The organism is Sphingomonas sp. LM7, from assembly GCF_002002925.1.
In the GTDB taxonomy this organism is placed as follows: domain Bacteria; phylum Pseudomonadota; class Alphaproteobacteria; order Sphingomonadales; family Sphingomonadaceae; genus Sphingomonas.
The window spans coordinates 2,444,193-2,559,055 of sequence record NZ_CP019511.1 but is presented as its reverse complement, the minus strand read 5'-3'; the positions used below and the strand labels follow the sequence as shown (position 1 = coordinate 2,559,055).

General features: G+C 65.0%; 96 protein-coding genes, 2 tRNA genes and 4 pseudogenes (2 of these 102 cut by a window edge). 47 read left to right on the top strand and 55 right to left on the bottom strand.

Translation table 11 applies throughout. From position 1 onward, the window contains the following. Positions 1-729, bottom strand: partial view of an amidohydrolase gene (locus BXU08_RS11635; protein WP_077510207.1) — the 5' portion only. The gene continues 582 nt to the left of window position 1, outside the view; the window shows 729 of its 1,311 coding nt (coding positions 1-729); the start codon lies at positions 727-729; the stop codon falls past the left edge of the window. 168 nt (positions 730-897) lie between these two features. On the opposite strand from BXU08_RS11635, the gene BXU08_RS11630 reads away from it, so the two are divergent. Next, positions 898-1,257, top strand: a complete 360-nt coding sequence (locus BXU08_RS11630; RefSeq protein WP_077510206.1) for an endonuclease domain-containing protein — start codon at positions 898-900, stop codon at positions 1,255-1,257. 54 nt (positions 1,258-1,311) lie between these two features. On the opposite strand, the gene BXU08_RS11625 is transcribed toward BXU08_RS11630, so the two are convergent. Genes BXU08_RS11625 through BXU08_RS11615 form a run of 3 tightly spaced genes read right to left on the bottom strand, consistent with a single transcriptional unit; the run spans position 1,312 to position 3,898 of the window. Continuing rightward, on the bottom strand, positions 1,312-1,941 hold the full coding sequence (locus BXU08_RS11625) for a DUF4893 domain-containing protein (RefSeq protein WP_366926556.1): 630 nt from the start codon (positions 1,939-1,941) through the stop codon (positions 1,312-1,314). A gap of 21 nt (positions 1,942-1,962) precedes the next feature. Further along, positions 1,963-2,748 (bottom strand): 3-hydroxybutyrate dehydrogenase, encoded by a 786-nt coding sequence (locus tag BXU08_RS11620; RefSeq protein ID WP_077510205.1) that lies wholly within the window; start codon positions 2,746-2,748, stop codon positions 1,963-1,965. A gap of 13 nt (positions 2,749-2,761) precedes the next feature. Further along, entirely contained in the window at positions 2,762-3,898 is a 1,137-nt protein-coding gene (locus tag BXU08_RS11615; RefSeq protein WP_077510204.1) for a patatin-like phospholipase family protein, read from the bottom strand. Positions 3,899-4,098: 200 nt separating this feature from the next. Between BXU08_RS11615 and BXU08_RS11610 the strand changes: the two genes are divergently transcribed. The 10 genes from BXU08_RS11610 to BXU08_RS11565 all read left to right on the top strand — a co-directional run bounded on the left by BXU08_RS11610 (position 4,099) and on the right by BXU08_RS11565 (position 12,052). Continuing rightward, complete coding sequence (locus BXU08_RS11610; protein ID WP_077510203.1) at positions 4,099-4,977, top strand: neutral zinc metallopeptidase; 879 nt, start codon at positions 4,099-4,101, stop codon at positions 4,975-4,977. A 92-nt stretch (positions 4,978-5,069) separates the two neighbouring features. Further along, positions 5,070-6,149, top strand: a complete 1,080-nt coding sequence (locus tag BXU08_RS11605) for a YjgN family protein (RefSeq protein WP_077510202.1) — start codon at positions 5,070-5,072, stop codon at positions 6,147-6,149. Further along, positions 6,133-7,221: a M48 family metallopeptidase gene (locus BXU08_RS11600; protein ID WP_077510201.1), complete on the top strand. Its 1,089-nt coding sequence runs from the start codon at positions 6,133-6,135 to the stop codon at positions 7,219-7,221. Before BXU08_RS11605 ends, BXU08_RS11600 begins: the two co-directional genes overlap by 17 nt. A 190-nt stretch (positions 7,222-7,411) precedes the next feature. Beyond that, on the top strand, positions 7,412-8,164 hold the full coding sequence (locus BXU08_RS11595; RefSeq protein ID WP_077510200.1) for an alpha/beta hydrolase: 753 nt from the start codon (positions 7,412-7,414) through the stop codon (positions 8,162-8,164). Further along, positions 8,146-8,895, top strand: coding sequence for a tetratricopeptide repeat protein (locus tag BXU08_RS11590; protein WP_077510199.1), 750 nt, complete (start codon positions 8,146-8,148; stop codon positions 8,893-8,895). The genes BXU08_RS11595 and BXU08_RS11590 overlap by 19 nt, the downstream gene beginning before the upstream one ends. A 95-nt stretch (positions 8,896-8,990) precedes the next feature. Next, positions 8,991-9,446: a VOC family protein gene (locus BXU08_RS11585; protein WP_077510198.1), complete on the top strand. Its 456-nt coding sequence runs from the start codon at positions 8,991-8,993 to the stop codon at positions 9,444-9,446. Continuing rightward, entirely contained in the window at positions 9,443-10,474 is a 1,032-nt protein-coding gene (locus BXU08_RS11580; protein WP_253190352.1) for a nitronate monooxygenase family protein, read from the top strand. The genes BXU08_RS11585 and BXU08_RS11580 overlap by 4 nt, the downstream gene beginning before the upstream one ends. After that, positions 10,474-11,208 (top strand): hydroxyacylglutathione hydrolase, encoded by a 735-nt coding sequence (gloB, locus tag BXU08_RS11575; protein WP_077510197.1) that lies wholly within the window; start codon positions 10,474-10,476, stop codon positions 11,206-11,208. The genes BXU08_RS11580 and gloB overlap by 1 nt, the downstream gene beginning before the upstream one ends. Positions 11,209-11,247: 39 nt before the next feature. Next, on the top strand, positions 11,248-11,637 hold the full coding sequence (locus BXU08_RS11570) for a hypothetical protein (protein ID WP_077510196.1): 390 nt from the start codon (positions 11,248-11,250) through the stop codon (positions 11,635-11,637). Between the two features lie 16 nt (positions 11,638-11,653). Further along, complete coding sequence (locus BXU08_RS11565; RefSeq protein WP_077510195.1) at positions 11,654-12,052, top strand: hypothetical protein; 399 nt, start codon at positions 11,654-11,656, stop codon at positions 12,050-12,052. 40 nt (positions 12,053-12,092) lie between these two features. Here BXU08_RS11565 and hslU read toward each other — a convergent pair whose 3' ends face one another. The 3 genes from hslU to hslV form a co-directional block, all read right to left on the bottom strand. Further along, positions 12,093-13,388 (bottom strand): ATP-dependent protease ATPase subunit HslU, encoded by a 1,296-nt coding sequence (gene hslU, locus BXU08_RS11560; protein WP_077510194.1) that lies wholly within the window; start codon positions 13,386-13,388, stop codon positions 12,093-12,095. Positions 13,389-13,464: 76 nt separating this feature from the next. After that, on the bottom strand, positions 13,465-13,866 hold the full coding sequence (locus tag BXU08_RS11555; RefSeq protein WP_150125517.1) for a hypothetical protein: 402 nt from the start codon (positions 13,864-13,866) through the stop codon (positions 13,465-13,467). Continuing rightward, complete coding sequence (gene hslV / locus BXU08_RS11550) at positions 13,863-14,417, bottom strand: ATP-dependent protease subunit HslV (RefSeq protein ID WP_077510192.1); 555 nt, start codon at positions 14,415-14,417, stop codon at positions 13,863-13,865. The genes BXU08_RS11555 and hslV overlap by 4 nt, the downstream gene beginning before the upstream one ends. Before the next feature lie 53 nt (positions 14,418-14,470). Between hslV and BXU08_RS11545 the strand changes: the two genes are divergently transcribed. Further along, positions 14,471-15,316, top strand: a complete 846-nt coding sequence (locus tag BXU08_RS11545; protein WP_253190351.1) for an endonuclease/exonuclease/phosphatase family protein — start codon at positions 14,471-14,473, stop codon at positions 15,314-15,316. Between the two features lie 90 nt (positions 15,317-15,406). Beyond that, positions 15,407-16,633 (top strand): threonine synthase, encoded by a 1,227-nt coding sequence (locus BXU08_RS11540; protein WP_077510191.1) that lies wholly within the window; start codon positions 15,407-15,409, stop codon positions 16,631-16,633. 114 nt (positions 16,634-16,747) lie between these two features. Here BXU08_RS11540 and BXU08_RS11535 read toward each other — a convergent pair whose 3' ends face one another. From BXU08_RS11535 to yajC, 5 genes are read right to left on the bottom strand one after another with little or no spacing between them, the layout of a single operon-like run. Then, positions 16,748-17,398, bottom strand: a complete 651-nt coding sequence (locus tag BXU08_RS11535) for an alpha/beta hydrolase (protein WP_077510190.1) — start codon at positions 17,396-17,398, stop codon at positions 16,748-16,750. Positions 17,399-17,408: 10 nt separating this feature from the next. Next, positions 17,409-17,780, bottom strand: coding sequence for an Mth938-like domain-containing protein (locus BXU08_RS11530; RefSeq protein WP_077510189.1), 372 nt, complete (start codon positions 17,778-17,780; stop codon positions 17,409-17,411). 4 nt (positions 17,781-17,784) lie between these two features. Next, positions 17,785-18,756, bottom strand: a complete 972-nt coding sequence (gene secF / locus BXU08_RS11525) for a protein translocase subunit SecF (RefSeq protein ID WP_077510188.1) — start codon at positions 18,754-18,756, stop codon at positions 17,785-17,787. A 14-nt stretch (positions 18,757-18,770) separates the two neighbouring features. Further along, complete coding sequence (gene secD / locus BXU08_RS11520) at positions 18,771-20,354, bottom strand: protein translocase subunit SecD (RefSeq protein WP_077510187.1); 1,584 nt, start codon at positions 20,352-20,354, stop codon at positions 18,771-18,773. Further along, on the bottom strand, positions 20,354-20,695 hold the full coding sequence (gene yajC, locus BXU08_RS11515) for a preprotein translocase subunit YajC (RefSeq protein ID WP_077510186.1): 342 nt from the start codon (positions 20,693-20,695) through the stop codon (positions 20,354-20,356). Before yajC ends, secD begins: the two co-directional genes overlap by 1 nt. A 141-nt stretch (positions 20,696-20,836) precedes the next feature. Here yajC and BXU08_RS11510 point away from each other — a divergent pair. Beyond that, a tRNA-Pro gene (locus BXU08_RS11510) sits at positions 20,837-20,913 on the top strand. Between the two features lie 65 nt (positions 20,914-20,978). On the opposite strand, the gene hutU is transcribed toward BXU08_RS11510, so the two are convergent. From hutU to hutI, 4 genes are read right to left on the bottom strand one after another with little or no spacing between them, the layout of a single operon-like run. Further along, positions 20,979-22,649, bottom strand: coding sequence for a urocanate hydratase (gene hutU, locus BXU08_RS11505; RefSeq protein ID WP_077510185.1), 1,671 nt, complete (start codon positions 22,647-22,649; stop codon positions 20,979-20,981). Beyond that, positions 22,646-23,464: an N-formylglutamate deformylase gene (hutG, locus tag BXU08_RS11500; RefSeq protein WP_077510184.1), complete on the bottom strand. Its 819-nt coding sequence runs from the start codon at positions 23,462-23,464 to the stop codon at positions 22,646-22,648. Before hutG ends, hutU begins: the two co-directional genes overlap by 4 nt. Beyond that, positions 23,457-24,998: a histidine ammonia-lyase gene (hutH, locus tag BXU08_RS11495; protein ID WP_077510183.1), complete on the bottom strand. Its 1,542-nt coding sequence runs from the start codon at positions 24,996-24,998 to the stop codon at positions 23,457-23,459. The genes hutG and hutH overlap by 8 nt, the downstream gene beginning before the upstream one ends. Next, the gene (hutI, locus tag BXU08_RS11490) at positions 24,995-26,197 is read right to left on the bottom strand and encodes an imidazolonepropionase (RefSeq protein WP_077510182.1); all 1,203 of its coding nucleotides are present in this window, start codon (positions 26,195-26,197) and stop codon (positions 24,995-24,997) included. Before hutI ends, hutH begins: the two co-directional genes overlap by 4 nt. Positions 26,198-26,292: 95 nt before the next feature. Here hutI and BXU08_RS11485 point away from each other — a divergent pair, with 95 nt between their 5' ends. Both BXU08_RS11485 and hutC read left to right on the top strand, forming a co-directional pair. Beyond that, positions 26,293-27,660 carry a formimidoylglutamate deiminase gene (locus tag BXU08_RS11485; protein WP_077510181.1) on the top strand — a complete coding sequence of 456 codons (1,368 nt, stop codon included), beginning with the start codon at positions 26,293-26,295 and terminating at the stop codon, positions 27,658-27,660. Then, positions 27,657-28,373: a histidine utilization repressor gene (gene hutC / locus BXU08_RS11480; RefSeq protein ID WP_077510180.1), complete on the top strand. Its 717-nt coding sequence runs from the start codon at positions 27,657-27,659 to the stop codon at positions 28,371-28,373. Before BXU08_RS11485 ends, hutC begins: the two co-directional genes overlap by 4 nt. Positions 28,374-28,444: 71 nt before the next feature. Here the strand turns inward: hutC and BXU08_RS11475 are convergent, their stop codons facing one another. From BXU08_RS11475 to BXU08_RS11465, 3 genes are all read right to left on the bottom strand, one after another. Continuing rightward, positions 28,445-33,817: an S-layer family protein gene (locus BXU08_RS11475; protein ID WP_077510179.1), complete on the bottom strand. Its 5,373-nt coding sequence runs from the start codon at positions 33,815-33,817 to the stop codon at positions 28,445-28,447. A gap of 475 nt (positions 33,818-34,292) precedes the next feature. Beyond that, positions 34,293-35,612 (bottom strand): M20/M25/M40 family metallo-hydrolase, encoded by a 1,320-nt coding sequence (locus tag BXU08_RS11470; RefSeq protein WP_077510178.1) that lies wholly within the window; start codon positions 35,610-35,612, stop codon positions 34,293-34,295. After that, positions 35,612-38,440, bottom strand: coding sequence for a TonB-dependent siderophore receptor (locus BXU08_RS11465; RefSeq protein WP_077510177.1), 2,829 nt, complete (start codon positions 38,438-38,440; stop codon positions 35,612-35,614). Before BXU08_RS11465 ends, BXU08_RS11470 begins: the two co-directional genes overlap by 1 nt. A 105-nt stretch (positions 38,441-38,545) precedes the next feature. Between BXU08_RS11465 and BXU08_RS11460 the strand changes: the two genes are divergently transcribed. Further along, positions 38,546-39,568 carry a cyanophycinase gene (locus BXU08_RS11460; RefSeq protein ID WP_150125516.1) on the top strand — a complete coding sequence of 341 codons (1,023 nt, stop codon included), beginning with the start codon at positions 38,546-38,548 and terminating at the stop codon, positions 39,566-39,568. 421 nt (positions 39,569-39,989) lie between these two features. Here the strand turns inward: BXU08_RS11460 and BXU08_RS11455 are convergent, their stop codons facing one another. After that, positions 39,990-40,196, bottom strand: coding sequence for a cold-shock protein (locus BXU08_RS11455; protein ID WP_077510175.1), 207 nt, complete (start codon positions 40,194-40,196; stop codon positions 39,990-39,992). 383 nt (positions 40,197-40,579) lie between these two features. On the opposite strand from BXU08_RS11455, the gene BXU08_RS11450 reads away from it, so the two are divergent. Continuing rightward, positions 40,580-41,623 (top strand): rod shape-determining protein, encoded by a 1,044-nt coding sequence (locus BXU08_RS11450; protein ID WP_077510174.1) that lies wholly within the window; start codon positions 40,580-40,582, stop codon positions 41,621-41,623. 120 nt (positions 41,624-41,743) lie between these two features. After that, positions 41,744-42,997 (top strand): serine hydrolase, encoded by a 1,254-nt coding sequence (locus tag BXU08_RS11445; RefSeq protein WP_171982499.1) that lies wholly within the window; start codon positions 41,744-41,746, stop codon positions 42,995-42,997. A 61-nt stretch (positions 42,998-43,058) separates the two neighbouring features. On the opposite strand, the gene BXU08_RS11440 is transcribed toward BXU08_RS11445, so the two are convergent. The 5 genes from BXU08_RS11440 to qatA form a co-directional block, all read right to left on the bottom strand. Further along, entirely contained in the window at positions 43,059-43,511 is a 453-nt protein-coding gene (locus BXU08_RS11440) for a tRNA (cytidine(34)-2'-O)-methyltransferase (protein WP_077510172.1), read from the bottom strand. 805 nt (positions 43,512-44,316) lie between these two features. After that, positions 44,317-45,084: a Qat anti-phage system TatD family nuclease QatD gene (qatD, locus tag BXU08_RS11435; RefSeq protein WP_077510171.1), complete on the bottom strand. Its 768-nt coding sequence runs from the start codon at positions 45,082-45,084 to the stop codon at positions 44,317-44,319. Then, the gene (gene qatC / locus BXU08_RS11430) at positions 45,081-46,430 is read right to left on the bottom strand and encodes a Qat anti-phage system QueC-like protein QatC (protein WP_077510170.1); all 1,350 of its coding nucleotides are present in this window, start codon (positions 46,428-46,430) and stop codon (positions 45,081-45,083) included. The genes qatD and qatC overlap by 4 nt, the downstream gene beginning before the upstream one ends. After that, positions 46,427-47,296, bottom strand: a complete 870-nt coding sequence (gene qatB, locus BXU08_RS11425) for a Qat anti-phage system associated protein QatB (protein ID WP_077510169.1) — start codon at positions 47,294-47,296, stop codon at positions 46,427-46,429. The genes qatC and qatB overlap by 4 nt, the downstream gene beginning before the upstream one ends. Continuing rightward, a complete protein-coding gene (gene qatA / locus BXU08_RS11420) occupies positions 47,296-49,257 on the bottom strand; it encodes a Qat anti-phage system ATPase QatA (RefSeq protein WP_077510168.1) in 1,962 nt (653 codons plus the stop codon). The genes qatB and qatA overlap by 1 nt, the downstream gene beginning before the upstream one ends. A gap of 1,320 nt (positions 49,258-50,577) precedes the next feature. On the opposite strand from qatA, the gene BXU08_RS11415 reads away from it, so the two are divergent. After that, positions 50,578-51,725, top strand: a protein-coding gene (locus BXU08_RS11415) for an IS3 family transposase (RefSeq protein WP_150125645.1) whose coding sequence is annotated in 2 segments (ribosomal slippage) — positions 50,578-50,839 and positions 50,839-51,725 — 1,149 coding nt in all. Because the reading frame shifts where the segments join, the coding sequence is not laid out codon by codon here. 92 nt (positions 51,726-51,817) lie between these two features. Here the strand turns inward: BXU08_RS11415 and BXU08_RS11410 are convergent. The 7 genes and pseudogenes from BXU08_RS11410 to BXU08_RS11385 form a co-directional block, all read right to left on the bottom strand. Next, positions 51,818-52,792, bottom strand: a complete 975-nt coding sequence (locus tag BXU08_RS11410) for a hypothetical protein (protein WP_077510167.1) — start codon at positions 52,790-52,792, stop codon at positions 51,818-51,820. Next, positions 52,792-53,670 (bottom strand): hypothetical protein, encoded by an 879-nt coding sequence (locus BXU08_RS11405; protein ID WP_253190350.1) that lies wholly within the window; start codon positions 53,668-53,670, stop codon positions 52,792-52,794. The genes BXU08_RS11410 and BXU08_RS11405 overlap by 1 nt, the downstream gene beginning before the upstream one ends. A gap of 108 nt (positions 53,671-53,778) precedes the next feature. After that, a pseudogene (locus tag BXU08_RS20535) lies at positions 53,779-53,934 on the bottom strand (DUF4236 domain-containing protein); the annotation flags it as partial. Positions 53,935-54,243: 309 nt separating this feature from the next. Then, complete coding sequence (locus BXU08_RS11400; protein WP_077510165.1) at positions 54,244-54,375, bottom strand: helix-turn-helix domain-containing protein; 132 nt, start codon at positions 54,373-54,375, stop codon at positions 54,244-54,246. Positions 54,376-54,416: 41 nt separating this feature from the next. Then, entirely contained in the window at positions 54,417-54,839 is a 423-nt protein-coding gene (locus BXU08_RS11395; protein WP_077510164.1) for a hypothetical protein, read from the bottom strand. 147 nt (positions 54,840-54,986) lie between these two features. Further along, positions 54,987-56,723, bottom strand: a complete 1,737-nt coding sequence (locus tag BXU08_RS11390; protein ID WP_253190349.1) for a DUF3363 domain-containing protein — start codon at positions 56,721-56,723, stop codon at positions 54,987-54,989. Between the two features lie 639 nt (positions 56,724-57,362). Next, on the bottom strand, positions 57,363-57,725 hold the full coding sequence (locus tag BXU08_RS11385) for a hypothetical protein (protein ID WP_077510162.1): 363 nt from the start codon (positions 57,723-57,725) through the stop codon (positions 57,363-57,365). Between the two features lie 283 nt (positions 57,726-58,008). Between BXU08_RS11385 and BXU08_RS11380 the strand changes: the two genes are divergently transcribed. After that, positions 58,009-59,064 (top strand): IS110 family transposase, encoded by a 1,056-nt coding sequence (locus BXU08_RS11380; protein ID WP_077510161.1) that lies wholly within the window; start codon positions 58,009-58,011, stop codon positions 59,062-59,064. Positions 59,065-59,197: 133 nt separating this feature from the next. Here BXU08_RS11380 and BXU08_RS11375 read toward each other — a convergent pair whose 3' ends face one another. The 6 genes and pseudogenes from BXU08_RS11375 to BXU08_RS11350 form a co-directional block, all read right to left on the bottom strand. Further along, on the bottom strand, positions 59,198-59,518 hold the full coding sequence (locus tag BXU08_RS11375) for a DUF736 family protein (protein WP_077510160.1): 321 nt from the start codon (positions 59,516-59,518) through the stop codon (positions 59,198-59,200). 281 nt (positions 59,519-59,799) lie between these two features. Next, positions 59,800-60,711: a HEPN domain-containing protein gene (locus BXU08_RS11370; RefSeq protein WP_077510159.1), complete on the bottom strand. Its 912-nt coding sequence runs from the start codon at positions 60,709-60,711 to the stop codon at positions 59,800-59,802. Further along, positions 60,708-60,986, bottom strand: a complete 279-nt coding sequence (locus BXU08_RS20040; RefSeq protein WP_171982498.1) for a sigma factor-like helix-turn-helix DNA-binding protein — start codon at positions 60,984-60,986, stop codon at positions 60,708-60,710. Before BXU08_RS20040 ends, BXU08_RS11370 begins: the two co-directional genes overlap by 4 nt. Before the next feature lie 223 nt (positions 60,987-61,209). Further along, a complete protein-coding gene (locus BXU08_RS11360; protein WP_077510157.1) occupies positions 61,210-62,883 on the bottom strand; it encodes a ParB N-terminal domain-containing protein in 1,674 nt (557 codons plus the stop codon). 101 nt (positions 62,884-62,984) lie between these two features. Beyond that, positions 62,985-63,403: pseudogene (locus BXU08_RS11355) on the bottom strand (DUF2958 domain-containing protein). Further along, positions 63,400-64,410: an ArdC family protein gene (locus tag BXU08_RS11350; protein ID WP_077510156.1), complete on the bottom strand. Its 1,011-nt coding sequence runs from the start codon at positions 64,408-64,410 to the stop codon at positions 63,400-63,402. Before BXU08_RS11350 ends, BXU08_RS11355 begins: the two are co-directional and overlap by 4 nt. 773 nt (positions 64,411-65,183) lie before the next feature. Between BXU08_RS11350 and BXU08_RS11345 the strand changes: the two genes are divergently transcribed. After that, positions 65,184-66,413, top strand: a complete 1,230-nt coding sequence (locus BXU08_RS11345; protein WP_077510155.1) for a DNA cytosine methyltransferase — start codon at positions 65,184-65,186, stop codon at positions 66,411-66,413. 2 nt (positions 66,414-66,415) lie between these two features. Next, positions 66,416-66,853: a very short patch repair endonuclease gene (locus BXU08_RS20530; protein WP_366926555.1), complete on the top strand. Its 438-nt coding sequence runs from the start codon at positions 66,416-66,418 to the stop codon at positions 66,851-66,853. Here BXU08_RS20530 and BXU08_RS11335 read toward each other — a convergent pair. From BXU08_RS11335 to BXU08_RS11325, 3 genes are all read right to left on the bottom strand, one after another. Continuing rightward, positions 66,813-67,607, bottom strand: coding sequence for a hypothetical protein (locus BXU08_RS11335; protein WP_077512311.1), 795 nt, complete (start codon positions 67,605-67,607; stop codon positions 66,813-66,815). The genes BXU08_RS20530 and BXU08_RS11335 overlap by 41 nt on opposite strands. 88 nt (positions 67,608-67,695) lie before the next feature. Beyond that, on the bottom strand, positions 67,696-73,806 hold the full coding sequence (locus BXU08_RS11330) for a DEAD/DEAH box helicase (protein WP_077510154.1): 6,111 nt from the start codon (positions 73,804-73,806) through the stop codon (positions 67,696-67,698). Then, a complete protein-coding gene (locus BXU08_RS11325) occupies positions 73,803-77,069 on the bottom strand; it encodes an STY4851/ECs_5259 family protein (protein ID WP_150125513.1) in 3,267 nt (1,088 codons plus the stop codon). The genes BXU08_RS11330 and BXU08_RS11325 overlap by 4 nt, the downstream gene beginning before the upstream one ends. Before the next feature lie 256 nt (positions 77,070-77,325). Here BXU08_RS11325 and BXU08_RS11315 point away from each other — a divergent pair, with 256 nt between their 5' ends. The 4 genes from BXU08_RS11315 to BXU08_RS11300 all read left to right on the top strand — a co-directional run bounded on the left by BXU08_RS11315 (position 77,326) and on the right by BXU08_RS11300 (position 83,276). After that, entirely contained in the window at positions 77,326-78,669 is a 1,344-nt protein-coding gene (locus BXU08_RS11315; RefSeq protein ID WP_171982497.1) for a hypothetical protein, read from the top strand. 775 nt (positions 78,670-79,444) lie between these two features. Further along, complete coding sequence (locus BXU08_RS11310; RefSeq protein ID WP_077510150.1) at positions 79,445-80,722, top strand: dsDNA nuclease domain-containing protein; 1,278 nt, start codon at positions 79,445-79,447, stop codon at positions 80,720-80,722. Beyond that, positions 80,719-81,327 carry a hypothetical protein gene (locus tag BXU08_RS11305; RefSeq protein WP_077510149.1) on the top strand — a complete coding sequence of 203 codons (609 nt, stop codon included), beginning with the start codon at positions 80,719-80,721 and terminating at the stop codon, positions 81,325-81,327. Before BXU08_RS11310 ends, BXU08_RS11305 begins: the two co-directional genes overlap by 4 nt. Beyond that, positions 81,324-83,276, top strand: coding sequence for a hypothetical protein (locus BXU08_RS11300; protein WP_077510148.1), 1,953 nt, complete (start codon positions 81,324-81,326; stop codon positions 83,274-83,276). Before BXU08_RS11305 ends, BXU08_RS11300 begins: the two co-directional genes overlap by 4 nt. A gap of 98 nt (positions 83,277-83,374) precedes the next feature. Here BXU08_RS11300 and BXU08_RS11295 read toward each other — a convergent pair whose 3' ends face one another. The 5 genes and pseudogenes from BXU08_RS11295 to BXU08_RS11280 form a co-directional block, all read right to left on the bottom strand. After that, positions 83,375-84,529 carry a DUF3800 domain-containing protein gene (locus BXU08_RS11295; protein WP_077510147.1) on the bottom strand — a complete coding sequence of 385 codons (1,155 nt, stop codon included), beginning with the start codon at positions 84,527-84,529 and terminating at the stop codon, positions 83,375-83,377. Positions 84,530-84,812: 283 nt separating this feature from the next. Then, positions 84,813-85,118 carry an AlpA family transcriptional regulator gene (locus BXU08_RS20340; RefSeq protein WP_253190625.1) on the bottom strand — a complete coding sequence of 102 codons (306 nt, stop codon included), beginning with the start codon at positions 85,116-85,118 and terminating at the stop codon, positions 84,813-84,815. Positions 85,119-85,214: 96 nt separating this feature from the next. Then, positions 85,215-85,373: pseudogene (locus BXU08_RS20465) on the bottom strand (helix-turn-helix transcriptional regulator); the annotation flags it as partial. 679 nt (positions 85,374-86,052) lie between these two features. Then, on the bottom strand, positions 86,053-87,273 hold the full coding sequence (locus BXU08_RS11285; protein ID WP_077510145.1) for an integrase arm-type DNA-binding domain-containing protein: 1,221 nt from the start codon (positions 87,271-87,273) through the stop codon (positions 86,053-86,055). Positions 87,274-87,436: 163 nt separating this feature from the next. After that, positions 87,437-87,512: transfer RNA gene (locus BXU08_RS11280), tRNA-Thr, on the bottom strand. A 202-nt stretch (positions 87,513-87,714) separates the two neighbouring features. On the opposite strand from BXU08_RS11280, the gene BXU08_RS11275 reads away from it, so the two are divergent. The 6 genes from BXU08_RS11275 (at position 87,715) to BXU08_RS11250 (ending at position 96,874) form a co-directional block, all read left to right on the top strand. After that, entirely contained in the window at positions 87,715-88,971 is a 1,257-nt protein-coding gene (locus tag BXU08_RS11275) for a hypothetical protein (protein WP_077510144.1), read from the top strand. 86 nt (positions 88,972-89,057) lie between these two features. Next, positions 89,058-93,680, top strand: coding sequence for an NAD-glutamate dehydrogenase domain-containing protein (locus BXU08_RS11270; RefSeq protein WP_077510143.1), 4,623 nt, complete (start codon positions 89,058-89,060; stop codon positions 93,678-93,680). Between the two features lie 130 nt (positions 93,681-93,810). After that, on the top strand, positions 93,811-94,455 hold the full coding sequence (locus BXU08_RS11265) for a PepSY-associated TM helix domain-containing protein (protein WP_077510142.1): 645 nt from the start codon (positions 93,811-93,813) through the stop codon (positions 94,453-94,455). 16 nt (positions 94,456-94,471) lie between these two features. Next, positions 94,472-94,993 (top strand): DUF2271 domain-containing protein, encoded by a 522-nt coding sequence (locus BXU08_RS11260; protein ID WP_077510141.1) that lies wholly within the window; start codon positions 94,472-94,474, stop codon positions 94,991-94,993. 16 nt (positions 94,994-95,009) lie between these two features. Next, positions 95,010-95,879, top strand: coding sequence for a DUF4198 domain-containing protein (locus BXU08_RS11255; protein ID WP_077510140.1), 870 nt, complete (start codon positions 95,010-95,012; stop codon positions 95,877-95,879). A 62-nt stretch (positions 95,880-95,941) separates the two neighbouring features. Beyond that, on the top strand, positions 95,942-96,874 hold the full coding sequence (locus tag BXU08_RS11250; protein ID WP_366926554.1) for an FAD:protein FMN transferase: 933 nt from the start codon (positions 95,942-95,944) through the stop codon (positions 96,872-96,874). 41 nt (positions 96,875-96,915) lie between these two features. Here BXU08_RS11250 and BXU08_RS11245 read toward each other — a convergent pair whose 3' ends face one another. The 4 genes from BXU08_RS11245 to cobT form a co-directional block, all read right to left on the bottom strand. Continuing rightward, positions 96,916-97,599 (bottom strand): Fe2+-dependent dioxygenase, encoded by a 684-nt coding sequence (locus BXU08_RS11245; protein WP_077510139.1) that lies wholly within the window; start codon positions 97,597-97,599, stop codon positions 96,916-96,918. A 162-nt stretch (positions 97,600-97,761) separates the two neighbouring features. After that, entirely contained in the window at positions 97,762-100,191 is a 2,430-nt protein-coding gene (locus BXU08_RS11240; RefSeq protein ID WP_077510138.1) for a TonB-dependent siderophore receptor, read from the bottom strand. 75 nt (positions 100,192-100,266) lie between these two features. Next, the gene (locus BXU08_RS11235) at positions 100,267-100,533 is read right to left on the bottom strand and encodes a ribbon-helix-helix domain-containing protein (protein ID WP_253190347.1); all 267 of its coding nucleotides are present in this window, start codon (positions 100,531-100,533) and stop codon (positions 100,267-100,269) included. Between the two features lie 49 nt (positions 100,534-100,582). Then, a complete protein-coding gene (gene cobT / locus BXU08_RS11230) occupies positions 100,583-102,409 on the bottom strand; it encodes a cobaltochelatase subunit CobT (RefSeq protein WP_077510136.1) in 1,827 nt (608 codons plus the stop codon). A gap of 62 nt (positions 102,410-102,471) precedes the next feature. On the opposite strand from cobT, the gene BXU08_RS11225 reads away from it, so the two are divergent. Next, positions 102,472-102,876 carry a hypothetical protein gene (locus tag BXU08_RS11225; RefSeq protein WP_150125512.1) on the top strand — a complete coding sequence of 135 codons (405 nt, stop codon included), beginning with the start codon at positions 102,472-102,474 and terminating at the stop codon, positions 102,874-102,876. A gap of 74 nt (positions 102,877-102,950) precedes the next feature. Beyond that, positions 102,951-103,712 carry a hypothetical protein gene (locus tag BXU08_RS11220; RefSeq protein WP_150125511.1) on the top strand — a complete coding sequence of 254 codons (762 nt, stop codon included), beginning with the start codon at positions 102,951-102,953 and terminating at the stop codon, positions 103,710-103,712. 37 nt (positions 103,713-103,749) lie between these two features. On the opposite strand, the gene cobS is transcribed toward BXU08_RS11220, so the two are convergent. Together cobS and BXU08_RS11210 are read right to left on the bottom strand one after the other, a co-directional pair. Beyond that, positions 103,750-104,757: a cobaltochelatase subunit CobS gene (gene cobS / locus BXU08_RS11215; protein WP_077510133.1), complete on the bottom strand. Its 1,008-nt coding sequence runs from the start codon at positions 104,755-104,757 to the stop codon at positions 103,750-103,752. Positions 104,758-104,969: 212 nt separating this feature from the next. After that, positions 104,970-105,584: a winged helix-turn-helix transcriptional regulator gene (locus tag BXU08_RS11210; RefSeq protein WP_216352870.1), complete on the bottom strand. Its 615-nt coding sequence runs from the start codon at positions 105,582-105,584 to the stop codon at positions 104,970-104,972. Positions 105,585-105,739: 155 nt separating this feature from the next. On the opposite strand from BXU08_RS11210, the gene BXU08_RS11205 reads away from it, so the two are divergent. The 11 genes and pseudogenes from BXU08_RS11205 to BXU08_RS11160 all read left to right on the top strand — a co-directional run bounded on the left by BXU08_RS11205 (position 105,740) and on the right by BXU08_RS11160 (position 111,637). Next, the gene (locus BXU08_RS11205) at positions 105,740-106,453 is read left to right on the top strand and encodes a DUF899 family protein (protein ID WP_077510131.1); all 714 of its coding nucleotides are present in this window, start codon (positions 105,740-105,742) and stop codon (positions 106,451-106,453) included. Positions 106,454-106,467: 14 nt separating this feature from the next. Next, entirely contained in the window at positions 106,468-106,908 is a 441-nt protein-coding gene (locus BXU08_RS11200) for a VOC family protein (protein WP_077510130.1), read from the top strand. Positions 106,909-106,919: 11 nt separating this feature from the next. Further along, positions 106,920-107,150 (top strand): DUF4287 domain-containing protein, encoded by a 231-nt coding sequence (locus BXU08_RS11195; protein WP_077510129.1) that lies wholly within the window; start codon positions 106,920-106,922, stop codon positions 107,148-107,150. Between the two features lie 22 nt (positions 107,151-107,172). Further along, a complete protein-coding gene (locus BXU08_RS11190) occupies positions 107,173-107,655 on the top strand; it encodes a VOC family protein (protein ID WP_077510128.1) in 483 nt (160 codons plus the stop codon). Positions 107,656-107,665: 10 nt separating this feature from the next. After that, the gene (locus BXU08_RS11185) at positions 107,666-108,319 is read left to right on the top strand and encodes a glutathione S-transferase family protein (RefSeq protein ID WP_077510127.1); all 654 of its coding nucleotides are present in this window, start codon (positions 107,666-107,668) and stop codon (positions 108,317-108,319) included. 15 nt (positions 108,320-108,334) lie between these two features. Beyond that, a pseudogene (locus tag BXU08_RS20330) lies at positions 108,335-108,631 on the top strand (DUF1428 domain-containing protein); the annotation flags it as partial. Between the two features lie 18 nt (positions 108,632-108,649). Then, the gene (locus BXU08_RS20325; protein ID WP_366926584.1) at positions 108,650-109,060 is read left to right on the top strand and encodes a DUF1428 domain-containing protein; all 411 of its coding nucleotides are present in this window, start codon (positions 108,650-108,652) and stop codon (positions 109,058-109,060) included. A gap of 14 nt (positions 109,061-109,074) precedes the next feature. Continuing rightward, complete coding sequence (locus BXU08_RS11175) at positions 109,075-109,851, top strand: VOC family protein (protein WP_077510125.1); 777 nt, start codon at positions 109,075-109,077, stop codon at positions 109,849-109,851. Beyond that, positions 109,848-110,498, top strand: coding sequence for a glutathione S-transferase family protein (locus BXU08_RS11170; RefSeq protein WP_290439645.1), 651 nt, complete (start codon positions 109,848-109,850; stop codon positions 110,496-110,498). The genes BXU08_RS11175 and BXU08_RS11170 overlap by 4 nt, the downstream gene beginning before the upstream one ends. A 10-nt stretch (positions 110,499-110,508) precedes the next feature. Then, positions 110,509-110,985 (top strand): SRPBCC domain-containing protein, encoded by a 477-nt coding sequence (locus BXU08_RS11165; protein WP_077510123.1) that lies wholly within the window; start codon positions 110,509-110,511, stop codon positions 110,983-110,985. Next, positions 110,978-111,637, top strand: coding sequence for a dihydrofolate reductase family protein (locus BXU08_RS11160; protein WP_077510122.1), 660 nt, complete (start codon positions 110,978-110,980; stop codon positions 111,635-111,637). Before BXU08_RS11165 ends, BXU08_RS11160 begins: the two co-directional genes overlap by 8 nt. 127 nt (positions 111,638-111,764) lie before the next feature. Here BXU08_RS11160 and sdhA read toward each other — a convergent pair whose 3' ends face one another. The 3 genes from sdhA to sdhC are packed head-to-tail and all read right to left on the bottom strand — an operon-like array spanning position 111,765 to position 114,371. After that, the gene (gene sdhA, locus BXU08_RS11155) at positions 111,765-113,567 is read right to left on the bottom strand and encodes a succinate dehydrogenase flavoprotein subunit (RefSeq protein ID WP_077510121.1); all 1,803 of its coding nucleotides are present in this window, start codon (positions 113,565-113,567) and stop codon (positions 111,765-111,767) included. Next, positions 113,567-113,956 (bottom strand): succinate dehydrogenase, hydrophobic membrane anchor protein, encoded by a 390-nt coding sequence (gene sdhD / locus BXU08_RS11150; RefSeq protein WP_077510120.1) that lies wholly within the window; start codon positions 113,954-113,956, stop codon positions 113,567-113,569. Before sdhD ends, sdhA begins: the two co-directional genes overlap by 1 nt. Beyond that, positions 113,949-114,371, bottom strand: a complete 423-nt coding sequence (gene sdhC, locus BXU08_RS11145; protein ID WP_077510119.1) for a succinate dehydrogenase, cytochrome b556 subunit — start codon at positions 114,369-114,371, stop codon at positions 113,949-113,951. The genes sdhD and sdhC overlap by 8 nt, the downstream gene beginning before the upstream one ends. Positions 114,372-114,577: 206 nt before the next feature. Between sdhC and BXU08_RS11140 the strand changes: the two genes are divergently transcribed. Further along, positions 114,578-114,863, top strand: partial view of a methyl-accepting chemotaxis protein gene (locus BXU08_RS11140; protein ID WP_171982603.1) — the 5' end (the start) only. It continues 1,040 nt past the right edge of the window; only the first 286 of its 1,326 coding nucleotides appear in the window; it begins with the start codon at positions 114,578-114,580; the stop codon falls past the right edge of the window.

Here is a 114,863-nt window from a genome sequence, read left to right as displayed (position 1 = left end):
GATACGCGCGGCGAGGACGATCGGGTCGCGGGTGGTGTTGGGATAGGCGCCGTGCCCGCCGATGCCCTGGACCTTGATGTCGACCGAATCGACATTGGCGAGCGCATAGCCCGAACGCACGCCGATCGTGCCGGCAGGGAGCGAGGCGGCATCGTGGAAGGCCAGCGCGAATTGCGGCTTGGGGAAGCGAGTGAACAGCCCGTCCTCGAGCATCATCCGCGCACCCATGCCGCGCTCCTCGGCGGGCTGGGCGATCATGACGAGCGTGCCCTTCCACTGGCTTTTCATCGCGGCGAGGTTGCGCAGCGTGCCGATCCACGATGCCATGTGCGTGTCGTGGCCGCAGGCGTGCATCACGCCGGTTTCCTGGCCCTCGTCGGTGGTGGCGCGGACTTTGGAAGCGAAGGGAAGGCCGGTGTCTTCGGTGACGGGCAGGCCGTCCATGTCGGCGCGGATCAGCAGGATCGGGCCGGGGCCGTTTTCGAGCACCGCGACGACGCCGGTGCCGCCGACCTTCTCGGTAACCTTGAAGCCTGCCTTGCGCGCCTCGGCGGCGAGCTTGGCGGCGGTCTTGACCTCGTGGAGGCTGAGCTCGGGATTGGCGTGGAAGTCGCGGTAGAAATCCATGAGCTGGGGGAGAGCGGCCTGCGTGGCGTCGCGGACGGGGTCGGCGGCGTAAGCGGGGGCGGCGAGAGTCATGGCGAGGGCTGCCGAGAGGAGGGTGCGCATGGCGGGCAGGTTAGCGGGCGATTGGGGGTTGTCGAGGGGGTTGGTTTGGAGTCCTAGATAGGCCCCCTCCCCGGCTTCGCGAGGGAGGTATCTTATCTATACCTCCCTCGCAGCGCAGCTGCGGGGGAGGGGGACCGCGCCCGCAGGGCGTGGTGGAGGGGGCTAGCCATGAAGCTGAAAGGCTGGAACGAGGCGAGACGTGCGGCCCGAAGTGAGCGGAAAAAGCTCAGCCCGGCGGAGCTCCGGCTGTGGCTGGAGCTCAAGACGGAGCCCGGCGGATATTATTTTCGGCGTCAACACGCGGCAGGGCCGTACCGGCTCGACTTCTACTGCGCGAAAGCCCGATTGTGTGTCGAGATCGATGGTGAAGCGCACGGATTTGGTGATCGGCCGGCGCGGGACGCAGCTCGGGATCGTTGGCTGGAAGCGCGCGGCGTAGCGACGCTGCGGGTGGCCGCTGCTGAGGTGTTCGGGAATTTGGAGGGCGTGCTGGCCCATATCCTCGCCGCAGTCATCGCCCGCGGCTAAGCCCCCTCCGTCATGCTTCGCATGCCACCTCCCCCGCTTCGCGAGGGAGGAATTTTAAGGGGTCGGGACGAGCTCCACGACATCCAGCACCGATTCGAAGCGTGGCTTGGGAAACACCAGCCGCCAGCGCTTGGCGGCGATGCGTTCGACATAGCCGATCATGTCGCGGTCCGCGTCGAGGCCATAGCGCAGCGGGGCGGTTTCGTCGCCGAGCACCAACGTGCCGAGGAACACCTGGCGCGTCGCCTCGTCGGGGAAGATCAGGCCGGTGGGGCGCTGCGAGCCGGTGATCTTGTGCAGGCTCTTCACTTCGCCTTCGTCAGCGACGCGGCAGTCGAACCACGGATAGGCAGTGAAATCGCGCATCGCGGTGCCGCGGCCGCCCAGCTTGAAGGTACGGCAGCGGTAATTGCCCTGCGGCAGCGCCGCGTCGGGAAGTGCGCGATCCGGATCGAACAGCAGCGGCTCCGCGGCGACTGCCCTGGCGTCGGCCTTGCGCGCCAAGGGGAGCGCCTCGTCCCATGCCTTGCGCCAGTCGCGCATGCGGTCGCGGTCGGCGCTGGTGGCGACGCGCTGCCAGCGGACATTGGTCGACGGCATCGGCGAAGTCGCTTCGCGGTAGACGCTGCAGCCCGTCAGGCCCAGCGCGAGGGCAGCAGCGACGGGCAGCATCCACTTCATCATCGATCCCCTTTTGATGCCGGCTTAGGCCGCCGTCCAGCCGCCATCCATCGAATAATTGGCCCCGGTGATCGCCGCGGCCTCGTCCCGGCACAGGAATAGCGCGAGCGCGGCAACTTGTTCCGGCTGGACGAATTGCTTGGTCGGCTGCGCGTCGAGCAACACGTCGTTTATGACCTGTTCGCGGGTGAGGCCGCGGGTCTTCATCGTGTCGGGGATCTGGTTCTCGACCAGCGGCGTCCAGACATAGCCCGGCGAGATGCAGTTGACCGTGATGCCGTGGGTGGCGACTTCGAGCGCGGCGGTCTTGGTCAGGCCGGCGATGCCGTGTTTGGCAGTGACATAGGCCGATTTGTTGGGGCTGGCGACGAGGCTGTGCGCGCTGGCGGTGGTGATGATCCGGCCCCAGTTGCGCGCCTTCATGCCCGGAATGGCGGCGCGCATCAGGTGGAAGGTCGAGGACAGGTTGATCGCGATGATCGCGTCCCATTTCTCGATCGGGAATTCGTCGATCGGGGCGACGTGCTGGATGCCGGCGTTCGAGATCAGGATATCGACGCTGCCGAGCTCCTTCTCGGCGCGTGCGACCATCGCGGCGATCTGGTCGGGCTTGGACATATCGGCGGCGTCGTACAGCGCCTTCGCGCCGCTGGTGGCTTCGAGCGCGGCGCGTTCGGTCTCGATCGCGGCGGCGTCGCCGAAACCGTTGATCATCACCGAAGCGCCCTCGGCGGCGAGCGTCTTGGCATAAGCGAGGCCGATGCCGGAGGTCGAGCCGGTGACGATTGCGGACTTGCCTTTGAGGAACATGGCGTACTCCTGACTAACGGTGCGTGAGGTCGAAGGCGGCGGTCTTGCCGTCGAGGATGTTGGCCGCGACGAGCTGGGCATTGGCCATGGTCTCGGCGACTGCGGCGCGGCCGGCCTGCCAATGTTCGTGCATGGAGCGCGCGGAGAATTCGAAGTCGCGCGATCCGCCTTCCCAGGCATTGGCGCGATAGATCAGGTGGACGAGGCTGAGCGGCTTCTCGTCGGCGAGAAGGCGCAGCGCTTCGACATCGGAGTCGTCGGCGAGGTCGGCGGGCAGCTTGGCGAGGACGCGGCGGATCGCCTCGCGCTCCTGGCGCAGGCGGAGGCGATCGTCGGAAACCTGGCGGGTGCGGCTGGAGAAGCGGATTTCCTTTTCGCGGGCGAGCACGTCGGTGATCGTACGCGGCAAGTCCGCGGCGGCGGGGAAGAGATCGACCTGGAAGACGAGCGTGTCCGCGCCCTGGCGATCCAAGATATGGGTGAGCGGGGTGTTCGAGACGAGGCCGCCGTCCCAATAGAAGCGTCCGTCGATTTCGATCGGAGGCAGGCCCGGCGGCAGCGCCCCCGAAGCCATGATATGGCGCGCGTCGAGGCGTTCGTCGGCGGTATCGAAATAGCGGAAATTGCCGCTGGCGATGTCGACCGCGCCGACCGAGAGGCGGACCGGGCCGGTGTTGAGCAAGTCCCAGTCGATATGCGCGTCGAGCGTCTGGCGGAGCGGTTCGCTGTCGTAGAAGCTGAGCGCACTCGGGCTGCCGGGAAGCGCGAAGGTGGGCGGGATAGTGCGCGGGCGGAAAAAGCCCGGGACGCCGCCCATCAGCACCGTCGCGGCGGCCCATTCATGGGCGAACTCGCGCGCGGTATCGCTTAGCGGTATTGAGAAATCGGGGAGCGCGCCGGTGACGCCTTCCCAGAAGGCGCGGATCGCGGCGAGGCGCGTTTCAGGCGGATTGCCGGCGAACAGCGCGGCGTTGACGGCGCCGATCGAGATGCCGGCGACCCAATCCACTTCGATGCGCGCGTCGCCGAGCCCTTCGATCACGCCGGCCTGGTAGCTGCCCAGCGCGCCGCCGCCCTGCAGCACCAACGCGACGCAGTCCGGCAGCGGCAGGCCCGGGACGCGGCGCGGGCGGGGTTCGGCGTCGGCCATGGCCGCGATGTGGGACATTGCGGCGCGAAGGGCAATGCACGCTTTTGTATGACAGCGGTCGAAGGTGGGCCGTCTACCGACGGCCCCCCTCTGTCGCCTTGGGCGCCCCATCCCCCGCTTCGCGAGGGAGGATTGGAAGAGCGTGCAACGCTCGGGCTTCTCGCGCATTGTTGCGGGGACCGAACGATGAAGGGATTCCCATGCGGCTCGACGATCTCGACCCCACCGACAATGCGCGCGACTGGGGTTCGGGCGGCGGCGGAGGCGGCGGCTTCGGGCTGCTCGGCCTGTTGCCGCTGCTGCTCGGGCGCGGGCTGGGCTGCGGCGGCGTCGCACTGCTCGGGATCGGCGCGCTGATCTATTTCGCGGTGATGGGCGGCGGCGGGCTGCTCGGCGGCGGCGGCACGCAGACCGCACCGGGTCAGACCCAGGGCGCGGCCAAGGCGTGCGACACGCAGGCGGAGCTGTTCGCCTGCCGGGTGATGACCAGCACCGAGCAGGTGTGGAGCCAGGTGTTCGCCGAACAGGGCCAGCGCTACCAGCCCGCGACGATCAACTTCTTCACGGGATCGGTCCAGTCGGCATGCGGCCAGGCATCGGCCGCGGTCGGCCCCTTTTACTGCCCGGGCGACCAGGGGGTGTTCCTCGACACCGGCTTCTTCGACGAGCTCGACAAGCGGTTCGGCGCGAAGGGCGATTTCGCCCGCGCCTATGTCGTCGGGCACGAAGTGGGCCACCATATCCAGAATCTCGAAGGCACCTCGGCCAAGGTCAGCCAGGCGCAGGGGCGTGCCTCGCGCACCGAGGGCAACAAGCTGTCGGTGCTGCTCGAGCTGCAGGCGGATTGCTATGCCGGCGTCTGGGCCAAGCGCAGCGGGCGGCTGGAAACGGGCGATATCGAGGAAGGCATGGCGGCGGCGAACGCGATCGGCGACGATACCCTCCAGCGCCAGGGTCAGGGCGAAGTGGTGCCCGACAGCTTCACCCACGGCAGCTCGGCCCAGCGCAAGCAATGGCTGCAGCGCGGGCTGGAGAGCGGCGATCCGGCGGCGTGCAACACCTTCGATGCCCGGATGTGAGACGATCGCGCCGCAAATCGTCGCGAATGCGCGGCGATAAGGGTTGACGATGCCCCCTTCGCTCGGCTCCATTCCGGGCAAGGGGGACTTTCATGGATCAGGAAGATGCGGGCGCGCGCGCGTTCGAATTTCACGGCAGCTGGCGCGAATTCGCACCGATCGCCTTCACCAATCTGCTGCTGTCGATCGTCACGCTCGGGATCTACACCTTCTGGGCAAAGGCACGCGAGCGGCACTATCTGTGGAGCCAGACGCGCTTCATCGACGACCGGCTGGAATGGACCGGCACCGGGCTGGAGCTGTTCATCGGCTATGTGATGGCATTCTTCCTGTTCATCGTGCCGCTGGGGCTGATCCAGTTCGCGATCCAGGCTCTGGCGATCCGCGGCGAGGATGGGCTGGCCGGGTTGCTGATCGTGATATTCTACCTTGGCTTCCTGTATCTGGTGGGCGTCGCGATCTATCGTGCGCTGCGTTACCGGCTTAGCCGCACTTATTGGCACGGGATTCGCGGCGGCAGCGACGATCAGGGCTTCGGCTATGCGCTGTCGCATCTGTGGAAGACGATCGTCGGCTCGCTGGTGCTCGGCCTGCTCGTCCCCTGGGCGATGGTCAATCTGTGGAACGAGCGCTGGAACCGGATGAGCTTCGGGCCATACCAGTTCCAGTCGGGCGCGCGCGTCACCGAAGCAGTGATGCTGCGCTACCTGCTATATTATCTGGTGCCGATCGTGTTGTTCATCGGCGGCATCGTGCTGGTGTTCACGGTCGGCCCGGCAATGGCCAATTCGCCCGAGGGCGCGCAGGCGGCGCTGATTATCTTCCTGGTAGTCGGCTATATCGGCTTCTTCGTCGTGCTCGGGCTGATCGCACTGACCTTCTACGCAGCCTATTTCCGCGAAGTGGTCAGCAAGCTGTCGCTCGGCGGGCTGGACTTCGAGTTCGGCGCGCGCACCAAGGACTGGCTGATGCTGTTCCTGGGCAATGTCGCATTGGTGGTGTGCACGCTCGGCATCGGGGCGATCTTCCTGGGCTACCGCAACTGGGCGTTCTTCGTGCGCCACATGCAGGCCTATGGCACGCTCGACTTGGACGACTTCACGCAATCGACGACGCGCGAGCCCAAGCAAGGCGAGGGGCTGCTGGATGCATTCGATGTCGGCGCCTTCTGATTCCGACGGCCCAGTCCGCGTCTGGCACTATGACGGCGCCAGCGGAGTCCGCCGCGAGCCGCTGATGGTGCCGGCCGGCGACGGCTTCGTTCTGGCCGAGCATGGCCGCGAGGACGGACCCTATGCGTTCGAGGACCTCGTCGCGCAGGGCGTGGTCGATGGCGCGCCGCGCTATGGGCTCAAGAAGCGGCCGGGGTGGAGCGTGACCTTTCCCGGGCCGATGCCCGCCGGGATCGCCACGCGGCTGCCCGGCGCGCGGCGCTATGGCGGGATGATCGACCGGATCGGGCTGTGGCCGGCAGTGGGCGCGTTCACCGCGGTCTCGGCGCTGGTGATCGCGGTGCTCATGACGGTGCCCTCGCTGGTCGCGCGGATGATCCCGCGCTCGGTCGAGGCGCGGATGGGCGCTCTGATGGTCGGCGATTTCGGCGAGCGTGCGTGCACCGATCCGGAGGGCATGGCGGCACTGCAGGCGATGGCGACGCGGATGCAGATGCGCGAGGGCGTTGACCTGCGCGTGGTCGACGTGCCGATGGTCAATGCCGTGACGCTGCCGGGCGGGCATGTCGTGCTGTTCAGCGGGCTGCTCAAACAGGCTTCGTCGCCCGACGAAGTGGCCGGGGTGCTCGCGCACGAGCTGGGGCATGTCGAGAACCGCGACGTGCTCGAATCGCTGGTGCGGCAATTGGGGTTGAGCGTGGTGCTGGGCGGGCTGGACGGCAATGTCGGCGGCTATACCAACGCTTTGCTCTCGGCGAGCTATTCGCGCGGGGCGGAGACGCGGGCGGACGCCTTTGCGATCGACGCGCTGCGGCAGGCGCAGGTCTCGCCGCACGCGACTGCGGCATTCTTTCAGCGGCTGTCGAAGAGCGAGATCAAGGTGAAGGGCGCCGATGCACTGCTCGGCTATATGGCGAGCCACCCGATGTCGTCCGAGCGCGAGCGGCGGTTTGCGGCGAGCGCGGGCAAGGCGGGATACACGCCGGTGCTCGACGGCGCGCAGTGGCAGGCGCTGAAGGGGATTTGCGGCGCGGGTTCGGGCGAGTGGAAGCGCAGCCGGCTTGGGTTTTAGGACAAATCAGAAGTAGATCCCCCTCCCTGCAGGGGAGGGGTTAGGAATGGGTCCAGCGTCGATAGGGTCGACGCTTAGATGCTCGGCGAGGAGTCTCTTGGGCGCGCAGACGCGCGCACCCCCAGCCCCTCCCTTGCAGGGAGGGGAGCTAGAGATTGCCCGCCGCGCCCGACGCCCCTAATCCCTGCGCATGACCGATACCCCCGAAGCACCCGCGCCCGAGCGGCCCAAACTCGCCTATCGCCACACGCCCGGACGCGGGCCGACGATCGTGTTCCTGTGCGGCTATGCTTCGGACATGAATGGCACCAAGGCGCTGGCGCTGCAGCAATGGGCGCAGCGCAGCGGCCGCGCGTTCCTGCGCTTCGACTATGCCGGCTGCGGCGAAAGCGAAGGCGAATTCGAGGATCAGACCCTCGCGCTGTGGCGCGACGATGCGCTGCGGGTGATCGATGCGGTGGTGCAGGGACCGGTGGTGCTGGTCGGATCGTCGATGGGCGGCTGGGTGATGCTGATGCTCGCCAAGTCGCGGCCCGAGCTGGTCGCGGGAATGGTGGGGATCGCGGCGGCGCCCGACTTCACCGACTGGGGTTTCACTCAGGCCGAAAAGCTGACGATCCTGCAATATGGCTGGATCGAGAAGCCCAACGACTATGGCGACGCGCCGACGGTTACGACGCGCGGCTTCTGGGCGTCGGGCGAGGCCAATCGGGTGATGATCGGGCCGATCGCATTCGACGGGCCGGTGCGGCTGCTCCAGGGGCAGCGCGACAAGGAAGTGCCGTGGGAACGCGCTGCGCGGCTCGCCGAGCTGATCCGTTCAGATGCAGTGCAGACGGTGCTGGTCAAGGACGGCGACCACCGGCTCTCGCGCGATTCCGATCTCGCGCTGATCCTCCGGTCTGTCGAGGACGTGCTATCCCTATGTTCTTCTTCCTCCTGAGCCTTCAGGCCGCGACCACCGCGGCGCCCCCGGTTGGGCAGGAGCCGCCGCGCTATGCCGAGTGCATGGACCTCGCGACCGGCGATCCTTCGCAGGGCGTGGCGGCGGCGAGCAAGTGGCGCGTCGAGGGTGGCGGCATGCTGGCGCGGCAATGCCTGGGCGTCGCCTATGCCAACCAGAAGCGCTGGCCCTCGGCGGCGGCGGCGTTCGAGGAAGCCGCGCGCGAGGCCGAGAGCGCGCACGATATCCGCTCGTCCAATTACTGGGCGCAGGCGGGCAACGCCTGGCTGGCCGCCGGCGACCCGGTCAAGGCGCGTGCGGCGCTCGACGCGGCGCTGGCGACCGGGTTGTTGCGCGGGCTGGCGCTGGGCGAGGCGCGGCTGGATCGCGCGCGGGTGCTGGTCGCGGCGGGCGACATGGACGGTGCGCGGAGCGATCTGGATCGCGCGCTGGCCGATGCCAAGGCCGATCCGCTGGCCTGGCTGCTCTCGGCGACGCTGGCGCGGCGGCAGGGCGATCTTGTGCGGGCCAAGGCCGACATCACCGAGGCGCTGCAGCGCGCCGGCGACGATGCGCAGGTTCAGCTGGAGGCAGGCAATATCGCCGCGAGCGCGGGCGACGAAGCGGGCGCGCGGGCGGCATGGGGCCGGGTGCTGGAACTGGCGCCGGGGAGCCCCTCGGCGGAATCAGCGCGCAAGGCGCTGGCGCAGTTCGGGGCGAGCGAGCGATAAGCGAAAATTCCTCCCTCGCTAAAGCGAGGATGGAATGGGTTGGTCTTCGGGGGTGGCGATCCTATCTCGCGGACAAACGGCCATAAGGACTCCCCATGCACTATCTCCACACCATGATCCGCGTCACCGACCCGGAGGCGACCGTGCGGTTCTTCGAGCTGCTGGGGCTGGAGGAAGTGCGGCGGATGGAGAACGAGAAGGGACGGTTCACGCTGATCTTCCTCGCCGCGCCGGAGGATTCGAACGGGCCGGGCAAGCGCGCCAATGCCGAAGTCGAGCTCACCTATAACTGGCCCGCCGAGGACGGCAGCGCACCCGAGGAATATGGCGGCGGGCGCAATTTCGGGCATCTGGCCTATCGGGTCGACGATATCTACGCGACGTGCCAGCGGCTGAAGGACGGTGGCGTCACGATCAACCGTCCGCCGCGCGACGGGCACATGGCGTTCGTGCGTACGCCCGACAATATCTCGATCGAGTTGCTGCAAGCGGGCGATCCGCTCAGCCCAGCCGAGCCCTGGGCGTCGATGCCGAATACCGGCAACTGGTGAGTCCGGCCGCCGCCCGTTTCCTCGCATTGACTGGCGCGCGCCTGCCGATCGTGCAGGCGCCGATGGCGGGGGCGGGCGGCGTCGCGCTGGCGGTGGCGGCGATACGGGGCGGGGCGCTGGGGTCGCTGCCCTGTGCGTTGCTGACGTCCGAGCAGGTGCGGGCGCAAGTCGCCGAGGTGCGCGCGGCGGTGAGCGGACCGCTCAATCTCAACTTCTTCTGCCATGTGCTGCCGGCGCCGCCCGACGAGGGCGCGTGGCGGGCGCTGCTCGCGCCTTATTATACCGAGGAGGACGTGACGCCGGGCGATCCGCCGCCGCTGCGCCGGCCCTTCGATGCGGCGATGTGCGCGGTGGTCGAGGAATTGCGGCCCGAGGTGGTGAGCTTTCACTTCGGATTGCCTGACGCCGGGTTGCTGGCGCGGGTGAAGGCCGTCGCGAGCGTGTTTGGCAACGCGACCACGGCTGCGGAGGCTCATTGGCTGGCGGCGCAGGGATGCGACGCTGTGATCGCGCAGGGCGCCGAAGCGGGGGGGCATGCGGGATGGTTTCTCGATGGGCATCGGCCGACGCCGTTGGCGGCACTGCTGGATGCGGTGGTGGCGACGGGCGTGCCGGCGATCGCTGCAGGCGGGATCATCGATGCGGCCGGGGTGCGGGCGGCGCTCAATGCCCGCGCGGCGGCGGTGCAGCTTGGGACTGCCTATCTTGCGACGCCCGAAAGCACGATCTCGGCGCCCTATCGCGCGTTGCTCGGCACTGCGGCGGCGGCGGATGCGGTGTTCACCAATTTGCTGTCGGGACGTGAGGCGCGCGGGATCCGCAATCGGCTGATGCGCGAACTGGGGCCGGTGCGCGACGAGGCGCCGGCTTTCCCCTATGCGTCGAACGCGCTGGCGCCGTTGCGCGCGCATGCTGAGAGCGAGGGACGCGGGGATTATTCGCCGCTCTGGGCCGGGGCGGGCGCGGCGCGCGTGCAGGCGATCGGGGCGGAGGCGCTGACGCGGATACTGGGACAGGAGACGGAATGATGGCAGGGCTCGAGATCGTCCGGATACCGGCGCTGAGCGACAATTATATCTGGCTGGTCCACGATGCCGCGTCGGGCGAGACGATGGTGGTCGATCCGGCCGAGGCGGCGCCGGTTCTTGCCGAGGCCGAGAAGCGCGGCTGGAAGATCAGTGCGATCTGGAACACGCATTGGCATCCTGATCACACCGGCGGCAACGCTGCGATCAAGGAGGCTACCGGCTGCCCGGTGATCGCTCCGGCGGCCGAGGCGGCGAAGATCCCGACTGCGGACCGGTTGGTTGCCGAGGGAGACGAAGTGCGGCTGGGCGGGCATGTCGCGACGGTCTGGGAAGTGCCCGCGCATACTGCGGGGCATATCGCCTATCTCTTTGCCGACGAGGGCGCGGTGTTCGTCGGGGATACGCTGTTCGCGATGGGATGTGGGCGGCTGTTCGAGGGGACGCCCGCGCAGATGTTCGCCAACATGGAGCGATTGCGGGAATTGCCCGACGAGACCGTCGTCTATTGTGCACATGAATACACCCAGTCGAACGGCAGATATGCGCTGGTCGCCGAGCCGGACAATGATGCGATCCGGGCGCGGATGATCGAAGTCGACGCGTTGCGCGCGGCGGGCGAGGCGACGGTGCCGACGACGATCGCGCTCGAACAGGCGACCAATCCGTTCCTGCGCGCGGAAAGCGTCGAGATGCTCGCCGAGCGGCGCGCGGCCAAGGATGCATTTCGCGGCTGAAGTGTTTATGCTGCGGGCGGGGCATGAGGAGTGTTGTGAATGATCCGCCTTGCCGTGCCCATGTTGCTGCTCCTGGCCGCCTGCACTACGACTGCCGCCACCGAGCAATCGGACACGCGCGATCAGGCGCGGCTCGACAAGGCGCTGGCCGGGCTGAACGCGGGCGAGCCGCTGCGTTGCATTCGCCATGACCAAGTCACCCAGATCCGCACCTTCAAGGGCACGATCCTCTATGTCGCGGGCCGCGGCCGGATGTGGCGCAACGACGTGGTCGGCGACTGCCCGGGGCTGCGGCGCGGCGACATCGTCGTCTCAAAGGGTTTCGACAGCCGATATTGCGAGCGCGACCTGATCCAGACGCGCGCGCCGATGGGCGGGTTCATCTCGGGCAGTTGCTCGCTGGGCAAGTTCACGCCCTATACGCGTTAAGAAAGAGGAGAGGCATATGCGACTGCTCATCACGCTGGGGGCGCTGGCGCTGGCCGGGTGTACCGCCAATGCCGAGCTGCAGGCCTCGCGCCAGGCCGAGGCGGCGGCCGACCTCGCAAAGGCGCTGGACGGGCGCGTGGCGGGCAAGCCGCAAAACTGCCTGTCCTCGCCCAACAGCACCAACGGACCGCAGATCATCGACGCGAAGACGATCCTGTATCGCGACGGCAAGCGGGTGTGGCGCAACGAACTGGCGGCGGAGTGCCCGTCACTCGATCAGGATTCGATCCTCGTCGTCGAGATGAACGGCTCGCAGATCTGCAAGAACGACTTGTTCCGCCCGGTCGATCGCGGGAGCCGGATACCGGGGGCGTATTGCCGGTTCGGAGAATTTACGCCGTATGTGAAGGAGTGAGCGGACGATCCTCCCCCGGTTCCCCAGGGGAGGATTTTCGTTACAGCACGTAGCGGCTGAGGTCGGTGTTGCGGGCTACTGCCGCGAGCTGCTTGTCCACATAGGCCGCGTCGATCGTCAGGCTGGTGCCTGCGCGATCTTCGGCGTCGAAGCTGACTTCCTCTAACAGCTTCTCCATCACCGTCTGAAGCCGCCGCGCGCCGATATTCTCGATCTCGCCATTAACCTCTGCGGCGATTTTTGCGACGGCGCGGATACCGTCCTCGGTGAAATCGATCGTCACCCCCTCGGTGCCGAGCAATGCGGCATATTGCTGGACCAGGCTCGCCTTCGTGTCCGACAGGATCGCGACGAAATCCTCCTCGGTCAGCGCCTTGAGCTCGACGCGGATCGGGAGACGGCCCTGAAGCTCGGGGAGCAGGTCGCTCGGCTTGGCAACATGGAACGCGCCGCTAGCGATGAAGAGGATGTGATCGGTCTTCATCGGGCCGTACTTGGTCGCCACCGTGGTGCCTTCGATCAGCGGCAGCAGGTCGCGCTGGACGCCTTCGCGGCTGACCGAACCGCCGCGCACGTCCGACACCGCGATCTTGTCGATCTCATCGAGGAAGACGATGCCGTTGGCTTCGGCGTCGGCGAGTGCCTGGCGGCTGACTTCATCCTGGTCGAGGCGCTTGTCGGCCTCTTCGTCGACCAGCTTGTCCCAGGCGGCGCGGACGTTGAGCTTGCGCCGCTTGAGCGGGGAGCCGCCGGACAGGCCCTTCATCATCTCGCCGAGATTGATCATCTGCGGCGCGCCGCCGGGGATGTCGAATGGCATGGCCGGGGCCTGCTCGATTTCGATCTCGATTTCGGTCGCATCGAGAATGCCGTCGTGGAAGCGCTGCTTGAACGCCTCGCGCGTGGCGGTGCTGGCGTCCTTGCCGGTGAGCGCGTCGAGCAGGCGGCCCATCGCCGCGTCTTCGGCCTTGTCCTTGACCGCGGCGCGGCGCCGCTCCTTTTCCAGCCGGATCGCTTCCTCGACCAGGTCGCGGGCGATCTGCTCGACGTCGCGGCCGACATAGCCGACTTCGGTGAACTTGGTCGCCTCGACCTTGACGAACGGCGCGTCGGCGAGCTTGGCCAGCCGGCGGCTGATCTCGGTCTTGCCGCAGCCCGTGGGCCCGATCATCAGGATGTTCTTGGGCGTCACTTCGTCCCGCAGATCGGCGCTGAGCTGCTGGCGGCGCCAGCGGTTGCGCAGCGCGACCGCGACGGCCTTCTTGGCGTCGTGCTGGCCGATGATGTGCGCGTCGAGAGCGGCGACGATCGCCTTGGGCGTGAGAGCTTCTTTCATGGGGGATTGGGTTCTCTGGCTTCGTTGTGGCCCACGATGTTGGGGGCCGGAGTGGGGGCTTCAAGCGGCGATGCGGTCAGGGCTTATCGGCGAACCAAGCTTCGGCTTCGTCGAACGACAGGAACACCTTGAGCCGCGGATGCGCCAGGGTGCGCTCGGCCTGGAGCTTGTTGAGCTGGCTGCCGACGACGATGCCCGCGCGGCCCGAGGTGAGCGCCATGCCGCCGCGCATGATGTTGGTCAGCAGATCGGCGACGTCGTTCGCCTGCACCGGGAAGTCGAGCGATTCGACCAGCACGTCGAAATCGCCGCGGACCGCGCGCGCTTCCTGCGCCTTGGCGCCCACCGCGACAGCCAGGCGAGGGACGTCGTCGAGCGTCCAGAACCCGTGGACGTTGATCGTCAGCCGATTGGCCTGCGGGTCATACGCCACCCGGTGGACGGGATCGGCCGGGCTTTTCGACGGGGAAGCGCTCAATTGGCGCTGTCCAGCACTTCCACGGTCAGCCGGTCGTTGGTGTAGACGCAAAGCTCGCCCGCGATCTTCATTGCAGCCCGTGCGATCTTCTCGGCATCGGTCTCGTAGTCGACCAGCGCGCGAGCGGCGGCGAGAGCGAAATTGCCGCCCGATCCGATCGCAGCGACGCCGCCCTCGGGTTCGAGCACGTCGCCATTACCGGTGACCACCAAAGTCACGTCCTTGTCGGCGACGATCAGCATCGCTTCAAGGTTGCGAAGATATTTGTCGGTGCGCCAGTCCTTGGCGAGCTCGACTGCGGCACGCAGCAGCTGGCCCTGATGCCGCTCGAGCTTGGATTCGAGCCGTTCGAACAGCGTGAAGGCATCCGCGGTGGCGCCAGCGAAACCCGCGATGACCTTGCCGTCGCCAAGGGGGCGGACCTTCCTAGCGTTGGGCTTCATCACGGTGTTGCCCGCCGAGACCTGCCCGTCGCCTGCGATGACCACCTTGCCGGATTTGCGCACGGAGAGGATTGTGGTGCCGTGCCACGCATTGCTGTTGTCGCTCATATGGCGGCGATATGGGGAGCCGTCTCGGCTGCGCAAAGGGTAAGGGCGAACGAGTGACGATCACGATGCGGATAGGGCTGGTGCTGGCGGCGCTGCTGATGGCGAACGGGCCGGCCATGGCGCAGGCGCCGCTGCGGGTGATGAGCTTCAACATCCGGCTGCCGATGGCGTCGGACGGCGCGAACGCGTGGGACAATCGCCGCGAGGTGACGGCCGCGATGCTCGCGCGCGCGGCGCCCGACCTGATCGGGGCGCAGGAGCTCCACAAGGTGCAGGGCAATTTTCTGGTGGCGCGGCTCAAGGGATATGCGTGGTTCGGCCGGGACCGTCGCGGCGGGCATGCCGACGAGCATATGGGGATATTCTACCGGACCGACCGGCTGAAGCTGATCCGATCGGGCGATTTCTGGCTGTCGGATACGCCGGAGGTGCCGGGCAGCATCAGCTGGGGAAATCTCTATCCGCGGATGGCGACCTGGGGGCTGTTCGAGACGCGTGCCGGTGGGCGGCGCTTCTATGCGTTCAACACGCATCTCCCCTATCGCGCCGAGGACGAGGCAGCGCGGGAGAGGGCGGCTGCGCTGATTCTGGAGCGGATCGCGGCGATGGCGGGCGGGCTGCCGGTGGTGCTGACCGGGGACTTCAACACAACGCCCGGCAGCGGCGCGTACCGGAAGCTGAGCGCGGGCCTGCGGGATGCGTGGACGCGCGCGCCGACGCGGGAGGGGCCGGCGGAGACCTTCCACAATTTCACTGGCACTGCGGACAAGCGGATCGACTGGATTTTCGCGCGCGGGTTCGTCGTCAAGCGTGCGCAGACGATCACCGACCATCAGGGGGTGGTGCAGACCTCGGATCATTTTCCGGTGATGGCCGAACTTGGCTGGGCGAAGCGATAGGTCCGAACAAATCCTCCCCCGCTTCGTGGGAGAGGATTTGGGTCGCCGCACTCGCTTCGCCCGGATGATGGTTTGAGGTAAGCCACCAATATGCATCACGACGACAATCTCACCGCCCACCGTCCCACCTTCGTCAGCCATCTCGAATGCTCGATGACCGGGGAGCGCTATGAAGCGGACCAGCTGCATGGGCTGTCGCGCGTCGGGCGGCCGTTGCTGGTGCGCTATGACCTGGACGGAGTGAAGGCGGCGCTGACGCCGGAGATGCTCGCGACGCGGCCGGCGGATCTGTGGAAATATCGCGAGCTGCTGCCGGTGCGGCACACCGCGAGCATCGTCAGCCTGGGCGAGAGCGCGACGCCGATCGTCCCGCTCGACACGGAGCCCGGCAATGTCTGGGTCAAGGACGAGGGGCGGCTGCCCACGGGCTCGTTCAAGGCGCGCGGGCTGGTGATGGCGATCGCCATGGCCAAGGAATTGAGCGTCACGACGATCGCGATGCCGACCAACGGCAATGCGGGGGCCGCCGCCGCTGCCTATGCGGCGCGGGCGGGGATCGAGGCGGTTATCTTCTGTCCAGACGATACGCCCGAGATCAACGTGCGCGAGATCGCGGCGCAAGGTGCACGAGTCTACCGTGTCAACGGGCTGATCGACGATTGCGGCAAGCTGGTCGGTGCAGGGAAGGAGGCGCGCGGCTGGTTCGACTTGTCGACGCTCAAGGAGCCGTATCGGATCGAAGGCAAGAAGACGATGGGGCTCGAACTCGCCGAGCAGCTCGGCTGGGAACTGCCCGATGCGATCTTCTATCCCACCGGCGGCGGCACCGGGCTGATCGGAATGTGGAAGGCGTTCGACGAGATGGAGGCGCTGGGCTGGATCGGTTCGAAGCGCCCGCGAATGTATGCGGTCCAGGCCGAGGGCTGCGCGCCGATCGTGCGGGCGTTCGAAGCCGGCGAGCGGCATGCGGTGCGCTGGGAGGAAGCACATACCGTGGCGGCAGGAATCCGGGTGCCCCAGGCAGTGGGCGATTTCCTCATCCTAGACGCAGTGCGGGCGAGCGGGGGCAAGGCGCTGGCGGTCAGCGATGCGGCGCTGGTGCAGGCGGTGGACGATGCGGCGCGGCGCGACGGACTGCTGATGTGCCCCGAGGGCGGGGCGACGCTGGCGGCGTATCGCGATGCGCTGGCGAGCGGGCTGGTGGATGCTGAGGAACGGGTGGTGCTGTTCAATTGCGCGACTGGGTTGAAGTATCCGCTGGCGGATGCGTCGCGGTGGCTGGATCGGCATGCGCCGGTGGATTGGGAAGCGCTGTAAACCCGCTCGTCACCCCGGCCTCGTGCCGGGGTCCACTGCCGCGCCGGAAACCATCGATCTTCGTGTCTGTCGCCCGCCTCCCGGTGGACCGCGGCACAAGGCCGGGGTGACGGGTCAGCCCAGTACCCGCCCGAGGAACTTGCCGCCCAGATCGACGCCTTCGGGATCGACGCCGTGGCCCAGGCCGGGGGCGACATGGCCTTCGACTTCGAAGCCCAGGCGCTGCAGTTCGCCATGGGCGTGGGTGTAGGCACCGACCGGAACGACCGTGTCGGCATCGCCATGTACCAGCAGCACGCGTGGCTTGCTGCGTATTTCGGCCGGATCGAGCGCGGCGCCGGCGATCATGCCCGAATAGCCGAGAATGCCGGCAAGCGGGCGTTCGCGGCGCGGGCCGACCTGAAGCGCCATCATCGTGCCCTGGCTGAAGCCGACCAGCGCGAGCCGATCCTCGCTCAGCCCGTGCTCGGCGAGCAGGCCGTCGAGATAGGCGTCGAGCACCGGCGCGGCGGCCTGGGCGCCGGCGGCGAGCGCGGCGCGCCCGAGATCGTGGAGTGCCCACCATTGATAGCCGCCCGGCGCGCCGGGGCAGCGTTCGGGCGCGTTAGGCGCGACGAACAGGGCATCGGGGAGCAGCGGACGCCATATCGGCGCAAGGCCGATCAGGTCGGCGCCGTTCGACCCATAGCCGTGGAGCAGGACGACGAGTTGCTTCGGTGCGCCGCCGGACAAGGGCGTGAGGCTGGGGCCGGTGAGTTGCTGCATCGCCAAGTCCTTAGCCGAGCGGATAGAGTGCGCCGGCGACCCAGCGCAGTTCGGCGCGGAGCACGCCCCAGGCGCGGGCGGCGGCGCGGCTGTCCATCGCCTCGACGCCGATGCCGCGCGCGCCGAGCGCCTTGACCAGAGCAGGGGCGGGACGGACCAGCGTGTCGCCGGTGCCGAGCAGCAGGAATTCGGGCTGTGGATCCAGCGCCAGCAGCGGCGCGAGATCGGCTTCGGTCAGCGCGGCGATCGGCGGGGGCGACCAGCCATCGGCGCTCTGGGGGGTGATCAGCAGCCCCTCGTACACGCCCTCATCGACCTTGAAACCGCGGCCCGAAAAGCCGGAGATCACCGGCCCTTCGGCGCTGCGGCGTTCCATCTTCACGCGGCTAGTCCCGCGGGCCGAGGCGCTCGGCTTTGTTCGCTGCGGCGGCAGCCTCCTGGCGATCCTCACGGAAGCCAGGCTTGAGGCCGAGCGTGATCAGCAGCGACGACGATACATAGACCGACGAATAGGTGCCGACGACGATGCCGAGCATCATAGCCGCCGTGAAGCCCTGCAGCACATGGCCGCCGAAGATCAGCAGCGCGGCGAGCGCGAGCATGATCGTCACCGAGGTCATCACCGTTCTGGGGAGGGTCTCGTTGACCGAGAGGTCGATCAGGTCGCGCATCTCCATCTTGCGGAACTTGCGCATATTCTCGCGGATACGATCGTCGATCACCATCTTGTCGTTGATCGAATAGCCGATGATCGTCAGCACCGCGGCGACGATGTTGAGATCGAACACCAATTGGGTGAGCGCGAAGAAGCCCAGCGTCATCAGCACGTCGTGGATGATCGCAACGGCGGTCGATACGCCGAACTGCCACTCGTAGCGGAGCCACGAGAAGATCGCGATGCCGATTATCGCGAGCACCACCGCCAGCACGCCGTTCTGGATCAGCTCGCCCGAGACCTTGCCCGACACCGTCGAATAGTTGCTGAAGGTCGCGCCGGGGAACTTGGCTGCGAGCGCCGCCTTCACCTTTTCGACCATCTGGTCGGTCGCTGCCGGATCGCTCGATTCGGGAAGCGGCAGACGGATCGTCACGGTGTTCGCGCCGCCCAATTGCTGGAGCGCGGCTTCGCCGAGGCCGAGATTGTTGACCGTCGAGCGGACTTCGTCGAGCGGCGGCGCCGTGACGAACTTCTCTTCGATCGACACGCCGCCGACGAAGTCGACGCCCATGTTGAGGCCGCGTGCGGCCACCAAAGCGATCGCCGCAATGGTGAGCAGGGCCGTGATCGCGAAGGCGATGTGGCGAACGCGGACGAACCCGATATTGGTGTTGTCCGGAACGATCTTGAGGAGCCGCATGGTTCGCGCGTCCCTTAAATGTGGATTTCGCTGGGCCGGTTACGGCGCAGCCAGATCGTGACGAGCATTCGCGTGAAGACCACTGCGGTGAACACCGACGTGGCGATGCCGATCAGCAGCACCACTGCGAAGCCGCGCACCGGGCCCGAGCCGAGGATCAGCATGATGCCGCCGGCGATGGCGTGCGTCACATTGGCCTCGAAGATCGTCCGGCTGGCTTCCTTGTAGCCCAATTCTACCGACTGGATCACGCTGCGGCCGCGCCGCCGCTCTTCGCGGATGCGTTCGTTGATCAGCACGTTGGCGTCGACCGCGGTGCCGATGGTGAGCACGAAGCCGGCGATGCCCGGCAGGGTCAGCGTGGCGCCCAGCATGCCCATCACCCCGACGATGACCAGCACGTTGATGATCACCGCGAGCGTCGCATAGATGCCGAAGCGGCCATAGGTCAGGATCATGAAGGCGATGACCGCGACCACCGCGATGATCGACGCCGTGATGCCCGCCTTGATCGAATCGGCGCCGAGCTCGGGGCTGACAGTCGATTCCTGGACGACCTTGAGCGGCACCTTGAGCTTGCCCGAGCGCAGCGCGATGGCGAGCTCGTTGGCGCTCTGGACGGTAAAGCCGCCGTTGATCACGGCGCTGCCGCCGAGGATCGGTTCGTTGATCCGCGGCGCCGAGATCACGACATTGTCGACGATGATCGCGAAGGGCTTGCCCGAATTTTCCTGGGTGACCTTGGCGAAGCGGCGCGAGCCGGCGCCGTCGAGCTCGAGCGTAACGCCCGGCGCCCCGCTCTGCGGGTCATAGCTCTGCGACGCGTTGATCAGCATGTCGCCGGTGATCATCACCTGGCGCTGCACCGCGATCTGACCGCCGCCATCGGCATAGGGCAGCAATATCGATCCCGGCGGGGCGACGCCCGGCTGGGTGGCCGTAGTATCGACGAGGCGGAATTCGAGCTTGGCGGTCTTGCCGAGCAAATTCTTGAGCGCGGTCGGATCGTTGAGACCGGGGACCTGGACGACGATGCGGTTGCCGCCTTCGCGGATCACGGTCGGCTCGACGGTGCCGAGCGCGTTGATGCGGCGCTCGACGACTTCGCGGGCGTCGCCCATCGCGGTTTCGATCGCCTGCTTGATGCCCGCCTCAGTAGGGGTGAGCTCGAAGCGCGAGGTATCGACGACGGCGATGTCCCATTCGCGCTGGCCGGTGGTGCCGACACCGCTGCCCGTGATCGTCAGCAGCTTCTCGCGCACGGCATCGACCTTGGACGAGTCGCGGACCATGAAGCTCAGCTTGCCGCCCTGGACCGAGACATCGCCGATATCGATCTTGGGAGCGCGGCGCATTTCGCTGCGGACCTGCTCGCGCATTTGCTCGACGCGGGTTTCGGCGACGTCCTTGGTGTCACCCTCTAGCAGCAGATAGGAGCCGCCGGCGAGGTCGAGGCCGAGGTTGATCGCGGGCTTGGGGATCCAGGCGGGCCAGGTATCGCGAACGCTCTTGGGGATCAGGCTCGGGACCGCGAGCAGCACCATCAGCGCGATGCCGATGCTGATCGTCAGGACCTTCCAGCGCGGGAAATCCAGCATCAGTCGTTCGCGGGCTTGCCGCCGCCGAGCGGACGGATTTCGGCAAGCGTCGCCTTGATCGCGCGGACCTTCACGTTGGTGCCCAGCTCGATCTCGACTTCGGTCTCGTCGACCTTGGTAACCTTGCCGATCAGCCCGCCCGCAGTGACGACGGTGTCGCCCTTCTTAACCGCGGCGACCGAATCCTGCAGCGACTTCATCCGCTTCTGCTGCGGACGGATCATCAGGAAATAGAAGACCACGAAGATTAGGACGAGCGGGAGCAGCGATACGATCGCGCCGGCGGTGCTTCCGCCCTGTGCCGCGCCTGCGGCCTGTGCATATGCTGGGGTGGCGAACATGGGTTTCCGGTTGCCTGGAGGGCGGGGCGCGAAACGGCCCCGTTCAAGCGGCGCGCGCTAACATGGCGCACAAACGCGTGCAACTATTGTCGCAGTGTCTTGCATCCTGCCGCGGACCGGCATAGAGGGCGCACCCTTGGTCGGGGCGTAGCGCAGCCTGGTAGCGCATCACACTGGGGGTGTGGGGGTCGCAGGTTCGAATCCTGTCGCCCCGACCAGCTTATCACATCGTTGGAACGCTTTACGCCGGCGCCGCGAGGCGCTGGCTGCGTGTCCGGGCTTCTCAGCCGAGGATGCCCGGCAGATCCAGTCCCTGTTGGCGGGCGCAATCCAGCGCGAGGTCGTAGCCTGCATCGGCGTGGCGCATTACGCCAGTGGCGGGGTCGTTCCACAGGACGCGCTCGATTCGGCGGGCGGCGTCGGGGGTGCCGTCGGCGACGATGACCATGCCCGAATGTTGCGAAAAGCCCATGCCGACGCCGCCGCCGTGATGGAGCGAGACCCAGGTCGCGCCGCTGGCGGTGTTGAGCATGGCGTTGAGCAGGGGCCAGTCCGAGACTGCGTCGGAGCCGTCGCGCATCTTCTCGGTCTCGCGGTTGGGCGAGGCGACCGAGCCCGAATCGAGATGGTCGCGGCCGATAACGATCGGCGCCTTGAGTTCACCGCTGGCGACCATTTCGTTGAAGGCGAGGCCAAGGCGGTGGCGGTCGCCTAGGCCGACCCAGCAGATCCGTGCGGGCAGGCCCTGGAAGTGGATCCGCTTGGCTGCCATCTCGAGCCAATTGTGGAGATGGGCGTTGTCGGGGAGCAGTTCCTTGACCTTGGCGTCGGTCTTCCAGATGTCCTCCGGATCGCCCGACAGCGCCACCCAGCGGAACGGCCCGACCCCGCGGCAGAAGAGCGGGCGGATATACGCCGGAACGAAGCCAGGGAAGTCGAACGCGTCGGCGACGCCTTCCTCGAACGCCATCTGGCGGATGTTGTTGCCGTAATCGACGGTGGGGATGCCCTGGGCGTGGAAGTCGAGCATCGCGCGGACATGGATCGCCATCGAGGCGCGGGCGGCCTTGTCGAGGCCTTCGGGATCGTCCGTGCGGGCTCGCTCCCATTGGTCGAGGGTCCAGCCGAGCGGGAGATAGCCGTTGCGCGGATCGTGCGCCGAAGTCTGGTCGGTGACCGCATCCGGGCGGATGCCGCGGCGGACCATCTCGGGATAGACGTCCGCGGCATTGCCGAGCAGGCCGACCGAGATCGCCTTGCCCGCCTTGTGCGATTGCTCGACGATGGCGAGGGCTTCGTCGATCGTGGCGGCCTGGGCATCGAGATATCCAGTGCGCAGGCGCATCTCGATCCGCGAAGGCTGGCATTCGACTGCGATGCACGATGCGCCGGCCATCGTCGCCGCGAGCGGCTGCGCGCCACCCATCCCGCCAAGGCCCGCGGTGAGGATCCAGCGCCCCGCGAGGCTACCGCCGAAATGCTGGCGGCCCATCTCGGCGAAGGTCTCGTAGGTGCCCTGAACGATGCCCTGCGATCCGATGTAGATCCAGCTGCCGGCGGTCATCTGGCCGTACATGGCGAGGCCATTGCGATCGAGCTCGTTGAAGTGCGCCCAGTTCGCCCAGTGTGGCACGAGGTTGGAATTGGCGAGCAGGACTCGCGGGGCGTCGGCATGGGTGCGGAAGATGCCGACGGGCTTGCCGGACTGGACGAGCAGGGTCTGGTCCGCCTCGAGCCGGCGGAGGCTGGCGACGATCGCGTCGTAGCTCTCCCAGTCGCGCGCGGCGCGGCCAATGCCGCCATAGACGATCAGCTCCTCGGGCTTCTCGGCGACGTCGGGGTCGAGATTGTTCATCAGCATGCGCAGCGGGGCTTCAGTGAGCCAGCTCTTCGCGCTGAGTTCTGTGCCGTGCGCGGCGCGGATGCTGCGGCTGTTGTCGCGGCGAGTGGTCATGCGGTCTTCCAGTCGAGGCAGGCGGTGAGGATGTCGCGGAGGTGCGCGGCGAGCGGCGCGGCGCGGGCGGGATGCCAGGGCGTCGGCCAGTTGGTCTCGTCGGGTGAGGTGGGCTCGTCGAGGTAACCGCGGCAGGCGAGTTCCATCTGGATAGCGTGGATGCCGGCTTCGGGGCCGCCGTGGTGGCGGGTGGTGTAGCCGCCGCGGAACCGGCCGTTGAGGACCAGCGACAGGCCGGTAGCGGCACAGGCATGCTCGACGGCGCGTTCGAGCACGGAGTCGCAGGTCGCGCCGTTATTGGTGCCGATGTTGAACTGGGGAAGCTCGCCCTCGAACAGGCGGGGGACGTGGCTGCGGATCGAGTGGCAATCGTAGAGCACCACGCGGCCATGTTGGTCGCGGAGGCGGGCCAGCTCGGCGGTGAGGGCGGTGTGGTAGGGCGTCAGCCAGCGGTCGCGGCGCTCGGCGATCTCGGCCTCGCCCGGTTCCTGACCGGGAAGATAGAGCGGCTCGCCATCGAAGGTCGTGGTCGGGCAGAGCTCGGTGGTGGTCTGGCCAGGGTAGAGGGAGGCGCCGCTGGGATCGCGGTTCACGTCGATGACGCTGCGAGAGAGCGTGGTGCGGACGATCGTCGCATCCATGTCGGCGGCGAAGGCATAGAGCCGGTCGATCCACCAGTCGGCGTCTTTCCGCGCGCGCCACAGCGAGACGAAGCGCGGGGCGAGGTCGGCGGGAATATCGGTGCCGGTATGCGGCATGCCGAGCACCAGCGGCGCACCGCCGCGGCGGACGATCAGCCAGTCGGGATCAGTCATGCGCCACCGACGGGACCGGGATGGCATGCGCTCGGGCGATGTCGCGCAGGCGGCCGGCGCGGACGATCTGCGCGGCGGCGGCGATGTCGGGATGGAAGTAGCGATCCTCCTCCAGATGCGGGACTGCGGCGCGGACTTCGCGGTGCAGGGCGTCGATCGCGTCGCTGCTCTTCACGGGAGCGTGGAAGTCATAGCCCTGCGCGGCGGCGAGCAGTTCGATCGCGATGACGTGCCCGACATTGTCGGCCATCGCCATCAACCGGCGGGCGCCGTGCGCTGCCATCGAGACATGGTCTTCCTGATTGGCCGAAGTAGGGATCGAATCGACGCTGGCCGGATAGGCGCGTTGCTTGTTTTCGGAGACGAGGGCGGCCGCGGTGACCTGGGGGATCATGAAGCCCGAATTGAGTCCGGGGCGCGGCGTGAGGAAGGCCGGCAGGCCGGACAGCGCGGGATCGACCAGCATCGCCAGCCTGCGCTCGGAGAGCGAACCGATCTCGCATAGCGCCATCGCGATCATGTCGGCGGCGAAGGCGACGGGCTCGGCGTGGAAATTGCCGCCGGAGAGCACTTCGTCGGTGTCGGCGAACACCAACGGATTGTCCGAAACGCTGTTGGCTTCGATGCCGAGCGTTGTTGCGGCCTGGCGGAGCAGATCAAGCACGGCGCCCATCACCTGGGGCTGGCAGCGCAGGCAATATGGATCCTGCACGCGCTTATCGTCGTCGCGGTGCGATGCGCGGAGCGGCGAGCCCTCCATCATTGCGCGGAGCATCGCGGCGACTTCGATCTGGCCGCGATGGCCGCGCAGTTCGTGGATGCGCGGGTCGAAGGGGGTGTCGGAGCCCTTGGCCGCTTCAGTCGAGAGCGCGCCGGCGGCAAGCGCAGCGGCGAACAGTGCCTCGGCCTCGAACAGGCCGGCTAGCGCGTAGGCGCAGGAGAATTGCGTGCCGTTGAGCAGCGCAAGCCCTTCCTTGGGACCGAGCGTGAGCGGGGTCAGGCCGGCTTCTCGCAATGCCTGTTCGGCGGGGAGACGGCCGGTGGGGGTGTCTATCTCGCCGGTGCCGATCATCGTGGCGGTCATGTGCGCGAGGGGTGCGAGGTCGCCCGAGGCGCCGACCGAGCCTTGCGCAGGGACGACGGGGAGCAAGTCGCGAGCGAGCATCGCTTCGAGCAAGTCGATCGTTTCGGGTCGGACGCCCGAGGCACCGCGGGCGAGGCTGGCCAGCTTCAACGCCATCATCAGGCGGAGGACGGGGCGGGGCATCGCGTCACCGACGCCGGCGGCGTGCGACAGGACGAGGTTGCGCTGGAGCGTGTCGAGATCGGCGGGTGCGATGCGGATGCTGGCCAGCAGCCCGAAGCCGGTATTGACGCCGTACACCGCATGGTCGCCCGCGGCGATCCGCGCGATCGTGTCGGCGGCGCGCTGGACTGCCGGTCTGCAGGCGGAGTCGAGGCGGACGTCGGCGCCGCGATAGATCGCCCGCCAGGTGCCGAGCGGGACTGCGCCGGCGTCGAGCGTGACGGTCATGGCTGGCCTTTCCAGATACGGGCATGAAGCGCGTTGAACCCGATGCGGTAGACTAGCTCGGCGGGGGCCTCGATTTCCCAGATCGCCAAGTCGCAGCGCTTGCCGGGCTCGAGTGTGCCGACGCGACCGAGCCGGCCGAGCGCGCGTGCCGCCTCGCGAGTCATGCCCGCGATGCATTCGTTGACGGTGAGGCGGAAGAGCGTGGCGGCCATGTTCATCGCGAGCAGCGGCGACGTGAGCGGCGAGGTGCCCGGATTGCAGTCGGTCGCCACCGCGATCGGCACGCCGGCGCGGCGCAATGCTTCGATCGGCGGCAGGCGAGTCTCGCGGGTGAAATAGAAGGCGCCCGGGAGGAGCACCGCGACGGTGCCGGCGCGGGCCATGGCGTCGATGCCGGACTGGTCGAGATGTTCGAGATGATCGGCGGAGAGCGCGCCGAACTCGGCGGCGAGCGCGGCACCGTTCAGGTTGGAGAGCTGCTCGGCGTGGAGCTTGACCGGCAGGCCGTGCGCGGCGGCGGCTTCAAAGACGCGGCGGACTTGCGCGGGGGTGAAGCCGATGCCTTCGCAAAACGCATCGAGTGCGTCGGCGAGTCCGGCGATGGCGGGGATCATGCCGTCGCACACTGCATCGACATAGCCGTCGGGATCGCCGGCGAATTCGGGGGGCAGCGCGTGGGCGCCGAGGAAGGTGGTTGCAACGCTGACCCCGCGCGCCTTGCCAAGCGCCCGGGCGGCTTCGAGCATTTTGGTCTCGTGGGCCAGCGACAGGCCGTATCCCGACTTGATTTCGATCGTGGTGACGCCCTCGGCGAGCATCGCGTCGAGGCGGGGCAGGGCCTGGGCGACCAATTCGTCGCGGCTGGCGGCGCGAGTGGCCTGCATCGTCGAGACGATGCCGCCGCCGGCGCGGGCGATTTCTTCATAGCTAGCGCCTTCGAGGCGCAGTTCGAATTCGCGGGCGCGATTGCCGGCATGGACGAGGTGGGTGTGGCAATCGATCAGCCCGGGGGTGATCCAGCGGCCCGCGCAATCATGCGCGATCCCGGGTTCGAACGCCGGGGCGTCGCTGCGCGGGCCGGCATAGACGATGTCGGCACCGCTTGCTGCGATCAGGCCGTCCTCAACCACGCCGATGCCGGGAAGGTCACTGCGCAGCGTAGCCAGTCTGGCATTGCTCCAGATCTGCTCGACGCGCACGTGCTGACCTCCTGGACGGGATTGGAAATCTATCTTCCAAGATGGCAGATGAAATGTCTATACATTTATCGGCGACACGATGCGGAGAGGCGGCGATGCAATCCTGGTGGTTCGAAGCGGCGCTGCTCGCGGACGGATGGGCCGAACGCGTCCGAATGACGGAGGAGGGCGGCCGCATCGCGACACTCGCGACCGATGTCGCGGCGGAGCCCGGAGACGCGCGGCACGGCGTGGCGCTGCCGGGTATTGCCAATCTCCACAGTCACGCCTTCCAGCGCGGCATGGCGGGGATGGCCGAGCGGCGCGGACCCGATGCCGACAGCTTCTGGACATGGCGCGACGTGATGTACCGCTTCGCCAATGCGGTCGGGCCCGAGGAGATGGAGGCGATCGCGGCGCTGGCTTTCGTCGAGATGCTCGAAAGTGGCTTCGTGCAGGTCGGCGAGTTCCACTATGTCCATCACGATGTGGATGGCGCCGCCTTTGCCGATCCGGCGGAGATGGGCGGACGGCTCGCTGCCGCAGCGGCCGAGACCGGGATCGGGCTGACCCTGCTGCCGGTGCTGTACATGGCCTCGGGGTTCGGCGGCGGCGCGCCGGGACCGGGGCAGCGGCGCTTCGTCCATGATCCGGAGGGGTATGCCCGGCTGATCGAGGCGTCACGGCGCGCTGTGACGGGGCTGGACGGGGGGCGGGTCGGAGTGGCGCCGCACAGCCTGCGTGCGGTGCCGCCCGAGGGGCTTGCCGCGGTGGTCGAAATCGCCGGCGACGCGCCGATCCATATCCATGTCGCCGAGCAGATGGGGGAAGTCGAGGATTGCCTGCACCATACCGGGCAGCGTCCGGTCGAATGGCTGCTCGGTAATGCGCCGGTCGACGCGCGGTGGTGCCTTGTCCATGCGACTCACGTTACTGCGGCGGAACTGGCGGGTATTGCGCGGAGCGGGGCAGTAGCGGGGCTCTGCCCGATCACCGAAGCCAATCTGGGAGACGGCATCTTCCCTGCGGCGGATTTTCTCGCCGCGGGCGGACGCTTCGGCGTGGGATCGGATTCGAACGTGTTGATCGATCTGGCGCAGGAGCTGCGCAGCCTCGAATATTCGCAGCGACTGGCGCGGCAGGGGCGCAATCTGCTGTCGAGCGCCGAGACGCCTTCGACCGGGCGGACGTTGTTCGATGTCGCGGGGCGCGGCGGGGCGCAGGCATTGGGAATGGTGGAATATGGCCTGGCGCCGGGCGCGCGGGCCGACTTCCTGACGCTCGACTGCGCGCATCCGACCTTGGCCGGGCGGAGCGGCGACGCGTTGCTCGACGCGCTGGTATTCGCCGACAGCCGGGGCATGATCGACGGCGTGTGGCGCGGCGGACGGCAATGGGTGCGCGGCGGACGGCATGTCGCGCGCGAGGCGGTGGTGCGGCGCTATTCGGCGGCGCTCGCCCGGCTGCGGATCGACGCGCGATGACGGCGCGGCCACTGTATCAGGTCATCCGCAACGCGATCGAGGGGCGGATCATGTCGGGCGAATTACGCCCCGGTGATCGCATCCCGTTCGAGCATGAACTAATGGCCGAATACGACTGTTCGCGGATGACGGTAAACAAGGCGATTTCGGCGCTGGCGAGTGCCGGGCTGATCTCGCGCCAGCGGCGGCGCGGCTCGTTCGTGACGCAGCCGCGGATCCATATGGCGGCGCTGCAGATCCCCGACATCCGCGAGGAGATCGAGAAGCGTGGGCACATCTATGGCCTGCGGCTGGCGGCGCGCAGCGTGCGCGACGCCGCGGACGAGGACAGCGCGATGCTGCGGCTGCCGTCGCAGGGCGAACTGCTGGCGCTGCGGTGCGTCCACCTTGCGGACGCGCGGCCCTATGCCGTCGAGGCGCGGCTGATCAATCTCGCCGCAGTGCCCGAGGCGCGCGAAGTCGACTTCGCCGAGACACCGCCGGGCAGCTGGCTGCTCGCGCATGTGCCCTGGACCGAGGCCGAGCACCGCATCACCGCCTCGGTGCCCGGCGATGCCGCGGCGCTGCTCGGCCTGGCCGGTGACGAGCCCTGCCTCGTCCTCGAACGCTGGACGTGGCGCGACAAGGAACCGATAACCTATGTCCGCACCGTGTTCGATGGGGAGCGGTTCGACCTGACAGCGCATTTCGCAGCGCAGCGGTTCGGGGGATAGGCGCCCGCTGCCTGATTTTTATTGGTGGAGTGAGGGGCTGCCCGTCGATAGGGCGACCCCTCATCACAGTCCTATAGCGTCAGGCCGGTGTAATAGAGCGGCTCGGAGTGATGGCCGATATCGGTCCATTCGAATGGCGCCGCGGCCTCGACTGCGAACGTGTCGGCGGCGAATTCGGGCGCGCTCCGATCGAACGCGAGGAACGACAATTCCTCCACTGCGAACAGCATCATCGATGTCGGGTTGTCGGGCACCAGCGCAGTGCCGGCGCTCGGCGCGGTCGCCCCGCCGGTCTGGGTGACGACGATGTTCGCCGTGGTCGCCACAGGGGTGTTGCCGTTGGCGTTCCACGTCGCCACCGCGTCGTCGTCGAGACCGGGTCCGCCCTCGACAAAGCCCTGAAGGAAGATCCGCGGATCGGACGTCCCGTCCAGATCCGCGGTGCGCAGCCGTAGCAGATTGGTCGGGCCGCCGGCGAGGACGTCGTTGTTGATGATGTTGACGTAGAGCTGGCTGGTCTCGCCCGAAGCCGACGAGCCCGAGGTGATGTTGATGTCGGCAAGCGCGCTCGGGTTCGAATCGAGCGTGTTGTTGTCGAGCGTCAGGTCGAGCCGGGCATTGCCGATCCGCGCGAGCGCGTCGACCGCCGAGCTGCCATTGCCCACGCCCATCGTGACATCGTTGTCGCGTGCCTCGACGATCGCAGTGGTGCCGGTTTCCTGTGCGAGGATGCGAATGCCCGAACCGGTGCCGTTTGCGGTAATCGCATTGTCGTTGATCCGCCCCTCGAGATCGGCACCGCCGAAGGCCGTGACGTTGATCGTGTTGCCGCCGCGGCTCTGGACAGTGTTGCCGGTGACGTTGAAGGCGAATTGCGACGTGCCGTTGGCGTTGAGATCGATGCCGCTGCCGATATCGGCTTCGCTGTCGATCTGGTTATCGACGATATCGACGGTGACCACGCTGTCGTCGTTGCCGATGACCTGGATCGCCTGGGTCCGCAGCCGGACGAAATCGCTGTCGACGATGTCGATATTGGTAGTCGGTGCGCCCGCAGCGGTGCTGAAGCTGCGGAACTGGAAGCCGCCATCGCCATTGGGGTTGACCGGGCCGCCCGAGCCGGTCGTCTGGCTGTCACGGAAGACGACATTGTCGAGAACGAGGTTCAAATCGACATCGGTGTTGACGATGTCGAGCCCGTTGGTCTCGGCAAAGGCGATTTCGGTGTTCGAGATCGTGGAATCGCCCGAGAGGTTGACGAACTCGATCCCGCTTTCGTTGGCGCCATTGCCGGCCTGGGTGATCGAGCTCGCGTCCATCGTGAAATCGGCGACGTTGATCCCGACGATGCCGGTGTCGGCAGTGCCGCCGATCTGGACATTGCCAAGCGAGACGCCATCGACGCCGCTCAGATAGATCGCCGCGTTCGAATTGCTGATGTCGAGATCGGACGAACTGCCGTCGATCGTGTTGGCATTGGTCAGCGTGACGTTGTCGATGACAAGTTCGGCAGTGCCGATCGCCTCGATGCCGCGAATGCCGATATTCTGGATCGTGCCGCCCGATCCGTCGGTCGTGCCGATGCCGGTGATGTGCAACCCGCCGTCCGATCCGGTGCCGTTCAGGCGAATACCGTAACTGCCGCCATTCGCCGAGATGCTCTCGAACGTCAGGTCGGCGGCGCCGATCGCCGTGCCTACGACCGAGACCGCGACTCCGCCCGCGGCGGTGACGCTGTTGCCGGTGCCGGTAGCGGTGACGGTGCCGCCGCCGCTGGCGTTCAGGCCGGCACCGGTGGTGGTGGTGATGTCGAATCCGCCGCCCAGCGCGAGCGCGCCGGTGTTGCCGACGAAATTGACTGCAGTGGTGGTCGCCGTCGAGACCGTGCCCCCGCCGGCGAAGGTCGCCGTGACCGAGGCGCCGGTGATGTCGATGCCCCCGCCGCCGTGTGCGCCGGTGATCGACGTCGCACCGGTGACGGTGAAGCTGCCGCCAACGCCCGCCAGGTCGATCGCACCGCCGGTTGAGCCGAGCGTAGACGCGCTGTTGAGCGTGACGTCGAGCGTGCCGCCCTGATCCACGTCGATGATCTGGCCGATGCCCGACTTGCCGACGTCGCTGACGCTCAGGCTGCCGACGCTGCCGCCGCTGTCGGAAAGGCCCGCGCCGGTGGTGTCGCCGATGTCGAGCCCGGAGATATTGTTGTTCTGCGCGAGATCGATGCCGTTGTTGGTGCCGCCGGTGGTGACGATGGTCGGCCGGCCGGTGCCCTGCTCGATCGTCTCTGCGCCGATCACCAAGTCCTGCCCGCCACCGACCAGCGTCTGGCCGTCGAGCAGGTTGATGCCATCGGCCTCGGCATAGGTGCCGGTGCCCTCGCGCAGATAGACGGTGTCGCCGGCGCCGGGGCCCTCAGGCGTGCCCTGTGCGGCGTTGAACGACGCGAGCGAAGTGAACGGATCGGCCTGAGTGCCGAGATCGGCGCTGCCGACTGCGGCATTGTCGATGAACCAGACCGGCGCACCGACCGTGACGGTCACCGTCGCGGTATCGGTCTCACCGTCGGCATCGGTGACCGTGTAGGTGAAGCTGTCGCTGCCGCTGAAGCCGGCAGGCGGCGCATAGCTGAACGAGCCGTCGGGATTGACCGTGACCGTGCCGCCATTCGCCGAAGTCGCGTCGAAACCGGTGACCGAGGCCTGGCCGGGGCCGGTGCCGACTCCGCCATCATCGGTGTCGTTGGCGAGCACGCCGTCGTTCGCATCGACGGTGAGGGTGACGTTGCCGGTCACCGCATAGGCATCGTCGACCGCGTCGGGCGGCAAATTGTCGGCCTCGCCGGTGATGGTGACGGTGACGTCCTGCGTCGTGGTGCCGCCATGCCCGTCGTCGATCGTCACGGTGTAGGTCTGGGTGAGCGTCTCGCCTTCTTCGAGGAAGTCGATCGCGCTGTCGTCGACTGCGAAATCCCAGCCGACATTGTCGCCGGCCTGATTGACCGGATCCAGGCTGAACGTGCCGAGATAGCCCGGGCCCTGGGGCACGAAGCTGGCGCTGTGGGTGTCGCTGAGATCGAGATCGTCGAATGCGATCGTGCCGCTGTCCTGATGGGTGAAGGCGTTCTCGTTGGGATCGCCATTGGGCAGTTCGGTAACTGCGCCGGTGGCGTCGGTGCCGCCTGCGTCGATCGTCGGCGCGTCGTTGGTGCCGGTGACGGTGATTGCGATCGTTGAGGCGGAGGTGGCACCGTTCTGGTCGGCGATCGCATAGTTGACGGTGACTACGGTGCTCTCGCCGACCGCGAGATAATCGAAGTCGCTGCCGGGCGCGAACTGGACCTGGTTGGCGACTACCGATGCGCTGCCCTGACCCGCCGGGGCCGAGGCGCCGGTGACGGTGAGCACGGCGCCGTCATCGGCGTCGGTATCGTTGGCGAGGACGTTAAAGGCGACGCCGGCATTCTCGCCGGTCGTCGCGGCATCGGGATTGGCGACCGGACCGTCATTGGTGCCGGTGACCGTGATCACGATCGTCGAAGCAGCGGTGGCGCCGAACTGGTCGGTGATCGCATAGCTGACGGTAACCACCTGCGTGGCGCCGACCGCGAGGTGATCGAAGTCGCCGCCGGGCGAGAACTGAACCTGATTGCCGACCACCGATGCGGTGCCCTGACCCGAGGGTGCCGACGCACCGGTGACCGTGAGGACGGCGCCGTCGTCGGCATCGCTGTCATTGGCGAGGACGTTGACGAGGATCGTTGCATTCTCGGTGGTGACGGCGGTGTCGGGCGTCGCGACGGGGCCGTCGTTGGTGCCGGTGACCGTTATCGCGATCGTCGATGCGGCGGTGGCGCCGAACTGGTCGGTGATCGCGTAGCTGACGGTAACCACCTGCGTGGCGCCGACTGCGAGATGATCGAAGTCGCCGCCGGGTGCGAATTGGACCTGGTTGCCAACTACCGATGCGGTGCCCTGACCCGAGGGTGCCGACGCGCCGGTGACGGTGAGTACGGCGCCGTCGTCGGCGTCGGTGTCATTGGTCAGGACGTTGACGAGGATCGTCGCGTTCTCGGTGGTCGCGGCGGCGTCGGGATTGGCGACGGGGCCGTCGTTGGTGCCTGTGACAGTGATCGTCACGGTCGAGGCGCTGGCTGCGCCGAACTGGTCCTGGATCGTGTAGCTGACCGTGACTGCCTGGGTGGCACCGACGGCCAGATGATTGAAGTCCGCGCCGGGATTGAACTGGACCTGGTTGCTGACGACCGCCGCGCTGCCCTGGCCCGAAGGTGCCGAGGCGGTGGTGACGGTGAGTACCGCGCCATTATCGACGTCGGTATCATTGGCGAGGACATTGACGAGGATCGTCGCGTTCTCGGTGGTCGCCGCGCTGTTCGCATTGGCGACGGGCGCGTCGTTCAGGCCGGTGATCGTGAAAACGAGGCTGGCGGTATCCGAGGCGCTGCCGTCGGACACGGTATAGGTGAAGCTGTCCTGCGCGATCTGGCCCTGGGCAAGTGTCTGCGCGGTGCCGTTGAGCACATAGTTATAGGTGCCGTTGGCGTTGAGCGTCAGGGTACCGTAGGTGCCGTTGAACACGCCGGGCGCCGCCGTCAGCGTATCGCCGTCGAAGTCGAAATCGTTGGTGAGCACGCTTGCCGCGCCGCTGTTGTAGCTGCCGGCATCCTCGGTGAGCGCGACGGCATCGTTGTTCGCGATCGGCGCGTTGTTGCCGACGAGATTGATCGTGATGTCGGCGAATTGCAGCCGTTCGACCGAGAGCAGCAAATCGCTACCGTCGGCGCCCGAGCCGGGCCCACCGGAGCCGTTATGGATCACGCCGGTGATCGTGCCCAGGCGATAGAGCGTGTATTCGGACAAATTGCCCGAATACACGGCGGTATCGGTGCCCAGGCCGCCATCGATATAGTCGGTTCCGGCGCCGCCGGCCAGGTGGTCGTTGCCGGTGCCCCCGTACAATATGTCGCCGCCATTGCCGCCGTTTAGTGTGTCGTCGTCCTCGTCGCCCGAAAGCTGGTCGTTGCCGTCGCCGCCGTTGAGCACGTCATTGCCGGTGCCGCCCGAAAGCTCGTCGTCATCGACTCCTCCGTCCAGCGTATCGACGCCGCTGCCGCCGAACAGCCGATCGTTCCCCGAGCCGCCGGTGAGGGTGTCGTCGTTGGCATCGCCATAGAGTTCGTCGCTGCCCGATCCGCCGCTCAGCGTGTCGTTGCCGTTGCCGCCGGACAGTTCATCGTTGCCGTCCTCGCCGTACAGCGTGTCGTTGCCGTCATTGCCTTCGATATCGTCGTTGCCGGTGCCGCCATAGATCGTGTCGTTGCCGCCGCGGCCGAAGAGATCGTCATTCCCTCCGAAGCCGTAGATCGTGTCATTGCCGTTGGAGCCGTTGATGGTGTTGTTGCCATTATTGCCGGTGTAAGTGGGCACGTCGGTCTTCTCCTATTTTTCGCGGCGCACCGGCAGTCAATGCCGCGAACGGCATGGATTCATGACTGCGGCGCGCTTCGATCGTGTCGAGCGCTTCGCTGGATTTTAACAATGGCCCCAATCCCCGGTCGCAGCGCATCGTCCGAATTTTCGGAAGAAGCGTTGCCCCGCACGACTCGATTTCGATTCAGAGCAGACCCGTGCAAGGTTACTCTGCGATGACTTCGTGTCCATAGAAAATGATTTTGCCGAACAGGACGCGCGAAGCATTTGACTTCATGAGAGAAGGTCGGCGGCGGCATTCGATTGTGCGGCCGGCCGCTCGATTTCGCCGCGCGAAGCTGGTGCTGGTCGACCGGAAACAGCCCCGTGACGCGCTTCCCGGCTGCGGAGCGGGGAGGCTCACGGGACCACGATGCTTGCGGCATAGGATCGCCGCGCCTGACGTTGCCGGCGAGGCGCTGACGGGCCTACGTTAGCGCGCGGGTTGGGCGGCGAGGCGGCTCATCAGGATCGCCGCGCGCTTGGCCTGCCGGCGGATGCTGTCCAGGTCCACCGTCTCGCCGGGCGCATGATCGCCGGTGCTGAGCGTGCCCAGGCCCGCGAGGCTGTCGACGTCCGATGCGACGAACGAGATGTCGCCTGCGCCGCGGCGAAGCGGGTCGAGTGTCGCCATTTCGGGCAGGCCGAGGTCGCGATTGACGGCGTTGAGCGCCGCGAGCAGCGCCTTGTTGCCCTCGGTCGGCGCCATCGCCGGATAGCCTTCGCCGAAGACGATCTTCGCGTCGGTGCCGGGTGCGTGCGCGGCGACGATGCGCTCGATCTTGGCGCGGACGCGGCGGGTCTGGTCCTCGCTGAGCGTGCGGAAGTCGCCCAATGCGATCGCGGTGCCGGGAATGATGTTGGACTTGCCCAATGCTGTGGCACTGCCGCTGGGATCGATCGCGGCGCTGCCGCCGCCAGCGATCACCCCGGCGTTGAAGGTGAGGTTGGGCTCGGGGAGCTCCTTGCGGAAGGCGGCCAGGATGCGGACGAGCTCGTTGACCGCGCCGTCGCCCTGCTCGGCAGTGAAGATGCCCGAGGAATGTCCGGTCTTGCCGGTGGCGGTCAGCGTCCAGTCGGTGACCGAGCGGCGCGCGACCGATCCCATGTCCTTGCCGTCCTGCGTGACCAGTCCCTCGAAATCGAGCGCGACATCGGCGCGCTTGCCCGCGGCGATCAGGTCGGCGCGCGAAATGGTGAGCGGGCTGCCGGCATCCTCCTCGTCGCCGGTCAGCACGATTTCGATATTGGCACCGTCGAGCGTGCCCGCCGCCTTCATCGCATGGAGCGCCGCGAGGATCACCACCATGCCGCCCTTGTCGTCGCCGACGCCGGGCCCCTCGGCGAAATTGCCCTTACGGACGAACTTCTGGAACGGCGAGCTCGGCTCGAACACCGTGTCGAGATGGCCGATCAGTAGCAGGCGCTTGCGCCCGGGATTGCCGCGGCGAACCGCGATCAGATGCCCGGCGCGATTGACTTCGGCCATCGGCTTCCATGTGACTGCAAAGCCGAGCGCTTCCAGCTCGGTGCGCATCATCGCGCCGACCGCGGTGACGCCCGCGAGGTTGAGGCTGCCGCTATTCTGGTTGACCAGCCGGCCGAGCAGCGCCACCGATTGCTCGAACCGCGCATCGACGGTCTTCTCGATCGTCTTCTCGGCGCGCGACAGGCCGTCCGGTGCGCGTGCCGGGGCCGCCGCGGCGAGCAGCATCGTGGCCAATGCCGCCGCGGCGATCCCGGGACGGCGCATCACAGCGTCGCCCCTCCCATCTTGTAGGTCAGCTGGAGGTAGAAGCTGCGCCCGACTCCGTCGAACCACGACGTGTCGTAATAGGGATAGCCGCTATAGGTGCGGTCCTTGATCGGGTTCTGGTCGAACAAATTGTTGACCGTGCCGGAGAGGCGAAGACGATCGTTGAGGTCGTACTGGGCCGACAGATTGAACAGGTAGCTCGCCTTGATATAGGCGTCCTCGGCGTAATTGGGCAGCCGGCTCAGCCGCTGGCCGTTGAGCGTGGTGGAGAAGCGGCCCAGGTCCCAGGTCAGGCTCGCCGTCGCCTTGTCGCGCGGGATGTAGTAGCCGCTGTCGAACGCCAGCTTGTCGACCTGCGCATCGCCTGGATACTGGCGGATCGTGTGGTTGAGCACATAGGTGTAGCTTGCCGCGAGCGAGAACTGGCCGATGCCCGTGGGCACGCGGAGGTGCGCGGCGAAGTCGATGCCGTCGGTGGTCTCTTCGGCGATGTTGATCGGGTTGATCGAGACCGATTGAATCTCGCCATCGAGCGCACCGCCGTCATAGCGCTGGATGCGGGCGAGCGCATCGATGCAAGTCGGCGAGGCGGGATTGACTGCGCTGCCGCTGGCGGTGACGCCGAGCAGGCAGTCGGCCTCGTCACGGAGCACCGAGTCGATGCTCATGTTGAGCACCTGGTTCTTCATCTTCACGCGGAAATAGTCCGCCGAGAAGTCGATATTGCGGGTCGGCTGGAAGAACATGCCGGCGTTGATCGAGGTCGAGGTCTCGGGCCGCAGCCGGCGATTGCCGTTGTGGCGGGCGATGAAATCCATGTCGTCGAAGTCGCAGTCGCCGATCTCCTGGCCGTCCGCGCGGCAGAGATAATAATCGGTGCCGCCGGTGTGGGTGTTGCCGGGACCCTTGAACACATAATGGAGGTCAGGCGCACGGAAGCCGGTGCCATAGGCGCCGCGGATCAGCAGGCTCTTCATCGGGCGCAGCTCGGCGCCGAGATTGTAGGTGAACTTGCCGAAACCGTTGCCGGCGAAGCTGTAATGATCGTAGCGCCCCGCCCCACTCAGCTCGAGGAAGGTGAAGGCCGGCACGCGAAGCTCGCCGCCCGCGCCCCAATGCTGGCGGGTGCCTTTCCCGTCGGAATCGATCAGGCCGACGTAATATTGGCTCAGCGCGAGCGGATCGGGATTCATTTCATAACCCTGGTTGCCGACTTCGGCGACCGCGGCGAAGCCCACCGGTCCGGCGGGAAGCTGGAACAGGTTGGTGGTGTTGACCGTCGCCGAGACATTGTTGACCCAGGTCTTCGGGCGATAGGTCGATAGAGCGGTGATCGAAGCATACTCGGCCGGAGTCAGCGGCTTGTAGAGACGGGCGACGTCGGCGTTGAAGGCGGGGTAGCCATTCTCCTCGCCGATCTGCGATCCGAGGAAGAAGGCGTTGGCCTTGTCGATCACGACTTGGGGAAATTCGATCTTCGAACTGTATTCGGCGTGGTTGTACGCGACTTCGTAGCTCCAGGCGCCGCCCAGCTTGCCGCGGATACCCGGCGTGATGTTGTAGGTGAACGAGCGGTTGCGCGTCATTCCCTTGTCGAGTCCGCCCATCTCTTCGGGCGTGAACATACGATACCAATTGTCGAGCTGGTCGCCGCTATAGGTTAGGTCGGCGGGCATGTTCGGGTTGAAGAAGGTGCCTTCCTCATTGCCGTCGGGCGCGACGTAGAACCAGTCGAGCACGTCGCGGAACAGCTTGAGCTTCGAATAGCTTGCCTGAACGTCGATGAAGAGCTCGGCCTTGTCGCTCAGGGTATAGCCCATGGCGCCGTAGAGGCTGGCGGCGCGGCGGTCGCTGATCGTCGTCCCATAGCCGATCGCTTCGTTGCTGCCGCAATAGCGGCCGTCGACATATTCGTCGTTGGCGATGTCATAGCCATATTCCGGGCGGCGGGCGTGATAGGTGGTGCCGCCATTGAGTCCGGCGAGCGACGCGCAGACCGCCGCGCCGGGATCGAGGTAGTCATTATCCTCATCGGTGCGCAGGAAGTTGCGGCGTGCGATCGGATAGTCGGTGGTCGGGCTGTCCGCCGTCGAATCCTGGAGGCGCCGCTGGTACGCCCATAGCGGCCGCTGATCGATCAGCTCGATGCCGACGACGCCGTGGAATCCACCGGTCTCCCAGCCGGTGGTCAGGGACAGCCGCTGCGAGCTGCCGCCGCCATGTTCGGTAAAGCCGGCGCGGTAATCGATCCGCGTGCCGTCCGGCTTGGACTTGAGCTGGAAGTTGACCACGCCCGAAATCGCGTCGGAGCCGTAGATTGCCGAGGCGCTGCCGCTCAGTACCTGGACCTGCTCGATCAACCCGACCGGGATGTTCGAGATGTCGGTAAAGTTGCTGTTGCCGCCATAGGGCAGCGGGAAATCGGCGATGCGGCGGCCATTGACCAGCACCAGCGTGTGGTTCGGTCCGAGCCCGCGCAGATCGACCTGCTGCGCGCCGGGAGTAAAGTCGGCGCCAGAGAAGCTCTGCTGGCTCTGCGTCTCCCCGCCATTCTGCGTTATCGCGCGCAGCACATCGGGTACGCTCTGATAGCCGTTGCGCAGGATGTCGTCCGAGGTGATCGTCGTGACCGGCGCCGGGCCCTCGGCCTGGACCCGCGGGATGCGCGATCCGAGCACGACGATGTCGCCCTCGGCCGCGGGCTCGTCCTGCGTGGGGGAATCGATCAGTGCTTCGTCGCCGGCTGTCTGCGCGGCGGCAGGGCCGCCCCACAGGCACAAGGCCGTGCCCGCCAATGCCGACGCGATGATCCTCCGGTAACGCATGTACGATCCCCCTTTTGCTATTTGACATATTGATATCGCTGCGCTGCAAAATGGAATAATAAAAATGCGCGTTGTGCGGGTAATTCCAACGATTTGGAGGGTGCTATGGCCATGAAGCCACTGTTGAGGCCGCTGGCGGTGTTCCTGGCCCTGCTACTCGCGCTACCCGGCCATGCGCAGGCGCCTGTCGGCTATGCCTATTACGAAGTCGGTGACGTCGCGGCGAAGACGCCGAAGCCGACGGCGCAGGCACTGATGCTGATGGGCGGCGGCGAATGGGATCTGGGCGCGTTCCGCTGGTTCGCCGAGCGTGCCGGCAACGGCCATATCGTCGTGTTGCGCGCGTCGGGTGCCGGCGATGCGGGCGAAGAGATATTCCGCGACGTCGGCGGGGTGCTGTCGGTCCAGACGATCGTGTTCAGTGACCGCGCCGCGGCGAGCGATCCGCGCGTCCTCGACGTCCTGGCGCGTGCCGACGGGATCTTCCTCGCCGGTGGCGATCAGGCTAATTATGTTCGCTACTGGAAGGACACCCCGGTCGCCCGGCTGCTCGACGCGCATGTCGCCAAGGGGCGGCCGATCGCCGGGACCAGTGCCGGCCTCGCAATCCTGGGGGGCACTGCGTACGGCGCGATGGACGGCGGCAGCATCGATTCGCCGAGCGCGCTGGCCGATCCGGCCGGGCCGGGGGTGACGCTGGTGACCGGCTTCCTCAGCATGCCGCGCCTTGCCCATGTCGTAACCGACACGCATTTCAATGCGCGCGACCGGCTGGGGCGGCTGATCGCCTTCCTCGCCGCGGCGCGCCAGACGGATGCCGCGGTGATCGGGATCGGCGTGGACGAGCAAAGCGCACTGTGCGTCGAGGCGGACGGCACCGCGCGGCTGCGCACCCGCAATGGCGGGTTCGCCTGGCTGGTCCGCCCGCGCAACAAGCCTGTGATCGCACTCGGCACGCCGCTCGACTGGAGCGACGTCGAAGTCACCGGCATTGGGCCCGACAGTCGCTTCGACCTCGAGAGCCTGCGCGTCGGCGACCCGGTGTTTTCGGGCGTGGCGCGTGTGGTGGGCGGACGTCTGCTCGATGCGCCCAAGGCGCCGGGGGTGGTGACTGCTTCGCTGCGATAGTGCGTGCTGGTCCCACCCGGTCAGCGCGCGTTCGCCGAGTCGATGCCTTTAGCGCTTCGGGAAAATAGTAGCGGACGGGGACCGGCTGGTCGCTGGGGCACTCAGTCGTCTTGCCGGTCGCGACCGCCTCTTTCGGCAGCTCTCTGATTGGATCGCGCGCAGAGAATCCGGCTCGCCAGCCAGTCATCCCCATTCGTATCCGGCGGCGCAGGCGAAGATGGCATGCTCCGCGTGGCGACCCCAAGCATGTATTTTCCAACAGGCACTCCGCCCGCATCGGCCTGGTTGCCGGGCGACGCGTTAAACGGGGCCGCGGCGTAAAAGGGGAATGCCATCGCCCGCCATCATCGCGAGGATCATTCTCGCAGGACTGTCGCCGACTGCGGGGCGGATCGTATCGATCCGCCCCGCGGCAAATGGTTCAGACGCTCTGGAGATTCACGGCGGAGGCTTTGCCGCGCTGGTCGTTCTCGATGTCGTACGACACGCGCTGATCGGTCTGTAGCGTCGTCATTCCGGCGCGCTCGACGGCGCTGATATGAACGAAGCTGTCATTTCCGCCGTCCTCGGGCGCAATGAACCCATAGCCCTTGTCGATATTGAAGAATTTGACTTTGCCGATCGGCATGATGAATTCCTTTCACGGAACATGGAATGTCCGAACGCATGCGCGTGCGGAGCCAGAAGCGAGAAAAGGAAGAATCTGCCCGGAAGCATCAAGTTCCGTCGCAAGCGACGATAGCACCCCGCTATGGCGCAAGCTGCTTCGACTATCAATGCGGACTGCGCCGGGGAACTTATGGATGGCCTAGGGGCGAGGTCTGCCTGAGCGGTAGGCGACGCATCCTTGGAATGTTGAATGGGACAATGCCGATCGAACGGGCGCCCATGCCGCTCGGGCAGCCGCTAACCGATTGACGAGACCTCGCCTTGGGCCCACCGGGCGTCTTTACGCGCCCCGTGGCACCTGCTCCGCGAGGAGCCGGTGACGACGCCAACAGATTGAGTTCGATGCGGTTTCCTCGCCTGTTTCGTGGCACTTCCTACGACCTTGCCATAGACCTCGGCACCGTGAACACGGTGGTCTATCTCCGGGATCGGGGGATCGTGCTCAGCGAACCGTCGGTCGTGGCGATGGAGACGATCAACGGCATCTCGCGCGTGCGTGCGGTGGGCGCCGAGGCGAAACTGATGCTCGGCAAGACGCCCGACAATGTCCGGACGATCCGTCCGATGCGCGATGGCGTGATCGCGGACATCGAAGTCGCCGAACAGATGATCAAATACTTCATCGACAAGGCGCGCGGCGGACGTAGTCGGCTCGCCGGCGGGCCGGAGATCGTCGTCAGCATACCCAGCAGCGCTACGCAGGTGGAGCGTCGTGCGATTCAGCAGGCTGCGACGAATGCGGGCGCGCGCAAAGTGTGTCTGATCGAAGAATCGATGGCTGCCGCGATCGGCGCCGGCTTGCCCGTCACCGAGCCGCTGGGCGCCATGGTAGTGGACATCGGCGGAGGAACGACCGAGGTCGCCATCCTCTCCTTGCGAGGGCTGGCGTACAGCGCATCCGTCCGGGTCGGGGGCGATCGAATGGACGAAGCGATCGCCTCGGGCATTCGCCGCAAGCACAATTTGATGGTGGGCGAAGCCACGGCCGAACGGATAAAGGTCGAAATCGGCACCGCACAAGTGCCTGCCGACGGCGTTGGCGTCGTGACGAAAGTCCGGGGGCGCGATCTGGTGAAGGGGATGCCTGCGGAGGTCGAAGTCAGCCAGGGGGAAATTGCCCAGTCCCTCGCCGACCTCACGGCGCAGATCGTGGACGCGACGCTTTCCGCGCTGGAAAAGGCGGAACCCGAGCTGGCGTCGGACATCTATGATCAGGGGATCGTGATGACCGGTGGCGGCAGCTTGCTCACGCATCTGGACGAAGTGCTCTCGAAGGCGACCGGCTTGCCGGTTATCGTCGCGGAAAATGCATTGATGTGCGTGGCAAACGGGGCTGGACGTGCCCTGGAGGATCCGGTGTATCGCGGCGTGATGACCGGCGCCTAGCCGCGCGTCGGCGGCACGCGCGCTCGAGCGGGCAGGGGGAGACGAAGGTTGATGCTCTACTCGCGGAGCGATGCTGGAAAAGTCGGAAAAGCGGGGCTGGGCAGGTTGCTGGCGGCTATCATGGGGCTGATCCTCGTCGGGGGTGCCGCCGCAACCTTCGCGCTCACCCGCTCGAGTCCGATATCGCCGGACGCGCAGCCGACAAGCATAGCCGGCGACGCATCGGCCGATGCGGTTTCGGCCGACATGCCGTCGAAGGTCGATTATCGCCGGCTGGAAGCGCGGATCGCCGGACTGATGCACGAGCCGAACATCGTCGGCCTGGCAGTCGGCGTGATCGAGCGCGGACAGATTCGCCTGCTGCGGGGCTATGGCGAAACGCGCGTGAACTCAGGCGATCCCGTCACCCCCGACACGGTGTTCCGCTGGGCATCGCTTTCCAAGGGCGTGGCATCTGCATTGGTTGTGGGGCTCGCCGAGGAGGGAAGGCTGTCGCTCGACGCACCGCTGGCCTCGATGGGCACGACCCTGACGCTCCCGGGCGACGCCGCGCGCGTCACGGTCGCCGATGTGCTGTCGCATCGCCTGGGCCTGGTTCGCAACGCGTGGGACGAGCGGCTGGAGGCGGGGGAGGACCCGAAGATGCTGCGTGCCACGCTCGGCACGCTGCCGGCATATTGCGTGCCGGCGACCTGCTATTCGTATCAGAACATTGCCTTCGATGCCGCAAGCGAGATCGTGCAGCGCCTGGCGGGCCGGGACTATGCAAGCGCTGCGCGGGCTCGGCTGTTCGCGCCGCTGGGCATGAAGAATGCGAGCGTCGGACGCGCAGGGCTGGAACAAGCGGCCAGCTGGGCGCGGCCGCACCGTCGGGACAAGGTGCCTACGACCGTCAACGACAGCTATTATCGCGTGCCTGCCGCGGGCGGCGTCAACTCGTCGATCCGCGACCTCGTCCTGTGGATGCGCGCGCAGATGGGCGATACGCCGCGCGTGCTGTCGCGCGAAACGCTCGATACCCTGCACCGCGCCAGAGTGCCGACTCCGCCGCACGGCAGGCGTGGGCCGATGGACCGCGCCTTGACGGACGCTGCCTATGGGCTGGGCTGGCGCAGCTTCAGCTATGCCGGGCGTGCGCTGGTCGGACACCGCGGATCGGTGGACGGCTATGGCTCGCTCATCCTGTTCGACCCGGCGGACAAGAGCGGGATCGTGATGCTGTGGAACAGCAACCAGTCCAAGGCGGCACGGTTGCAACTCGAGTTCTTCGACATGCTCTATGGCTTGCCGCCGACGGACTGGCTGGAGTTGGAAGCGCGACCGAAGGCGCTGGACACAGGTGCCGCTGCGGCGAGCCCGCGCACGGCACCCTGACCTGATTTGCCGCGGCGGTGGAGATACTGCACGGAGGAAGGCCGGGGGCGTCGGGAGCTGGTCAGCCCGGCAGGCTCGCCGTCTGGCGCAAGGCTTCGCCCAGTGCGAGCGCCGCTGACGTGGCAAGGTTCATCGATCGTACCTGCGGCCGCATCGGGATGCGCACCCGGGCATCGCAGGTATCGGCTACGGCAGTAGGAATGCCTGCGCTTTCCTTGCCGAAGAGCAGCACATCGTCGGGCATGAAATTGAAATCATAGGCCGATTGATCGCTCTTCGTGGTGAACAGCACCAGTCGTTGCGAGCCGATGCTGGTCTTGAACGCGTCGAAGCCGGCATGACGGGCAATGGCGACATGATCGATATAGTCCATCGCGGTCCGGCGAACTCGTCGGTCATCCCATTCGAACCCCATCGGCTCGATAAGGTCCACAGCTGCCCCGAAACAGGCGCCGAGCCGCAGAACGGCGCCGACATTTCCAGCAATTTCCGGTTCGAAGAGAGCAATCCGCATTCGGGCTGATTGGTGCGGGCGAACGCGCCTTGCAAGCCTGAGATGCGCTCTTGGGGCCGCATTTTCCGCCCTGCATGCAGACTCCCGCGTTCGGTCAGGCGGTTCGCGTACCGGGCACTTGATTTGCGCTATCCCTACTCTGTCGCGCTTGCGGCACGCCGAGCTTGTCTGATGGCTGGGGTGGTGGTGCGCTTACAGGACTCTTGGTCGTGCCCTATGATTATGAAATAACGTCATAATATTGTTGTGATTTTCCGAGAAGCCCCCGCCGAGGCCCCCAAGAATTTTAGCTCCGATTCGGACTCGAACCCGGTGCGGACGGGCCTCTAAGTGACGACTCACAAGGGAATAACTTTTCGTCGCCGTGGTCAGCGTTCCGGCGGTTCTTATGACTGTTCGTGGGCCGGCAGCGGACTTTATCTTCCGGACCAGTATCAGTGAAAGCTGCCGTCCGACCGAACTCATGAGGTGCCTTGATCGCCCCGGGTCTTCCGCTGGTGCCCGCAGGCGCATGCGATGCCGATTCGGACGCCTACCGGCGTCGCCGAGCTGGTCCCCGTGGCCTCGACATAATTGCGCAAGGCACGCACAGTGGAAAACCGGCTGTCGCGAAATACACATGGTCCGTTGGCCGGGCATTGCGCAACTCTGTTGCCAATGATGATGCAGCCGGCCGACCAGCACGCATCCTTGCGATAGTGGACCGGATGTTGCGCTTGGGGCTGTACCGCTGAGCTCCAGCCAACCACTCGATCGAGACCTGGGGCATTCGAACCGATTGCGCCACTGCGTGTCGCATGGCACTTCAGCTGGCGATCAGATGCTTCAGGTTCGCGGTGATCTGCCTCGCCATCGCGGCGGGCTCGACACCGCGCATGCCGGCCAGTTTGATCACGGTCGCCGACACGTCGCTCGGCCTCGACGGTCGTCCCATCGTCTGGGTGAACGGACCGTCGGTCTCGGTGAGGATGCGATCGGAGGGGATTGCGGCGACGCACGCTTCTCGCCGCCCGCCGTCGAGCATGGCTGCGTTGACCGAGAAGAAGCAGCCGAGCTCCAGCGCGCGCCGCAGCTCGGAAGCCGAGCCGGTGAACCAGTGCAACACGACGCGCCCACGCGTGCGCGGCAGCCGGGCCTCGATCATGTCGAGTACGGGCTTCACCGAGCGGACGCTGTGTACCGTGAGGATGCGGTCGCCGAGCGCCGCGCATCGCCCGAGGATCGCCTCGAAGACCTGCTTTTGCAGCGCGAGCGAGCGGAAGTGGCTCGGCCCCGAATCCAGCCCCACCTCGCCGACATAGCGCGTCGTCGGCACCAGCTCGTGCCATAGGGCAAGCTCGGCCGCCCGCTCGGCGACGAGCTGCGGATGGAGCCCGAGCGCCGCCCGAACATATTTGGTGCGGGACGCCAGCTCGTGATTGCGACGCCATGCCTTGGGCGTAGTAGTCACAGCGAGCGTGTAGACCGCGTCCTTCTCGCACTGGTCGATCGCGACCTGAAGGTCCGGATAGAGGTCGAGGTGGCAGTGGAAGTCGACCAGCGCCGAGCGCTCGATCGCGTCGGCCTGGTTCATGCGGGCGCCGCGCGCACGCCCCGGAGCAGCCGTCCCACTTCCTCGAGTCCGCGGCGGTAGACCTCCGCGAGTTCGTCGATATCGGCAGGCACGTCGGCTAGGCTTCCGGGTTTGTGGACGAGCAGCTTGGCGAGACCGGGGTCGCGCCGCAGCCGCGCGATCGCGAGCTGGAACGATCGGACCTGTATGCCCTCGGCCTTCTTCGTGTCGAGGGTTGTCGCCGAAAGATTATCGAGAATATAGGGCGTCGGGTCCTTGCCGAGCAGCGATGCACGCCGGATCAGGCACGGCAGGCAATGGCCGCAATGGCCCTGCGGCAGCCCGAGCCACCGCGCCTTGGCGGGCGACGAGCAGGACAGCGAATGGGGCGTGAGCGCCTGCAGCACGGCCTGGTCGGCGCACCCGTCGACCATCTCGCCCTTGGTCTTGTCCCAATAGGGGTTGACCAACCGGCCGGCGATCCCGAGGTCGGCGAGCAGATCGTTCCACCGCGCGAGATGGAAGGGATGCGTGGTGCGAGTGCTCGGCGCGCCGAGCCGCAATGTGTCGAGCGGTACGTTGAGTGCGATCAGGCCGTTCTCGGGCACCTGCAGGTCGAACGGCTTTCCCAGCCCGGACCCGGCCGCGGCGGCGATCGCGAAGAACAGGAACGATCGTCCGCGCGTGGTCGACTCCGACGCCACATCCTCGACCAGTCCGTTCTCGAACGCCATCCAGACCCGAATGCGCTCGAGGTTGTTCCTGGGGAATGCACGGCGTAGCCCGCCGAAGCACCCCTCCTGCGAGGCGCTGACCGCGCCCTCGCCGGCATGGCTGACGAAGAGTTGCGTATGTCCAGCCGAGACCCGGTCGATCGCTCCGATCAGGCTGTCGAGCCCGCCCGAGAACAGGCTGACGCCATCATAGGGCAGGTCCTCGAGCCGCGGTTCGGGCGGGACGACGAGGGTGCGATGGGTGCGCGGCCTTGCCCTGAACCCGATCTGCCAGCGGTCACCGGTCAAGAAGTCAAGCGCGCGCTTGAGGGTGACCCGGCTCGCGTCCCACAGGGCGGGATCACTCACCGGCACGACGAGGCGGATCTCCCGGGTCCAGCCGTCCTGCGCCTCGCTGTCTCGCGAGATGCGGGTATCCGCCGCGTGGACATGCGCGGCGAGGATCAACAGGTCGGCCGCGACCTCGCCGGGCTGGAGCCCTAGCGCGCGCATGTCGGCCAGCGCGTTGCCGATCCCGAAATTCATCCCGTCGGCAGGCCCGAACCGGAGTTCGGTCGCGGCCTCGTCCGTCGCCTTGGGGATTCGGGTGCGGTCGCCCGGCCCGAGCCGACCGATGATCAGATGTCGGCTCATTCGCCTGCCTCCTGTTCGCCGAGCGCCTCGAGGATGTCGAACGAGGATTGATAGACCTGCTCGATGGTCTGCGCGATCGTCGCGGGGTCGATCGCGGTGAAATCGATCGCCGCCTCGGAAAATGCATCGACGACGCCGCCCCGGATGAAATCGTGCAGCTGGTCGCGGACCTGCTCGGCCGCGCGCACGTCCGCTGGGAGCTCGACGCCGCGCACGCCGATGTCGTTGTAGATGCGGTCCTCGATCGTATGGGCGACGTAGAGTTCGAGGACGGTCTGCATCTGCTCGGACGTGAGGTTCGCCATGTCAGTTACGCCGGCGTCGGCGAGATCGACGACGGTCTCGAGGAACGCGTCGCGGGCGATTCCCTCGTCGATCGACCCTCCTTCGGGACAGATATGCTCGACGAGCGCCGAGAGAATCTCCGTGGCCGGACGTCCGGCCAGTCCCGCGAGGTTGAAGTTCGCCAACGCGGTCTGGAGGCCGCGCGTCGCGACGTCGCCCAGGAAGCTGGCGATGCGCGCGGCAGCACCGCGCGAGGAGCCCATCCGCCGCGCGGCATTGCCCGATCCGCCCGCCGCCTGCGAAACATATTGGGAAACGGCGCGGCCGAGCGCCCGACGGTCGTCCCCGCCCGAGCTCGCGAAGCGCGAGAAATTGGCGCGCGCGCTGCGGAACCGGTCCGGCACCGGGGGCGGCAGCGGAACGGGCCGGGGAGGCGGCGCCGGCGGGACCGCGGGCGGAGGTTCACCGTCGCCGTCGCCGTCCTGCGGCGCCGGGGCGGGACCGCCCGGATCGTCGTCGACGAAATCCGGCACCAGCGGCGATCCGGGGCTCGCCCCTCGGAACGGTGTTGAAGTTCCCATCAGCGCTTCCCTCCCTTGCCCCTGCCCCCGACCGCGACGCCCGCCGCCATCTTGAGCGCCCGGTTGCCGTCCTGCTGCGCCCAGCCTTTGAGGATAACCGCAAGCCGCGCCTTGGATTCCTGGGCGGTCAGCGCGGCATTCCAGCCTGTCGTAGCCCAAGCCCCGCAGCGGTCGGCCGGGAGCTGCTCGATGAGGTCGAGGAGGTTGGGCTGCAGCAACGGGTGCGCGACCACGAGCGCGATCGCCCCGTCCACGCCCGGCGGCGGACGCCGAAAATCGTCGTGGGTGATGATCCTCGACCGCACGCCCTCGAACACCCTCCCGGCTTCGGCCGGCGCGAGCTGGCCAAGCATGGCGCCATGGGCGCCAAGCGCCAGCTTGGGCAGCATCAGAGTGTCGACGACGCCTTCGAGGTGACCGAGCGTGGAAGAGGCGCCGAAGAAGTCCTTCCGGTCGCGGGCGATGAACAGGTAGGGCCTAAGATCGACACCGGCGAGCCGCGGCTCCAGCTTTGCCCAAGCGGTGACGCGTTCGTCGGCGCGCCATTCGTCGAGGATTTGATCGGCGGCGGCGGCCGGTTTGATCGCCTTGCGCTTCGCGCTGTCCGCACCGTCGGCACTGGCTTCCGCATTCTCCGGCGGCGCGTCGAGCTCGGCCTCGAGCCTGCCGAGGCGCTCCGAGCGGCCTTGGTCATGCCGCGCGGCGTCGCCGGCGATGCGATCGAAGAGGCGCGGGATAAAGCGCTCCGCAAGCATCAGCTTGGCGAGCACGGTCCGCTTGAAGTCATCACCGAAACGGCGAGCCCTGGCGGTATGCTCGCGCAAGAGCAGGGCGTTGAGGAAGCGCTTGATTTGCCGGGGGTTGCCGAATGTGCCGCGCGCGAGGAGCGGTGCAATCTGGTCGCTCAGGGTCAGCGCGGCGTTCACGGCGGCCGCGTTGTCGCCCAAATCTCCCAGGGCGTCGCGCAGCATCGCGGCGTCCACGCCAGCGCTCTTCCACGGTTCTTGGAGCGCCAGGCGCGCCTCGGCGATGAGTGTCTTGAACCCTTCATGATCTTCGCCCAATTCGGCGCCGACCAGCAGCAGCGTCACGTAGGAACGTGTCTCGACATCGCCCAGCGCCGGGATCCGGAACGGGACTTGGATGAGCTTCTCGAGATAATTGCGTGCATAATCGCGGGGACCCGTCGTGTCCGGCAGGTCCGGGAAGTGCTTGCGCACCGAATATTCGATCATCGCCTCGTCCGCCGCGACGACGAAGGCGGTGTTGTTGGTGAACACGAACAGCCGCACCGCCTCGAGCGTCTCGATCGCGGTGTCGGGCAGGCACCGGTCGAGATCGTCGATCAGGACCACGAGTTGCTTAACACCGGCCTTTTCCAGCAGCTCGTCGAACGCCTTGCGGAACGCTTCGATCTCCTGCGGCACCTTTTTCGAGGACGGCTTGAGCAGGCCTTTCGCGCCTTCGATAGCACCGTCGAGATTCTCTTTGGTTGCGAGCTTCGCGGGATCAGCGACCATCCCCTTCAGCTTGCCGAGTAGCGCTTCCACCATGTCCGGGGACGGAATGCCGGTCGTTGCGGTCAGGGCGAGGCCGCCGGCGTGCCGGGCCACTTTGAGCCAGTCGATCCGGTTGAAGATGTCCTTGACCGTATCCCCTGCCTTGGTCAGCGCCGGCCGTTTTTCGACCAGCCCCGTAACGATCCCTTCGATCAGCGCGATCTTCGCGTCTTCGAACCCTTGGAACCGCCAGCCATTGAACTTCAGGCAGAGCGTGTCCTCCTGCGCTTCGATCTGCGCCTCGACGAGTTCGAGGATGCTGGATTTCCCCGCGCCCCAGTCGCCATGGACGCCGACCGTGATAGGCTTCGCCGGATTGTCCCGGAGCAAGGCGACGATCGAGGAGGCGATCGGTTCATTATTGAGCAGATCGACCTTGGTCTCGTTGTCGAATAAGAACATTGGGGCTTTTCCCGTAATAATGCGCGTCCAAAGCGTTGGTACAGTCATCGCATGCTTAAGCATAGCGTATCGATGCTAGCCAATCTTCGAATATTGGTCGGTCGAGGCATGGCTCATTTGTTTGACCGGTGCGCCGGTCTGTCGTCGCCTTGGAGCTCCTGTTCATATATGACCGCTATGTTCGATCACCCGACCCTCACCGCGTCGCCGAGGCAAGCCGATCCGATCCAGCCATGGGAGTCGATGCGTCCCATAGCCGTCGGCAATCCACCATCTTCGTAGATCGACGTTCGCTGAACAAACGACCATTTTCGGGATTTGTTTTCGGCTGCACGACTGACCGATATTAGGGCGCTTTGCTGACCGGCCGCTTCTGCGGAACCCGCCCAGCGACTTTTGGGCCGTTTGCGGACTCACCGTTTTAGGCCACGACCCCCAAAGAGCGGACACCGCGAAGTCCGCCGCCTGAACGGCTCTTAGTGGGCCGCATAGGGTTGTGGGCTCCCTAACCTGAAACTTAGGAAGCAGCCATCAGCTAACACGACCGCTCAAGGTCGCGGGTCGCTGACCAGCGCTCCGCAAAATGGGGTCATTTATAAAGGTGGCCCCGACGAAGGCCGCCAACTGGCTACCGATCTTCGCGAGCTTCAAGCTTGGCTGAAGCAGTGATTGTTAGCCGGCTGGGAAAGGCATTCAGCCTTGACTTCATTCTTAACTCGTGCGGATTGTTACGCAATAGCGCCCCGCCCTAAAGAATAGGCAAAAGTTGCGCGCAGGATTGGTTTTGAAAAGAAAAGGAGAGCGCCCATGGCACTTAAGCCAGGACCCAAGCCGATAGCAAAATCAACAGGGAAACCCGATCAGCGTCGCCGTGACAACAAAACCACACCAGGTAACACACCGTCCCTCAAACCCAGCAAATCTAGCAAGCCCCCCAAAATGAAATGAAAGAGCCGCCGATCGCCACCGTGCGTAGGGATGACCGGTTTCGCTGAAACTGGTCATTCTTGGTCAGCCAATACAGGGCCGACGATGACGGCGGATGGGCCGTGAAGAGGCGGTCCGGTTCTGGGCGGCCGATCCAAGAAAGCCGCCGTTCCCGTTCGGACCCGGCAGGTGCCGGCTTCCGACCAACACGCGTCGTCTGTATGCGGTAGTGGGAACGTCGGGCCACTCCAGAACCGGCCATTCACAACGGCCAGCCCTGCGAACTGGCATACGTCATAGTCGAGGTCATTCGCCGATCGATAGCGAGTACTCTGAGCTGCACCCGGTTTCGTGGACACCGAGATAAGGTGTTTTGGGAACCGGAGGGTGACGATGCAACGACGGAAGTTCAGCCGGGAGTTCAAGCTTGAGGCGGTGAAGCTGGTATTGGAGCGGGGCGTTTCGGCAGCGCAGGCGGCGCGCGATCTCGACGTGCACGCCAACGTGCTGCGCAAGTGGATCCGCGAAGCGGAGGGCGATCCTGGATCGGCCTTTCCCGGCCAAGGCAACCTGAGGCCAGAGCAGCAGGAGATTGAGCGGCTGCGCCGCGAGCTGGCCCGGATGAAGGCGGAGCGCGACATCCTAAAAAAAGCGGCGGCCTACTTCGCGAAGGACTCGATATGAGGTTCGCCTTCATCGCGAAGCACCGGGGGATCTGGCCGGTATCGTGGATATGCGAGGCGCTCGGGGTCTCGCGCAGTGGCTTCCACGCCTGGCTGGTGCGTGCGCCGAGCGCGCGTTCGCGCAGCGATGAAGATGTCGGCGCGCGGGTCCGTGCGAGCTTCATCTCCAGCTATCGCACCTATGGCGCGCGCCGTGTCTGGCACGATCTTCTGGCCGAAGGCCTGTCATGCGGGCTGCACCGCGTCGAACGGCTGATGCGGGCGCAGGGCCTCAAGGCTCGCCCCCGGCGTCGCGGGCTGCCCAAGGACGAAGGCCAGCGATCGGTGATCGCCGGCAATGTGCTCGATCGTCAGTTCACCGCCGACGAGCCGAACCAGAAGTGGGTGGCGGACTTCACCTATATCTGGACTGCCCAAGGCTGGCTCTATGTCGCAGCCGTTATCGACCTGTTCTCACGCCGCGTCGTTGGTTGGTCGATGAGCGACACGATGACGGCGCAGCTCGTCACCGACGCGCTGATCATGGCGATCTGGCGGCGCGGTAAGCCGGATGCCCTCCTGCATCACTCCGACCAGGGCAGCCAATATACCAGCGAGCAGTTCCAGCGGCTGATGGCCGACAACGGCGTCACCTGTTCGATGAGCCGGTCCGGTAACGTCTGGGACAACGCTGCGATGGAGAGCTTCTTCTCCTCGCTCAAGACCGAACGGATCGCGCGGAAAACATACCGCACGCGCAATCAGGCGAGGGAAGACGTGTTCGATTATATCGAGCGCTTCTACAATCCGACACGCAGGCACTCGACCTTGGGGTATCTCAGCCCGATGGACTTCGAGAAGCAGGCTAGTGTAGCCTAACCTGGTGTCCACGAAACCGGGTGCAGCTCACTCAACGCCACCTTCATTCAAATCGCGTTTGAAGATGATTTGGTTTGGACCGGTGCGAGAGCCTACTCAGCCAGTGTTAAAACCCTGCGAGCATTCCAACTCGGACCACTTTCTACCTTGAGACCGTCCAGCTGAAATCCCTCCTCCTTCAGTTGTTCCCCGAGCTCGAACATGGCGCGATGCGCTCCTGCCCAATCCTCATCGACGAAGAACCTAGCCAGCAGCGGGTGGACCTTAATGGTCAGATCGAGAAACGGCAGCGCAAACCCGAGGCCGGCTTGATCCCGCGCTTCTGCCCCGCGCCCGAACGCGTCCCAGAGCGCTCGGACGGGGCCATAGTAGAAGCGCCACGCATCGCCGATCTCCGGAACCTCGATCGGCTTTTTGGGGTCGGAAGGCGGATCGATCCAGTGGAAATGCAGCGCGTCGTTCGCGAAGAAAGCGAACGAGCCGATATGCAGAGTGCATGGACTGCCGTTTACCGACACGAGACGGGTTGCCTGTGTCTTGGCCTTCGTCCTGTCGGGGGCGGACGGTTTGCTCGCGCGCCCCTTGGTCTCGAACGAGAGCCAGTCACCGGAACTTGTCTGCTGACCGAAGAGATCGGGCCGCGATCGGCCAAGAACCGAGGTCGGGATCGTCGACTTGAACACGTCAAGATGCAGAAGCCAGGGAGTCGAAAGCAGGCGGCTGGAGAATAGTTTGCAGAAGGTCATGCCAAGGAAATAGCTGATCGCGCCTTTCTCGGTCGGATCGAGGTTCTTGTAAGCACTTGTCCGGCGCAAGCGCGTGGCGGTGGGACCATATTGCTCGAGCGCCATGCCGACCAGCGACAGGCGGAACACCGCCTCGTGCAAGGAGGCAGCCCCATGCGCGAAGACATGGTGCACCGACGGGCGTCCGATGGTCAGAGCGGCCCAGAGGATCTCGCCCCATGTCACAGACAGTTCGCTGCTGCCGTTCGCGAGGACGCCGGGCGGGAACGCCTCGTTCGTGTAGGGCAGGCGAAGTTGGCCCGATCTCGGTCTGATCGCCATCAGGACGAAGCCAACGCGGATCGATAGGCGTCGAACGCCCGCGCGAACTCACCGGCCGCCGCCGCATTCGAAAACTGATACTCCTCTTCGACGCCGCCGGGCGTCGTGAAGACCATCCGGCCGTAGAGGCACAGCGGAATCTGGTAGTTGTCGCGGAAGCGCAGGTCGGGCGAGCCGTTCTTGTTCACCTTGGCCCAGGTGTAGCCGACGACCTGGCTGTCTCTGGGAACGGCCTCGTCCTCGACGAACTGCGCAGCGGCGAAAGCAAGATCGATCTCCCTGAGGTCGATCAGCGCGAACGCACCGTCCTCTCGCGGCATCAGTGCCACGCCAGGAAAGATCAGGATGTCCTCGCCGTTGACGTTCTGGAATCGCATCGCCCGTCCTTCGAACCGGACGAGATCCGAAGTCGAGAATTCGAGCGTCACCGGCGTGCGCGTGATCGACCGCGAGGCGTAGGACCGTTCGACCACGCGGTTGCCGATGCGGTCCGAGGTGATGTCCCAGATGCGGGCGCAGCCCCGAAGGATCTCGAACTGGCGCACGAGCGCGCCGTAGGCTTTCTGCGCAGCGTCGGAGGTTTCGAATCTGACGTCCACATGGGTCGACTGCTGCCATTCGGTGAGCCGCTGGATCTCCTGCTCAGCCTCCGGGACGGATATCTCAAGCTCTGCGATGCGGCGCTTGTAGAAGACGCGGAACAGGCTCCGGCTGCGGCGGTCAAGCTCGGCCGCGTCGCGGCTGTGCACGCCCTGTGCCTCTGCGAGATCGGCGGCGATCTCCGCGCGCTGGATCCGTGCTTGAGCGATCAGGTCACGGACCTCGAGAAGCCCGTGGCTGGTGAGATTCTCGACCGCTGCGCTGTTGATCTCGCGCATCTGCTGCGACTGCCAATATCCAACGGATGGATTGGAGGGTGGTGCGGAGCCGGGGCGAGGGGACGGCGACGGCGTCGCGCCGGGCGTAAGGCTTGAGGAATAGGAAAGTCCGCTGCCTGGGACCCCGACCGTGCTGCGAGTCCCGCGCGGACCGACGTTAAGGGAAGCGCCCGGGACGCCGAACGTTGCACTGACACCGCCGCCGCTCAGATTGAGTCGAACGCCTGGAAATAGCTGAAACGACTGTCGGAACCTCAGCCCCACGCGGTCCTCCCCCGTCTGTCGGGACAATGCCCACTACTGATTGAAAAAGGAAGTAATCTGTTGATCAGACGATTTGCGGTCGGGCTGGACACGGCGAAATCTTTGTCATTCAATTGTGCGCTATCCGACGCATTAAGCGACCGGTTGCTAAAACCAGTCGGTCGCGGGGAGGCGCGGGAATGACCGCAAAGTCTCAGGATCGGTCGTGTGCAATCAAGTCATCGGGAGAGGAACTTACAGCAGATTTTGGGATCGGACACGCGATCGATGAACGGCTCAAATTGGGGCGCACAGCTGCCATCGGCATTCTTAAAATCGCTGTTTTTCAACGAACGCTGTGAGACTGCTGAGCAATACAAGTCGGCGCACGCCCACTTTAATCGTCTCGATATCGCCAGCCGCGATGAGCTCATAAAATTTGGATCGACCGATCCCGATCATGCGACACGCTTCGGGAATGCGGACCGAGATACGTTGCTCGTTCAATGCAGCTTCCTCAGCTTTTCGATCGCAGGATCATCGGTCGCCGGTGGGTCCTTACCCGCCAGCATCTCGGCCATCTGGTCGATGAAGTTCTCGAACTGGCGAGCCGCGGACGCGCGGCCAGCGTCGTCGGGCTTCGGCAACACACTTGCCATAGCGAGCTGGTGTCGCAGCATTCGCGCAAACGCTTCCCAGAAAATGCCCTGCTTTCGTCCGAGCGCTTCGATCCTCCGCTCAATACCGTTGGCCCGGACTTCGAGCGCCTCAAAGTTCCCGCCGCCATCGCGGCGGTTGAACCAGGCATCGAGCGCCTCGACGAGAATATCGGACTTCGGCTTGCCGGTGACCTTAGCGCGCTGCGCAAGGCGCTTGCTCAGTTCCTCGGACAGGAACAGCTGATGGCGGGTCTTGAACGTCTTCATTTGCTCGATCTGCTTCCTTTTCCAACCGGCCTCAAGAGGCCCGGGGACCGTCTGACGGGCGGTGTCCGTCATTGTCGCGATCTGGCGCGATAAGGGTAGGGAGCCGGGAGCACGCTGCGCTTTCTAATTCTACGATCTCGCACCGCGTCACATGCCGATCGATGGCCCGCCACGACCCCGTCCCACGTTCCAACTCATCGAGTCGCCGTGCGGGATACCGGTGATCTGCTGGCCTATGTGCCGCTCCATCTCCGGGCGCCACGGCACCAGCACGAACTCCCGCGATTGCTGGATCAGGGCGAAGCGACCTGATGCGGATTGGACCGAGCGCCGATAGATGCCGTCAATGCGCTCGCCGGATAACGCTTCCCGAACGCCCATGCCCATCTCGTTGCTTAGCTGCCCGGCCAGTGTCCGTACCTCGCGCTGCCGAAGCGCCTCGCTCGTGCCGGGACGGAGCCGCAACTGCTCACCGTCGATATCGGCAAGCTGCTGATCGACAAGCCATTGCTGGCGCAGATAAAGCGCCCGATTGACGTCCTTCCCAAAGCCATGGGCGGCAAGCTTCATCGGCTCGGGCGCCGCGAGTTCCTCGTCGAGCCAGGTCGGCGCATCGAGCGCCGCCTGCTTCTCTACCGAGATAGGTGACAACATCGTGATCGTCATCGGCGACTTGTCAGCCCGGCCACGCTCATACTCGCGCACGCGATCGAGATGATCGGGCGCGATATTCCAGCTGCCGTCGGGCATCCGCTCGACATTGCCGGTCGCGCGCCGGATCGCCTCCAGCCGGCGGACATGCGTCCTGGCAAAATCCTCGCTGGCGTTGCGGTCATGCCGGAGATGGATATCGACGCTGTAGCGCCCGCCATTGGCCCCGGCCACCTCGCCAATAGTGCGGTCCGATTTCCGGGGTTCGATCTGGCGCGGCTCGAGCTTCACCAGGCTGCCGCGCGGCGTCGGATGGTCGTCGTTCCCTATATCGACATAGTGGGTGCGCCCGTCGATCCCATCGACGATCAGATATCGGCGGTCATGATGATCGCCAGCCGCGCCACGCTGGACGACCTGCCCGATGATCGGCTCACGGTCGCGGGCCGGATCGTGGATAGCCGTCGGTTGCAGACCCCGCCCTTCCGGCAACAGCGCCATTGCCTTGTGCATTGTGCGGATGACGTCACCGCGCCGTCCGAGATCGGTTAGTGTTTTCTCAAGGTCGGGTGCGAGCGACCAGGTCAGATTCCCGGTTGGCTCGGCGAGTTCCATCCGCTCAAGCTGGCGGGCACGGCTAATGAGCATCTGCTGGTAGCTGTTGTCGCCGCCCGTTGCTCCTCCGTCCTGGCGGAGATCGACGATGTCGTCCTCGGCGCGCTGGAGTATTGCCCGATCGAGGCGGGTCAGTCGCTCGGCATCGACCTCATGGGCAAGCTGCTCGCGGAGCTCCAGCTCGCTCTGGGGACCAAGGGCGCGGGTCATGATCTCGGAAGCGCGATGGCGGATGCCGTGGGCGATGTAGTCCCCCGCAATATTGAGAGTCTTTCCGTCCTCGGTGACGCCACGAACGGTGATGTGCGTATGCGGGTGGCCGGTATCGAAGTGATCGACCGCGATCCAGTCGAGGTTGGTGCCGAGGTCCTGCTCCATCTTCGCCATCAGGTCGCGGGTTACGGTCTTCAGCGTGTCGAACTTGGCACCATCCTCGGGTGAGACGATGAACCGGAACTGGTGGCGATCATCGGCTCCGCGTTCGGCGAACTCCTTGCCATCGACGCCATCGGCGAACGTCGAATAGAAGCGGCCCGGCTCGCCCTCCCGGCTGACACCATCACGTTCCAGATATCGGAGGTGCGCGCCGACTGCTCCCGCCTTGCCGGCGAGCTTCACGACCCGCGCCTTTACCGCCACGCGGCGCGGACGAACGCGAGCGCCGCTCCGGCCATCGACCGACCAGCCCGATCCGCGCGGGAGCGCCGCCGCGAACTTCGCGCCGCGACCTCGTGCATTGAAGCGCCCGGTGCGCGGCGCGGACGAGCCAGTGCTCGACGATGATCCGCCGGCCCGCCGCGGGTTGCCGCCAAGCCGCGCTGTGCGCGCCAGGATCTTCGCCTGCATCCCCGGCTTTCGCGCGCCCTGCGAGCGAATCCGTCCGGGCCTGATTTCGAAATGGTCGTCGTCCTGTGCCATCGTCGAGGATATGCGGATGGTCGTCCGATGGCTGCAAGTATCTCTCAGAAAACCATCGAAATTCTGCGGGTTTGAAGGGTGCGATCGTCGCAACAGTCTCGCAAAGCGGTGCTTGCGAGGCAAACCATCTCTCTAAAAAAGGATGTGCAGACAAAGCGTTAGCGCGAAAAATGCGGCGAGCCGTTTTTCGCTTTATCTTGCATATACTCCTCCTTCCTCCTGCTCCCCCGCCTCCTCATTCTCGCCCTTCTCTCCCTGCCTTCCCGACGCCGAGTCAGAGCACATGGCAAAAGCACCGGAAGCGACGCCGATGACGCCGCTCCCGGTGCAGAATCGACCTCAATGTCGAAGCCGCTCGAACGCGTCATCGGCATCCCAGAAGCTGGCAAAGCTGCGATGCTGCCGCAAATCGTGCACGCAACCGTCACCGTCGACCAGCGCGATTCCGACGTGAAAACGCCCGTCGAACTCGCTGAAGATCACGATGCGGTCGAGCGCTCCGACCTCATCATCGAGGCTCTGGTATTCGCCGATCCATGCCTCGCGCTGACGCGCGTTCCAGCAGAAATCGGCCAACTCGCCATCGATGAAATAGCGTGCGATTGACGCAGCACCTTCCGCGTCTAGACCAGAGGTCAGACTCTGAATCAGTGCAGCCACAGGATCGATCTTCGCGATTTGAACAGCGGACATCATGTTCATGACAGGCTCCGTTCACGCGCCGGTAGCCTCGGAATTCTCTGACGTGCCCCTCCCTCCCCTGGCCGAATATCTATCGCCGGCTTGACGCTTGGGGTTCGCGCCAGCGACGCGAAAATGAAATCTCAGGTGCCCGTCACGGGAACGTCGCATCGCTGTTTCACGAGAGCATCCGGGTCGAATCGGCCATGGCTGGCGATACGCCGTGAATTTGTATTGGGGACCAACGCGTCACTCAGGTCGCTTTTTGGTGATCGCCAGCCGAAAGCCTCGAAGGGTGCGGAGTATGCGCGCGAAGCATTGGGTTGGACTCGACGTGGGCGAAAGCTGCACGCGAGTTTGCGTGCTGCGGAAGCGCGGCCCTGCGGTACTCGAGTGCTCGACCGGGTCGAGTGCCGAGGACATCGCGCGGGGCCTGTCGATGTTCGAGATCGCCGACATCGATTCGATCGTTATGGAAAGCGGCGCGCCAGGCGAGATTGAGCGACAGCTCAAGAAGATGGGCTATCCAGTGGTCGTCCTCGATGTCCGAAAGACGCACCGATATCTCTCGATCCGCCACAACAAAACCGATGAGAACGACGCCCGCGGCTTGGCGGAGATTGCCCGGCTCGGTGAGCTGTCGAGACTTTCGGTCTACTCGAAGAGCTACGATTCCGAGGTGTTGCGAAACCAGCTCTGTGTCCGAAAGCGGCTGGTGGACACAAGGGCGGAGATACAAACATCGCTCCGGTCGCTGCTCCGAAATCATGGCAGTCAGCTCCGGCGAGTGCCGCATGGGAAAGCGATGAGACCAGCAATCGAGGCGGAATTCGCTCGTCTTCAAAGTACGGGCGCATCGCAGATCGTATCGCAGTTACTGCCGCTCGTTGATGTCTGGGAGACGCTATCAGGTCACATCAAACGCATCGATGACGAACTCGCTTGCATCGCGCGGCTCAACCCCGTGGTCCAGCGGTTCATTCAAATTCCAGGCGTCGGTCCAATGTGCGCGATCTCGTTCTACGCCACGATTGACGACCCGCACCGCTTCGCTCGCACCGCAGATGTGGGAGCATATTTGGGCATGGTTCCTCGGGTGCAGCAGTCAGGAGCAAGTCTCCATCGAACCCGGGTGACGAGGGCAGGAGATGCGATGGCGAGAGGCTATCTTGTTCTCGCAGCCGGGGTCGCATTGACACGAGCAAAGCAGAGTTCCGCACTCCGAGAGTGGGGACTCGACTTGAGAAAGAAGGTCGGATTTTCGAAGGCGAGAATGGCGGTTGCACGCAAACTGGCTGTTACGATGCTCAGCATGTGGAAGGCCGACAAGGATTTCGTTCCGTATCCGCAGAGGGCTTGAGGCTCCGCCGCGAGCGGTATGCAAGGACTCCGGCCTAGGAATTGGAGCTATGTCTCCGCCCCCCGTATGGAGCCGATGCGTACCTCAAGGTAGCGGAAGCCCCCGGCCAATCAGGGCCGGGGGCACTCCGCACCTAGTCGGCGGGGTTCCAGATGACCGCGAACCGGTCCTCGGCTTCGCCAGCGGCGCGGCCGAGATTGGCGTAGAGCCGGCGGGGTCCGAACTCCGGCGCCGCGAGGCTGAGCGACACATAGTCCTGGCCCGAGCTCTGCGAACGACGGTTCCAGCCCGCACCGATCTCGACGCCGTCCGAGGTCACCCGGTAGTCGGGCTGGCTGTCGCTGGTCTTGTTGTCGTTCGCGACGATCTCGATGTCGGCGCGGATGCTGAGGGTCTTGAGCGAGCCCTTGAACGAGCCGTCCGAGCCCTTGGTCACGTATCCGATTGCAGCCATTGTCTTCACTCCGTTGCTTGCGGCCCGGGACCGTCCCGTGCCGACACGCCGACCCAGTGGACGGGACAAGGGGCGTCCGAACCGAAGGCCGGAGCGCCAGCGGAGGACCGGAGCACAGCGCTATTTTGCTGCGCGAGGAACGGCGAAGCCGAGGGGAAAATAGTGCGGCGCGATGGTTTCGAGGCGGCCCGACCGGCCATAGGTCATTGGCGTTCGAGGCCGGAGTCGGTCCTTGTGCACGCAGAGTGACGGCGATCGATAGCGCTTCGTGACTGACGGACTTAGGCGGCTTCCGACAAGGTGGTCAGACGCTCGACACACGCCACTTCGACGACCAATTTGAGCAACGCAACACGCTCGCCCAGCCAGCCCAACTGCTCGGCGGTGATGCGGTATTCGCGCGAATAGCGGGCCTTGATGTAGGCCTCGCGCAGCCGGGCATAGGCCTGTCGCTCCTCCTTGGTGGCGGACGGCCAGACCTGCTTGAGGCGAGGCTCCATGTCTTCGGCGAGCGAGCGAAGCCGGTTCAGATTGTGCGTCTTGGGCGTGTAGAGCGTGCGCACCAGGAACAGGCATTGGTAGAGCCGCTCGGTGGCTTGGTGATAGTTGAAAGCCGCCAGATTCAAGTGGCCGCGTGAGACGTGGAATTCCGCTCCCTGTACGAACTCACCGGCACTTTCGAACCACTGCTCGAAAAAGCTGCGCGTCTCCGAAAGCGCCTCTGCGGCTGAAAGCGGCTGCGGCTCGGCAAACGGGTGCCCCTCCTCCTCGAACAGCACAACGCCGTCACGCAGGATATCCATGAAGAAGTAGCGGCCCAGCCGCAGCTTCTCGTTCACGTCGTCGAGGCTGTGATAGACGAGACTGACCGGGGTCCGGAGGTTCGTGCCTTCGGCGAGAACCTCGAGCAATCGGTCCTCGGTCTTAAGCCAGAACTCGGGCACGTCGGTCAGGTCTTCATGATCAACAACGACCAGCAGATCATAGTCGGAGAAATAGCGCCCCACGGGATCCTCGACCCAGTCGCCCCGCGCGTAGCTGCCGAACAGGATGATCTTGAGCAGCTTGCCGTGGCGGAAGCGCGGCTGGCTGCGGAACTTGATAGCGCGCGCGAACCCCTCGCGGATCAGCTCAACCACAAGCGCCAGCTCGCGGCGCTTGCCTTCGGGCAAATGATCCAGCTCGTGCTTCATCCGCGCCAGACTCGTCCGAAAGCGGCGCGAAGCCAAGCCCCAATTCGCTCCAATCCGCCGGGACGGGCCTCATCGGTGTTCCGCATCAAGTGCAACATGGCCTGGGCCATGCGGCGCTCGACCTCGGCGATGTCGATGCCGAGTTCGCCAGCGATTTCGCCATAGGCCAGGTTTCGGAACCGGTGCCTGTCGAACACCGCGCGCGCCGGTCCGGGCATCGTCTCATGCGCACGGCGTAGGCTGCGCATCTTCTTTCTAGAAATCCTATCGGGCATGTCACTGCTCCTTCCGCGCACCGAGCCGCAGCGAGGCGCGCGCAGAATTTTCGAGGGTGGAGGGACGCGGGGCCGCGAGCGGCGCGGGCTCTTCCTCCGCTTGCGGTGCCGGAGCCTTGGGCGACGCACCCGCATCACCTTCGGCGCGCTCTTCCTCCGGCGGCGCGAGCGCTGCCACCGCCTTGGCATGGGCGCGGACGCTGCCGACCCCGCCGCGCTCGGTTTAGCTGGCCGGCGGAAACGCCAGCCAGCGCGGCACCCAGTTCTCGACCTTGGTCCGGCCATTGGCCCCGGCAAGGCTGTCGGCGATGATCGCCTTCATCGCCTTGGTCTTCTCACCCGCGTTGGCCTTGGCGGCATCCGCGCCCGCGACCTCGGCGATCATGCCGACAAGGACTTCCTTGTCGCGGATCAGGTCGAGGAATGCTTCGTCGGCGCGCCAATACCGCGCCATATCCACGCCGATCTGCGACCCGAGCGCATCAACTGCGGCGCTGCCGCTGGCGAGAGTCTCGCCCATGACGATGGCAATGACCTCCATGACCGCCGAATCTTCGAGGCCGAGCAGCCGCCGGAAAATGCCGACGACCCCGAAGTCGTCGCCATTGCCGCCGGTGACGGTCGGCTCCTCAAGAGAGAAGCCGAGCAGCGCCAGCACGGCGCGGCGACGCTCGTCGAACAGGGTTTCGCCGAGGCACGTCTCGACGCTTTCGCGCACCGCGTCGTTCGGGGCGGCTTGCGGCTCGGGATAAACGCGCCACAGATGCGAGCCGCCAATGGCATGGGCGACCATCAGGCGAAGCGCGACCGAGGGATGACCGGTCAGCGCCGCGCGCACGGCGGCGTGGCGATGCAGGTCGATATAGGTCTGTATCGTCGCGGTGACCTCGGACCGCACGGGCTTGGCGCTCGCGCCTTCTCCCTCCTCGCCCCGCGCGGCGCGCGCCGCCTCCTTGCGGCTGACATAGCCCTCGTGGATCACGACCTCGCCGGATGCCCGCACGTCCAGATAGACGCGACTGCCTTTGCGCTTCGCTGCCTTCTCATGCTCCCAGGTCGCGAACTGCTGCGACGGCGGGACGATCACCGCGTCGGCCCAGCCCGCCTCCATAAAAGCGGCACGGCGTTCCTCGATCGCCGCATTCTGCGCGGTCCAGAACGCTTCGCTGTCCGCGAAATAGCGGTCCTCGCCGAACAGGTCGGCGATGATCGCAAGCCCGCTCGCCTCGACGTCGAACAGCGCGTGGCGGGCCGGGATCGAATGGCCGCCGAACAGCCACGCCTTCAACTGGTGGCCGGTCGGGCAATAGGCCTTGTCGTCGTCGGCAAGCGCCAGCCACGCCTTCTGCTGGCTCTTGCTGGCGAGGGTCAGGTGGCGGACGGTCGTCCGGTCGATCTGCTCCTTGGCGTACATCGCGCGGATGCGCGGGAGCAGGTTGCCGAGCGCGAGCGTGCGGCGGATGGTCAGATCGGGAAGCCCGAAGGCCAGCGCGATGTCCTCGACCGTGCGCCCCACGCGGACCAGCCGGGTGAAGGTTTCCCACCGGGTCACTTCGTCGGTGTCGAGCCTCGCCATGTTCTCGATCATCGACGCCTCGATGGCGTCGGCGTCGTCCCCTTCGTCGAGGATCGCGCATGGCAGCATCGTGTCGTGCGTCTCGGCCTCGCCAACTCCGCCGCGTTCCTCCGCGATGATCCGCGCGGCATGGTAGCGGCGGCTCCCGGCGACGATCTCGAACATGTCCGGCGCGCAGTTGGGGCGAACCAGCAGGGTCTGGAGAACCCCGCGCTTGCGGACGGTGGGCAGGAGGTCGGACACGTCCGGCACCTTCCTGCCATGGCGCATATTTGACTTGCTGACCGACAGCTTGTCGAGCGCTATAAAATCAAGTCTCATCGTTCTTGCTCCTCGTGAGCGCCGGTCCCGTTGTTCCTCCAAGATTGGCGGGACCGGCTCGGGTCTGCGGCGAACGGCCGCAACGTCGTCCGCCGAGGGGATCAGTCCCGCTCGGCTGGAAGTCCGGTGGCGACGCGCCTCAGCGCGACGCGGTTGAGAAGGGTTCCGGCCCAGATGATCGACCCCGCCTGACGCGCCCGCTCGGTCCAGACCGAAAGGCGGAAGGTCGTCGCGAAGCCGATGTCGCGTTCGATCCCGAGGCCGAATGGCAGATGGACGCGTCCGATCTCGGACAGGCTGAACGTGCCGAGTTCGGGGCAGCCGAAGCCAGGTCCGCCAGCCCGAACAGGGTGTCGCCGTCGTCGTAGAGTTCGGCTGCCAACCAAGTTCCCGCGCTCAGCGGGTTGAACAGCTTGATCACCGGCAACGGATCGAAGCTGGCGTCTTTCGCCTGAGCGGCGAGCGACGCGGCTGCATTAGCGCGAAGCGCCGCGTGCAGATCGGGCGGAAGCAGGATCATGCGACCGCCCTCCCGGCCTGCGCCTCGGCGTACCGGGCGAGCAGCCAGTCGGCGGCCTTGCTGGCGCCACTGGCGGCGCGGAAGATCGCGCGGTTGTCCTCGCGCAGCACGGCGAGCCACGACGCGAGATAGTCGGCATGGCGCACGGTCGGCTCGATCCCGAGGCTCGCGCATAGGAAGGCCGAGCCGAGTTCGGCAACCAGTTCCTCGCGGGCGTAATCCTTCGATCCGAAAGCGCCGGTGATCGTCCGTCCGACCCGCGAGGCATGGCCGGTCGCGTGGGTCAGCTCATGCAGCGCCGTGCGGTAGTAATTGATCTGGTCGAAGAAAGCCGGTTGCGGTGGCACCTGCACGAAGTCGTGCGATGGGGAATAGAAAGCCTCGCTCCCTCCGATCCGGAACGCGACCCCGCTCGCCGCGATCACAGCCTCGGCGACGGGCACGATCTCGCGCTCGGGCAGTGGCACAGGCTCGGCGGAGAAGTTCGCCGGAAGCCCGTCACACTGGGCGACATTGAAGACGGTGAAGCGCTTGAGGAACGGGATCGTCCTGGCATCGCCGCCCGTCTCGACCGCCCGCGCCTTCTCCGCCTCCGGGACAAAGCGGTCGGCATAAACGACGCTGGTCCCGCGCTCGCCCTGGCGAACCGCACCGCCAGCTTCCAACGCTTGGCGGAAGGTCAGCCACCCTTGCGAGGGATAGCCCGCGCCGATGACCGCGCCCCACAGGATCAGAACATTGATCCCCGAATAGCTGCGCCCGGTCAGCGCGTTGCGCGGCAAGCCAGCGCTCGCGCCATCGGCCCGACCCCAAGGCTGGACCCACGGCACCCGCCCGGCTTCCATCTCCGCGATGATCCGCGCGGTCACCTCGTCATAGAGATTGACCCGCGCCAGATCGCCCGCGCCCGCACCGCGTCCCGACGATTCGCTATCGCGCCCGCGCGCGGCGCCAGCGGCGCGCTTCCCTCGCTTGCCACCAGCGGGACGTGAGTGAGTGACCTGCATCGCCAGCCTCCATCACCGCCCCAAAACCAGCATGGCCCCCGGAAGCGGGGGTGGGCGGCAGAAGCGATCGGAGAGGCCCGCAAGAGCGGGCCCGGCACCTGCAAGGCCGTAACGCAGTGTAGGAGCCGGGCACAGCCCGGCTTGCCGGGGACGCGGGCGGGCCTAGGAGGGAGCGCCGCCCACTCCCGCGTACGGGAGGCCACAAGCAACGCCGCCGCGAAGCGGCGACCGCAGCAACCAGCGGCGCAGCCGCTCGCAGCAAAGGCAGGCACCCCGAGCGGAGCGGGCGGATCAGCGGCGTCGAACCGGGCTTCGAGCGCCGGGCGGCAATTGTCGTCCGCGCCGAAACCGGGCGCGTCGCCCGGCTGCGCAGCCGGAGTGCCGCGGGGCGGCAGTAAAGCGCCGCACCCTGTTCGGCGTCGGCCGGCAGTGTGCGTCATCAGCCCCGCTCCATTCTAGCGGGGCGTTGCGGGGCGCAGCCCCGCAGAAGGGGTATGGCAGGACCGGCACGGGCCGGCCATCAGGGGAAGACATTCCCCCGCCTGTCGGCAATTTCCTTCAAAACACTGCGGAGTCTCCGTAACTGTACCAGATACTCGAACATGGCATGACACGAGAGGTCGTAGTTAGCGGCTAGCGTATGACGTCATCTAGCGACCCAGAGTAGCGCGTGCCGGCCCGCCATTCGTCAAACGCTATCACTCGCCTCATTCAAGCGACCGAAAGAACAAAAAGGGCTCGAGTTTTTGATTCTTTCATGCCATGATCCTCGAATGTCGAAAGTAGGCGTTTTTCATGATGTCACGGGCCTTTTCGGGGGCATTGGTGGCCTTGAGCTCGGACTGGGCCGCGCAGGTCACCGTGCGACGATGTTCTGCGAGTGCGACGCCGAAGCGGTTTCTGTCCTACGGTCCAGGTTCGCGGACGTACCAGTGGCGCTCGACGTACGAGAGACCGATGCGCTGCTGGAAACGATCTCACCTACCTCAGATCTCCTGACTGCGGGATTTCCCTGCACCGATTTCAGCCAAGCGGGCACGACGAAAGGATTCGACGGCGGACGATCGAGCCTGATCATCGACACGTTGAGGCTACTAGAACGGCGCCGCTTCGAAAACGTGCTGCTGGAGAACGTACCCAACTGGCGGCAGCTGCACAAAGGCGCCTACATGCGATGGGTCGTCGAAGCACTGGAAGCTATGGGTTATCGCTGGGCCTATCGGACCATCGACGCACGCGCGTTCGGCCTTCCGCAGCGTCGATTGCGGCTCTTCCTTTTCGCCACGCTGACTGGAGATCCGCGCGAGGCCTTGTTCCATGGCAACGAAGCCCCCGACGACCGTGCATTTGCCCTTCACGAGGCAGCGCACGGTTTTTACTGGACCGAGGGTAAGACGGGCATTGGCTGGGGCGAGAGCTGCGTCCCCACCTTGAAAGGTGGGTCGGCGCTATCGATCCCATCGCCTCCAGCTATTCTGATGGGGGACGGACAGGTCATCACACCGGAAATTCGTGATTGTGAGCGCTTACAGGGGTTCCCTGCGGGTTGGACGGACCTTCCGGAGCGGAACGCGGACGTCGGCGGCGGCCCCTTCAAACAACGGCGTCGCTGGCTCCTCGCAGGCAATGCGGTCAACGTCGAAGTAGCCCACTGGCTAGGAGAACGCTTGTCAGCCAGGGTGGCGGTCGACCTCGATGCAGGCACCGAGCTTAACGCTGGCGCGGCATGGCCTGCCGCTGCTTGGTTCGACGGCAGCAAACGTAGGTCTGTCCCACTTGGGACTTGGCCGGTGGCGCGGACGTCGAGGCCACTTGCCGACTTCCTCCGATTCCCCGGCGCGCCACTCTCGCTGCGCGCCACAAATGGCTTCTACAAGCGGATCATGGCCAGCAGCCTTCGCTTCAAGCCCGGCTTCGTGCACGCGATTGGCGCGCATTTGAGTCGGATGGAGCGCAACGCGTCTGACGTAGCACCTCGCGAACTGCTCTCCGACGCCGCCTAGCTTTGCGACCGCCCGCCGCATCCGACGAGGAGACCAGGCGCAGGATGCGCCGCGTGCGCCAGCGGGACACGAAGCCGGAGCGTGCACTGAGGAGATGGATGTGGCGAGCAGGCCATAGGTACGTCACTCATTCGGCCAACCTTCCGGGAAGTCCGGATCTATCGAACACGCGACGTAAATGGGCGGTCTTCGTCCACGGGTGCTTTTGGCACGGACACGAAGGCTGCAGGAAGTCGCGCCTGCCAAAACGCAACACCGAGTTCTGGGCCAATAAAATTGCAGGTAATGTGGCGCGCGACGAACGGAAAGAACGATCGCTCAGAGATCTCGGCTTCGACGTCTACGTCGTGTGGGAATGCAATCTGGGCGAGCTCGCCACCACATCCGAGCAGAGCCAGCTCAGTTTTCCCCTTCCTCCACTTCCTCGTCCGGATCGATAAGTGGTTCGGTCAAGATTTCTGTCTGCGCGTCAGCCCATTCGAAAACGGGGCTGTTGCGGAGGTCGTAATTGCGCCTGATTTCGGTGACGAGTTCCTCGAAAGTCATCGCATCCTTCGGGCGACCGGATTTAGGGGGGGCTTTCCGGACGTCGAAGAAGACCACTTCGCCGAACCGCGCCGGATCGGTCTCGTACAGGCCGATGAACACCGCCTCGAACAGGTTCGGATCATCCGTCGGTTCGTCGCGACCGCCTCGGAAGCGGAAGATCTTCACGGCCTGGCCGAAGCTGGAGGGATCCTTCTTCGCGTCGTCGCAAGCGTCGATGGGGAGGAAGATGACCGCCACCATGACAGCGTAAGGCTGGCGCACGTGATAGTCGGAAGCCTCCGCGCGGAGCTCTCCGTCAGCGCGCGTATAGTTCTTGGTGTATCGGCCAGTCGCGGCGTCGCGAAAGTTGATGGTCTTGATCGACACGCCGAGACCCAAGCCGAGCTCCGCCGTCGAGTAATTGACATCGAGCTTCTTGACGCCCTTCGCCGTTCGTGCCCTGGATTCCTGACCACGCCCTTCGGCATCTGGCAGAATTCCCGGGAACGACCGACGGAGTTCGTTCGCGAAGCGCGTAGCCAACGCGCGCGAAAGCACCTCGGCATAGTTCTTCTTCGACGTCGCTGTGGTCAATGACGACCGCTCGCCGGCGAGTTCGAGTTCTGCCCTCACGGAGTTTGCAGGATTCGCAGCCGGACGCGTCATCTTCACCTCTACCGCGCGTATCGCCTGATCGGCGGCGGAGAGCAACGGCTCAAGAACGAAGCCGAGGTCCGCACCGGTGCGTCCGCCGTCAATCCAAACGGATCGCGAAAAAGGTACCGTCGGCCCCGTTCGTGATCGTGAAGGGCTTTTCGATCGCGACCAGTTGATCTGTGTGGTTCGCGCGCATGTCGAAGCCTTCGTTGCTCGACACCGCCCAGGATCCGACACCCTGATCGAAAAAGATCGTTCCTGATCCTCGGGCCGTCTTAAAGTCGAGGCGACGGCGATGAGCGACGCTTTGTGATGGCGCTAACCTAGCGGCAGCCGAGATCGTGCCCAGGAGATGCCGAAACACGAGATCGCGATCCGCCTCGTCCTGCCAGTCGTCCTTCAGTTTTCCTCGGCCAGGGCGATAATTACTTTTGCGTTGCGCGAGAGTTTCGATCTCGATTCGCGTGTTGCCATCGGAGAGGCCGCGCAACATCTCGACGACCAAACGGACGACGAGGGGGCTAAAGAGGTATCGATCCGAATAGCAAATTTCCGTGCAAGGTCCCGAAAAGACATCGGCGAGCGTAGAATTGCGCGTAGTGAGCGCACCCATCAGCCTTGCACCGAAGCCAACGGCGGGGCCGTCGAGTTCCGATCCGATTTCGAAGATCGTCTCGCGAATGCGTTCGGCCAGGAGCGAAGCGACGTCGATGATGTCTAGCTGCGCCGCACGAGCCCCGCCAGGACCGCGTACGACCGGCGCTTCCGAGGTCCCGCCCCAGCCGGCGCCAATTGCGCCGGCCAGCGGGTCCGATGATTTCCACGCTTCGACCTCGCCGTCCGTAATGACGAGTGCCAGCAGGTCGGCATCGGCAACCGCCCGCGCAACGAGGCTGGCACGCGCACGCTGAATCCACATAGCGACGCGGCGACGAGTCACGGCATCAGCACGCTCGAGTGTATCGCGCTCGACTTCGATTATCACCTTACGGTCACGCGCTCCCCAGCGTTCGACGACAGACGTCATCGGCCAGGCATCGAAGTCCCAGTCGGAGGGTTCTCCTCTCAGCCTGACCACGAGCGATGCGTCGGGGCTCGCAGCCATACGCTCGTCGAGCGCATGGGCAAGTGGAGCTGGTTCATAGCGCGTCCCATCCCCGAATAACTGGTGTTCCCGCGGAAGCTTGAGCCGCTCTGCCGCAGCAACGAGCAGGCCGTGGGCGGCGGCGCGATCAGTGTGCTCCGCAACGTGTTGAGCATCGGGTGCCAGAACGCATCGGGGGCAAGCGCGGAGGGTTTCAGGCTCGCCGCAGCGTCCAAGGCGCGCACAATCCAAGAAATCGCGAGCTGCGCGAAGCAGTCCGACAGGATCGCGGGAGATTGCGGAGGAAAAGCCAGCTCCGCCGCTCGCGCGGTCGAACACGACCGCACTCCAGTTTGCCTTGCCCTGCGGATTGGAAACCGGCGGGGCTGCGAAACCCATTTCGTCTGCGTCGATACCGAGGCGGTCGGCAACTGCCTCGCGTAGTGCCAATGCAATGGTCAGTGCTACCTCGCTCGAAGCGCAATCATACAGCTGAACTTCACAAAGATCGGTCCGAATCTCGTGACCAAGCCTCACGTTGCGAGTGATTGCGTAGGGCGCGAATTCCGGCGCGCCCGAACAGGTCTGGCCGTCGATGGCGGTCGGCGCACCTCTGAGAGGTTTGTGTCCGGCGAGGCCGGGGCCGCCTTGTGCGTCGGTCTCGGATTCCGCCCGACCGCAATGGAGGCACAACGCGTAGCCGTGCTTGTGATCGCCGGGGTTGAACCAGAAAACGGTACCGTCCGCACTCGCCCGAACCCGCCCCACGGCCGGGTCAGGCAAGGCACGCCAAGGCGCATTGCGAGTTGCCACCCAAGGATCGACCACCTTGGCGGCGCCAACGTTCGAAGGATCGTCGTGGAGCTCGAACCGGATATCCACCGCGAACCCGCCCGGTGCGAGATATCGCACGAACTCTTGGCTGTCGGAACCGCACTCGGAGCACAGTGTACGTTCGAGCGCCGATGGCTTCGAAGCGAGAGCGCCGCAGGTCTGACACGACCACATCGTGCGGAGGCTTTGGATCTCGCGGAGTCCCTCCCGGGACGCCGGGCGCTGCCAGTTGAGCGTGACGCCCGCGGACTCTCGTACGACGCCATCGACGACGATCCCGCGGCCTGGGGCATATTCGTAAATTCCGACCTCACGCGAGCGCGACGGATAGCCGCGCCCGAAGCTCTTCTCGGCAGGTTCGGAGTCGTCCCCAGATTCAGCAGCTCGACGGCGCGCAAACTTCTCACCCGCCGTCTCGGTTACGAACTGCACCACGTCGGTCGGGAAACCGTAGGAAGGCAGGAACCCGCGGCCTGCCAGTTCGCCGAGAAGGTAGCCGCGTTCGAGCCTGCTACGCTGGCGCTCGCGAGCTTTGTTGGCGGCTGAGAGCTCGACGTCGCCAACACCCTCTGCGGCGTCGGTCGAGCCGAGAGCTTCCCACTCCGCTTGCACATCCGAAGCTATACGCTCCATTCGGGTGCGCAGGCTTTCGGCGAGGTCGAGACCTGGTAGAATCGGGGTGCCGGCGAGCAGTGTCGTTAGCGCCGCCGTGAGAGGGACGTCTTGGGGAGTACGGTCGAGCCAGCTGAGAAAGGTCGCTGACGGCGACTGGCCTTCATTAGTCGGTCCCGCAGCGACCAGGCCAAAAAAGACGCCGTTAGTGAGCTTGTGGAGCTCCGCGCCGAAGTCCGCGAGAAACCGGGCCAGCAAAAAGGCTGCTGCGTGCCGCCTGGCAATCGTCGGGCTTTCGAGGCTCACCCGAGGTGTGCGAGCCTGACGCGCCAGATATGCGAGCGGGTCGGCGATCGTCATGCGATCGAGAGGCTTGTCTTTGCACAGCGTCAGACCAACCGCGATGGGCTGGCGCTGGCGCCCCGCGCGACCGACACGCTGGCGGTAATTCGCTATTTGGGGCGGCGTATTGGTGTTGAGGACTGCCTCTATGCTGCCGATATCGACGCCCATCTCCATGGTCGTCGAGCAACCGAGCACGTTGATCCTGCCTCGCTTGAAGTCTTGCTCGTAGCGACGAAGGAGTGAGCTCGGCTGTTGGGCTGAATGTTCCGCCGCACGCAACCAAGGCTGCAGACTAGCCGCACGGTCGTTCTGATCACCCCAGCGCCCCGCTTCGCGAAGTGCGCGAATTCGTCCGTCTTCGCCGAGCCAGGCGTCGAGTCGGTCTTCATTCACTGCGTGTCCGTTTTCGTCGCGCCGCCACGGGTAGCGCAGAATCGGCATGATGATCGGTTCCGCCGAAGGGTAGATTCCATCGGTATCGTAAGGACCCAGGCCTTTGAACGTGGTGTCGAGCACACGCCGTGTCGTCGGGCACCAAAACGCGCTTTCCAATCGCGCGACGGAAAGGTCACTGAGCCTCATCCGATAGCCATTTTCGCTTGGCTCCATATAGCGCTTCAGCGCGATCCACGCGTCGTCGAAGAGTGCGCCGACCTTTTCTCTGTCGGAGCTCATTTCCGGATCGAGTTTCAATGCTTGAAAGACGAGACGCACGATACGGGTGAGACGAACACCATAAGGGTTCGGCCAAAGACGCACGTACCGGCTCGATTTCTGTCCTGGTGCCCAAGGAATAATCTCGATGTGGCTCTGTCGGCGGTCGATCCAGTTGAGCCACCAATGATCGAGGCGCAACGCGACGTTGGTGCGAATGAAATGGGTGACTAGCAAGCGCAGCAAATCGCGCCAATCAGCCTCCGTTAGCGCCAGACTGCTTGCCGAAGATGGTAGCAGTATCTTTGCGTCATCGATGCCGGGCAGTTCGTATCGGAACAGGCCGAGTGTTTCGGCCGAATTCGCCCGGTTCGGTCGGCGCATCACTTCGCGATAAAGAAGGAACTCGGCGAGTACCCGCGGATCGTCAAAGCGGGGATCACGATTGGTGGTCTTCCAAAGATCCCGAAGAAATACGTCGACCGTCGTGTGGCCAGCGAGACGCGTTACCAAACCAGCCCACGGCAGTGCGGGATTTCCAGTAAGGGCGGCTCGCTCCTTCTCGAAACCTTCGAGTATCTGCGTGTAGGGCGGCTTCTCGGCGAGCGCGCGCATCGCCTCGATGTTGCGGTCGAGTTCGGCTATTTTTTCCGGATCTCCGCCGGTTCGTTCTTGGACGTGGTGGTAGATGAAGCCCCGAACGAAGCCGCGCTCCGAAGCAATCTGCACGTTGGCAGCATGCCGCGCGGTGCCTTGGCGAGCATCGGTGAAGGTGATGAGCCTTCGGCCTTCGCTGGGCAGCGGCTCGGCCCCGGGAGGCTCCCGCGAGAGATCGGCGAGGAAGCCTGGAGTGATCTGCGCCGTTAAAAAAGGAGCACCGGCGTTCGCAGTTCGCAGCGCACCGCGCGCAGGATCGACATTGGGAGGGGCTTTGCCGCAGCCCGGGCAGAGCGAAAGGTCGACGGACGCACCAAAGACGAGCGTGTCGTTCTCACCATCGATTAGGCCGGTCTCTCGTTCGACCGTAAGACGATACGAACCTTTGCGGGGCGGCAGATGCAGATATCGGCGCGAGACGCGTGCTGGGGCGACCGGCGCTGACAAACCGACGCCTGCGTCATCGCTCTCCTCGTCCTCCGGAGTCTCGCGCTCTAGGGTCTGTTCGAACTCGTCGAGTTCACCCCAGTCGCTCCAAGTGGTTACGTGGGAACCGCCTCCCATCTCCTCCGCGCGTAGCGCTCCATCGCCGCAGAGGACACAGAGCGCCCATTCGAGAACGATAGATCTACAATGCGGACACTTCTCCCGTGCTTCGGAGAAAACGGCACCATAAGGCCAATCAGAGGTTGCCTCGGCTTCGGGACGTTCTGAGCAATCCGGGTTGATACAGGTCCAGAGTCCCGGGACCGTTCGGTGAAATAGATGAACGCGGGTCGGAAGAATCGAATCATTGCCCGATTCGACCATCGCCGGACCGGCATTCGGATCTCGAGCGTTTGCCGCCTCCACGAGGAGACGCGAAGGTTTCGTATCTCCTGCTATGGTGCGCACGGTCTCAGACCATTGGCGCCAACCGAACACCCGACCGTCGCGAAGCTGTTCACGTGCCGTCCGCAATGCGAGTGAAGAGGCGAACTTCGCGCCGCTTTCGGCCGAATCGAGGCCGGTAAGTAGATCGAGTTCGATCGGATGGCGATTTAAGGTAGGTGCCGGAGGAAGAGGAGCGCGCTCTCCCTCGATGACGTGGATTTGGTCCTCTGGAGCACCAGAGAGATCGCGCAGAAAGCGCTTGAGTTCGACACTTGCATTCGGGCCACCGATCGTCGCCGAGGTCGCGACGTAGCGCAGGTCTCGTGGTTGGCGGCCGAAAGCCAGTGCGACACGGCGCAGGAGCAGTGCGATTTCTGCCGCCTGTGCACCCATATAGGAGTGCGCCTCGTCGAGCACGACGAAGTCGAGCGAGCCTTGTGACGCTGCAAGGATCGGTGCATCGTTACGGCGGATCAACATGTACTCGAGCATCGTGGCATTGGTCACGAGCACCGGCGGAGGCGAGCTGCGGAGGGCTGACCGGTCACCGACACGCCAAGGCTTCTGCCGGCGCACCATCGCGCTGGCTGTTTCGGGCGTCTCGCCGTTGTAGAGAGCGTAGCGAAGCGTGCCCCCAAAAGGTGAGAACCATCGCTCGAGCCGTTCCTCCTGGCTGCTGATCAGCGCGTTCAGTGGATAGAGCATGAGTGCGCGTACGCCCGTTAGCGGTCGCTGCCCGCCGTCAGAAAGGCGAACGAGACGATCGAGGATGGGCACAAGGAAGCATTCGGTCTTGCCCGAACCGGTACCACTGGAAATGATGACCGAAGCGGGTTGGGGCGCGGTCAATAACTCCCACGCACCGGCTTGGTGCTCATACGGTGGGAAAGACACCGACTTCAGCGTCTCGATCGTCCGCCGGTCGAGTACGTGACTGGCTAGACCATCCCAACCGTGCGGTAGTGTTAGCCAAGGAAACGCACCTTCGATGAGCGGCTCAGCGAGCATTGATCCCGGCATTCCCGCCGGCGCGCCCCAAATTTCGCGAAGATGTTTAGCAAGCGTTCGTGACTTGGGGCGGAGCATGCCGAGGATAGCATCGGCTGCCTGTTCGGGCAGCCGCATCGTCATACGTTCGAAATCAATCATGCCGCCGCCCCGCCCGACTGAGCTAGCGCGTTGAGCAATTCGTTCGTTCGCATGGCGACGATTACCTCGAAATATTCAGGGTCGTAGAGTGCCGCGTCACGGCAGCGGGTGAGTTCTGGGAGAAGAAGGCGGTGCACCCCGGCGGCGTGCTCTGCAACCGCGAAAGGTGCTGCAATCACGTGGGCAAAGGCTGAAGCGTAGGGCTCCCAGCGCGCCCACTGCGCCTGCAGAGCTGTATCCGACAACAGGGAATGCGGCGGCGCATCGCCTTCTTGGTGGCGTGTGATCAACCGGTCGATCTCCATGCGTGCTGTGATCGGGCGATCGTTTCTCAGGAGTATCCCGGTCGATCCGTCGAACGATTTGCCGCCGATCACGCTCTTTGCCACCATGGAAAGAAACACCGCGCGCGCATGCCCCGCTAACTCTGGTCGTATGTTTGCGATTTCCTGAAGTGCATTCGTCGCCAAGCGCGCGACGTCGAATTCGATGCCGACCTCTGCCAGCTGGTTGCGGATCGCCTCGAACCTTTCTGAGAAGGTACGTAGCCAGCTTTCGATGGTGGTAGCACACCAAAGGAAGGGCAAATCACGTTGAAGATCGAGGAGCGCTCCACGTTCCTCGATGCTGTCACAGGCGGCGAGAAGATGGACTGCGGCCGCGGGCGCCCTTTCGAGCGCCCGAAGGGCATCGATGCTGGATGCAGGGAGGCGTTCTCGCCTCGCGAGTACCGTCAGGTCGATTAGTCTGCGAACATCGTCACCCGCCAGCTTGGCAGGTTCGCCGTATATTTCGTCGAATTCGCGAGCTCGTGCGGCGACAGAGTCGGTCGTGATCGCGCGCACTAGAGCTGTCGTCGAATCGCCCATTGACCGGGCGGCCGGTAAGATCCGAGGGCGAACTATCTCTCCGGAGCGCCGATTGCCGAAGAGGAGCCAAGGTCCGTCCGGCAGCACCGGTTCGAGTTCGGCGAGTATGGCTGCCTCGCTCGCGGGTGCGGTCACGGGGTGTGCGCCGGCGGCAGGGTCTACCAACGAAATCGCGCGAAGGTCGAGCGCCTGAATCGATGCGAGCATGGCGAACGGACCGTCGCATCTCGATGCCACGAAAGGATTCACGTCCTCGGCGTACCAGCGAACCTCTGCTATATATTCGCTTGAGCCCAAGGCCGAGAGAACGACGCTCGAATCCAGACGGGAGGATCGGCCGAGTAATTGGCGGATCGTATCACGCAGGGCAGAGAGCGGAACGTCACCCGTAACCGGACGCGAAATTGCCAGTCGCGGCGCATCGGGCGCGCGGAGTTCCATGCATAACGAGACTTGGTGTGTTGCGAGAATCCGCCGGCCACCAAGTCCGTCGAGCGCGAAGGCCGCGCGCGTGTTTACGAGCTTATCGTTCTCATCGATTAACCGCAGCTCGTAACTGGGATCGGCGATCGTGAGGGCGATCTCCGTCTCCCAGCGCGCACGTACGGTCACTATTGGCGTTCCCGACGGCGGACCGAGCCTGATCACCTGGGTGCCCCTTTCGGTCCGAACCGAGAGTGGCCCGGCTCCGAACGCGCTGAGCATGGGCGCATTCAAGCCTGAGATTCTGAGTTCGCGCTGCGCGCGATCGAATTCGAACTTTATGTCTGGTGGTACGACGTCCGCAGGCACCGAATGACGAAGCTCGCCGTCCTCGATCACCGCAAATTCAATCGCCCCCCAGGCGCCAGACCCCGAAAGGAGACGCCAAGCTCCGCGTCCCCGTGGCCGCCAGTGGATCGAGGCGGGCCGAGGTGACACCACGTGACCATCTCTCTCCGCCCAAAGGCGCGGAACGCCTCGATATACGGTCTGGCGCACATTCGGCACCAGGTCGCCGATCAGGATGGGGCGAGCATCGAGGTCGCGCTCGGCGGACGTGCGCCAGCGCCATCGCGCGCCCTCATGATCGAGCGTTGCGGTCCCGGAAAAGAGGACGACGCGACGGCCAGACTCGCGGCAGGTTCCGATCTCCTCGGGCTCCTCGGAGAATTGGACTGCGGGAAGGACGTCAGGTTGGACCGCAAGTGCGAGCAGGGGTTTGCTGGTCTGGCTTGGTGAAGAGCCGATCGCACGCAGCCGTCTCGGTTGCTGACTCTCGTCGACTTCTAGCACCTCCAGTGCGACGACGGGAGCCGCGATTGCCTGGCCGCCGGGCGGCACGAAATCACCGACGGTGGTGTGCCCGGACTGAGCAAATAGCCGCGCCTCGGTTTCGAGGGGAAGCTCGGATTCGAATTGGGTTACGAAGGCTCGTAGATCGTGGACTGGGCCACCTTCGTCCTCATAGGTTTCGATTGCGGCGATGGCGATGAGCTCGTCTGAAAATGGCGGGCGCGGAAAGATGCGCAGGCGACGGCCATCAGCGAGTGCCTGAGCGATGCCGGCAGGAACGCGCCTGATATCCAATTTTCCTTCGAGCACGAGCGAAGCACGTGCCGTCCATTCGCCATCACCGGTGCGGACGAGGGTACGCTCGACGTCGAGAGCGGCACCTCCGGTCTCGCGAAGGCGGACCATGCGCTCAACGAGCGTCCGGACGTCTTCTTGCTCGACGTCAAACGGCAACGCTTCGCGCCATCCCGGCTGGAACGTGTCGAGATGGACAACGGGGTCCGTTCCGCGCGCTTCGACTGGTATAGTCGCTCGCAAATCGACGATGAAACGGCACAGCTCGATTGCTGGTTCGACGAGCGCCTGGGCGATGCGGTCGGATACGCGCCAAGCCTCGCTTACGACTGCCTGATCGATTTGAAAGCCCCGCTCGGCACAGAGAACTGAGTGCCTTAGCCAAGCGGAAATGCGGGGATCCTCACGAACGGCAGCGACGGGAAAGCCACTCTCGCGGATTACCGCGAGAAGGCGCTCCCCTCCCTTCGGCAACGGCCGGCGCCACGTTAGAAGGGCGCCCCGGACCAAATCTTCCACGTCGGAATATGAGACACTTCGTCCCGAGCCGTAGTTTAGCCCGATGCTTCCGAGAGGCCGGATCCAGTCCCAGTGGCCGCCGCCGCGCTCTCGACGAAACCACTCAGCGACGTGTATCAAGATCAGTGCGCATCCGCTCCAATCCTTGAGCGCGCGCCTGCCGTGACGCCGCAGAAGTTCGGCGTTCCGCTCGTACTCATCCTTGGTAAAACGATAGGCATAGAGCGGTCGGCCATCGGGCGCCGTTAGCCCGCGCGCCGCTACTAGTGCACGAAAATCGGCGCCGAACTCCGAGCCCTTGGTCAAGATACCCCCTGCACCCCCACCCCCCAACTCGCATGATGCCCGAACAAGTGGGGAAGAAAAGGCCCAACGAGATTCAATTGTCCTAAAGCGCGCGTCGATATGTCTGGAGTCCGCAAGACCAAGCTTATGAGCCAACCTTTCTCGAACAACCATAGCGACACGCGAGAATGAGGGTTGCTCCGGTAGTCTGCAGACGCATTTTGGTACTCCGTCTGGGCCGGCGACAAGGCGAAACCGCCACGGGAGCGAGTCGAGGATGCGCAAGACGGCCTCGCGCAACAAGCATTGCAACTCGCCGCATGCTAGCAAAGAAAGACCAGCAATTGGCGGTGTATGGAGGGCTGCAATGGCGCAAGGATCGTGGATCACCACGATGGAAAATGGTAGCCTTGGCGAGGCGCGCGTCCGCGCCATGCTGCTTGAGAGGTTCTGGGTTCATACCCGGTCCGTGGATGTCGACGGCGCTGACTTCTTGATAGAGTTGCGTTCGGAAGGACGGTTTACCGACGAGCTGTCACCACGGCTTGGCGTGGTTCAAGCCAAATTCGCGCAGAGCGACAGCACGGTGCATTACATCCCTGCCGCCTATGTCACGGACGACGGCGCCGCGCTCAAAGGCTTCTTCGTCATCGTCGCGGTCGGACACGAGGATAAAGCGAAGACATATCTGCTAACGGCCGCTGACGTCGCTCGATTGCCTCTTGTCGAGCACAAGGGTTCGGATCACCACCGATTGTCGGCAAAAGGATGGCGGCCTTTCCAACAGAAGAAGGTTGGCAAGGCGCTCAATCTGATCGAGCAGGCGATGCTCGCACGCACCCAAGAGCAGATCGATCGCTTCCTCAACTCGGTCAATGTGCCGGATTTCAATTTTCTCCGGCGATCTCTCGAGCCGACGTGGGCGATGCCGATCCCAAACGAAGCAGGATTCATTCCCGACCTGGTTTATCAACTCCGAATCATGCTGCGCAGCGATCTCTACGCATTTGACGACTTGCTAACTGGCATCACGTCGTTGCTAACCAGCGACGACGCCGACGCATGTGAGAAGGCTGTCGCCTCAATTTTGGACGACCCTTCGGTTGTCGATGATGCAAATGGCGTCAGATTTGTCCGGTCGCTAGATCGGATTCCCTTACTCGCCGCTGATCTTCGCAAGGCGATCGAGATCCACAATCGCCGGCTGAGGAAGCTTCGACGGAAAAAGGAGTTTACTACCTTCGAGGCCCTGGCGGGACCGCTTAGCGTCGATCACAAGGCATTCTATGCGAAACATAAGGAGCCCAAGCTGGTTCGCGTCAGCCCAAACAGTCAGCGACTGTCGACTGAGCGGGCGGAGACGCGAATTGTATTCGAACCTGACACAAATCGCATAAAAAGCGTCGAGACTAAACTGGTACGAGCCTCGTCTGCGCCGGTGATAGGGCCGGATGAAATTATAAAGAGTCGTGCGCTTTGGGCTTATGGCTTCGAAGAGGGCCCGACGACATGGCGCGAGATGCACCGGCTTCAATTCGAGGTGTTTGCGGAATTCTATCGGAGGATCTTTCCAAAGGAGAAAGTCGGCATTTGCAAATTGCCGCTATCTTTGGCGGAATAGCTCAACTTACCGATTGCGCGATAAGTGAATATCGCGCGACTTGATCCGGGACCGCCACCTCACCGCTGATTTCTGGCTGCGGTGGACATAGATTTCGCGTGGCGCTTCCACGTCGGACCGCCGTGCCGGGGAGCTCTCGCCATGTACCGCTCGGCGTTGAGTTTCCGGGCGATTGCCAAAAAGTAGCTGCCTCGTGCGGCGTGCCAAGAAGCTGGTGTATTGAACGAGAATTGCCTCCCTCCTTTTGGCAGGGCATATGCGCATTCGTGCAACTCTGTGCCGGCTGCGACCAGCCGCAGTGCTCCGATGTTTCCTCTTCTATTGAGAATCCATAGATGGTCACCTTCATCCAGTGGCGTCCATCTGCTGTGATCTGCGGCGGCTAAGCGCCCCAATTGCCGCCGTCCCCGGCCCGGTCGCCGAACTCCACAAGCGGACGGTCTCCTGAAGCCCAAGCTCTTGCTGCCCCGGACGCGATGCGCGCGACGTGCAAGTACAGGTGAGTGTGGTCTTCATCGGGTCGCGGAGCATCGACAGTGCCGAGGGGCTGAAGCGTATGCTCGATACGATCCACGGCCTGGATGCTCTCAAATCGGTGGGTGACATCGGCTAGCCGGCTAACGCGCGCGTCGGAGGAATCGGCTGCGCGCCCGACCGCTACCGCGTCTAGCCTTGCCTCCGGCATTGAGGATTCTAAGCGCGTTGCTTGGTGTGGCGGATTTGACTAGCCTCCCGAAAAGGGGGCGACGGCTTATGAAAATCGAGGGCAGCGTCGTTGCGTGACCAAGATTCCACCGAGGGCCAGCCGCTACCGGTTGCTCGATTGTCGGGGACAATAAGTTCAGATCCCGGAGACGAGACCGAGCGGAACTATCGATACCAGCATCAATATGGCGTGGCACTGCTCGTTGCAGTCAAGCGCGGCACCTTCTCCTATGTATCGCTCTACTGCGAGCATCACGAGGACTTTCTCGGTGAGCGGCCGGATGGGCGCTTCGATGGCTGGCAGATAAAGACGTCGAAGCCGGAGGGCGGTGCTTGGAGGTTGACCAGCCCAGCGTTGGTCAAGTCGATCGGACGTTTCATCGAATTGCTCGAGGCACATCCCGACGAAATCGGCGATTTCAAGTTCGTCTCCAACTCGGCAATCGATCATGTCACGCCGGCAAGCAAGGGCGATGACCGGCGCGGCCGGTGCCCGGGCCTGATGCTGCAGCACATTTCGCAATGTTCGACGGCCGGCGACATCAAGGAGCCGTTCACTAAGGCATTCGACAATCTCGCAGCAGAGCTGGGGGCGACGGCGGAACAATTGTTCGGTGTGCTCGGCCGCCTCGCCTTCGTAAAGGGTCCGTCGCGGGAGGAGTTCGACGCTGCGCTCGCGCACGAGCACCTGGGCAAATTAGGGGAATGCGCGCATCTCACCGCTACCGAGCTCGACACGCTACGCGACGAGCTTGTAGGGAAATTCCACCGGGCGGCGTCGCTTCATGTGACCGACCCGGACCGACATTTGCTCGACCGGCTGAGCGGCAATTGCAGCGATCCGACTATCCTTGCGAAGCGCATCGTCTGTGCCGAGGTGAGTTTGGCGCCGCCGGCAACGCCATCCAGGGCCTTTGCCTATGTCGGCGAGCCGGCAATCAATCCGGGCGGCCAGCGCCCGGCTGGGGTGCTCGAGCAGAAGCTGGAGCGCGGCGGCCTGGTCGACATGGTCGAGTATATGAAGTCGAGAGAGCAGGCGGCCGAATATCAATTTCTCGAAGACCAGGCCAAGAATCCGGCCACGGCCGGGCGTCAGCTGCGCCAGGTTGAAGAGGCGGTGCACGGCGAGTGCCTTGAGGCATATATAGCAGCCAAGACAGTCGCCGGGCCGCCGTTCGGCCCGACCATGTTCACCGATGTCAGCGCGCGCCTGCGCAGGCTCGAAAGCGATCGGAAGCAATTGCTCGGCGGCAGTCCATACGAAGTGCTGATGGGGACGGCAGCGTTGTTGACCAGCGAATGCCGCCTCTGGTGGAGCGATCGGTTTCGCCTCGAGGACAAGGCATGAGCTTGAACGTGCTCAAGGCCGCTGCCGACGCCGAAAACGCCGATGGATTGCACCTGGCGCGGCTCCTTGTGTTGCTACGTAGTGCCGACAAGGCGAACAAGACCAAGCCGAAACCGGTTGAAGGCATTACCAAGCTCGCGAAGCTGGATTTCCTGTTGCGCTATCCGATCTATCTCGAACGCGCGCTCATTAAACTTGGAAAGTCGCCCGACGCCGCCGCCGTGACGCCGCGCGAGCGCACGACCGTCGAGACGAAGATGATCCGGTTCCGCTATGGCCCGTGGGATGGCCGCTACCGCCGCTGGTTGAGCCTTTTATCGGCGCGGGGATTGATCACGCTGTCGACGAGCGGCCGTAAGATCGAGATAGGCCTTACCGACACTGGACGCTTGGTGGCGGACGATCTTGGTGCCCGGCCGACATTCCGCGATCTCGCCGAACGCGGCGCCGTGGTCGTCAAGACGGTCGGATCAATGCCGGCGACCAAGCTCAAGGACTTCGTTTACGAGATCGTGCCCGAGATCACCGGCATGAAATGGGGTGAGGAGATCGGGCCACTCGCGCGCAACGACCTTGCTCTGGATGTTGGGGGCGACGGATCATGAAATTCACGATGGTGTCGCTGGTGCTGTCCCTTCGAAAGGCCGAGGAGCCGATCGCGTTTTCAGGGATCAGCTATTTCTGGGGCCAGATGGGTGCGGGCAAATCGAGTATTGCGCGGCTTGTCGATTATTGCTTGGGGGGCGATTTTCAGCTGTCGCCCGCGCTGCAGGCGGAGTTTCTGTCCGCAACGCTAACTCTCGAACTTGAGCAATCGGTGCTGACAATCGAGCGCCAGCGCGATTCGCGGAACGTGTTCGCGTCGTGGACACGCAATGACGGACCCTATTCGGTCGTGCTGCCGGCACGCGTCGCCTCGGGCGAAGTGGTGCCAGAGACCGGGATCGAGACACTCTCCGACCTGATTTTCTATCTGTCCGGCGTCAATCCGCCGCGCGTACGCAAGAGCAAGGTCAAACAAGACAGCAAAGCCGTTCGCCTGACCGTCCGCGACCTTCTGTGGTTCTGCTATCTCGACCAGGATCACATCGACAGCTCGTTCTTCCATCTTGAAGAAAGCGCCGAATTCTACCTGCGCCTCAAGAGCCGCGACGTGATCCGCTACGTCATCGGCTATCATGACGAGCGCGTCGCCGATCTCGAAGCAGAACTCGACCAACTGCGGGCCAACCGCACGGCGCGCGTGTCTTCGATCGACAGCCTCACCAAGGCGCTCGTGGAAGTCGGCATCGGGTCGGAGGAAGAGATTGGGCAACGAGAGGCGGCATTGACGACCGCGATCGCCACTGCCGACCAAAATATACGCGCATATCGTAACGCGCCGCGCGACGCGAAAACGCTCCACGCGATCGATCAGTTGAAGGCTCAGTCCCGAAATTTCGGGAATGCCATTGCGAAAATCGATGCCGATGCCGACGAATTGCGGACGACGCGCGAGCGCCACCTGCGTCATCGCAACGAGATCGAGATGCTCGGCCTAAAGTTCCGGCGATCGGCAGAAGCCCGCGAAATCCTCGGCGACCTGAAATTTCTCGACTGCCCGCGATGTGCGCAGCAATTGCCCCCTCACGCGCCAGACTGTTGCGAGGTCTGCGGTCAGGAAGATCTTATGGATCTTGCGGACCCAGCCGAAGTCGCGGCGCTCGAGGTCGATATTGCCAGCCGGCGCTCCGAACTCGACGGTGCTATGACGGCCATCGACGCTAACCTCGCGCGGATGAGCGCCGAGAAAGGCCGCATCCTTCAGAACAAGGACCGGATGGAAGCCGAGCTCAACCGTGCTCTGGCCGAACAGGACTCCGCGTTTCTCTCCATGGCGCTGCTGAAGGAACGCGAACGCGCATCACTCGAGGCGGAACTGCACAGCATAAAATGGCTGCTCCGGTTGCCGCAGCTGCTGCAACAGCAGCGCGAGGCATTGGCGGAGATCGTCGCGCGCGAAGAGGCGACGCGCGAGGCGTTGAAGGAGGTTCGCGCCAAGGCCGAGGCGGACCGAACCAGCCTCAATCGCTTCGCCAGCTATTTCCTCGACTGCCTAGTTCGTGCCGGTGTTCCAGGCATCACATGTGACGACCGACTGGAGCTGGAGCCGCCCTCTTTCTACCCGGAAATTTACGGGGCCGACCCGGCCGACCTCACCGCTTCCACGTTCACGTCGCTCAGCAGTGGCGGTAAGAAAACACTGTTCAAATGCTGCTTCGCGATCGCGATCCACCGTATCGCCACCGAGCTGAATGCCCCGCTTCCCGAGCTGTTGATCATCGACTCCCCGATGAAGAATATCAGCGAGCGGGAAAATCGCGATCAGTTCGAAGGCTTCTACAGAATGATCTACGAGCTCAAGGCAAGCGAACTTTCGTCCACCCAGATAATGCTGATCGACAAGGAGTTTTTCGCTCCGCCGCCCGGCCTTTCCGTGCGCGCGACGAGTCGACACATGCAGCCCGACAGCAGCGAGCATCAGCCGCTGATCCGATACTATCGGGGCAAATAGCGACGGGGCCGGATGCGCCGCAGACTTGCGTCCTGCCGCTCCCTTCCCGATGCCGCAGTGCCCACCGAGCAGTCGGCGCTTGTTGGACTTGTCGGCGATTAGACGCTGGCCCCCTTTGCCGCCGCGTAATCCGCGACCGCCCTTCTCCGGTTCTCTTCCCCGATCTGATACAGCTGCGAGGCGCGGGCCATCGTCTCCGAATCCGGCTCGTCCGCCTCCATCCGCTCAACCTCGGCAGCCACATCCGCGTGGATTGCTTCGGCGGTGAAGACGTTCTGCCTGCCTCGACGGCGCGAATAGTCCAGGATCGACTGGCAGCCGGCAGGCAGGTCTTGCCCTCGTAGACTGCGGGCGATCAGCCATAGAATCACGTCGGTAACTTGGATGCCAGCGCTGTCTCGCGCGCTCGTGATCTCGAGGCGACTGCCGAACACGCGGCGAAGCATCGCTCTCTCGCCGAGCGGCATGTCGATGAAAGCCGCGCCAGCGTTCGCGTAGAAGTCGTGCCAGAACGCGAGCGAGGCGGCGAATTCCGATTGACGATCGTGACGGATAACCTCGACTGGACGGCTCCACTCGGTGGACTGCGTCTCCACCCCGGCAAGGAGGTTGCCGAACCCAACAGTGTTCGGGAGGTGGCCCTGACGGGCGACCTTGTCCTCCGAGAATATGTCTATCGCCTCCGGGTTCGCCATCGCCCAGGTTAGACCCTCGCCGATGACCTCCCTCGATCTCGCATCGGGCAGTCGTTCGACGCGCTCAAGGACGCGGCCACAGAACTGGATCAGTTTCTCGCGGGCCCGGGAAGCATTCACCTCCATGAGGGCGTCCCAGAACAACTGCGCTATTTCCGAGTCGAGGAGCCAGGCGAACTTGAAGGCCATCGTCATGCGCACGGGCCGCATGAGGAACACCTGGGTCGGGACGGCCCGGTTCTCCGCTGGATCGAGAAGGGTGTGGAAAGCCTTCGTGCCAAGAACATAGCGTTTCTCCACGATGCTGGCGAAGAAGGACGGCCCGGAGCGTCGCAAGATCGAAAGAAGGTCCGGCGCTATCTCCTCCAGCCTGCCGACGCCCAGCTTGCTTGCGTGCAACTCGTCGTCGTCAAAACGCAGGGCGAGCTCGCGCACCTGCGCGCCAAACCGAGTGTCGAAGTCGCTGCGCGTCATCAGCGCGGCGGTGATGAAGAGCGGCTGGTCGTCGTCGAGGAGGCGCGCGCCGGTGTTTCCGGTCTCGTCTACATAAGCGAACAAGTGGGTCTCCGCGGTGTCGGCTGCCTCGCATCTAGCAGCTGGCCGTCTGCGCTTCTACTTGAGCTATGCTGAGATCGCAGTTTTGGATACTGCAATTCGATGTCAGCTTTGCCTACTTCGAGCCTGCGAAGCCGTCAGTCCGCAACCGGCCCAGTTGCCACCATTCCCGTTCTCGCGTGACAATGGGTGTCGAGTTCGAAACGGCCTTTTGGGGCTTACGGCGATGAGCGGTTCTAGAAGGGGGTCGGCACAAGCGAGCTCTACTCCGCCTACATTCGATAACCTACCTCCGTCGCTGCGCAGCGCTCAGCATTCTCGCGATGGCCGCATCGATCTCTTGTCTATTCCAAGACTGTCGTCCGCCCAACAGGATCGGATTTGGCAACGTTCCCCGGTAAACCTCGCGTATGAACGCTGACTCGGACAGATCGAGATAAGCCGCGGCGGTTCGCTGTCGCATCATCTCCGGCCAGTCGGGAAAACGCAGCGCTATATCCCGGTCGGGCGGCACCTCGCCCTCCGGTAGCGTTAAGCCGACCACGCCGGCAATTTTGGCAGCCGCCTCGGCGCCTTTCTCGTTCGGTACCAAGGGCGGCCGCCTATTCTCGCCGATCTTCTGCGGTGGGGCGGGAGGCGGCAACCATGGCCGGATTTCTGACTGGGCCGCAATTCTTGCGTCTATCCATGCCTGGACTTCCCCATTCCGCCAGGCCGTTGTTCGCCCGCCAAGAGTATAGTGCGGCGGAAAAGTACCGTCTTGTATCCTGCGATATATTGTCGAACGCGAAAGACCGGTGCGCTCTCGCACCTCTTTGATCCTGATAAAATAGTCGTTTGGTTCCACTGTATGGATCCTTCAGGTCAAAATGATCATAGACCGCTCGCTGCGCTCTATCGTCACAAGCCGCACTTCAGCAGCCTTCCCGGCCCGCATCCGTACGCGTGCAGCAATCGCTGCCCTGTCCTGCGGCGAGAAGCGTCCGAAATGCTGGCCGCAGCAATCCTGGCAAGGTGTACGCTCGGCTTGGGCAGCCCCGCGATTGCCAAAATGCAGCCGCCTCGCGCGGCGCGCCAAGAGGCCGGTGCATTGAACGCGAAGTGGCTCGCTCCCTGTGAGGGGGCACATGCGCTTTCGTACAACTCCGTGCCGGCTGCGCCAAGCCACGACGCTTCGATGTTTCCAAGTAAACTCCGATGGATTTCAGCGGATTCCTATGGACTTTAAGCTTTGAAATATCTACAGTCGTCCCGTCGGATGAAGATCATACGAAAGCGAATTGGGACTCGATCTACATTACCGAAGACATTTTTGTGGGTACATGTATATCGTCAGCTAGTTATTGATTTTTCTTATCAATTTCTTGCTGTTAATCCGCAGGTGCTCTTCTGACACTTATGCGGTGCTAACTGAAAATTGCTTGGCCAATCCCTGAGGGCCGGGCTCCCGTATTTGGCCATCCGCGCATGTCGTGATTGTCACAAGGACGGCCGCTTCTGCTCTTCGGATAAACCTTAGAGCTGGATCAGGCTCGACGGAATGCCGGCGTGAGAATCTGCGCTCCATCGCGAAGTTGGTCCAGGTAGTCGGACCACCATTGCATCATCCGCACCCGTTCAGCCCAATGGGCGCCGCGATGATACGCTGCACGAACCTGATCAGGGTCCTTGTGGGCGAGTGAGCGCTCAATCGCATCGGGGTGCCAGAGGCCTGACTCATTTAGCAGCGTGCTCGCTACGGCCCGGAAACCGTGGGAGGTCATCTCGTCGCCGCCATAGCCAAGCCGGCGTAATGCAGAGTTGAGCGTGTTCTCCGACATACAGCGCCGTGTCGTATGGAATGCCGGAAACAGGTACGGGCCGGCATTGGATAGGCCGCGAAGTTCCCGCAACAGTTCGATCACCTGCGTCGAAAGCGGCACCGCGTGCGGTTGGGCCATCTTCATCTTTGCTGCCGGAATTCGCCAAACCGCGCCTTCTAGATCAAACTCTTGCCATTCGGCCTGACGCAACTCGCCGGGGCGGACAAAAACATAGGGCGCGATCTTCAACGCGATCAGCGTCTCCGGCTTCCCCGAGTAGCCCTCGATCGAGCGGAGCAATTCGCCGACCAGCTTGGGGTCGAGGATGGCCGCATGGTGCGTCACCTGCGGTGCTGTGAGCGCACCGCGAAGGAGGTCGGCAGGGTTGTCCTTCGCCCTCATGGTGACGATCGCATAGCGAAAGACGCGACCGGCAAAGGCGCGTAACCTCTGGGCCGTCTCGTGATGCCCCTTCCTCTCCACCTTGCGAAGTGCATTCAGAAGCTCGTGCGGAGTGATCTCAGAAACCGCACGGTGACCGATGTCGTGATCGACGAGGTCTCGAAACCAACGAGCCTTCTTGATGGTGACGGCCTTTTTCCCTTCACGCTCCATCTTGTCGATGAACTCGTCCGCAACGAGCTTGAAAGTGGTCGCTGCACTGATCGTAGCTTCGATGGCTGCTTGACGCTTCGCCGCGGCCGGATCGACTCCGTTCGCAAGCAGGCGTCGGGCCTCGTCCCGCTTTGCGCGCGCATCCTTGAGCGAGACTTCGGGGTATTTCCCGAGCGCGAGTTTTTTCTCGACACCGCGAAATCGGAACTTCAATCGCCACAGTCGCGTGCCCGAGGGCTGCACCTGAAGGTACAAACCGTGCTCATCCGCCACTTTGTACGCAGTCGCGCGCGGCTGTAACCTACTGATCTCTAACGCTTTTATCGCCATTTGGGGGCCTCGATTCTGACCTGTTGCTCGGGGCCCCCAGCGAGGCCCCCAAATCAGCCGGAAAAGGGCGGATTGAGGCGAACGCAAGCGGACAGCCGATGGCCAATTTTACCAGCATTTCTGCGGGTTTACGAGGATTTTAGGGTGCCCGAAAATCGGGAAATGGTGCCGCTTACAGGACTCGAACCTGTGACCCCCGCATTACGAATGCGATGCTCTACCAGCTGAGCTAAAGCGGCCCGTTCGAAGCGCATCGCCTCGAAAGAGAGCGGGCGCTTACCAGCATGATCCCTAGCTGACAAGCGTTGCGATTTGCTTGCCGTGCTGCGGGCCGCACCCCCGCATCAATACGTACCCGTCGGGCTTTACGCGTCGTTTACCACGGGCGGTGCACAAGCTGCGTCTCAAGGACGGGCCATTTGCCCGCAACGGAGCACGCGCATGGATATGGCTCGCGGCATCAATGAGCCCTTCGAATCGGCCCCCGAGGTCTCGAACGACGACGCAGTTGCGGATCGTCCGATGGAGATCGGCGCCGACGAGCGCCGCATGCATGTGCGTGCCTATAATTATTGGGTCTCGCTGCTTCAGGGCCGTCCCTATCCGTCGATCGAGGACCTCGATCCGGAGAATATCGCCGATTTCGGCCCGCACAGCGTGCTGCTCGACTTCACCCGCGGGATCGAGGATCCGGCGATTCGCTATCTCGGCGGGATGCTGCGCGAGGAATGCGGCTTCACGCCCGCGATCCAGACGATCGGCGAAGTGCCGAGCCGTTCGCTGCTTTCGCGGCTGACCGACCATTATCTCCAGATCATCGCGAATCGCGCGCCGATCGGCTTCGAAGCCGAGTTCGTCGGCCAGCGCGGGCACAATACGCTCTATCGCGGCATCCTGATGCCCTATTCGTCGGACGGCGAGACGATCGACTTCATCTATGGCGTGATCAACTGGAAGGAGCTGGTCGACGCCGAGACGCAGGCCAGGCTCAACGCCGAGATCGAGGAATCGCGCCGCGCCGCGCCGCAGAATCCGGTTGCCGCAGCGGTCTGGGCCGACGGCCCCAGCGCAGGCTTCGATTCGCCGGCCGAGCCCGCCGAATCGCCGAGCTATGGATCGGCCCTTGCCGACCAGTTGCTGATGGCGCGCGAATCGGCTGCAGCCGCGCGCGCTTCGGACACGCGCAGCCGCTCGGCGCTGTATCGCGCGCTCAGCCGCGCCTATGATTTCGCCCGCGCCGCCGAAGAGGCATCCGAGGACTATCGCGAGCTGCTCGCCGATTCGGGGCTTACCGTCCAGGCGCGTGCGCCGATGACGCCGGCCGTGAAGCTCGTCTTCGGCGCCGACTACGACAAGACCCGGCTTACCGAATTCGCCGCGGTGCTCAGCTATGCCAAGCGCCAATATGTGCCGCAGGGCGGTCTCGACGCGTTTCTCGAAGTCGCCGAGGGCGGCATCAAGGGCGTGGTCAAGGCCGAGCGCGAGCATCGCCGCCCGGCGCGGAAGCGCGACGTGTTCGCGCAGGCAGCCGAGGAACTGCGCAGCCGTGCGTCGCTCGGCCATGTCGATATCACGGCAGGGCAGGACGAGTTCGTCGTGCTGCTGGCGCGTGCGGGCAAGCAGGGCCTCGATATCGTCGCAAGCTTCGAGGACGACACCGCGTTGACCGAACGGGCTATTCGCAAGGCCGCTGCCTGAGCTGTTAGCGTTAAACTAGTCGCAATCGATACTTTGTCGCTCGCCAAGCCTTGAGGTCGGGCGCGGGGCGGAGCATAGCGGCGACCATGAAAAGCATGATGACGTCGCTAACGCAGGCGTTCGAGGCGCGGCTGCTCGAAGGAGCGCTGCCGGGAGAGCTGGAAGGATTCGACGAGGGCGAGCGTGCCGACGCTGCCGACTTCGTCGCCCAAGCCGCGGCGGTGCGCCCGCCGGGCGGTCCGCAGATTCGGCTCGAGACCTATCTCGACGAAGAGCGCCGCAGCATGCGGCTCGCCGTCATCAACGACGACATGCCCTTCCTGGTCGATTCGATTGCGAGCGCGATCGCGGCGCACGACATCGGCATCTTCCGCATCATCCATCCCGTGATCGCCGTCGAGCGCGATGGCGAGGGCAAGCTGGTCTCGATCGGCCCCGACGCTGCCGCGGCGCGCCGCGAATCGATGATCTATATCGAGATGGAGCGCAGCGACGCACGCACGCGCCGCGCACTCGTCTCCGAGATAGAGAATACGCTGGCGCAGGTGCGCAGCGCGGTCGAGGACTGGCGCGCGCTCCAGGCGGCGATCGTCGCCGACGCGGCCGATCTGTCGTCCGACGAAGGCAAGGCGCTGCTGCGCTGGTTCCATGACGGCGCGATGACGCTGCTCGGGCACGAGAAGTGGCGCGCCGACGGCAGCGTCTCCGATCAGCTCGGGCTGGCGCGCTACACGCTGGAAACCCCGATCCTCGCCGAGGCTTCGCGACAGGCCGCGGTCGAGCATTTCCGCAAGGGCGGCGAGACGCCGCTGCTGCTCAAGTCCAATTCGATCTCGACGGTGCATCGCCGCGTGCCGCTCGACATCGTCGTGGTGCCGATCCTCACCGGCGCCGAAGTGACCGGGCTGTCGATCCATTCGGGGTTGTGGACCAGCGCGGCGCTGTTCGCCGATCCGCAGGACGTGCCGGTGCTGCGCGCGCGGCTGGCGGGCCTCGAGAAAAAGTTCGGCTTCGATCCCAAGGGGCATACCGGCAAGGCGATGGCGCATGCGCTGACCGCGCTGCCGCATGATCTGACCACGGCATTCGACGCAGCGTCGCTCGAGACCTTGGTGCTCACCACCATGTCGGTTGCCGACCGGCCGCGTTCGAAGCTGGTGCTGGTGCGCAGCCTGCTTGGGCGGCATCTGTTCGCCTTCGCCTGGCTGCCGCGCGACGAGATCTCGACCGGCCGCCGCGAGGCGATCGGCGAGATGCTGAGCGAGGCAGCCCATGCCAAGCTGATCAACTGGTCGATCGCGCTGGAGGACGGCGTCGTCGCCCTGCTGCGCTACACGCTCGACTTGCGCGGCGGCGGCGTCATGCCCGATGCAGCCGAGCTCGATGCGCGGCTTGAGCGGATGCTGCGCGGCTGGGTGCCGGCGGTCGAGGCAGCGCTGGTCGAACAGGCCGGCAGCGCCTCCACGCGACTGGCGCTACGCTATGCCAGTGCCTTCCCCGCGGTCTATCGCACCACGACGTCGCCCGAAGAGGCGGCGCGCGACGTCCTGCGCATCGCGACGCTGGAGGCGCCGGGGGCGCGTTCGGTGCGGATCACCCCGCACCCGAGCAAGAAGGGCGCGTACCGGATCAAGCTCTATGCCCAGGGCGGCGCGCTGGCGCTGTCCGACGCCGTGCCGGTGTTCGAGAATTTCGGCTTCCGCGTGCTCGAAGAGGTGCCGACCCAGCTCGCCAATGGCAGCTTCGTCCATGATTTCGAAGTCGCGCTGACCGGCGATTCCAGAGCGCTCGCCGCCGAGCCTCAGCTTGTCGAAGATGCGATCGCCGCAGTGCTGGAGGGTCGCGCCGAGAACGATTTGTTCAACCGGCTGATCGTCGAGGGCGGCATGCGCGCAAGCGCGGTGGTGCTGTTCCGCGCCTGGTTCCGCTATCTGCGCCAGACCGGGCTGAGCTACGGCATGGCCACGGTGGTCGACGCGCTGCGCCGCGCCCCCGCGGTCGCCGCAGCGCTGATTGAGCGGTTCGAAGCCGCGCACGACCCTGCGCGTGCTGGCAAGGACGACAATGCCGTCAAGGCGGCGGCCAAGGCGATCGATGTCGGGCTCGACCGGGTCTCGGCGATCGACGACGACCGCATCCTGCGCACGTTGCGCGGCGTCGTGCTGGCCACGCTGCGCACGAACGCATTCGCTCCGGCGTCGGCCGAGGCACTGGCGTTCAAGCTCGATTCCGCCAAGGTGCCTGGACTCCCGGCGCCGCTGCCCTGGCGTGAGATCTGGGTATACAGCCCCCGTGTCGAAGGCATCCATCTGCGCGCCGGCCCGGTCGCGCGCGGCGGGCTGCGCTGGTCCGATCGCCGCGACGACTTCCGTACCGAGATCCTCGGGCTGATGAAGGCGCAGCGCGTCAAGAACGCCGTGATCGTGCCAACCGGTGCGAAGGGCGGCTTCTATCCCAAGCTGCTGCCGTCGCCCGCACAGGACCGCGACGCGTGGCTGGCCGAGGGCACCGAGAGTTACCGCATTTTCATCCGCTCACTGCTGTCGATCACCGACAACATCGTCGCGGGTATGGTGGTACATCCAGAAGGCGTGGCGATCCTCGATGGCGAGGACCCGTATTTCGTCGTCGCCGCCGACAAGGGCACTGCGACCTTCTCCGACGTAGCCAATGCAATCGCCGTCGAGCGCAACTTCTGGCTGGGCGACGCCTTCGCCTCGGGCGGGTCGCACGGTTATGATCACAAGGCGATGGGCATCACCGCCAAGGGCGCGTGGGTGTCGGTCCGCCGCCACTTCCTCGAAATGGGCGTCGACGTGCAGTCCGAACCGGTGCGCGTCGCCGGCTGTGGCGATATGTCGGGCGACGTGTTCGGCAACGGCATGCTGCTCAGCAAGTCTATCAAGCTCGTCGCCGCGTTCGACCACCGCCATATCTTCCTCGATCCTGATCCCGATCCCGCGAAGAGCTGGGACGAGCGCTCGCGGATGTTCGCGCTGCCGCGCTCCAGCTGGGCGGATTATAATCCCGAGCTTATCTCGAAGGGCGGCGGCGTGTTCGCGCGCACCGAAAAGTCGATCCCGCTGAGCCCTGAAGTCCAGGCGATGCTCGGGCTCGATGTCGCGGAGATCGATCCGACCAGCCTGTTGTCGGCAATCCTCAAGGCGCAGGTCGACCTGCTGTGGTTCGGCGGCATCGGCACCTATGTAAAGGCAGCGTCGGAGAGCCATGTTGATGTCGGCGATCCCGCCAACGACCGCATCCGCGTCAACGCCGAGCAGCTTCGCGCCAAGGCGCTTGGTGAGGGTGCCAATCTCGGCGTGACTCAGGCCGCACGCATCGCGTTCGCGAGCCTTGGCGGACGGATCAACACCGACTTCATCGACAATTCGGCGGGCGTCGATTGTTCGGACAACGAGGTCAACATCAAGATCGCGCTCAACCGCGAAGTGATCGAAGGCCGGCTCGAATTTGAGGACCGCAACAGCCTGCTCGTCGAGATGACCGACGATGTCGCGCACCTCGTGCTGGAGGACAACCGTCTCCAGACGCTGGCGCTGTCGTTCATGGAGAATGACGGCGCGGTGTCGCTGCCCAGCTATGTCCGGGTGATCGAGATACTCGAAGGTGCCGGCCGACTCGACCGCGCAGTCGAGGGGCTGTCGTCGAATGAGGATCTGCTGCGCCGTGCGCAGGAGGGCAGGGGGCTCACCCGGCCCGAGCTGGCGGTACTGCTGGCCTCGACCAAGCTCGCGCTGCAGGATGCGATCGAGCAGGGCAATCTCGGCCAGGACGCCGAGCTCGAGGACGATCTGCTCGCCGCCTTCCCGCATGCGATGCAGGAACGGTTCGCCACTGCGATCGAGGAGCATCGCCTCCGCAACGAGATCGTCGCCACCAAGCTCGCCAATCGCCTGGTCAATCGCCTCGGCGTGCTCCATCCGTTCGAGCTCGCTGAGGAGGAAGGCGCGTCGATGCGTGACATCGCGGCGATGTTCGTCGTCGCCGAGCGGCTGTTCTGCCTGCCCGAGACCTGGGCTGCGGTCGAGACCGCGGCGATCAGCGAAGGCGCGCGGCTGGCGCTGCTGGATGAGATGGCAGTCGCGGTGCGCGGGCAGGTCGCGGATCTGTTGCGCGTCTGTCGCCCCGGTGCTGGCCCTGCCGAAGTGATTGCGCTGTTGCGGCCGGGCATCGATGCGCTGGATCGCGAGACCAAGGCGCTGCTGCTCGACGAAGTGAAGAGCCAGAGCGGACGCATTGCCGGCAAGCTGGAAGCCGCTGGCGCGCCGGCCGAGTTGGTCCAGAAGGTCGTGCGGCTGTTCGAGATGGACGGCGCGGTCGGCCTTGCCGAACTGAGCGTGCGAAAGAAGATCGACGAGACAGTGCTGACTCGTGCCTTTACCCATCTCGGCCAAGCGCTGGGTCTAGACTGGGCACAGTCGACCGCGGCGCGGATCACCACCGGCGATCCATGGGAACGGCTGCTCATCGCCGGGCTCGCGCGTGATTTCCAGCAGTTGCGGCTGGAGTTCCTCGGCCGTGCCGAAGGCGATCCGCAGGCGGCAGTCGATACATGGCTGGAGACCAATCGCGCCCGCGTCGAGCAGTTCGCCAATCTGGTGCGCCGCGCGCGGCAGGCGGCGTCGCCCAATGCTGCGATGCTGGCGCAGATTGCCGGACAGGCGCGGGTGTTGCTGGGCCGCGACTGATCCAAAACCAGCGCTCCCGCCAAGCGGGGGCGCTGGAGCCGAGCAACACTTCCTGACATCCCCATCATTGCAATTGCGAATCGTTCGCGTTATCGGCGGAGCTTCTGCGCTTTAGAGTCTCTTCCCGCCCATGCATGGTACTACCACCGCTTCTGCCAAAGCGAAGCGCAGCCGGAAGAGCTTCTGGCTGAAGCAGCTCCATACCTGGCATTGGATGAGCTCGGCGATCAGCCTGATCGGGCTGCTGCTGTTCGCGATCACCGGCTTCACGCTCAATCACGCCGCCGAGATCGAGGCGACGCCGGCGTCGGTCGAGCGTGCGGCGCTGCTACCGCCGCCGCTGCTTGCGCAGGTAAAACCCGATGACGCGCCGGACAGCAAGAAACCGATCCCAACCCCGGTGGCGCAGTGGATCGAAGGGCAGATCAAGCTCGATGCGCGCGGCGAAGCCGAATGGTCGGCCGATACCGTCTATCTCGCAAAACCACGGCCGGGCGGCGACGGTTGGATCTCGATCGATCGCGAGACCGGCGAAGTCACCAGTGAAGTCAGCTCGCGTGGCTGGGTCGCCTACCTCAACGATCTTCACAAGGGCCGCAATTCCGGCACGGTGTGGAAGTGGTTCATCGATATCTTCGTGCTCGCCTGCATCATCTTCACGCTCACCGGCCTGGTGCTGCTGTGGATGCATTCGAAGCATCGCAAGAGCACCTGGCCGCTCGTCTTCGCCGGGCTCGCCATTCCGGCGGCGCTTGCCGTCTTCTTCATTCACTAAGGGGGTTTCGTCAGCCATGCAGATTCGCCTGACCGGTCTTACCGTTACTGCGCTCGGCGCCAGCGCACTCGTCGCCGGCCCGGCGGCGGGGCAGACGCTCGATCTCAGCATCACCATCCCCAAGCTCAGCGTCGCCGAATATCACCGGCCCTATGTCGCGGTGTGGCTGGAGAAGGAGGGCGCGGCGCCGCGCAGCCTGGCGGTCTGGTATGATTTCGACATGAAGGCCAATGAAGGCACTAAATGGCTGCGCGACATCCGCCAATGGTGGCGCGCGTCGGGCCGCTCGATGTCCTTCCCCGCCGATGGCGTCACCGGCGCCACGCGCGCGCCCGGCACCCACAAATTGAGCTTCACTGCCGGCCGCGGACCGATGCCCGTGCTCACCGGCGGCGACTATACGCTCGTCGTCGAGGCGGCGCGCGAAGTCGGCGGGCGCGAACTGCTCCGGCTGCCGTTCAAGGTGCCGGCGAGTGGCACCGTCAAGGCGCAGGGCTCGGGCGAGCTCGGCGCGGTCAGCCTGACCGTTCGTCGTTGATCTCAAGGGGGATATCATGAAGCTTCGCACGCCATTACTCGCCGCCGCCGCATTCCTGACGCTGGCCGCACCTGCCGCCGTCCAGGCGCACCGCATGTGGATGTTGCCGTCCGCGACCGTCGTTTCGGGCAACGACGTGTGGGTGACGATCGACGCCGCAGTTTCGAACGACCTGTTCTATTTCGAGCACCAGCCGTTGCGCGGCGACCCCAAGATACTGGCGCCGGACGGCACCACGAGCGAGGTCGAGAACAAGGCTACCGGGCGCTACCGCACAACCTTCGACGTCCACCTGACGCAAAAGGGCACCTACAAGGTCGCGATCGTCAGCGACGGCGTGTTCGGCAGCTATATGCTGAACGGCGAGCGCAAGCAGCTGCCGCGCGGAACCACCGCTGCGACGCTGGCCACTGCCATCCCCGCAGGCGCGACCGAAGTGCGCACCAGCGAAAGCGCGAACCGCAACGAGGTGTTCATTACCTCGGGCGAGCCCACCGTCACGGTGCTCAAGCCCGCTGGCAAGGGCATCGAACTGGTCCCGGTGACGCATCCCAACGACCTTGTCGCCGGCGAGACCGCGACCTTCCAGTTCGTGCTCGACGGCAAGCCTATGCCCAACCAGGCGGTCACCGTGATCCCCGGCGGGATCCGCTATCGCGACAAGCTCAACCAGCTCGACCTCAAGACCGACGGTGACGGCAAGGTCCAGATCAAATGGCCCGAGCCCGGCATGTACTGGCTCAACGTCTCCACCGGCGGCGGCCGCGGCGAGGGCATGGGGCCGGGCGGTCCGGGTGCAGGTTCACAGGCGCCTGCCGCCGCTCCTGCAGGCCCTCCGGCGCGCCGCGCAAACTATGTGACGACGCTTGAGGTGCTTGCCCCCTGAGGATCGCGATCCCGCCGGCGCTATCCGCGCAGGCATTCCATAGGCGCGCGTCGGGCGCCGCGGTGACTTCGCTCGGCGGCGCCACCATGGGTACGAGCTGGTCGGCGCGGATCGTCGCGCCGGTATCCGGGCTGCCCGAGGGGATTGCGGAGGGCATCGAAGCGGTGCTCGCGCGGATCGTCGCGCAGATGAGCCAGTGGGAGCCGGACTCGGATCTGAGCCGGTTCAACCGCGCGGCGCCCGGCGCGTGGCGATCGCTGCCGCCCGAATTCAATATGGTGCTCGCCGCCGCATTGGTCGTCGCAGAGCGGAGCGGCGGCGCGTTCGATCCGGCGATGGGTGCGCTTGCCGAGCTATGGGGCTTCGGGGCTTCCGGCCGCGCTGGCGAGGTGCCTGACGCCGGGGAGATGGCCGAAGCATTGCGGCTCGGCGGGCGGGCGTGTGTCGAATTCGATCCGCTGCTGCTGCGCGCGTGCCGCTATGGCCGTGCAGCGCTGGACTTTTCCGGCATCGCCAAGGGGTATGCGGTCGACACGGTCGCCGCCTATTTGCGCGGGCTGGGGCTGAGCGACTGGCTGGTCGAGATCGGCGGCGAGCTTCGCGGCAACGGAATCAAGCCCGACGGCCAGCCCTGGTGGGTCGATTTCGAAGCCGTGCCCGGCTCCCCGCTGCCGCCGATCCGCGTCGCGCTGCACGGCCTCGCGATCGCCACTTCGGGCGATTATCGCCGAAATTTCGAAGTCGCTGGGCGGCGCTACGCCCACACCCTCGATCCGCGCACCGGGATGCCGCTCGACAATGGCGTGGCCTCGACGACGGTGCTCCATGGCGAGTGCATGCTGGCCGATGCCTGGGCGACTGCGCTGACCGTCCTGGGGCCGGAGGCAGGGCTCGCCTTGGCCGAGCGCGAGGGGCTGGCGATGCACATGGTGATACGCGAGAAGGCGGGGATGCGGGAGATCCTGTCGTCGGGGTTGGCGGCGATGCTGGAATAGACCCTGTTCCCCGGCGGGGGCGGGGAACATACGACCGCCGGTCAGGCGTCGGCCCAGGTCCGCAACAGATTATGGTACACCCCGGTCAGCTCGATCACCGAACGGTCCGCGCCGCCGAGCTGGCCGGTGAGCCGCTGCACCGAACGGTCGAGGTCGAACAGAATGCGGCGCGCATTGTCGTCGCGGATCATCGACTGCAGCCAGAAGAACGAGGCGACGCGCACGCCGCGCGTGACCGGGGTGACATGGTGCAGACTCGACGAAGGGTAGAGCACTGCATGCCCGGCGGGCAGCTTGACCCGCTGCAGCCCGAAATGATCCTCGACCACCAGTTCGCCGCCGTCATACCTAGCGGGATCTTCGAGGAAGATCGTGATCGAAAGGTCGCTGCGGATGCGAAACTCGGTGCCGCGCTGGATGCGGATCGCATTGTCGACATGCGTGCCGAAGGTCTGCCCCTCGCCATAGCGATTGAACAGCGGCGGAAAGACTTTCAACGGCAGCGCGGCGGCGAAGAACAAAGGCGACTGGCCGAGCGCTTCGAGCACCAGCGCCCCGGCTTCCCTGGCAGCGGCGCTGGCTTCGGGAAGCTGCTCGTTCTTCTTGGCGAGTGCCGACTGGTGCCCCGAGGTGACGTTGCCGTCGACCCATTCAGCCGCATCGATGATGCCGCGCAACTGTGCCACGCGGGCTGCATCGAGCAGGTCGGGAATGGCGATCATCATGCGTATCGGCCTCGACTGCGGGTGGCTGCGCGCGCCTGAACGAAGCGGCGGCCGTGAACGGTGTACCCGCTCCGGCTGCCGCAATTCCTGGCGCAGATCAACAAAAGCACGGACGACGGACCCGCTGGGGGGTAGGTCCGCCGTCCGCGCCTCCCCCTTTACTCAGAAGCCGTAGGTAAGCGACAGGATCGCCGCGCGGCCATCGCCGGGGGTCGCCCAGCCATTGTTGCGGACCCGGGTGTAATAGACCTTGTCGGTGAAGTTCTTGACGTTGAGCTGCGCTTTGAGCTGCTCGTTGATCTGGTAGGTCGCCACCGCCGAGTGGACCAGATAGCTGTGCGAGCGGTACACCGGGGTCCGGGTCGAACCGCCAGCCGTCGCCAGCGCCGGCAGGTTGAGTGCGAAGCTGCCCTGATAGGTCGCGGAATAGCCGAGCGTCAGTCCGAACGGCAGGGTGTACGAAGTGAACAGGCTCCCCGAATGCTTGGGAGTGTTCTGCAGTTCAGCGCCGGCCGCCGGATCGCGCAGCGTCGCGCTGTTCGCACAGGCCGTGCTTGGGTTGGCAAGACAAAAGTCCGACACAGACTGGAGCAGCTTCGGCTTCAGATAGGTGTAGTTCGCGGTCACCGACCATGCCGACGTGATCTTGCCGACCGCGCTCACCGCGACGCCGTCCACTCGCGACGCGCCATCCAGCACCTGATCGGGGATCGTGACATCGTTCGAAGGCACGCGATAGCTGTCACGCTCGTTGCGGAACAAGGCCGCGCTCAGCAGCAGCTTGCCGTTGGCGACTTCCGCCTTGACGCCGGCTTCATAGTTCTTGGCGCTTTCGGGCTTCACGTTGCAGGTGACCGCGGTGCATGCCCCGTTGACCGCGCTGATCGAGGGCGTCCGCGAATTGCCGTGCGCGACGTAGAGCGTGAGCTCTTCGACCGGCTTGTAGACCAGTCCGACGCGGTACGAGAACAGCTTCGCCTTGTTGCGCAGCGTCGGGCCAGTGACGAACGGTCCCTGCGGGGTCGTCAGCGTCGCGGCCGAAGCCAGCGCATCGGTGCGATAATTGCCACTGTTCGACTCCCAGCGTACGCCGCCATTGAGCTCGAAATTGCCGACCTTCATCGCATCGAACAGATAGAGCGCGTAGTTGGTGACTTCGCCCTGCTGGCGGCCAGTCGGTGTCGGGTTTACCGGGCCGGTCCAGACGTTGCTGCCGTAATTGAAGCCGGCGGGACCCGCGATCACTTCGTTCGGGTTGGCGATGTTGACCAGCGGATAGGCGGGGAGCAGCGTCGTGTTGGCGTTGCGGTACACGCTGCCGCTGGTGAGATTGTATTTCTCCCACATCGCCGAGGCGCCGGCCACCAGCGTGTGCTCGATCCCGCCGGTATTGAACACGCCGCGCAGATCGAACTGATTGTACATCAGCTGGTTCTTCGAATCGCGGTACGTGCCGCGCGGACCGCCGATGAGGTAGTAACCGGCCGGAGTCGTCGCCGGGCAGGCCGCGCCGGTCGGCTGGACATTGGTGGCCAGGCAATAGGTGCCCTGCGGGGGGCCGACGATCGTCAGCTGCGTGACGTTCTGCCAGCGGGCAAGGTTGCGCAGCGAGAAATTGCCGCTCAGCTCATGATCGAACGTGATCGTCGCCTGATCGACCGTGATCTCCTGCGTATCGACGTTGCGGTAGCCGTAATAGGAACTGCGATCGACCCCCGCGACTTCGCCGTCGTTCACCGCATTGATGAAATACGGTACGCCGTATTGCGGGATATTGTCGTCTTCCTGGTGGAGATATTGGAGCGTCAGCTTGGTCGGGCTGCCGATGCCGATAGTGACGGCGGGCGCGACGCCCCAGCGCTTATAGTCTTCGACATCGCGGCCGGGTACGTCGTTCTGGTGGACCATCGCGTTGATGCGAAGGCCGATCAGATCGGTGGCGCGCAGATTGAGATCCACGGTGCCGCGATAGTAATTATCGGTGCCGATTCCCGCGGTGACGATGCCGCGCGTCTCTGCCAGCGGCCGCTTGGTGATGATGTTGATTGAGCCGCCGACCGAACCGGAACCGCCGGAGACCGAGTTGGCGCCGTTGACGATCTCGAGCTGCTCGAGATTGAACGAGTCCGAGCGGCTATAGGCGGCGCTGTCGCGCACGCCGTCCTGGGTGATATCGCTGCCTGCCGAATAGCCGCGCAGCGTGATCGCATCCGCCGGCGGGCTGCCGCCTTCTGCCGCGCCGAAGGTGATGCCGGGCACGGTCGACAGCATGTCGCGCAGCGTCAGCAAATTCTGCTGCTCGATCGTCTCGGCAGTGATGACGGTGACGGTCTGGGGCGTGTCACGGACGGTGCGGGTCGCCTTGGGGCTCTCCTGGTGCGGCTGATAGGCCTGGCCGGTGACGATGATCTGTTCACGCTCCTGCGCGGTGCTCGCCTGGCCGCCGGACTGCTCCTGCTCGTCGGTGACGGCGGGCTTGTCCTTGTCTTCGGCGGCGCTGGCAGGCGCGGACGCGATGAAGCCGACACAGGCGAGCGCAAGGAATGCAGACCCGCTCGCCGCGTTGCGCGCGGCCTTCCTGGAATTGTTCACGATGACCCCCTCTGGTTCGTTCCGGGGTCAGCTATTGAGAGTCACTCGCAGAGTCAATGATATTGCGAGCGATTATCAGCTTTGTCGCAATATGTTTCCGACTTGGTTGGCCAGCAGCCATGTACGCAGCGCGCTCGCCAGATTTGGTGGCGACTCCCCCTGGATGCGGGCATGATCGATCGCCGCGATGAGCGCATTTAGCGGCAGCGCGCGCGCCGCCGCTGCGGCCTCCAGTGTCTCCCAAAAGATTGGCTCGAGGCTGATCGAAGTCTGATGTCCGGCAATCGTCACCGATCGCTTGACCGGACCGTGGAAGCCGCCTGGGGGCGGGTCGATCTTCACGCCTGCTCCGCAATCCCGGCGCAAGCCGGGGCAACGGATATGGGAGACGTCATTCGGTGTCGAACAGCGCTGCCAGCTGCTCGACCATCGTGCCGGCAAGCTGCTCGGCATCCATGATCGTGACGGCGCGCTGGTAATATCGGGTCACGTCATGGCCGATGCCGATCGCCACCAGCTCGACCGGCGAGCGCGATTCGATCCAGCCGATCACCTGGCGCAGATGCCGTTCGAGATAGGAGCCCGAGTTCACCGACAGCGTCGAATCATCGACCGGCGCGCCGTCGGAGATCACCATCAGGATCTTGCGTTCTTCAGGACGCCCGATCATCCGCTGGTGCGCCCAGAGCAGCGCCTCGCCGTCGATATTCTCCTTGAGAAGCCCCTCGCGCATCATCAGCCCGAGCGCCTTCTTGGCACGGCGCCACGGTTCGTCGGCCTGCTTGTAGACGATGTGGCGTACGTCATTGAGGCGGCCGGGCTGGGCGGGGCGCCCCTCGGCCAGCCACTTTTCGCGCGCCTGACCGCCCTTCCAGGCGCGGGTGGTGAAGCCGAGGATTTCGGTTTTGACTCCCACCCGCTCCAGCGTGCGCGCCATGATGTCGGCGCTGATCGCGGCGATCGAGATCGGCCGGCCGCGCATCGATCCCGAATTGTCGATCAGCAACGTGACGACGGTGTCGCGGAATTCGGTGTCGCGCTCGATCTTGTACGACAGCGACTGCATCGGATTGACCACGACGCGCGCCAGCCGCGCCGCATCGAGCAGCCCCTCGTCCTGGTCGAAGTCCCAGCTGCGCGATTGCTGCGCCATCAGCCGCCGCTGGAGGCGGTTGGCGAGCTTGGTCACCGCGCCCTGCAGATGGATCAGCTGCTGGTCGAGATAGGCGCGCAGCCGATCGAGCTCCTCGGCGTCGCACAATTCGGTCGCTGCGATCACTTCGTCGAACTGGGTGGTATAGGGGCGATATTCGAACTGCGGCGGCAAGTCGCTCCACGGCCGATTGGGGCGATTGGGCATCATGCCTTCCTCGCCATCGTCGCCGGGCTCGCCGTCGCCGTCGTCCATCGCCTCGGACTGACTGTCCTCGCCTTGTTCGGTCTCGTCCGTTTCGCGCTGCTCGCCGCGTGCCTCGACCTCGCCTTCGCCCTGCTGGGCTTCGCTGTCGCCTTCCTCGTCGCCGGGCTCGTCCTGGTCGTCGGTGCCTTCGTCCTCGCCGCCGCCTTCATCGGCTTCGTCGGGGATCATCTCGCCTTCGACCAGCTCAAGGTCCTGGAGCAGCTTGGTGGCGAGGCTGGCGAAGGCTCGCTGGTCGTCGATCGTCAGCGCCAGCGCATCGAGATCGCCGCCGGCGCGCTCCTCGATCCAGTCACGGATCAGCGCCATGCCCATTGCCGCGCCAGCGGGCGCCTCGCGTCCGGTCAGCCGCTCGCGCACCATCAGCCCCACGGCGGTCGACAGCGGTACTTCCTCGCGGTTGCGCGCCCGGGCGATCGGGTCCGAGCGCAGGCGGACGTTGAGCGAATGTTCTAGATTGTCGGCGATGCCGGCATAGCCACGCGATCCCAGCGCCTCGACGCGCGCAGTTTCGATGGCGTCGAACACCGCACGCGCCACCGGCTCCTTGGGCGCGCCGCGCAAGTGGACGGCGGTATCGTGATGCTTGATCCGCAACGCGAAGCCATCGGCAAAGCCGCGCGCCTCGGCGATTTGCTCGGGTGGCAGCGTGCGCGACGGCATCGGCACCTTGATGCTGCGTCCGTCCTGGCGCGGCGCCTCCGACGTGAACGAGAGTTCGGCTTCGGCCTCGCCGGAAAGCGCGCGCGCCGTGCCGCCAAGGACGTTGCGCAACCGTTCGAGCGGAGAATCGACAGCCATGTTTGTCTTTGTGCGGATCGGGGGGCAGGATGCAAGCGGGCAACGCGCCGCAGGGGGGATCGATGCAACGTCACCGGTGGTGGAGCAGCATGGCCCGGATGAGCTATGGCGAGTATCGCGCCAATCTGGCTGGGCTCAACATCTTCTTCGGCGCGGTGCTGGGCTTCGTGATGGCGACCGCGGAGCAGCTCGACTCGATGAATTTCGGCCTGCTGCTGTTGCTCACATCGACTGCGGTGGTGCTGATCCTCTACATCTCCTCGAGTCCGCACCGCTATACCTATACCGGGTTGACGATCCTTTGGGTCGCCGTGCTCCCCTATGTCGTGACGCGGATCCTGCATGACGCGACAGCGTTGCCGCCCAAGCTCCAGCCGACGCTGATCGTGTGGACGCTGATGACGATCGCCATCGAATTCCTGCCGCGCGACAAGCCGGCCGATGCCCTGCCGCCGCACGAACCCTGACGCACACTTGCGGCTTTAGAGAAATACTAACCGCTCGACTTCAAGATGCGCCCGATCGACTTCGGGAGACGAAGATGCGCGCAGGTGGTAATTTCCTTCTGACTTTGGCAGGCGCCGCGACGTTGTTCGTCGCACTGGCGCAGCCCGCCGAGGCGCGGCGTCGCTTCCGGCTCGGGGGCTTCGGCAGCAGCAGCTATTCCGAGAAGATCGACAAGGTCTACGACCTGCCTGACAGCGACACCTATCTGCACGACGGCCAATATTACGACCTCGGCGCCTTTTATCAGGTCCGCGGCGGCACCGAGATGCGCCCGGCCACGCCCAGCTTCGTGCTCTATAATGGCGAACGCTATGTGAAGCTCGATGAGAGCCAGCTCGCGCTGATCAAGGACGATCTCGGCATGGATCCGACCGCGGCCTATCGTGCACGCGCCGCAATCGAGGCGCCGGTCCGCGCGAAAAGCCCCAACGAGATCGAGCGGCGAGACGGCGAGAGCATGGCCGAGTTCCGTGCGCGCGCGCGCGGCATGGCCGCGCGGGGCAATATGCCATCGGACAGCGAGTCGGGCACTCCGGCGCGGGGTGGTCTCATCGCGCTACTGGTGCTGCCGGTGCTCGTGATCGGCGGCATCTTCATATTCTGGCTGCGGCGCTTCCTGCGCCGGCGCGTCGCCAGGGTCATCGCCGCAACCGGTGATACCGGGCCGGGCATGGAAGTGCATGCCGCCTCGTTCGACCAGCGCATCGCGTCGCGGCTGCGCGAGCTCGAAGGCGGGCAGGGCCAGCCGGCGGCAGCCATGCCGGCGCCGCGCACCTTCGGACGCAAGCTGGCTTAGAAAGCCCTCTCCCGCCAAGGGAGAGGGGTGTCGCTCTTCAGGCCGTTTTCCCGACCACGCTTTCGGGCAGGTCCTTGCCGAACACGCGCTGGTAATATTCGGCGACCTGCGCGCGCTCGGCCTCGTCGCACTTGTTGAGGAACGAGAGGCGGAAGGCGAAGCCGACATCGCCGAAGATCAGCGTGTTCTGCGCCCAGGTGATCACCGTGCGCGGCGACATCACCGTCGAGATATCGCCGTTGATGAAGCCCTTGCGCGTGAGGTCGGCGACGCGGACCATGTTCTCCACGGTCTCCTTGCCGCCCGGCTTGTCGTATTCGCCCGACTTGGCGAGGACGATCTGCGCCTCGACCGCGGCGGGGAGATAGTTGAGCGTCACCACCACGTTCCAGCGGTCCATCTGGCCCTGGTTGATCTGCTGGGTGCCGTGATAGAGCCCGCTGGTGTCGCCCAGGCCGACCGTATTGGCAGTGGCGAACAGGCGGAACCACGGGTTGGGGCGGATCACGCGATTCTGGTCGAGCAGGGTCAGCTTGCCCTCGGTCTCGAGCACGCGCTGGATCACGAACATCACGTCCGGGCGGCCGGCGTCATATTCGTCGAACACGAGCGCGGTCGGCGTCTGGATCGCCCAGGGCAACAGGCCTTCGCGGAATTCGGTGACCTGCTGGCCGTCCTTGAGCACGATCGCGTCGCGGCCGATCAAGTCGATGCGGCTGATATGCGCGTCGAGATTGATGCGGATGCAGGGCCAGTTGAGGCGCGCGGCAACCTGTTCGATATGCGTCGACTTGCCGGTGCCGTGATAGCCCTGGATCATCACGCGGCGATTGTGCGCGAAGCCAGCGAGCACCGCGAGCGTGGTATCGGCGTCGAAGACATAGGCCGGGTCTAGATCGGGGACGCGTTCGTCGGCTTCGCTGAACGCGGGGCATTCCATGTCGATGTCGATGCCGAACACGTCGCGTACGCTGATCGTCTTGTCGGGCGCGTCGAGAATCGTCGTCTCGCGGCTGTCGGGCTGGGTGTTGGGGATGTCGGCCATGACGCTCTTCCTGGTGTCCGCGGACGCGGCGTTGGCCTCGCGGGTTACCGCCTCGCTTGCCGCACCGCAACGACAAGCTTTGGTTTTGTGAGACCGGACCCCCGCCTCGGTGGGCGTGCGCTTGTCGAAGGGCCGTTTTTCCACGCCCGGAAGCGACGAAGAGAGCCGTGCTTGAACAAGCTCAGCATTAACGGGAGTCGTGGCCTGGATAGCTAATCGTTCTCGAACTTGGGAAGGCTGAACAGGTCGACGAAGCGCTGGCCGAGCGCAATATCGCCCGTGACGGTCACGCGGCCCTCGCGCATCGACATGGAGAGGGAGTCGCGGCCGTAGAAGGTTGCGGCGAGCATCGATGGCTCGCCAGCGAAGAGTATGTCCGCGCCTTCGGGATCGCGCCGTTCGATTTCCAGCTTCCCCCCGGCGATCTTCGCGCGGAACGGATCGCCGCCGATGCGGAAGCCGAGATCGGGGGCGAAATCGGGATCGGCCCGGGGGTGCATCATCGTGCGCAGCGAGAGCATGAAGGCGGTGTTGCTCAAGGGCAGCGTCACGTCGTGCGCGGGCGATCCTGCCGCCCAGCGGCTCAGCGCAAAGATCGGCTCCTCAAGCGCGCGGCCCCATTTGGTCAGCTCATAGACCTGCGCGTTTGCGGGCGAGGGCAGCGTGCGGCGGCGCAGGATGCCGGCCTTCTCCATCCCCTCCAGCCGCTGGGTCAGGACGTTGGCGCTCAGTCCTTCGAGCGCGCCGCGGATCTCGCCGAAGCGGCGGCCGCCCAGCAGCAGCTCGCGGACGATCAGCAGCGCCCAGCGCTCCCCGATCAAATCCATCGCAAGCGCCGTTCCGCAGGCGTCGCGATACCAGCGGCGCATCTGGCTCAGATCATTTGTAGTTATTTTTTGTGACTCCATGGTTGTTTTTTATAACTCAGGCGGGCATCAGGATCAAGAAAGCGATTCGCGACAGCGGACAAGTGGAGATTTGCATGACGGTAGAGACGATCCTGCCACCCGCCGAAGTACTCGCTGCGCATGCCAAGTCGTGCTGGCCGGGCGAGAGCGCCGAATATCGCGCCGCCCGCACCGCACTGCTCGCCGAAGAGATCGCGTTGCGTCGGCAGTTAGAACGGGTGGCCGAACAACGCCGGGCGCTGCCGCCGGGGCCTGCGGTGGCCCGCGACTATCAGTTCGAGGGCGCCGAAGGCCCGGTGACGCTCGCCGAGCTGTTCGGCGACAAGGAAACGCTCATCGTCTACGCGTGGATGTTCGGACCCGAGCGCGAGCGGCCGTGCCCGATGTGCACGTCCTTGCTGTCGGCCTGGGAAGGGGAGGCGCTGGACATCCAGCAGCGCGTGGCGCTGGCGGTCACGGCGCGATCGCCGCTCGACAAGCTCGAAGCCTTTGCGGCGGAGCGGGGGTGGCGCCATCTGCCGCTCTATTCCGACACGAGCGGCGACTTCAGCCGCGACTATGACGCGTTGATCCCCGATGTCGGCGAGATCCCGCAGCTGCTGGTGTTCACGCGCCGCGACGGCACGATCCGCTTCTTCTGGGCCGGCGAGATGGACGACACCACCGCCGATCCGGGCCAGGATCCGCGCGGCGCACCCGATTTGATGCCGCTTTGGACGATTTTGGACTTCACCCCCGAGGGACGCGGTGCAGACTGGTATCCGTCGCTCACCTACCCCGCACAATAGACCAGGAGAGAGTGATGCCGCAGATGATCTTCGTGAACCTGCCCGTGAAGGATGTCGCCAGGTCGACGGCATTCTACGAGGCGATCGGCTGCACCAAGGATCCGCGCTTCAGCAACGAAAACGCGAGCGGGATGCAGCTTTCGGACACGATCTTCTTCATGATCCTTGCCGAGGACTTCTTCAGGACGTTCACCCCGAAGCAGATCGCGAATGCGCATGCCACCACTGAAGTGCTGGTTGCGCTGTCTTGCGATGGCCGCGAGGCAGTCGACGCGATCGTCGAGAAGGCGGCGGCAGCCGGCGGCAAGGGGGATATCCGCGAGAAGCAGGACATGGGCTTCATGTACGGCCGCAGCTTCGAGGATCCCGACGGCCACATCTTCGAGCCGTTCTTCATGGACATGGCAGCGGCGATGGCGGCCTTCCCCGACGGCCCGGCGCACGAACCTGCCTGAGGAGACCGGCGATGTCATTCCAGGCGTATCTGACCAATATCGAGGCGAAGACCGGCAAGAGCCCCGCCGACTTTCGCGCCTATGCCGCGGCGAAGGGCTGGCTCGCCGGCGGGACGCTTCGGCCCGAGGTGAAGGCCGGCGTGGTCGTCGCCGATCTCAAGCAGGAATTCGCGCTCGGCCACGGCCACGCGATGGCGATCGTCGCATTGCTCAAGGGCATGAAAAAAGAAGGCGACGCCTGAACCGAACGACAGGAGAGAGATGATGGACAAGCAACTGACCACGTGTGTGTGGTACAATTACACCGCCGAGGAAGCCGCGAACTTCTATGTGTCGCTGTTCCCCGACGCCCGGATCACCAGTGTTCAGCGCACCCCGGCCGATACGCCCTCGCAAAAGGCGGGCGAAGTGATCGTCGTCGAGTTCGAGCTACTCGGGCAGAAGTTCATCGGCTTGAACGGCGGGCCGCAATTCCAGCACAGCGAAGCGGTCAGCTTCGTCATCCACACAGACAGCCAGGAAGAAACCGACAAGTATTGGGACGCGATCGTCGGCAATGGCGGCGCGGAATCGCAGTGCGGCTGGTGCAAGGATAAATGGGGCGTCAGCTGGCAGGTTACTCCCAAGCGCTTGGTCGAACTGGTCTTTGCCAATCCCGACCCTGCCGCCGGCAAGCGTGCAATGGATGCGATGATGACGATGAAGAAGATCGACATCGCTGCGATCGAAGCTGCGGCGGCGGGCTGAGGAGGGTATCATGGCAATCGAAATCACTGCCTTCAACTGGGTGCCCGATTTCGCCCGCGGCTATGTCCGCGACTTGCGCCCGCGCTGGGCGTGCGAGGAGATCGGCCTGCCCTACACCACGCGGCTGATCAGCCCGGTCCCGCCCAAGCCTGCCGACTATTTGTGCGAGCAGCCCTGGGGTCAGGTGCCGGTGCTGCACGACGGCGGCGTGCAATTGTTCGAAAGCGGGGCGATCCTGCTCCATTTGGCCGAGCGTGACGAACGGCTGCTGCCCCGCGATCCGCAGGCGCGCGCGACGGTCCTCGCCTGGCTGTTCGCTGCGTTCAACAGCGTCGAGCCCTGGCTGTTCGAGCTCGGCAATGTCGAGATATTCTCGAAGGACGAGCCATGGGCGAAGCTGCGCAAGCCGAGCCTGGTCAAGGACACCGGCAAACGGCTGGACGGGCTGATGGAGGCGCTTGGCGACCGCGAATGGCTCGGCGATGGCTTCAGCGTAGCGGACGTCGCGATGGTCACGGTGCTGCGCAACGCCGATCACGAAGACCTGATGTCGAGCCGTCCGCGGCTCGCCGACTATGTCGCGCGCGGCACTGCGCGCCCGGCATTCCGGCGCGCGCTCGCCGCGCAACTCGCGGACTTCCGGCCCGAGCCGGTCGCCGCCTGATTTAGGAGAGAGAAGATGCCGTATATCGATGGATTCGTGACCCCGGTCCCGACCGCCAACAAGGAAGCCTATATCGCGCATGCCGCGCAAGCGGCCGGTCTGTTCAAGAGCTTGGGCGCCACCCGCATGGTCGAGGCGTGGGGCGATGATGTGCCCGACGGCAAGCTGAACGACCTCAAGAAAGCGGTGCAGGCCAAGCCCGACGAGACCGTGCTGTTCAGCTGGATCGAATATCCCGACGCCGCGACCGGCAAGGCCGCGGGCGAGAAGATGATGAACGATCCGCGGGCCGAAGAGATGATGAAGGACATGCCGTTCGACGGTAGCCGGATGATCTATGCCAGCTTCGATTCGATCCTGGAGCAGGGCGCGGGCGGCAAGCCGGGCTATGTCGATGGCTTCGTCGTCGCAGTGCCGGAGGGCAAGAAGGACGCCTATGTCGCGATGGCGCTAAAGGCTGCGGCGATGTTCGAGAAAAATGGCGCGCTGCGCGTTGTCGAGACGTGGAGCAGCGACGTCCCCGAGGGCAAGGTCACCGACTATAACCGCGCCACGCTGCGCGAGGAGGGCGAGCAGATCGTCTATTCGTGGATCGAATGGCCCGACAAGGACACCCGCGTCGCGGCCTGGGACAAGATCATGGCCGATCCGGAAATGCAGCCCGGCGACGACATGCCCTTCGACGGCAAGCGGATGATGTGGGGCGGGTTCGTGCCGGTCCTCGACGAAACCTTCGGTTGAACGGGAGAGCGACGATGACCAATCCCCATGGAACGCCGATCTGGTACGAGCTGATCACCGGTGACCCCGACGCTGCCGGCGCCTTTTACCAGAAGGTGATCGGCTGGCAGGACGGCGGCTGCCCCGGCGGCACTGCCGAGGGTATGGGCGACTATCATGTCTGGCTTGCACCCGACGGGCAGGGCGTGGCGGGGATGATGAAGACTCCCGAAGGTGCGCCGCCCGAGCCGCGCTGGTTCGGCTATATCGGCGTCGATGATGTCGATGCCGCCGCGGAGAAGATCGTCGCGGCGGGCGGGGCGATCCACATGCCGCCGACCACGCTGGAAGGCGTCGGCCGGATGGCGATGGTCGCTGATCCGCAGGGTGTGACCTTCTATGTGATGAAAGGTGCGAGCCCCGAGGCGAGCACGTCGTTCAAGCGCATGGCCCCAGGGCACGGCGAGTGGAACGAGCTCCAGACCAGCGACGATCAGGCCGCGCTTGCGTTCTACGGCGACCAGTTCGGCTGGACCAAGGACGGCGCAATGCCGATGGGCGAGATGGGCGAGTACAGCTTCCTAAGCCATGATGGCGGCATGATCGGCGCAGTGATGAAGGCACCCCCGGGCGAGACGCCGGGCTGGGGCTATTTCTTCCGCGTCGGCGACATCGACGAAGCCAAGCAGCGGATCGACGAAGCCGGCGGCTCGATCACGCACGGCCCCATGGAAGTGCCGGGCGGGGACTTTGTGATCTACGCGACCGATCCGCACGGCGCGAAGTTCGGCGTGGTGGGATCGCGCGGCTGATGCTCGAACTCTACGCGCATCCCTTCTCGTCCTATTGCTGGAAGGTGCTGATCCCGCTCTACGAGAACGACACGCGCTTCACCTATCGCTCGCTCGAAGACGAGGGGAATCCTGCCGAACTTGCGCGGCTCTGGCCGATCGGCAAGTTCCCGCTGCTCGTCGATGGCGGGCGTCCGGTGATGGAATCGAGCGTGATCATCGAGCATCTCCAGCGCTTCCATCCAGGGCCGGTGACGTTCGTTCCGGACGGCGACGCGGCACTGGAGGTGCGGATGCTCGACCGCATCTTCGACAATCATGTTATGCAGCAGATGACGCGCGTTGTAGCCGATGCGCTGCGCGGCCCGGAACACCACGATCCGGTCGAAGTACAGGAAGCCAAGGCGGCGCTGCAAAAGGCCTATGCGTGGCTCGATACCTGGCTCGAAGGCCGCGAATGGGTGGCGGCGGGGGCGTTCTCGCTCGCCGACTGCGCGGCGGCACCGTCGCTCTTCTACGCCGATTGGGTCGATCCCATCCCCGAGGCCCGTGCCAACCTGCGCGCTTATCGCGCCCGGCTACTCGCGCGCCCGTCGGTGGCACGCGCAGTCGATGAGGCACGGCCCTATCGCGCCTATTTCCCGCTCGGCGCCCCCGACAGAGACTGAGGAGAAAACCATGCCCGCCAATGACGAGACTCGCGAGCTTTGGGTCGAGAAGCGCATCGACGCGCCGATCGATGCGGTGTGGAAGGCGTGGACCGACCATCTCGAGGAATGGTGGTGCCCCAAGCCGTGGACCACCGAGCTGATCCAGCTGGACCTGCGCGCAGGCGGCCGCGCCGCGATGATCATGCGCGGTCCGGACGGCGAGGAGAATGCGATCGAGGGGGTGATCCTGGAAGTCGTTCCGGGCCGGAAGATCGTCTGGAGCGATGTCTTCAAGGCTGGGTGGGTTCCCAGTGACCCGTTCATGGCCGGCACGTGGGAGTTTACGCCCCAAGGCGACAAGACGCTGTACCGCGGCAGCGCACGCCACTGGTCCGAAGAGGCGTATCAGCAGCACAAGCTGATGGGCTTCGAAGCGGGTTGGGGCGTCGCCGCCCGCCAGCTCGAAGCCGTGGCCAAGCGGATCGCGGAGACGGCCGATGCGTAAGATCATCGGCGGCGCGTTCGTCTCGCTCGATGGCGTGATGCAGGCGCCGGGCGGTCCCGAAGAGGACCAGACCGGCGGCTTCGCTTATGGCGGCTGGCTCGCCTCGATCTTCGACGAGGGCCTTGGCAACCAAGTCGATACACTTTTCGGCAAGCCCTTCGATCTGCTGCTCGGGCGCAAGACCTACGAGATCTTCGCGGCGCACTGGCCGTTCGTGCCGGAGGAAGACGAGATTGGCGCGATCTTCCGCGGCAATCGCAAATATGTGCTGAGTCGCGGCGGCGTCGATTTGAGCTGGCAGGGCAGCGAGCGGCTGGCCAACTTGGACGACCTCGCGCGGATCAGGGACGGGGAGGGGCCGAACCTGGTGATCCAGGGCAGCTCGACGCTCTATCCGCAACTGCTCGAGCGCGGGCTGATCGACCGGCTGGTGATAATGACGGCGCCGGTGCTGCTGGGCCAAGGCAAGCGGCTGTTCGGCGAGGGCACGCCGGCGGGCTCGTGGCGGCTGCTCGAACACCGAGTGACGGTAAACGGCATGGCGATGGGAACCTATGAGCCGGCCGGGCCGATCGAGACAGGTTCGTTCGCGATGGACGAACCCTCGATGCAGGAACTTGCGCGGCGGGAGAAATGGAAGGCCGAGGCCTAAGTTGATAGCTGTCACCGTACCATCTGCGTTCGCGGTCTATCCCGGCGAATGGCTGGCATGAGATCGTCAAGTCACATGGGCCGGATAAGACCAAGCAGTAGCGCCAAAAAAGCGAGCGGCAGACGTATCAGTACACCCGCTTCTTCGGCTTGATATACTCGATCTCGTCCGTCAGCGTGTAGTCGTGCACCGGGCGATAGTCGATCGCGACGCCGCCCTGCTTGCCGCCCCAGCCTTCGAATGTCGCAACAGTGTGCTTCATCCACTCGGCGTCGTTCCGATCGGGGAAGTCCTCGTGCATGTGTGCACCGCGGCTTTCCTTCCGGTTGGCGGCGCACTGGATCGTCACCACGGCCTGGCCGATCAGATTGTCGAGTTCGAGCGTCTCGACCAGATCGGTGTTCCAGATCAGCGACCGGTCGGAGATGCCGACGTCCTGGAAGCTCTGATAGACGGCGTCCATGTGGGTGACGCCTTCGGCGAGCAATGCGCTGTCGCGGAACACGGCGCAGTGGCGCTGCATCGTCTTTTGCATGTCGGCGCGAATCTGCGCAGTGGGCTTCGCACCCTTGGCGTTGCGGAAATGGTCGAGACGGGTGAGCGAAAACTCTTCCGAATTTGCCGGCAGCGCCGCGTGCGCGGTGCCGGGCTTGACGATTTCCTTGAGGCGCAGGCCGGTGGCGCGGCCGAACACGACGAGATCGATCAGCGAGTTCGAGCCAAGGCGGTTGGCGCCGTGAACCGAGACGCATGCCGCCTCGCCGACCGCGAACAGGCCGGGGATGACGGTGTCGGGATTGCCGTCCTTATTGTGGACGACTTCGCCGTGATAGTTGGTCGGGATGCCGCCCATATTGTAATGGACGGTCGGTACCACCGGCAGTGGCTGGCGGGTGAGGTCGACGCCGGCGAAGATCTTGCCGGTCTCGGTGATGCCGGGCAGCCGCTCGTGCAGGATCTTCGGGTCGATATGGTTCAGGTGAAGGAAAATGTGATCCTTCTCCTTGCCGACGCCGCGGCCCTCGCGGATCTCCATCGCCATCGAGCGGGCGACGACGTCGCGGCTGGCGAGATCCTTCGCGCTAGGGGCATAGCGCTCCATGAAGCGCTCGCCCTCGGAGTTGGTCAAATAGCCGCCTTCGCCGCGCGCGCCCTCGGTGATCAGCACGCCGGCGCCGTAGATGCCGGTCGGGTGGAACTGGACGAACTCCATGTCCTGCAGTGCGATGCCGGCGCGCAGCGCCATGCCGTTGCCGTCGCCGGTGCAGGTGTGTGCCGAGGTTGCCGACTGGTAGACGCGGCCGCCGCCGCCGGTGGCGAGCACGACCGAATGGCTGCGGAAGCGGTGGATGCTGCCGTCTTCCATGCACAAAGCAATCACGCCGCGGCAGGCGCCGTTCTCCATGATCAGGTCGAGCGCGAAATATTCGACGTAGAAGTCGGCGTCGTACTTCAGGCTCTGCTGGTAGAGCGCGTGCAGCATTGCGTGGCCGGTGCGGTCGGCGGCGGCGCAGGTGCGCTGGACCGGCGGGCCTTCACCCATATTCTGCATGTGGCCGCCGAACGGGCGCTGGTAGATCGTGCCGTTGTCGTTGCGGCTGAACGGCACGCCAGCATGCTCGAGCTCGTAGACCGCGGCGGGCGCCTCGCGCACCATATATTCGATCGCGTCCTGGTCGCCGAGCCAGTCGGAGCCCTTGACGGTGTCGAACATGTGCCACGACCAGTGATCGGGGCTATTGTTGCCGAGCGATGCCGCGATGCCGCCCTGTGCGGCCACGGTGTGGCTGCGCGTCGGGAACACCTTGGTGATGCACGCCGTCTTGAGGCCGGCTTCGGCCGCGCCCATGGTGGCGCGCAGGCCCGAACCGCCGGCGCCGACGACGACGGCGTCATAGGTGTGATCGATGATCTTGTACGCGGCGGGCATCAGAGCGCGGCTCCGGCAGTGAAGGCGACCTTGAGGATCGAGAAGATCGCCAGCGTCGCGGTGGCGATAGTGAAATACTTGAGCAGGAGCAGCAGCACGAAGCGTGTGTGATCGTGCTGGTAATCCTCGATCACCACGGTGAGGCCGTGGTGGAAGTGGTAGAAGACGCTGAACACCAGCAGGATCAGCGGCACTGCGGCAGCGGGCTGGGCCAGCCAGGCGGTGATCGTTGCATAGTCATAGCCGGGCAGCAGCGCGATCGAGAGGATGAACCAGAGGACGAGCGCCAGGTTCGATCCCGCGCTGATCTTGTGGTGCCACCAGCCCTCGGCGCCCTGATGGGCGGAGCCGAGGCCGCGCACGCGGCCGATTTCGGTGCCGTTACCCATTGCTCTTCTCCAGCAGGAAGACCCAGAAGGCTGCGGTGGCGACGATGGCGACGACGAAGGTCGCGAGCGCGGTGCGCTTGTTCGCGCCAAGTTCGAAATTCGCGCCGGCGTCGAGGAACAGATGCCGCACGCCCGATGCCATGTGCTGGAAGAACGACAGCGTCAGTCCGATCCCGACGATATAGCCGGCAACGTTGAGCTTGCCCGAGCTGAGCGTGAACAGATCGAGGAACGCGGCATAGGCCGCCGGTCCCGAGGCCATTGCCGCCAGCCACCAGACGAACAGGATCGTGCCGACCGTCGCCATGCCCGAACCGGTGACGCGATGGACGATCGAGACCGCCATCGAGGGTCCCCACTTCCAGATCGATAGGTGCGGCGAGAGCGGCCGCGCAGGGCTGCGGACATTGGCCAAATGGCATTCCTTTCGGGTCGACGCCGTCTCATTAGTCCCCGGTGCAGGGGATGCAAGTCGGGATGCATGCGCAAGCCCGGGCTCTAACCCCCCCTTAACCATTCCCGCGCCATAGCCGGTGCGAGTGGCGGCCGGATTCCTCACGGCCGCTTCAAGGGGACCCTTTGACTGTGGCATCGACCAAGGACTTGCCGGCACCCGGCACGATGAGCGCCCGGATCGACATTCGCGCCCGGCTGCGCGTGTTCGATGTCGAAGGATCGCTGGCGCGTTCGAGCCGCGACGCGTGGGAGATGCTGGAGCCCGAGATCAAATCGGTATCCGAAGCCTATTGGCAGCAATGGCTGCATTGCTTCGCCGACCAGCGCAGCTGGGCGACCGACGATACCGCCAAGATGATCGATCTCGGCGTGGTGTTCCTCAAGAACCGTTTCCTCGACCTGCAGGGCAATGCGTGGCTCGAATCGATCGAACGCTCGGTCGCCGCCGCCT

Bases quoted from the DNA above. Each gene is read 5' to 3' on its own strand.
- BXU08_RS11630 (WP_077510206.1), top strand. From the start codon at position 898: ATGAAGCTGAAAGGCTGGAACGAGGCGAGACGTGCGGCCCGAAGTGAG.
- BXU08_RS11160 (WP_077510122.1), top strand. From the start codon at position 110,978: ATGCGTAAGATCATCGGCGGCGCGTTCGTCTCGCTCGATGGCGTGATG.
- BXU08_RS11255 (WP_077510140.1), top strand. From the start codon at position 95,010: ATGAAGCTTCGCACGCCATTACTCGCCGCCGCCGCATTCCTGACGCTG.
- BXU08_RS11585 (WP_077510198.1), top strand. From the start codon at position 8,991: ATGCACTATCTCCACACCATGATCCGCGTCACCGACCCGGAGGCGACC.
- cobS (WP_077510133.1), bottom strand. From the start codon at position 104,757: ATGGCCGACATCCCCAACACCCAGCCCGACAGCCGCGAGACGACGATT.
- BXU08_RS11565 (WP_077510195.1), top strand. From the start codon at position 11,654: ATGCGACTGCTCATCACGCTGGGGGCGCTGGCGCTGGCCGGGTGTACC.
- BXU08_RS11285 (WP_077510145.1), bottom strand. From the start codon at position 87,273: ATGGCGATAAAAGCGTTAGAGATCAGTAGGTTACAGCCGCGCGCGACT.
- BXU08_RS11345 (WP_077510155.1), top strand. From the start codon at position 65,184: ATGTCGAAAGTAGGCGTTTTTCATGATGTCACGGGCCTTTTCGGGGGC.
- BXU08_RS11620 (WP_077510205.1), bottom strand. From the start codon at position 2,748: ATGTTCCTCAAAGGCAAGTCCGCAATCGTCACCGGCTCGACCTCCGGC.
- BXU08_RS11265 (WP_077510142.1), top strand. From the start codon at position 93,811: ATGCATGGTACTACCACCGCTTCTGCCAAAGCGAAGCGCAGCCGGAAG.
- BXU08_RS11350 (WP_077510156.1), bottom strand. From the start codon at position 64,410: ATGCAGGTCACTCACTCACGTCCCGCTGGTGGCAAGCGAGGGAAGCGC.
- BXU08_RS11335 (WP_077512311.1), bottom strand. From the start codon at position 67,607: ATGACGCGTCCGGCTGCGAATCCTGCAAACTCCGTGAGGGCAGAACTC.
- hutH (WP_077510183.1), bottom strand. From the start codon at position 24,998: ATGACCGTCACGCTCGACGCCGGCGCAGTCCCGCTCGGCACCTGGCGG.
- BXU08_RS11175 (WP_077510125.1), top strand. From the start codon at position 109,075: ATGACCAATCCCCATGGAACGCCGATCTGGTACGAGCTGATCACCGGT.
- BXU08_RS11245 (WP_077510139.1), bottom strand. From the start codon at position 97,599: ATGATGATCGCCATTCCCGACCTGCTCGATGCAGCCCGCGTGGCACAG.
- gloB (WP_077510197.1), top strand. From the start codon at position 10,474: ATGGCAGGGCTCGAGATCGTCCGGATACCGGCGCTGAGCGACAATTAT.
- BXU08_RS11165 (WP_077510123.1), top strand. From the start codon at position 110,509: ATGCCCGCCAATGACGAGACTCGCGAGCTTTGGGTCGAGAAGCGCATC.
- BXU08_RS11190 (WP_077510128.1), top strand. From the start codon at position 107,173: ATGGACAAGCAACTGACCACGTGTGTGTGGTACAATTACACCGCCGAG.
- BXU08_RS11615 (WP_077510204.1), bottom strand. From the start codon at position 3,898: ATGGCCGACGCCGAACCCCGCCCGCGCCGCGTCCCGGGCCTGCCGCTG.
- BXU08_RS11540 (WP_077510191.1), top strand. From the start codon at position 15,407: ATGCATCACGACGACAATCTCACCGCCCACCGTCCCACCTTCGTCAGC.
- BXU08_RS11595 (WP_077510200.1), top strand. From the start codon at position 7,412: ATGACCGATACCCCCGAAGCACCCGCGCCCGAGCGGCCCAAACTCGCC.
- BXU08_RS11330 (WP_077510154.1), bottom strand. From the start codon at position 73,806: ATGATTGATTTCGAACGTATGACGATGCGGCTGCCCGAACAGGCAGCC.
- BXU08_RS11380 (WP_077510161.1), top strand. From the start codon at position 58,009: ATGCGCGCGAAGCATTGGGTTGGACTCGACGTGGGCGAAAGCTGCACG.
- BXU08_RS11460 (WP_150125516.1), top strand. From the start codon at position 38,546: ATGGCCATGAAGCCACTGTTGAGGCCGCTGGCGGTGTTCCTGGCCCTG.
- BXU08_RS11605 (WP_077510202.1), top strand. From the start codon at position 5,070: ATGGATCAGGAAGATGCGGGCGCGCGCGCGTTCGAATTTCACGGCAGC.
- BXU08_RS11445 (WP_171982499.1), top strand. From the start codon at position 41,744: ATGGGGCTGATCCTCGTCGGGGGTGCCGCCGCAACCTTCGCGCTCACC.
- cobT (WP_077510136.1), bottom strand. From the start codon at position 102,409: ATGGCTGTCGATTCTCCGCTCGAACGGTTGCGCAACGTCCTTGGCGGC.
- BXU08_RS11305 (WP_077510149.1), top strand. From the start codon at position 80,719: ATGAGCTTGAACGTGCTCAAGGCCGCTGCCGACGCCGAAAACGCCGAT.
- BXU08_RS11220 (WP_150125511.1), top strand. From the start codon at position 102,951: ATGCGCGCAGGTGGTAATTTCCTTCTGACTTTGGCAGGCGCCGCGACG.
- BXU08_RS11225 (WP_150125512.1), top strand. From the start codon at position 102,472: ATGCAACGTCACCGGTGGTGGAGCAGCATGGCCCGGATGAGCTATGGC.
- BXU08_RS11395 (WP_077510164.1), bottom strand. From the start codon at position 54,839: ATGAAGACGTTCAAGACCCGCCATCAGCTGTTCCTGTCCGAGGAACTG.
- BXU08_RS11300 (WP_077510148.1), top strand. From the start codon at position 81,324: ATGAAATTCACGATGGTGTCGCTGGTGCTGTCCCTTCGAAAGGCCGAG.
- BXU08_RS11570 (WP_077510196.1), top strand. From the start codon at position 11,248: ATGATCCGCCTTGCCGTGCCCATGTTGCTGCTCCTGGCCGCCTGCACT.
- yajC (WP_077510186.1), bottom strand. From the start codon at position 20,695: ATGTTCGCCACCCCAGCATATGCACAGGCCGCAGGCGCGGCACAGGGC.
- BXU08_RS11205 (WP_077510131.1), top strand. From the start codon at position 105,740: ATGACGGTAGAGACGATCCTGCCACCCGCCGAAGTACTCGCTGCGCAT.
- qatC (WP_077510170.1), bottom strand. From the start codon at position 46,430: ATGAGCCGACATCTGATCATCGGTCGGCTCGGGCCGGGCGACCGCACC.
- BXU08_RS20040 (WP_171982498.1), bottom strand. From the start codon at position 60,986: ATGCCCGATAGGATTTCTAGAAAGAAGATGCGCAGCCTACGCCGTGCG.
- BXU08_RS11185 (WP_077510127.1), top strand. From the start codon at position 107,666: ATGGCAATCGAAATCACTGCCTTCAACTGGGTGCCCGATTTCGCCCGC.
- BXU08_RS11625 (WP_366926556.1), bottom strand. From the start codon at position 1,941: ATGATGAAGTGGATGCTGCCCGTCGCTGCTGCCCTCGCGCTGGGCCTG.
- qatA (WP_077510168.1), bottom strand. From the start codon at position 49,257: ATGTTCTTATTCGACAACGAGACCAAGGTCGATCTGCTCAATAATGAA.
- BXU08_RS11375 (WP_077510160.1), bottom strand. From the start codon at position 59,518: ATGGCTGCAATCGGATACGTGACCAAGGGCTCGGACGGCTCGTTCAAG.
- hutC (WP_077510180.1), top strand. From the start codon at position 27,657: ATGACGGCGCGGCCACTGTATCAGGTCATCCGCAACGCGATCGAGGGG.
- BXU08_RS11485 (WP_077510181.1), top strand. From the start codon at position 26,293: ATGCAATCCTGGTGGTTCGAAGCGGCGCTGCTCGCGGACGGATGGGCC.
- BXU08_RS11600 (WP_077510201.1), top strand. From the start codon at position 6,133: ATGTCGGCGCCTTCTGATTCCGACGGCCCAGTCCGCGTCTGGCACTAT.
- BXU08_RS11455 (WP_077510175.1), bottom strand. From the start codon at position 40,196: ATGCCGATCGGCAAAGTCAAATTCTTCAATATCGACAAGGGCTATGGG.
- qatB (WP_077510169.1), bottom strand. From the start codon at position 47,296: ATGGGAACTTCAACACCGTTCCGAGGGGCGAGCCCCGGATCGCCGCTG.
- BXU08_RS11210 (WP_216352870.1), bottom strand. From the start codon at position 105,584: ATGGATTTGATCGGGGAGCGCTGGGCGCTGCTGATCGTCCGCGAGCTG.
- sdhD (WP_077510120.1), bottom strand. From the start codon at position 113,956: ATGGGTAACGGCACCGAAATCGGCCGCGTGCGCGGCCTCGGCTCCGCC.
- BXU08_RS11465 (WP_077510177.1), bottom strand. From the start codon at position 38,440: ATGCGTTACCGGAGGATCATCGCGTCGGCATTGGCGGGCACGGCCTTG.
- secF (WP_077510188.1), bottom strand. From the start codon at position 18,756: ATGCGGCTCCTCAAGATCGTTCCGGACAACACCAATATCGGGTTCGTC.
- BXU08_RS11385 (WP_077510162.1), bottom strand. From the start codon at position 57,725: ATGAACATGATGTCCGCTGTTCAAATCGCGAAGATCGATCCTGTGGCT.
- secD (WP_077510187.1), bottom strand. From the start codon at position 20,354: ATGCTGGATTTCCCGCGCTGGAAGGTCCTGACGATCAGCATCGGCATC.
- BXU08_RS11260 (WP_077510141.1), top strand. From the start codon at position 94,472: ATGCAGATTCGCCTGACCGGTCTTACCGTTACTGCGCTCGGCGCCAGC.
- hutG (WP_077510184.1), bottom strand. From the start codon at position 23,464: ATGACTGATCCCGACTGGCTGATCGTCCGCCGCGGCGGTGCGCCGCTG.
- BXU08_RS11370 (WP_077510159.1), bottom strand. From the start codon at position 60,711: ATGAAGCACGAGCTGGATCATTTGCCCGAAGGCAAGCGCCGCGAGCTG.
- hutU (WP_077510185.1), bottom strand. From the start codon at position 22,649: ATGACCACTCGCCGCGACAACAGCCGCAGCATCCGCGCCGCGCACGGC.
- BXU08_RS11470 (WP_077510178.1), bottom strand. From the start codon at position 35,612: ATGCGCCGTCCCGGGATCGCCGCGGCGGCATTGGCCACGATGCTGCTC.
- BXU08_RS11360 (WP_077510157.1), bottom strand. From the start codon at position 62,883: ATGAGACTTGATTTTATAGCGCTCGACAAGCTGTCGGTCAGCAAGTCA.
- BXU08_RS11405 (WP_253190350.1), bottom strand. From the start codon at position 53,670: ATGCGCGAGATCAACAGCGCAGCGGTCGAGAATCTCACCAGCCACGGG.
- BXU08_RS11275 (WP_077510144.1), top strand. From the start codon at position 87,715: ATGGATATGGCTCGCGGCATCAATGAGCCCTTCGAATCGGCCCCCGAG.
- BXU08_RS11610 (WP_077510203.1), top strand. From the start codon at position 4,099: ATGCGGCTCGACGATCTCGACCCCACCGACAATGCGCGCGACTGGGGT.
- BXU08_RS11590 (WP_077510199.1), top strand. From the start codon at position 8,146: ATGTTCTTCTTCCTCCTGAGCCTTCAGGCCGCGACCACCGCGGCGCCC.
- BXU08_RS20325 (WP_366926584.1), top strand. From the start codon at position 108,650: ATGATCTATGCCAGCTTCGATTCGATCCTGGAGCAGGGCGCGGGCGGC.
- BXU08_RS11410 (WP_077510167.1), bottom strand. From the start codon at position 52,792: ATGGCGATCAGACCGAGATCGGGCCAACTTCGCCTGCCCTACACGAAC.
- BXU08_RS11200 (WP_077510130.1), top strand. From the start codon at position 106,468: ATGCCGCAGATGATCTTCGTGAACCTGCCCGTGAAGGATGTCGCCAGG.
- hslV (WP_077510192.1), bottom strand. From the start codon at position 14,417: ATGAGCGACAACAGCAATGCGTGGCACGGCACCACAATCCTCTCCGTG.
- BXU08_RS11450 (WP_077510174.1), top strand. From the start codon at position 40,580: ATGCGGTTTCCTCGCCTGTTTCGTGGCACTTCCTACGACCTTGCCATA.
- qatD (WP_077510171.1), bottom strand. From the start codon at position 45,084: ATGAACCAGGCCGACGCGATCGAGCGCTCGGCGCTGGTCGACTTCCAC.
- BXU08_RS11400 (WP_077510165.1), bottom strand. From the start codon at position 54,375: ATGATCGGGATCGGTCGATCCAAATTTTATGAGCTCATCGCGGCTGGC.
- hslU (WP_077510194.1), bottom strand. From the start codon at position 13,388: ATGAAAGAAGCTCTCACGCCCAAGGCGATCGTCGCCGCTCTCGACGCG.
- BXU08_RS11440 (WP_077510172.1), bottom strand. From the start codon at position 43,511: ATGCGGATTGCTCTCTTCGAACCGGAAATTGCTGGAAATGTCGGCGCC.
- BXU08_RS11535 (WP_077510190.1), bottom strand. From the start codon at position 17,398: ATGCAGCAACTCACCGGCCCCAGCCTCACGCCCTTGTCCGGCGGCGCA.
- BXU08_RS11315 (WP_171982497.1), top strand. From the start codon at position 77,326: ATGCGCAAGACGGCCTCGCGCAACAAGCATTGCAACTCGCCGCATGCT.
- BXU08_RS11195 (WP_077510129.1), top strand. From the start codon at position 106,920: ATGTCATTCCAGGCGTATCTGACCAATATCGAGGCGAAGACCGGCAAG.
- BXU08_RS11270 (WP_077510143.1), top strand. From the start codon at position 89,058: ATGAAAAGCATGATGACGTCGCTAACGCAGGCGTTCGAGGCGCGGCTG.
- sdhA (WP_077510121.1), bottom strand. From the start codon at position 113,567: ATGCCCGCCGCGTACAAGATCATCGATCACACCTATGACGCCGTCGTC.